The 100,833-nt window shown below is 70.8% G+C and carries 67 protein-coding genes (1 of these 67 running past the window's edge); 36 read left to right on the top strand and 31 right to left on the bottom strand.

The genetic code is table 11. The features are described 5' to 3' along the window. The 3 genes from IT355_02580 to IT355_02570 all read left to right on the top strand — a co-directional run. The coding region (locus IT355_02580; GenBank protein ID MCC7052125.1) for a DUF11 domain-containing protein at positions 1 to 7,509 on the top strand (7,509 nt) is incomplete at its 5' end. Continuing rightward, positions 7,506 to 8,693 carry an OmpA family protein gene (locus IT355_02575; GenBank protein ID MCC7052124.1) on the top strand — a complete coding sequence of 396 codons (1,188 nt, stop codon included), beginning with the start codon at positions 7,506 to 7,508 and terminating at the stop codon, positions 8,691 to 8,693. The genes IT355_02580 and IT355_02575, both read left to right, overlap by 4 nt. Positions 8,694 to 8,746: 53 nt before the next feature. Beyond that, positions 8,747 to 9,823 (top strand): hypothetical protein, encoded by a 1,077-nt coding sequence (locus IT355_02570; GenBank protein MCC7052123.1) that lies wholly within the window; start codon positions 8,747 to 8,749, stop codon positions 9,821 to 9,823. Here the strand turns inward: IT355_02570 and IT355_02565 are convergent. The 5 genes from IT355_02565 to IT355_02545 all read right to left on the bottom strand — a co-directional run bounded on the left by IT355_02565 (position 9,811) and on the right by IT355_02545 (position 17,965). Next, positions 9,811 to 10,893 carry a hypothetical protein gene (locus IT355_02565; protein MCC7052122.1) on the bottom strand — a complete coding sequence of 361 codons (1,083 nt, stop codon included), beginning with the start codon at positions 10,891 to 10,893 and terminating at the stop codon, positions 9,811 to 9,813. The two genes, IT355_02570 and IT355_02565, sit on opposite strands and share 13 nt — an antisense overlap. Before the next feature lie 15 nt (positions 10,894 to 10,908). Beyond that, positions 10,909 to 12,504 (bottom strand): GMC family oxidoreductase, encoded by a 1,596-nt coding sequence (locus IT355_02560; GenBank protein MCC7052121.1) that lies wholly within the window; start codon positions 12,502 to 12,504, stop codon positions 10,909 to 10,911. After that, positions 12,501 to 13,130: a gluconate 2-dehydrogenase subunit 3 family protein gene (locus IT355_02555; protein MCC7052120.1), complete on the bottom strand. Its 630-nt coding sequence runs from the start codon at positions 13,128 to 13,130 to the stop codon at positions 12,501 to 12,503. The genes IT355_02560 and IT355_02555 overlap by 4 nt, the downstream gene beginning before the upstream one ends. Positions 13,131 to 13,186: 56 nt before the next feature. Then, positions 13,187 to 16,630 (bottom strand): PD40 domain-containing protein, encoded by a 3,444-nt coding sequence (locus tag IT355_02550; protein ID MCC7052119.1) that lies wholly within the window; start codon positions 16,628 to 16,630, stop codon positions 13,187 to 13,189. Between the two features lie 69 nt (positions 16,631 to 16,699). After that, positions 16,700 to 17,965 carry an amidohydrolase family protein gene (locus IT355_02545; GenBank protein MCC7052118.1) on the bottom strand — a complete coding sequence of 422 codons (1,266 nt, stop codon included), beginning with the start codon at positions 17,963 to 17,965 and terminating at the stop codon, positions 16,700 to 16,702. 168 nt (positions 17,966 to 18,133) lie between these two features. Between IT355_02545 and IT355_02540 the strand changes: the two genes are divergently transcribed. Beyond that, positions 18,134 to 19,480, top strand: a complete 1,347-nt coding sequence (locus tag IT355_02540; protein MCC7052117.1) for a hypothetical protein — start codon at positions 18,134 to 18,136, stop codon at positions 19,478 to 19,480. A 516-nt stretch (positions 19,481 to 19,996) separates the two neighbouring features. Here IT355_02540 and IT355_02535 read toward each other — a convergent pair. The 3 genes from IT355_02535 to IT355_02525 all read right to left on the bottom strand — a co-directional run bounded on the left by IT355_02535 (position 19,997) and on the right by IT355_02525 (position 25,337). After that, the gene (locus IT355_02535; GenBank protein MCC7052116.1) at positions 19,997 to 21,448 is read right to left on the bottom strand and encodes an adenosylhomocysteinase; all 1,452 of its coding nucleotides are present in this window, start codon (positions 21,446 to 21,448) and stop codon (positions 19,997 to 19,999) included. 55 nt (positions 21,449 to 21,503) lie between these two features. Next, a complete protein-coding gene (locus IT355_02530; GenBank protein MCC7052115.1) occupies positions 21,504 to 22,439 on the bottom strand; it encodes a metalloregulator ArsR/SmtB family transcription factor in 936 nt (311 codons plus the stop codon). Positions 22,440 to 22,823: 384 nt separating this feature from the next. Then, positions 22,824 to 25,337, bottom strand: coding sequence for a carbohydrate binding family 9 domain-containing protein (locus IT355_02525; GenBank protein MCC7052114.1), 2,514 nt, complete (start codon positions 25,335 to 25,337; stop codon positions 22,824 to 22,826). Positions 25,338 to 25,480: 143 nt separating this feature from the next. Here IT355_02525 and IT355_02520 point away from each other — a divergent pair, with 143 nt between their 5' ends. Both IT355_02520 and IT355_02515 read left to right on the top strand, forming a co-directional pair. Further along, positions 25,481 to 26,269 (top strand): class I SAM-dependent methyltransferase, encoded by a 789-nt coding sequence (locus IT355_02520; GenBank protein MCC7052113.1) that lies wholly within the window; start codon positions 25,481 to 25,483, stop codon positions 26,267 to 26,269. Positions 26,270 to 26,367: 98 nt separating this feature from the next. Then, a complete protein-coding gene (locus tag IT355_02515) occupies positions 26,368 to 26,886 on the top strand; it encodes a hypothetical protein (GenBank protein ID MCC7052112.1) in 519 nt (172 codons plus the stop codon). Positions 26,887 to 26,908: 22 nt separating this feature from the next. Here IT355_02515 and IT355_02510 read toward each other — a convergent pair whose 3' ends face one another. Next, positions 26,909 to 29,221 carry a thioredoxin family protein gene (locus IT355_02510; GenBank protein ID MCC7052111.1) on the bottom strand — a complete coding sequence of 771 codons (2,313 nt, stop codon included), beginning with the start codon at positions 29,219 to 29,221 and terminating at the stop codon, positions 26,909 to 26,911. Positions 29,222 to 29,399: 178 nt separating this feature from the next. On the opposite strand from IT355_02510, the gene IT355_02505 reads away from it, so the two are divergent. The 3 genes from IT355_02505 (at position 29,400) to otsB (ending at position 33,658) form a co-directional block, all read left to right on the top strand. Then, positions 29,400 to 30,332, top strand: coding sequence for a hypothetical protein (locus IT355_02505; protein MCC7052110.1), 933 nt, complete (start codon positions 29,400 to 29,402; stop codon positions 30,330 to 30,332). A gap of 215 nt (positions 30,333 to 30,547) precedes the next feature. Continuing rightward, entirely contained in the window at positions 30,548 to 32,839 is a 2,292-nt protein-coding gene (locus IT355_02500) for a trehalose-6-phosphate synthase (protein MCC7052109.1), read from the top strand. Beyond that, positions 32,840 to 33,658, top strand: coding sequence for a trehalose-phosphatase (gene otsB, locus IT355_02495; GenBank protein ID MCC7052108.1), 819 nt, complete (start codon positions 32,840 to 32,842; stop codon positions 33,656 to 33,658). It begins immediately after the preceding gene. On the opposite strand, the gene IT355_02490 is transcribed toward otsB, so the two are convergent. Then, a complete protein-coding gene (locus IT355_02490; GenBank protein MCC7052107.1) occupies positions 33,589 to 34,743 on the bottom strand; it encodes a DUF2156 domain-containing protein in 1,155 nt (384 codons plus the stop codon). The two genes, otsB and IT355_02490, sit on opposite strands and share 70 nt — an antisense overlap. Before the next feature lie 103 nt (positions 34,744 to 34,846). On the opposite strand from IT355_02490, the gene IT355_02485 reads away from it, so the two are divergent. Continuing rightward, on the top strand, positions 34,847 to 35,671 hold the full coding sequence (locus IT355_02485) for an NAD-dependent epimerase/dehydratase family protein (protein MCC7052106.1): 825 nt from the start codon (positions 34,847 to 34,849) through the stop codon (positions 35,669 to 35,671). Between the two features lie 54 nt (positions 35,672 to 35,725). Here IT355_02485 and IT355_02480 read toward each other — a convergent pair whose 3' ends face one another. Continuing rightward, complete coding sequence (locus tag IT355_02480; GenBank protein ID MCC7052105.1) at positions 35,726 to 36,319, bottom strand: ferritin-like domain-containing protein; 594 nt, start codon at positions 36,317 to 36,319, stop codon at positions 35,726 to 35,728. Positions 36,320 to 36,621: 302 nt separating this feature from the next. Continuing rightward, entirely contained in the window at positions 36,622 to 37,173 is a 552-nt protein-coding gene (locus tag IT355_02475) for a pyridoxamine 5'-phosphate oxidase family protein (GenBank protein MCC7052104.1), read from the bottom strand. Between the two features lie 296 nt (positions 37,174 to 37,469). On the opposite strand from IT355_02475, the gene IT355_02470 reads away from it, so the two are divergent. From IT355_02470 to IT355_02450, 5 genes are all read left to right on the top strand, one after another. Beyond that, a complete protein-coding gene (locus tag IT355_02470; protein MCC7052103.1) occupies positions 37,470 to 37,967 on the top strand; it encodes a hypothetical protein in 498 nt (165 codons plus the stop codon). A gap of 48 nt (positions 37,968 to 38,015) precedes the next feature. Then, positions 38,016 to 40,613 (top strand): PAS domain-containing protein, encoded by a 2,598-nt coding sequence (locus IT355_02465; protein MCC7052102.1) that lies wholly within the window; start codon positions 38,016 to 38,018, stop codon positions 40,611 to 40,613. Continuing rightward, the gene (locus IT355_02460; GenBank protein ID MCC7052101.1) at positions 40,610 to 41,329 is read left to right on the top strand and encodes a response regulator; all 720 of its coding nucleotides are present in this window, start codon (positions 40,610 to 40,612) and stop codon (positions 41,327 to 41,329) included. Before IT355_02465 ends, IT355_02460 begins: the two co-directional genes overlap by 4 nt. A 206-nt stretch (positions 41,330 to 41,535) precedes the next feature. Continuing rightward, positions 41,536 to 41,754: a CsbD family protein gene (locus tag IT355_02455; GenBank protein MCC7052100.1), complete on the top strand. Its 219-nt coding sequence runs from the start codon at positions 41,536 to 41,538 to the stop codon at positions 41,752 to 41,754. A gap of 58 nt (positions 41,755 to 41,812) precedes the next feature. Next, positions 41,813 to 41,989, top strand: a complete 177-nt coding sequence (locus tag IT355_02450; protein ID MCC7052099.1) for a DUF1328 domain-containing protein — start codon at positions 41,813 to 41,815, stop codon at positions 41,987 to 41,989. Positions 41,990 to 42,135: 146 nt separating this feature from the next. Here the strand turns inward: IT355_02450 and IT355_02445 are convergent, their stop codons facing one another. The 7 genes from IT355_02445 to IT355_02415 form a co-directional block, all read right to left on the bottom strand. Next, positions 42,136 to 42,819 (bottom strand): DUF1990 family protein, encoded by a 684-nt coding sequence (locus IT355_02445; GenBank protein MCC7052098.1) that lies wholly within the window; start codon positions 42,817 to 42,819, stop codon positions 42,136 to 42,138. Further along, positions 42,812 to 43,579, bottom strand: a complete 768-nt coding sequence (locus IT355_02440; GenBank protein MCC7052097.1) for a hypothetical protein — start codon at positions 43,577 to 43,579, stop codon at positions 42,812 to 42,814. Before IT355_02440 ends, IT355_02445 begins: the two co-directional genes overlap by 8 nt. Before the next feature lie 385 nt (positions 43,580 to 43,964). Further along, a complete protein-coding gene (locus tag IT355_02435) occupies positions 43,965 to 44,174 on the bottom strand; it encodes a hypothetical protein (protein ID MCC7052096.1) in 210 nt (69 codons plus the stop codon). Positions 44,175 to 44,239: 65 nt separating this feature from the next. Next, positions 44,240 to 45,193 (bottom strand): homoserine kinase, encoded by a 954-nt coding sequence (thrB, locus tag IT355_02430; GenBank protein MCC7052095.1) that lies wholly within the window; start codon positions 45,191 to 45,193, stop codon positions 44,240 to 44,242. Next, positions 45,190 to 46,500: a threonine synthase gene (thrC, locus tag IT355_02425; GenBank protein MCC7052094.1), complete on the bottom strand. Its 1,311-nt coding sequence runs from the start codon at positions 46,498 to 46,500 to the stop codon at positions 45,190 to 45,192. Before thrC ends, thrB begins: the two co-directional genes overlap by 4 nt. Then, the gene (locus IT355_02420) at positions 46,497 to 49,028 is read right to left on the bottom strand and encodes an aspartate kinase (GenBank protein MCC7052093.1); all 2,532 of its coding nucleotides are present in this window, start codon (positions 49,026 to 49,028) and stop codon (positions 46,497 to 46,499) included. The genes thrC and IT355_02420 overlap by 4 nt, the downstream gene beginning before the upstream one ends. 86 nt (positions 49,029 to 49,114) lie before the next feature. After that, positions 49,115 to 50,548 (bottom strand): HD-GYP domain-containing protein, encoded by a 1,434-nt coding sequence (locus IT355_02415; GenBank protein MCC7052092.1) that lies wholly within the window; start codon positions 50,546 to 50,548, stop codon positions 49,115 to 49,117. 220 nt (positions 50,549 to 50,768) lie between these two features. On the opposite strand from IT355_02415, the gene IT355_02410 reads away from it, so the two are divergent. After that, complete coding sequence (locus IT355_02410) at positions 50,769 to 51,788, top strand: AAA family ATPase (GenBank protein ID MCC7052091.1); 1,020 nt, start codon at positions 50,769 to 50,771, stop codon at positions 51,786 to 51,788. 172 nt (positions 51,789 to 51,960) lie between these two features. On the opposite strand, the gene IT355_02405 is transcribed toward IT355_02410, so the two are convergent. From IT355_02405 to IT355_02395, 3 genes are all read right to left on the bottom strand, one after another. Beyond that, positions 51,961 to 55,044, bottom strand: a complete 3,084-nt coding sequence (locus IT355_02405; protein MCC7052090.1) for an efflux RND transporter permease subunit — start codon at positions 55,042 to 55,044, stop codon at positions 51,961 to 51,963. Continuing rightward, positions 55,041 to 56,129, bottom strand: coding sequence for an efflux RND transporter periplasmic adaptor subunit (locus IT355_02400; GenBank protein ID MCC7052089.1), 1,089 nt, complete (start codon positions 56,127 to 56,129; stop codon positions 55,041 to 55,043). Before IT355_02400 ends, IT355_02405 begins: the two co-directional genes overlap by 4 nt. Positions 56,130 to 56,202: 73 nt before the next feature. After that, the gene (locus IT355_02395; protein ID MCC7052088.1) at positions 56,203 to 57,567 is read right to left on the bottom strand and encodes a TolC family protein; all 1,365 of its coding nucleotides are present in this window, start codon (positions 57,565 to 57,567) and stop codon (positions 56,203 to 56,205) included. A gap of 153 nt (positions 57,568 to 57,720) precedes the next feature. On the opposite strand from IT355_02395, the gene IT355_02390 reads away from it, so the two are divergent. Then, positions 57,721 to 58,398, top strand: coding sequence for a TetR/AcrR family transcriptional regulator (locus IT355_02390; protein MCC7052087.1), 678 nt, complete (start codon positions 57,721 to 57,723; stop codon positions 58,396 to 58,398). Between the two features lie 39 nt (positions 58,399 to 58,437). Here IT355_02390 and IT355_02385 read toward each other — a convergent pair whose 3' ends face one another. After that, complete coding sequence (locus IT355_02385) at positions 58,438 to 60,705, bottom strand: response regulator (GenBank protein ID MCC7052086.1); 2,268 nt, start codon at positions 60,703 to 60,705, stop codon at positions 58,438 to 58,440. 352 nt (positions 60,706 to 61,057) lie between these two features. Here IT355_02385 and IT355_02380 point away from each other — a divergent pair, with 352 nt between their 5' ends. Further along, on the top strand, positions 61,058 to 61,867 hold the full coding sequence (locus tag IT355_02380; GenBank protein MCC7052085.1) for a hypothetical protein: 810 nt from the start codon (positions 61,058 to 61,060) through the stop codon (positions 61,865 to 61,867). Between the two features lie 58 nt (positions 61,868 to 61,925). Here the strand turns inward: IT355_02380 and IT355_02375 are convergent, their stop codons facing one another. Beyond that, positions 61,926 to 63,005 (bottom strand): patatin-like phospholipase family protein, encoded by a 1,080-nt coding sequence (locus IT355_02375; GenBank protein ID MCC7052084.1) that lies wholly within the window; start codon positions 63,003 to 63,005, stop codon positions 61,926 to 61,928. 255 nt (positions 63,006 to 63,260) lie between these two features. Between IT355_02375 and IT355_02370 the strand changes: the two genes are divergently transcribed. The 7 genes from IT355_02370 (at position 63,261) to IT355_02340 (ending at position 76,430) form a co-directional block, all read left to right on the top strand. Further along, positions 63,261 to 66,512, top strand: coding sequence for a hypothetical protein (locus IT355_02370; GenBank protein MCC7052083.1), 3,252 nt, complete (start codon positions 63,261 to 63,263; stop codon positions 66,510 to 66,512). Between the two features lie 84 nt (positions 66,513 to 66,596). Beyond that, positions 66,597 to 67,355: an enoyl-CoA hydratase/isomerase family protein gene (locus IT355_02365; protein MCC7052082.1), complete on the top strand. Its 759-nt coding sequence runs from the start codon at positions 66,597 to 66,599 to the stop codon at positions 67,353 to 67,355. A 130-nt stretch (positions 67,356 to 67,485) separates the two neighbouring features. After that, a complete protein-coding gene (locus tag IT355_02360; GenBank protein MCC7052081.1) occupies positions 67,486 to 68,253 on the top strand; it encodes an alpha/beta fold hydrolase in 768 nt (255 codons plus the stop codon). Beyond that, the gene (locus IT355_02355; protein ID MCC7052080.1) at positions 68,250 to 70,451 is read left to right on the top strand and encodes a hypothetical protein; all 2,202 of its coding nucleotides are present in this window, start codon (positions 68,250 to 68,252) and stop codon (positions 70,449 to 70,451) included. The genes IT355_02360 and IT355_02355 overlap by 4 nt, the downstream gene beginning before the upstream one ends. Before the next feature lie 322 nt (positions 70,452 to 70,773). Further along, a complete protein-coding gene (locus IT355_02350; GenBank protein MCC7052079.1) occupies positions 70,774 to 74,007 on the top strand; it encodes a glycosyl hydrolase in 3,234 nt (1,077 codons plus the stop codon). Positions 74,008 to 74,047: 40 nt separating this feature from the next. Beyond that, positions 74,048 to 74,641 carry a hypothetical protein gene (locus IT355_02345; GenBank protein ID MCC7052078.1) on the top strand — a complete coding sequence of 198 codons (594 nt, stop codon included), beginning with the start codon at positions 74,048 to 74,050 and terminating at the stop codon, positions 74,639 to 74,641. 115 nt (positions 74,642 to 74,756) lie between these two features. Then, on the top strand, positions 74,757 to 76,430 hold the full coding sequence (locus tag IT355_02340; protein ID MCC7052077.1) for a hypothetical protein: 1,674 nt from the start codon (positions 74,757 to 74,759) through the stop codon (positions 76,428 to 76,430). On the opposite strand, the gene IT355_02335 is transcribed toward IT355_02340, so the two are convergent. The 3 genes from IT355_02335 to IT355_02325 form a co-directional block, all read right to left on the bottom strand. Further along, complete coding sequence (locus tag IT355_02335) at positions 76,417 to 76,968, bottom strand: hypothetical protein (protein ID MCC7052076.1); 552 nt, start codon at positions 76,966 to 76,968, stop codon at positions 76,417 to 76,419. The two genes, IT355_02340 and IT355_02335, sit on opposite strands and share 14 nt — an antisense overlap. 69 nt (positions 76,969 to 77,037) lie before the next feature. Beyond that, complete coding sequence (locus IT355_02330) at positions 77,038 to 77,835, bottom strand: carbon-nitrogen hydrolase family protein (GenBank protein ID MCC7052075.1); 798 nt, start codon at positions 77,833 to 77,835, stop codon at positions 77,038 to 77,040. A 345-nt stretch (positions 77,836 to 78,180) separates the two neighbouring features. Continuing rightward, entirely contained in the window at positions 78,181 to 79,422 is a 1,242-nt protein-coding gene (locus tag IT355_02325; protein MCC7052074.1) for a serine hydrolase, read from the bottom strand. Between the two features lie 155 nt (positions 79,423 to 79,577). On the opposite strand from IT355_02325, the gene IT355_02320 reads away from it, so the two are divergent. Then, positions 79,578 to 80,132 carry a Uma2 family endonuclease gene (locus tag IT355_02320; protein ID MCC7052073.1) on the top strand — a complete coding sequence of 185 codons (555 nt, stop codon included), beginning with the start codon at positions 79,578 to 79,580 and terminating at the stop codon, positions 80,130 to 80,132. Positions 80,133 to 80,179: 47 nt separating this feature from the next. Beyond that, the gene (locus IT355_02315) at positions 80,180 to 81,526 is read left to right on the top strand and encodes a beta-lactamase family protein (protein ID MCC7052072.1); all 1,347 of its coding nucleotides are present in this window, start codon (positions 80,180 to 80,182) and stop codon (positions 81,524 to 81,526) included. Between the two features lie 148 nt (positions 81,527 to 81,674). On the opposite strand, the gene IT355_02310 is transcribed toward IT355_02315, so the two are convergent. Then, positions 81,675 to 82,709, bottom strand: coding sequence for a S8 family peptidase (locus IT355_02310; GenBank protein ID MCC7052071.1), 1,035 nt, complete (start codon positions 82,707 to 82,709; stop codon positions 81,675 to 81,677). Positions 82,710 to 83,547: 838 nt separating this feature from the next. On the opposite strand from IT355_02310, the gene IT355_02305 reads away from it, so the two are divergent. Then, a complete protein-coding gene (locus IT355_02305; GenBank protein ID MCC7052070.1) occupies positions 83,548 to 84,513 on the top strand; it encodes a hypothetical protein in 966 nt (321 codons plus the stop codon). 226 nt (positions 84,514 to 84,739) lie between these two features. Continuing rightward, positions 84,740 to 85,288: a Uma2 family endonuclease gene (locus IT355_02300; GenBank protein ID MCC7052069.1), complete on the top strand. Its 549-nt coding sequence runs from the start codon at positions 84,740 to 84,742 to the stop codon at positions 85,286 to 85,288. A 48-nt stretch (positions 85,289 to 85,336) separates the two neighbouring features. Here IT355_02300 and IT355_02295 read toward each other — a convergent pair whose 3' ends face one another. After that, positions 85,337 to 87,262 carry an oligopeptide transporter, OPT family gene (locus IT355_02295; protein MCC7052068.1) on the bottom strand — a complete coding sequence of 642 codons (1,926 nt, stop codon included), beginning with the start codon at positions 87,260 to 87,262 and terminating at the stop codon, positions 85,337 to 85,339. A 64-nt stretch (positions 87,263 to 87,326) separates the two neighbouring features. Beyond that, entirely contained in the window at positions 87,327 to 87,842 is a 516-nt protein-coding gene (locus IT355_02290; GenBank protein MCC7052067.1) for a hypothetical protein, read from the bottom strand. Between the two features lie 267 nt (positions 87,843 to 88,109). Between IT355_02290 and IT355_02285 the strand changes: the two genes are divergently transcribed. The 7 genes from IT355_02285 to IT355_02255 all read left to right on the top strand — a co-directional run bounded on the left by IT355_02285 (position 88,110) and on the right by IT355_02255 (position 100,656). Next, the gene (locus tag IT355_02285) at positions 88,110 to 92,672 is read left to right on the top strand and encodes a caspase family protein (GenBank protein ID MCC7052066.1); all 4,563 of its coding nucleotides are present in this window, start codon (positions 88,110 to 88,112) and stop codon (positions 92,670 to 92,672) included. A 125-nt stretch (positions 92,673 to 92,797) separates the two neighbouring features. Continuing rightward, positions 92,798 to 93,211, top strand: a complete 414-nt coding sequence (locus IT355_02280; GenBank protein MCC7052065.1) for a BlaI/MecI/CopY family transcriptional regulator — start codon at positions 92,798 to 92,800, stop codon at positions 93,209 to 93,211. Positions 93,212 to 93,217: 6 nt separating this feature from the next. Beyond that, positions 93,218 to 95,245, top strand: coding sequence for a HEAT repeat domain-containing protein (locus tag IT355_02275; GenBank protein ID MCC7052064.1), 2,028 nt, complete (start codon positions 93,218 to 93,220; stop codon positions 95,243 to 95,245). A 280-nt stretch (positions 95,246 to 95,525) separates the two neighbouring features. Next, complete coding sequence (locus tag IT355_02270) at positions 95,526 to 96,881, top strand: HEAT repeat domain-containing protein (GenBank protein MCC7052063.1); 1,356 nt, start codon at positions 95,526 to 95,528, stop codon at positions 96,879 to 96,881. 258 nt (positions 96,882 to 97,139) lie between these two features. Beyond that, on the top strand, positions 97,140 to 98,522 hold the full coding sequence (locus tag IT355_02265; GenBank protein ID MCC7052062.1) for an aminotransferase class V-fold PLP-dependent enzyme: 1,383 nt from the start codon (positions 97,140 to 97,142) through the stop codon (positions 98,520 to 98,522). Next, positions 98,519 to 99,994 (top strand): M20 family peptidase, encoded by a 1,476-nt coding sequence (locus tag IT355_02260; protein ID MCC7052061.1) that lies wholly within the window; start codon positions 98,519 to 98,521, stop codon positions 99,992 to 99,994. The genes IT355_02265 and IT355_02260 overlap by 4 nt, the downstream gene beginning before the upstream one ends. Then, complete coding sequence (locus IT355_02255; GenBank protein MCC7052060.1) at positions 99,991 to 100,656, top strand: hypothetical protein; 666 nt, start codon at positions 99,991 to 99,993, stop codon at positions 100,654 to 100,656. The genes IT355_02260 and IT355_02255 overlap by 4 nt, the downstream gene beginning before the upstream one ends. Before the next feature lie 18 nt (positions 100,657 to 100,674). Here the strand turns inward: IT355_02255 and IT355_02250 are convergent, their stop codons facing one another. Next, positions 100,675 to 100,833, bottom strand: the final stretch of a protein-coding gene (locus IT355_02250; GenBank protein ID MCC7052059.1) for an aminopeptidase P N-terminal domain-containing protein. It continues 1,350 nt past the right edge of the window; only the last 159 of its 1,509 coding nucleotides appear in the window; the start codon falls outside the window, past its right edge; it ends in the stop codon at positions 100,675 to 100,677.

The raw sequence follows: 100,833 nt of genomic DNA, 5'->3' as shown, positions 1-100,833 counted from the left end.
GCAGCGGACGTCGGCACGACCGTGAGCTTCCCGGCCAGCGTGAATGCCGGCCAGTCGGTGAGCGGCACGGTCACCTTCCGCAACAACGGCCCCTACACCGCCAACGGCGTGGGCTTCACGCTGACGATGAACCCGACGCTGGGTGGTGTGACGTTCGGCAACCTGCCGACGGGCGCCAGCGCCTCCTACAACGCCGGCACCGGCGCCGTGGTCTTCAGCGGCATGCCGACCACCCTGGCCGCGAACGCCATCGCCTCCGGTGACGGCAGCACCGGCATCACGGTGACGTACCTGCAGAACGCCGTCGCCAGCACCACCGTGACCGGCGTGATCAGCACCACCACCAACGAGGGGCTGAACACCTTCGCCAACAGTGCGGCGGCCACCATCACCGGTGTGCCGATCGCGGACGTGACGACGGAGCTGGCCTTCACCGCCAGTGCGGATGCCGGCACACCGGTCTCGGGCACGGTGGGCTTCCGGAACGCCGGTCCGTCCACGGCCACGGGGCTCACCTACGCGCTGACCATGTCGCCGGGCCTCGGCACGGTGACGTTCGGCAACATGCCCGGCGGCGCGACGGCCAGCTATTCGAACGCCACCGGTGTGGTCACCTTCACCGGCATGCCGTCCTCGCTGCTCTCCGGGCAGTACGCCTCGGGCAACGGGACGAGCTTCATCACGGCCGCGTACACGCAGCCGGGCACGGGCACGAGCACGATCAGCAGCGCCATCACCACCGCCACCAACCAGGGCGCCAACGCGCTCGGCGACACCGACACGCACACGCTCACCGGCCAGCTGGTGGCGGACGTGACGACGTCGATGGCCTTCCCGGCGTCCGCGAACGCGGGTGACCCGGTGAGCGGCACGGTGGTGTTCCGCAACAACGGCCCGTCCACGGCGTCGGCGACGACGTTCTCGCTCACGCTCACCTCGGGCCTCGGCACGGTCACCTTCGGCAACCTGCCGGCGGGGGCCAGCGCGACCTACAACAGCACGTCCGGTGGCGTCACCTTCACGGGGATGCCGACCTCGCTCGGCATGAACGTCATCGCCTCGGGCAATGGCACCACCGGCATCACGGTCGCGTACACGCAGCCCGGCACAGGCCTCAGCACGATCGCGAGCGCGATCGCGACCGGGACCAACCAGGGTGCCAACCTTGCGCCGGATGCCGCCTCGGCGGCGCCGGGTGGCGGGCTGGTGGCCGACGTGCGGGCGCAGGTGTCCTTCCCGGCCACGGTCAATGCGGCGCAGGCCGTGACCGGCACCGTGCGCTTCGGCAACGACGGGCCGTCGCCGGCATCGGGTGTGACGTACACGCTCACGATGACCACCGGGCTGACCGGCCTCTCGTTCGCGAACCTGCCCGCCGGTGCCACGGCCTCGTACGACGCCGGCAGCGGCGTGGTGACCTTCACCGGCATGCCGAGCGTGCTGGCCAGCGGTGCCGTGGCGTCGGGTGACGGCGTGACCGGCATCACCGTGAACTACACGCAGAACATCGTCGCCTCGAGCACGGTGACGGCGGGGATCGGCACCAGCACCAGCCAGGGCGCGAACGCGGCCCCGGACACCGGCACGGCCACGGTCACCGGTGCGCTCATCGCCGATGTGACGACCGCGCTCACCTTCCCCGGCTCGGTTCCGGTCGGGCAGGTGGTGAACGGTCGCGTGACCTTCAGCAACGCCGGCCCCTCGGTGGCCTCGGCGCTGACCTACGGCATGACGCTCGTCACGAACCTGACCGGTGTGAGCGTCGGCAACCTGCCGGGGGGCGCGTCGGCCAGCTACAACCCGACCACCGGCGCGGTGACCTTCACTGGCATGCCGGCGACGGCCGCACCGAACACGATCATCTCCGGCGACGGCACGACTGGCGTGACCGTCTCGTACACGCAGCCCAACCTGCTCACCACGAGCGTGAGCTCCGTCATCGGCACCGGCACCGACCAGGGCACCAACGCACTCCCGGACAACGCCACGCTGACCGTGAGCGGGTTGCAGCTCACCGACCTTGGCGTGACGAAGGTGGCCCGCTTCACCGATGCCGCACCGGGTGACACGCTCACCTGGCGCATCCGCGCCACGAACAACGGACCTGTCGCACTCGACGCCGGCTCGACGCTGACCGACGAGAACCTGGTGGGCATGACGCTGCTCCAGGTGCGATGCACGGCGACGGCGACGAACCGCTGCGCCACGGCCCCGACCCCGTCGGCCCTGCTGGCGACGACCACCATGCCGGCGCTGGCCGTGGGTGAATTCTACGAGATCGACGTGGACGGCGTGGTGACCGCGACCGATGGCGGCTCGGTGAGCAACGCAGCGCGTGTCGCGGTGCCGTCGGGCTTCCTCGACACCGACAACACCAATGACCGCGCTGCCGCGGCGGCGGTGCCGGTGTTCGATGCACCGGACCTGGCGCTGACCAAGACGGCCGACAGCCTGTTCGTGGCCGGTCGCACCGTGCAGTACACGCTGGACGTGCGCAACGTGGGCCGCGCCGCGACTGCGGGACCGATCACGGTCACCGATCCGCTCCCGGCCGGCGTGACCTTCATCAGCTCGACCACCGCCGACTGGACCTGTTCGGCGGCCGGCCAGCTCGTGAGCTGCACCACCGGCAACACCCTCGCCGTGAACGCGCAGACCAGCGTGTCGTTCGGGGTGAGCCTGGACCTGAGCACCGTCGGATCGCTCGTGAACACCGCGACCGTCGCGACGGCGCGTGACCGCGTGGTGCCGAACAACACGGCGTCGGTGACGCGCACGGTGCTCGGCCCGCCGGACCTGGCGGTGACCAAGACGGTGGACACCGACACGCTGCGCCTGAACGGCAGCGCGACCTGGACGGTGAACGTGGCCAACGTGGGTGGTGCTGCGACGACCGGCCCGATCACGGTCATCGACTCGCTGCCGGCCGGCCTCACGCCGGTGTCGGTGACGGGAACGACCTTCACCTGCACGACGGTGGGGACGGTCGTGACCTGCTCGCGCACCGCGGTCCTCGCCGCCGGTGCCACGGCGTCCCTGCAGATCGCCGCGACCCTCAGCCCCACGGCGCCGATCGCGCCGCTGCAGAACACCGCCCGCGCCAGCACGGCGGGCGACGTGAACCCGGCGAACGATGCCGGCAGCGTGACCGTGGCCGTGGGCGGCCAGTCGGTCGCATCGCTGCGGAAGGTGGCGGTGGGTGAGTTCGTGGTGGGTGAGGCCGGGCGGTTCCGGATGACGGTGCAGAACACCGGCACCCTCCCGCTGCTGGGCCCGATCGCCATCACCGACACGCTGCCGCGCGGCCTGCGCTACCGCGGAGTCGAGGGGGCGGGCTGGAACTGCTCGAACTCCGGCACCGTGACCCGATGCACCACGCCCGGCCCGGTGGCCGTGGGTGACAGCGCCGCGATGGTGCTGGTGACCGATGTCCTGCCGGAGGCGGTGCCCGAGGTGACCAACTGCGCGGTGGTGGATGCCACCGGCGGTGCGATCATCGGTGCGGCGGCGCGCTCCTGCGCCACGGTGCGTCCGCGCGGTGACTATCGCCTGGTGCTCGAGCTGACCACGCCGCGCTATGACCGCGACATGGGTGACGTGCCCGACTTCTACGTGACCGTGCGCAACATCGGCCGCAGCCCGCTGCCCGATGTGCGCCTGACCAACCTGCTGCCGGCCGGCTTCGTCTACGCGGCGGGCACCAGCCGTCGCAGCGGTGCGCCGGACCGTGACTTCGGCCCTGACGGCCAGCCGCGGAACACGGCGGTGCAGCCGCTGCCGGGTCGCAGCATCACCGCGATCGCCGACCCGGCGAACGCCGCCACGCCGAGCATCACCTGGCCGCTGGGTGACATGCTGCCGGGCGACGTGATCCGGATCGACTACCGCACCTTCATCCGCACGGGGGCCAGCTTCAACGCGGACAACGTCACGATCTCGTCGGCGGTGTCGGATGTGCTGAGCCTGTCGGTGGCCTCGAACGTGGCCAAGACGCCGATCCGCCTGCGCCGCGGGGTGTTCGACATGCGCGGCGTGATCGCGGGCAAGGTGTACGCGCAGTGTGATTGCGCCGGCGCACGCGGCCAGCAGCCCGGTGACGTGGGCATCCCCGGGGTGCGTGTGGTGATGGAGGATGGCACCGGTGCCATCACCGACGCCGAGGGCAAGTACAACTTCGTGAACGTGCGGGCAGGGTTGCACGTGGTGAAGGTCGATCGCTCGACGCTGCCGACCGGTGCATCGCCGGTGGCGCTGGTGACGCGCAACGCGGGTGACGGTGCCACGCGGTTCGTGGACCTGAAGGCCGGTGAACTGCACCGTGCCGACTTCGCGGCGGCGCTCGCCTCGCAGGAATCGATGGATGCGCTGCTGGCCCGTCGCCGGCAGGGTGAACCGACGGCGGCCGGCGACGGTGCGATGCTCTCGCGCCTGCTGAGCACCCCGATGGCACTCACGGCCACGGCGGGCATGCCGCCGCAGGGCCAGCGCCAGGCGCCGGTGCTCGGTGCCCAGGGTGGTGCGGCAGCAGCGGGAACGACGGCCGGCGCAGGTGCCGCGGTGATGGGTGACATGTACGTGCCGATCGCGATGCCCGACCTGTTGCACGATGGCAACTCCTCGCGGCCGGCCACGCCGCGCCGCGCGGCGGCGGCACTGGTGCGCCAGCCGGGAGTGGCGGAGCAGGGTGGCGTGTCGGTGCAGCTCCCGACGACGGTGATCCCGGCGGATGGGCGGCGCACGACCGCGGTGGTGGTGCGCGTGCAGGATGCCGCCGGCACCCCGGTCAAGGGCCGCACGGCGGTGACGCTCGAGACCAGCGCCGGCACGTGGGCGGTGCAGGACCTGGATGTGGTGCAGCCGGGCGTGCAGGTGGAGATCACCGACGGGGCGGGTGTCGTGCCGCTGGTGTCGCCGGCGCTGCCGGTGGTGGCGGAAGTGCGCGCCTCCACGGCACAGGGCAGCGGGGCGCAGTCGGTGAGCTTCGTGCCGCCGCTGCGACCGTTCATGGCGGCGGGCCTGCTGCAGGGTCGCATCGACGTGCGCTCGCTGAGCCGCGGTGGCCTGGTGCTGAGCGCCGAGGACGACGTGTTCGAGGATGCCCTGCGCGATGGCGCGATCACGCGCGACAGCGGCCAGTTCCGCGCCGGTGCGCGCGGGGCGGTGCTGCTGAAGGGTGCGGTGAAGGGGGCGGGCCTGCTGACGCTGGCCTTCGACACCGAGCGTGACCCGGCGAGGTCGCAGTTCCGCGACATCACGCCGGACAACGGCTTCCAGGTGTTCGGCGATGGCTCGCTGCGCGAGTTCGACGCGCAGTCGCAGCAGCGGCTCTACGCCCGCCTCGATCGCGGCGCCTCGAGCCTGATGTACGGTGACTTCGCGACCCCGCGGTCGGATGACCGGCGCATGCTGCTCTCGTACGACCGCAGCATGACCGGCCTGGCGTACCACGCGGAAGGTGTGCGCGGTGTGGTGAACAGCTTCGGGGCCCGCAACAGCATCCGCCAGGTGGTGGACGAGCTGCCCAGCCGCGGCCTGTCGGGACCGTACTACCTCTCGCGGACCACGGGTGTGGTGAACAGCGAGCGGATCGAGATCATCACCCGCGACCGCAACCAGCCGTCGGTGATCCTCGCCCGCAAGCCGATGACCCGCTTCGAGGAGTACTCGGTGGAGCCGGGCACGGGACGCGTGATCTTCCGCGCGCCGGTGCCGAGCATGGACGGCGCCCTGAACCCCGTCTCGATCCGCGTGAGCTATGAAGTGGACCAGGGCGGGTCGCAGTTCTACACGTACGGTGGTGATGCCACGCTGCGCCTGACGACGGGGCTCGAGGTCGGTGCCTTCGCGGTGCGCGACGAGAACCCGGTGGACCGCCAGACGATGCTCGGCATGAATGCCACCATGGCGCTGGGCAAGACGAGCACGATGACGGGTGAGGTCGGGCGCACCGAGTCGGTGGCGGGGGTGGATCCCGCCTACGCCTGGCGCGTCGAGATGCGGCACCGCTCGTCGCGGATGGAGGGCCGGATCTTCGCCCTCCGCACCGACACGGCGTTCGCCAACCGTTCCTCGACGATGTCGGGTGGCCGGACGGAGTTCGGCACGCGGTGGAGCGCGACGGTGAATGATCGCACCCGGGTGATGCTGGACGGGTTGATCACGGAGGACGAGCGCACGGGTGGTCGCCGCACCGGGGCATCGGTGGGCCTCGAGCGCCGCCTCAACAGCTCGCTGGTGGCGGAGGTCGGCTATCGCTGGGCGGATGCCAACGGGGCCGCGGTGACCCCGATCATCGGCCAGTTCGTGACGGGCCAGAATGCCGGCCTGGCCGGTGGCGGTCTCTCGGCCACCACGGCGGCACATTTCAATGCGGCCCGCGTGCGCCTCTCGGCGCGGATCCCGAACAGCGTGAAGGGGACGGTCTTCGGTGAGTACGAGCACGGCCTGGATGCCTCGAGTGCAACGCGCGGGGCGGTGGGTGGCGAGTACCTCCTGGCCAACCGCACGCGGATGTACGCGCAGCACGAGTGGACCAGCTCGCAGCAGGGCGCCTACGGGCTGGCGGAGGATCGTTCGCAGCAGAACACCGTCTTCGGCATCGACGCCGACTGGCTGCGCAACAGCCAGACCTTCAGTGAGTACCGTGCCCGCGACGCCTTCAACGGTCGTGATGCGGAGGCCTCGATCGGCTTGCGGAACCGCTGGATGGTGAAGCGCGGGGTGGCGCTGAGCAGCTCCTTCGAGCGGGTCACGCCGCTGGCCGGCAACACCACGGGGGCATACGCCGCAACCGGTGGGCTGGAGTGGACGGCCTCGGAACTCTGGAAGGGCACCGCCCGGATGGAGTACCGCAACAGCCCGACGGGGGACAACGTGTTCGGCACGCTCGGGTACGCACGCAAGATCTCGCGTGACTGGACGCTGCTGACCCGCACCGGCTGGGACGCTTTGCAGGGCAGCACGATGCGTGGCCGGTCGCAGCTGGGCATGGCGTGGCGCCAGACGGATCGCAACACGGTCAACGCCCTGTTCCGCTACGAGAACCGCCTCGACCAGAACACCACCGCGGGCAGCCCGGAGACACGCAACGTGGCCGACGTGCTGGCGGCGCTGGTGAACATCCAGCCCAACCCGTGGTGGACCATCTCGACCCGCTACGCGGCGAAGGTGGCGCGTGACCGGGTGGACGACGTGACGGTGCAGAACACCGCACACCTGATGATGGCGCGCAGCGTGCACGACCTGTCGCGCCGGGTGGACGTCGGGGTGATCGGCAGCGTGCTGGGCAACGGATCGTTCTCGGAGCGCCGCTACGGACTGGGCGGTGAGCTCGGCCTGGTGGTGATGCGCAACCTGCGCCTCGCCGGTGGCTACAACCTCTTCGGCTTCAGCGACCGGGACTTCCAGTCGCTGGGCTACACGCAGCGCGGACCGTACCTCGAGTTCGGCTTCAAGTTCGACGAAACCCTCTTCGGTTCGCCGCGCCGCGGGCAGGAGTCACGGAAGTGAGCACCACGATGAAGACCTTCTGCGCCGCAGTGGTGGCGCTTGGCTTGGCGGCACCGGTGGCCGCGCAGGTGCGGACGGTGCCGACGGTGCGCCAGCCGGTGCCGGCACCGGCGAGTCCCGCGGTCGCGCAGGCACGCCCGGACGGGCCGGGCAGGGCGGCGCCGGCGGGCTTCGCGGCACGCGGCGATCGCACCAGTGACGGTGTGATCGCGCGCGACCTGGCCTGGTTCGATTCGCTCGAGGCGGCGGCGCGTGGCCGTGCAGCCTCGCAGCGGAATGCGGCGATGCCGCAGGCGCGCCTGGCGGCCTATGTGGCCCTGGCGCGTGAGGCGTACCTGCGCAACGACGATGGCCGGCTCACTGCCGAGCTGCTGGCGCGGGCGGGTGTGCTGACCGGTGCGACGCCCGCCGTCCCGGAGCGCAATCGCGAGCTGTGGCTGGTGGCGTCGGATCCGCAGCGCGCCGGTGCGCGCGACACCGCAGTGATCGGCAGGGCGGTGGCGCTGGAGATGGCGCTGCTGCGCGCCGAACACCCGTTGCTGGGCGCCCCCGATTGCAGCGCGTGGCAGGCGACGGCGCAGCGCCTGGCGACCGAATTGCGAACGTTGGTGCCCGAGGCGCCGGCACCGATGCCGGTGCTGGCGGCAACGCCGGCGACACCGGCCCCCGCGGCCGTAATGCCGGCGGCCGCGCCGGTGCCTGAGGCGGCCGGTCCGTCGGTGAAAGTGGATGCACCGCGCGAGCTGCGCGGTGTGCCGAGCAGGGTGCACTTCGGGCTCGACCGCTCGGACCTGTCACCGGCATCGCGCCGTGCACTGGACGCGCTGGTCGATTCGCTGCGCGCCTTCCCGGAGGTGCGGATCGTGTTGTACGGCCACACCGACATGCGTGCCAGTGCCGCCTACAACGCCGCCCTCTCACGGCGGCGCGCGGTGTCGGTGCAGCAGTACCTGATCGCGCGTGGCGTCGCTGCCAGCCGCATGGAGTACGTGGCGAAGGGCAAGAGCCAGCTCGAGCAGGGAGGCACCGGGGTCACGGAGCATGCGCGCAACCGCCGCGTGGAGATGCAGTTCATCGCCCCGGATGGCACCGAGATCCCGTCGCTGCAGCAGCTCGACGACCTGCAGCTCGAGTCTCCGCGCAACGCGCGGCCGGCGCGCCGCGCACGACCCAGGTCGCGGTGACCTGACCGGCGACCGCGCCGGCAGAATTGCTTTCAGGACACGGTGGTGGCTGATTGGAGCCGGAGACGGAGCCACTCACCACCGTGCTGATGGATCTCGACGCCGCGCCCATCGACCGCCCCGCAGCCTACCTCGACGCCCAGCGGTCGCTGGCGCTGGTGGCGGCGCGCCTGACGGCGGCGGTGGCCACGGCCTGCCGGCGCGAATGGGCGATGCTGGACGCGGCTGGCGATCCGCCGGTGGGCGCGCCGGCGCCGGTGATCGATCCTGAGGCGCTGCTGCTCGCCTCCGCCTGGCTGGCCCCGCACGACCGCACCCTGGCCGCCACCACGCATGCGTGGGTGAGCCGCTGGTCGGACCTGCTCAGCGTGCAACGCACGCGCAACCTCGCCCGCGCCTTCCCGCCGTCGGTGGAGGCCGAGCTGCGCAACATCGCCGTCACGGCGTACGAGCGTGGCAAGGACTTCCGGTGGGCGCCGCTGGTGAAGGGCGCGCCCGCGGCGCCGGCCACGGACACGGCAGCCGACGACACGGACACGGCGGCAGCGGCGACCGGCGGTGTCCCGTGCGCCACGCGGTTGCCGGTGCACCACACGGCACTGCTCATGCTGCGGCTGCGGATGGCCTTCGGCGTCGGTGCACGCCCCGATGCGCTGGCCTACCTGCTGGCGCGCGACAGTGCGTGGTCGGCAATCGCCGACATCGCCCAGGCCACGGGCTACACCACGTCCGCCATCCGGCGCGCACTCGACCGCATGGCGGCGGCGCGTATCGTGTCGTCCGCCGACGATGGAGCGTGCCGCTACCGCTGCGACGTTCCAGCCTGGGCTGCGTTGTTCTCGCTGCACGAGCGGGTCGAGCCGTGGCCCTACCGCCTGCAGGGGTATGCCTTCGTGGCGCAGTGCGTGACGCTGGCCGACGGGTTGGCCCGGCGGAAGCTCACGGCGTACGCCATCACCGAGGCGGTGCGCGGGCTGGCGCGGTCAGTGCGCATCAGCGGCGATGGCGCCGTGCAGCGTGCGTGGGATGACGCCTTCCGCGAGGGGTCGGCATTGCCGGAGATGGAGCGCGCACTGTTGCACCTTGCCGCGGCGCTGCACTGGCCTGCACAGACGGATCAGGGCGCGTAACGCCGGGCGAATGCGGCGTCCCACACGGCCAGCGCGGGCCGTGGCGTGAGCGCCATGTCCACCAGCCCCAGGCGCGCGAACGGCAGCAGGCGCGGATCGTCCACCAGGTTGAACGCCGCGAGGTCGATGTCCGAGAACTGGAGCTGGAACAAGTAGCGCGGCGCGAGCCGGTCGGCCAGCTGCATCTGGCGGGCGAACCAGCGCGCCTGCTTCTCCGGCGAGGAGGTGATCGCACGCAGTGTCGCGGTCGCCGCCACGTTCGCCGAGGTCCAGCCACCCTCGGTGATGAGGCTCGGCAGGGTGCGGCCGGCCAGCGGGCGCGTGTACCAGTCGTCGGGCATCTCGGCGGGCTCCTGGAATCCGCCGAGGTAGGGATAGGACGAGAGCCCGATCATCTGCGTGAACGGGAAGTCACGGAAGTCCTGCTCCACGCCGATGAACGTGGTGCCACCCTGCAGCCGGCCCCAGGCCGTCTCGACCTGGATCGTGATGAACAGCGGCAGGGCGGGGGCGTCGGCGCGCACGGCGGCAGCGGTGGCGTTCGTCATCTGCACGAGGGCGCTGTACACCCGCGCGGGTGCGGCGAGGCGGATGAGGTTCGTCTCGGCCGCCAGCCCGAGTGCCACCGGCTTGATCTGCGCCACCAGCGTGCGCGCCCATTCGCGGTACAGTGCCTGCACCGCCGGCTCGGTGATGCTGCGACCCGCGGTCACCAGTGCGTCGGACTCGCTGGTCCGGTCCACGCCGTTGGTGGCATCGATGATGACCACCACGTCCATCCCGCGCGCGCGGAACTGTGCCACCTGCCACTCGAATTCGCGGCGCGCGATGTCGGCCAGTGGTTCGCCGGAGAGCATCGCTGCCCACGGCGGCTCGACGTGGATGATCGCGGCGTCGGCGCGTGCCGTCCACATGCTCAGGTTCGCCACCGCGCGCGCGATCACCGGCGCGGGCGGGAACGCGGAGAAGCCCATCCGGTAGCTGCGCGTGGCCGACGGGTCCGAAACCGGCGGCTCGACGGTGGTGCTGGTGCAGGCGAGCATCGCCAGGGCGAGCAGGATGTGGCGCATGGCGGAGGGCTGGGCTCAGGCCCGCGCAATGGCCGATGCCGTGCGCAGTCCGTTGGCGACGAACGTGAGCGTGCCGTTGCAACACGAGGCGCTCACCTGCGTCGGCGCGCCGGCCACCCAGAGGTTCTCGTGGTCGTGCGCGCGGCCCCACTTGTCCACCACGCTGGTGGCGGGATCATTGCCCATGCGGCACCCACCGGCGGGGTGCTCCTGCCCGAGGTCGTTGACGCTGTTCTCCATCTTGAGCACGGTGCCGTTGCCGGCCTTCGCCATGCGGCGGAACAGCGCGGCGACCTGTTCCTCCTGCCACGGACGGAGCGCGGCACTCTCCGGTGCATCGCGGAACGCGAGCGACGGCATCGGGTCGCCGAACCGGTTGGTGTGCGCACTGTCGAGGGTGATGCGGCTGTCGCGGTCGGGGAGCACGTCGTAGTACGCGCGCACGCGGGCGGTGGCTCCCTTCGCGCGCGCACGCCAGTCGTCCAGGAGGGCGTCGCCGAACTGCACCGCGCCCGCGTCGTTCCGCAGGCGCGGCTCGCGCCCCACGTCGGACTCCCAGAGGCGCAGGTCGTGCCGCAGGTATCGCCCCGACTTCGGCACCCGCATGAACTGCTTGGACACCAGCGAATGCTGCGCATTGATCCCCGGGAACAGCTCCAGCGGCAGCGTGACGTAGGCGTTCACGTTGCGATGGCCGGCGAGGTAGCGCCCCACCATGCCGCTGCGGTTCGCGAGTCCGTCGGGATGCGCGGCATCGCGCGAGAGCAGCAGCAGGTGCGGTGACCAGGTGAAGCCTGCGGCCAGCACCACCGTCGTCGCGGTGATCGACACTTTCTCGCCGCCGGCGTCGGTGCGGTTGCCGGTGGCCCGCACGATCGCCCCGGTCTTCGGGTCGGCCACCAGCCGCCGGATCAGCGTCTCGGTGAGCAGCGTGACCTTGTTCGCCGCGACGAGCGCGTCCCAGGTGAAGTCGGGCGAGTACTTCGCGCCGGATGGGCAGACGGGATAGCAGGTGTCACAGCGCTGGCATTGCGCACGCCCGTCACGCGGCACCGAGTTCTTCGCCGACGGCGTGCTCCACGCCGCGATACCCGCCGCCGTGGCCCAGCCCTGCAGTTGCTTCAGGTTGTGGTTCACCGGCAGCGGGGGCAGGGGATAGGGCTTGCCGCGCGGGTCGAGCGCAACCGGTCCCTGTTCACCGCTGACCCCCATCCGCTCCTCGGCCTCCTGGTAGAACGGGTCCAGCTCGTCGTAGGTGAACGGCCAGTCGTCACCCACGCCGTAGAGCGAGCGCAGCGTGAAGTCCTCGGGCGAATAGCGCGGTGCCACGCCGCCCCAGTGCATCGCCAGCCCGCCGACGGTCATGCTCGGCGAGAACCCCCAGGCGGTGCCGAAGGCGTTCTGGTCGTCGAGGTGATCCTGCTTCCACGGGCTCTCGCCGTACGCCATGAACCGTGCACGGGCACGGGCGCGCTCGGCGAACGGCGTCGTGGCGCGTCCCGCCTCCACGACGGTGATCCCCCGCGTGGTCGTCTCGGCGAGCCGCGCGGCCATCAGCGCCGCCGTGATGCCGCTGCCGATGATGAGGATGTCGGCGTCGATGGTCGTCATGCGCGGAGCCCGGTGAGCGGCAGCGGGCGCGCGTTCGCATCGCCGAGGACGCGGCAGGTGCCGGCCTGCACGCGGGCACCGAGCGCGAGATCCCGGGCGTCGGGGCTGGCCGCCCAGTGTGCGAGCAGCGCGGTCGCGACGTGCTGCGCGGCGAGCGGTGCCGGGAGCCGGTCGCCGCGCTCGCCGGCTATCGCGGCCTGCAGCAGCGCGAGGCGGGGCCCCGGCTCGAGGCGTGCGAAGGGACGTTGCAATGACTTGCGGGCGAGCAGGTCGAGGCCGGCGAGCTGTGCCCGCCAGGCCGGCGCGGGATCGGGCGGCAGGTACCGGATGTCGGCATAGCCGTAGCCGTGCATCTCCTCCGCCACCGGCTCGTACCCGTCCACCCACTCGATGAACGCCGACACCGCCGCCGTGCGCCCCTTCGTTCCCAGCTCGGCGGGGAGCACGATCTCGGCGACGGCATCCAGCAGTGGGCGGTCGAAGCCCGTGTCGCGGTCCGCTGTGCCGCTGGCGGGGGCGTTCGCAGGCAGGCGCGTCTGCAGTTCGCATCCTGCTGCCGCGCCGGCGGCGAGCACGCCGGCTGTCTTCAGGAAGGTGCGACGGGTGCGGTTCCGCTCGTCAGTCATGTGTGCCGCTCACGGTGCCAGGGACGGGAAGGGAACTTCGCGGAGCGACGCCGGCATCAGCGCACGCCGGCCTTCGTGACCGGGGCGCGCGGACGGTTCGGCACCTCCGGCCCGTCGCGGCGGGTGGGGTACACTTCGGCGAGCGTGTTCGCATCGTACAACCGGCCATTCTTCATCACGTAGCGCAGCGTGTTCGTGTTGCGCAGGTCGGTGAGCGGATCCTTCGCCAGCACCAGCAGGTCGGCCAGCTTGCCCACCTCGAGCGAGCCAACGTCGCCCTGCAGCCCGATGGCCTGCGCGCCCATGGCCGTCGCCACCCGCAGCGCCTCGTGCGGCGTCATGCCGCCCGTGGCCATTGCCCAGAGTTCCCAGTGATAGCCAAGGCCCTGCAGCTGGCCGTGGCTGCCGATGCCGAGCCGGCCGCCGGCGCGGAGGATGCCGGTGGCGTCGGCCGCGAGCTTCGGGAAGATGTACTCCTCGTCGCGGAACCAGCCGCCCATGGTGCCGCCGCCCGGCATGCTGGCCATGCGGCGGCGCGTCTTGGTGGCGAGCTCCTCGTACGCGGTGAAGGTCTGCAGCTTGGTGTCGGCGTACGGGTTCTCCTTGGTGTAGAACCAGTTCTCGCCCCACGGGCCGCCGTAGTTCACGAGCAGGGTGGGGGTGTAGGTGCGGTTGGACCAGGCCATGAACTGCCGCACGTCCTGCCCCAGTGGCGTGATGCCCATCGAGTGCTCCAGGCCGGGATAGCCGTCGAGGGTCTCGGTGAGGTTCAGCTTCACGTCCAGCGAGCCTTCGGTGGTGGGCATCAGCGACTGCTCGCGCGCCGCCTTGATGATCCACTGGCGCACCTGGCGCACCCCGGCGACGTACATCTTGATCGTCTTGGTGTCGTAGTAGCTGCTGTAGCGTCGCAGCATGTTGCGCGCATGTTCCTGGTCGCGGATCTGGTCCTGGTCGAAGATGCCGGGGCCGGTGGAGTAGATGCGCGGGCCGAGGATCTGTCCCGACTCCACCATGTCCTGATAGGTGAGCACGTCGGTGGTGGCGGTCTGGGGGTCGCGGGTGGTGGTGACCCCGTAGGCCAGGTTCGCGAGGTAGGCCCAGGGCTGCGCCTCGTGGATGGTGCCGCGTTCCGCGCGCAGGTGTGCATGCGTGTCCACGAAGCCCGGCATGATGGTCGCGCCGGCCATGTCCATCGACGTGGCGCCGGTGGGGATCGCCACCGATCCCGCCGCACCGACGGCGGCGATGCGGTTGTCCCGGATGACGATGTCGCCGCGCGCGATCACCTCGTCGCCCTGCATCGTGATCAGGCGCGCGTTGCGCAGCACGAGCGTGCCGCGCGGCAGGTCGCGCGGGGCCTGCAGCAGGATGCGGCGCTCGGCGGGCAGGTATGGCTTCGGACGGAGGCTGTCGGCGACCGTCGTGTCGCGGCGGGCACGCAGCAGCGCGTCCCGTGCGGCCGCGGAATCGAGCTCGTAGACCACGTGGGCGTTGCCGATCGACCAGTGCACGCGACGACCGTCGGCGGACCACGCCGGAAACTGCCCGCCGATGTCAGTGAGCTTGCGCACGGGCACGATGGCCGTGGCCGGGTCAGCGATGCTGACGTTCGCCTGCACGCCACGCGGCGGTACCACGACCGTGTAGAAGTCGCTGTTGATCTGCGCCAGCGCCACGTCGCCGGTGGGCGACATCAGCGTGAGCGTGGCTGGCGGACCGGGCGAGCCCGGCTCCTCCGTCACCCGCGGTGCCTCGAGTTCGGAGAGATCGTGGTCATCGCCGCCCTGGCCCGACGCCGGACCCGTCACGCGCAGGTGTCGCTGCTCGTCGCTGCCATCCCAGCGGATGGAGACCAGCCCGTTCTGCGTGGACGAGAGGTAGATGCGCGACGAGTCGCGGGTGACGAAGTGCGGCCGGCTGCGACCGGCGGCGCGCGCGATCACGGTGGCGGCACTGCCATCGGCGCCGGTGGGGACGGCCGGATACCAGGCCAGGTTCGTGGTGCCTGTCACGCCGGTCTGGTCGCGGCGTCCCTGCGCCCCGGTCTGCGTGACCACGATGCGGGTGCCGTTCGGTGCCCACGCCGGCTGGCGCAAGGTGCCGGTGCCGCGGCTGAGCGCGACCACGCCCGTTGCGCGTGCCGCCGTGATGCCGGCCTTGTACAACCGTCCCCCGTCGTTCGTCCAGGTCACCCACGCCAGCGACCGGCCGTCGGGAGACCACGCCGGATCCGCCTCGATCGCGGAGAGCGTCGAGACCCGGCGCGGGGTGCCGCCCGGCCATTCCATCACGTACAGCCGATCCATGCTGATGAGCGCGAGCATGCGGCCGTCGGGTGAGGGCACGGCATCGCGGATCTGTCGCACGGTGAACTGTGCGCTGTCGGAGATCGGGTAGCGGAACGCCAGCTCGGGACCGGCGTCCACCGTGGCCTGCACGCGGAACGGGATCTCGGTCTGCCCGCTTCCGTCCACCGGCACGCGCCAGATGCGGTTGCCGTAGCTCGCGACCAGTTCCCTCGAGTCGGGCGTGAAGCTCATGCCCGGCAGCGCATCCATCGGTGCACGCGACTCCATCTCGTCACGCTGCGTGGGCCACGCCAGCCACCGCTCGTCACCGGTGGCGAGGTCACGGATGCGCAGCCCCGTCTTCTCCTCGTGCCGCGAGCCGTAGACGAGCCAGCGTCCGTCGCCGCTGAGGGTGGGGCGCACCGCGGAGCCGTAGCGCGACGACATCGGCTCGCGTTCCCCGGTCTCGCGGTTGTAGGCCCACACCTGGTACTGCGGGAATTGCGCGTTGTAGTTCCACGCGCCGGTGCGCTGCGTGTACCAGATCGTGCGGCCATCGGCGCTGAAGGCCGCGCCGGCCTGCTGCACCGCCGTGCCGGGCACCGTCGGCACCGGGTCGGCGTAGAGTGCGACGCCGGCGCCGCCATCCACGTGGTATTGCCAGAGCTTCGGCAACCCGCCGCGGAAGCCGCCCTTGCTGGCCACGATGTACCGGCCGTCGGGCGAGAAGTCGGGGGAGAGGTACACCGACGCCTTACCGCGCGTGACCGCACTCACGGCCATCGTCGCCATGTCGAGCACGTGCACGTTGTCGGCGCCGTCGCGGTCCGAGATGAACACCACCCGCTTCCCGTCGGGGCTGAAGCGGGGCTGCGCGTCGTACGACAGGCCGCTGGTCAGCCGCGTGGCGTCGCCACCCGCGAACGGGATCGTGTAGAGGTCTCCGAGCATGTCGAAGACGATCGTCCGCCCGTCGGGACTGACGTCGAGCGACAGCCAGGTGCCCTCGCGGGTGTCGAGCGCGAACTGGCGCGTGGCGTCGAGCGGCAGTGGGCGCTCGGCAGGACGGCCGCCACGTGGCGGCGCCACTGGTTGGGCCGGAAGCCCCGTGACGAGCGCAACGGCGGCGGCGAGGGCGAACGCGTGGGAACGCAGCGACACGGGTGGCTCCGGTGCAGGGCTGGCCACGGCCCGGATGGGGCCGTGCATCCGCTCAGTCTGCCGCCGTGCGGGGAGCGTGGCAAGCGGCGCAGCCGTGGCCGCGTCGCCCCGCCCACGTCAGCGTCGCGTGACGCTCCCGCCGTCGTTGCGATAGACGATGCCGTTGCGCATCACGAACGTCACGCGCCGCGTGGCCCCGATGTCGGCGACCGGGTCACCATCGGTGGCGATGATGTCGGCGGCGTACCCCACGGCGATACGCCCGATCTCCCGCTCCAGGCGCAGCGACTCGGCGGCCCGGCTGGTGGCCGACACCAGCGCGTCCATGGCCGGCTGCCCTCCGCGCTGCACGCGGCACACCAGTTCCTCGGCATTGCGTCCGTGGGCACCGGCCACGGCGTCGGTGCCGAAGACGAGCCGCAGCGCCGGGAGGCGGCTGGCAGCACCGACACCCGCCTCGGCGAGCGGGATGGCCTGCTCCATCGAGGCGAAGCCGGTGGCGTTGTAGTTGCCGATGCCCTCGAAGCGCGGCTTGTTGTCGAGGTAGTTGCGGAAGACCAGGCCGCACTGCGGATCGAAGAAGGTGCCGTGCTGCACCAGGGTGGCGCGTGTCGAGTCGTCGGTGAAGACGCCATGCTCCACCTGCGTGCAGCCGTTGCGGGCGGCGCGGCGCACCGCCTTGGCGGAATGGGCATGCACCACCGAGCGCAGCCCCTGCGCCGTCGATTCGCCGCAGGCGGCCGCGAGCTGTTCGTCGCTCATGGTGGCGGCGCCGCCATCCCGGATGGATTTCGAGGCGAAGATCTTGATGACGTCGGCGCCGGCCGCCTTGAACCGGCGCACGGCGGCGCGCAGCGAGTCCGGCGTGCCGCCGCCGGTGCGTTCACTCATCGAGCCGAGGCTCGTGAGCACCCGCGGTCCCGGGATGCTGCCGCGGGCGATCGCGTCACGGAGCGCGGCGTTGTCGGCCTCGCCGATGCTCTGCACGGTGGTGAACCCCGCGCGCAGCGTGGCCCAGGCGTTGCCGGCCTGCTGCAGCGCCTGCATGCCCGGGGAATCGCCGTCGTCGTCGGTGTGCAGGCGGTTCGCGGCATTGATGTACCAGCCCAGGTGCACGTGGGTGTCGATCAGGCCGGGCAGGACGGTGCGCTGGCGCAGGTCGATCCCATTGGCTGGGAGCGGACCGCGGGCCGGGTTGATGGCGGCGATGCGACCATCCCGCACGATAATGTCCACGGTATTCAGGACCTGGCCGGTGCCATCGATCACGCGGCCGGCGCGCAGCACCACCGGTGCCGCCGCCGTCTGCGCCGGCAGCGGCGTGAGCGCCAGCAGCGGGAGCAGGAGCGCGCAGGTTGCATGGCGACGGGTGGATGAGAGCATGCGACGGGCCCCGGGTTTGTGTGCTGGCGATGCGTCGCTGCAATGTGCACGGCGGAGCATGTGTGCACCACGCGGCATGCGCGATGGATTCAGCCCGGCTATCTTCTGCGCCGAGACTCAGACCGGGCGCGCTGCTGCCGTCCGGCCCCTTTCCCCGATGGAGATTCCGTGCTGCGTTCGTTCCGTACCCTGTCACACGCCCGCTGGTCGCCTGGCCGCCTGTTGCTCGTCACCGGTGCCACCACCCTGTTGTTCGCCGGCTGCGGTGGGACGGAGGGTCAGGGCGCTCCTGCCGCTGACGCGACCGGCAAGCCTGCGGCGGTGGCGGCGCCGGCGGCGACGCCGACGCGGGTCCCGCGGCCGGACTCGGTGCGGGCGCTCTACGTGAACGCCTGGGCGGCGGGTTCCCGCACGCGGATGGCGGAGCTGATCCGGATTGCCGACGCCACCGAGATCAACACCTTCATCGTGGACATCAAGGAGTCGGACACGTTCCTGACGTACGACTCGACGAAGATCGCGCTGGCGCGCGAGATCGGTGCTGACCAGCGCCCCGCCACCAAGTGGCTCAAGGCGCTGGTGGACACGCTCAATGCCCACCGCATCTACAGCGTGGCGCGGATCGTGGTGTTCAAGGACCGCATGCTGGCCGAGAAGAAGCCCGAGATGGCGATCCGGCACGTGAACGGCGGGCTCTGGCGCGACCGCAAGGGCGGGGCCTGGGTGAACCCGTACGACCGGCGGGTGTGGGACTACAACATCGCGATCGCGAAGGAGTCGCTCGACATGGGCTTCTCCGAGCTGCAGTGGGACTACGTGCGCTTTCCCGACGTGACGTCCACGATGCGCACGACCATGACGTACCCCGGCGCGAACGGCAAGACGCGCCCGGACAACATCCGGGACTTCATCCTGTACTCGAAGCAGGCGCTGGCGTCGTACGGCGTGCCGGTGACGGCCGACGTGTTCGGGCTCGTGACGCACGCCGAGGGGGACGTCGAGATCGGGCAGAACTGGGAGTCGGTGATCGCGGCGGCCGATGCCGTGCTGCCGATGGTCTATCCGTCGCACTATTCCACCGGCCACTACGGCTTCGTGAAGCCGGGTGCGGTGCCGTACCAGCTCGTCCGCGTGTCGCTGACGGACGCCGTGCAGCGCACGGCCTTCCTGCGCGACTCGGCGAAGGTCGCCGTGGGCGAGATCCGGCCCTGGCTGGAGGCGATGAGCATCCGCGGCAACACGTACGGCGCGGCGGCGGTGCGCGCGCAGATCCAGGGCACCTACGATGCGGGACTCAAGAGCTGGGCGCTGTGGAACCCGGGGTCGAAGTTCGAGGAGTTCGAGGGGGCGTTCCGTCCCGCGGCGGGGGGCCTCTCGCCGGTGGAGCGCAGTGGGTGGAAGGCGCCCACGTGGACGCCGCCGCCGGGGCTCCTGAGCAAGGTGATCCAGCAGCGCGTCGCGCGCCTGACCCCGCCCGCCGCGCCGGCCGCCGCGCCGGTCAAGCCGGGGCTCTGATCCCCGCCTGGCAGGATGCTCGACGACGAACAGCAGCGCGCAGCACTGCCAGACAGCGGAACAGCGGAACGAAGAACAGCAAAACGCAAAACAGCGGAACGCGAAGGCGCAAAGGTGTACGACGCCGCGCACGAAGCCTGTCCAGGCCGGCCGCTTCCACGCGTGCGATAGGTATCATACGTGAGAGGAACTGCGTTGGCTGTTGCAGTTCCTGCAAGAGTGCGATGCCCGAGCCGCACCGACGACGGAGTCGCACGAGGCCGTTTTGCGTACTTTGCGTCTTGGCGTCTTGGCGTCTTGGCGTCTTTGCGTCTTTGCGTCTTTGCGTCTTTGCGTTCAGCCGTTCAGCCGTTCAGCCGTTCAGCCGTTCAGCCGTTCAGCCGTTCAGCCGTTCAGCCGTTCAGCCGTTCTGCCGTTCTGCCGTTCTGCCGTTCTGCAGTGAAGCGCGTCTCCGAATGACAACGGGCCGGCCCCTCGAGAGGGACCGGCCCGTGTGCCGTGCCACCGCCGGGAGGACTAGTAGCGGTAGTGATCCGGCTTGAACGGTCCGGCGTTGGTGACGCCGAGGTACGAGGCCTGTTCCGGGGTCAGCTGCGTGAGCTTCACGCCGAGCTTCGGCAGGTGCAGGCGGGCCACCTTCTCGTCGAGGTGCTTCGGCAGCGTGAACACCTTGTTCGGGTACTTCGAGGCGTTCGTGTGGAGGTCGATCTGGGCCAGCACCTGGTTGGTGAAGCTGGCGGACATCACGAACGACGGGTGGCCGGTGGCGCAGCCGAGGTTCATCAGGCGGCCTTCGGCGAGGATCAGGATCGAGCGGCCGTTCGGCAGCACGAACTCGTCGTACTGCGGCTTGATGTTGATGCGACGCATGCCCTCGACCTTCTTCAGGCCGGCCATGTCGATCTCGTTGTCGAAGTGGCCGATGTTGGCGATGATCGCCTTGTCCTTCATGCGGCCCATGTGCTCGACGGTGATCACGTTCTTGTTGCCGGTCGCCGAGATGAAGATGTCGGCGTTCTCGACCACGTCCTCGAGCGTCGTGACCTGGTAGCCTTCCAGCGCCGCCTGCAGCGCGCAGATCGGGTCGATCTCGGTGACCACGACGCGGGCGCCCTGGCCCTTCAGCGCCTGCGCGCAGCCCTTGCCCACGTCGCCGTAGCCCATGACGACGGCGATCTTGCCGGCGAGCATGACGTCGGTGGCGCGGTTCAGGCCGTCGATGATCGAGTGACGGCAGCCGTAGAGGTTGTCGAACTTCGACTTCGTCACGGCGTCGTTCACGTTGATGGCCGGGAAGGCGAGCGTGCCGGCCTTCTCCATCTCGTACAGGCGGTGCACACCCGTCGTCGTCTCCTCGGAGACGCCGCGGATCGCGGCCAGCACCTTCGTCCAGCGGCCCGGGTTCTTCTGCTGCTCGGCGCGCAGCAGGTCCAGGATCACGCCCCACTCTTCCGGCTCGTTGTCGGCATCGAAGCCCGGCACGGCGCCCGCCTTCTCGTACTCGGCACCACGGTGCACCAGCAGCGTGGCGTCGCCGCCGTCATCCAGCAGCAGGTTCGGGCCACCGCCGTCGGGCCACATCAGCGCCTGCTCCGTGCACCACCAGTATTCCTCGAGCGACTCACCCTTCCACGCGTACACCGGCACGCCCTTCGGCTCGGCGACGGTGCCCGTCGGGCCCACGGCCACGGCCGCCGCGGCATGGTCCTGGGTCGAGAAGATGTTGCACGACACCCAGCGCACGTCGGCGCCGAGTTCCACCAGCGTCTCGATCAGCACGGCCGTCTGCACGGTCATGTGCAGGGAGCCCATGATGCGCGCGCCCTTGAGCGGGAACTTGCCGCGGTATTCCTCGCGCAGGGCCATCAGGCCCGGCATCTCCACCTCGGCGAGGCGGAGTTCCTTGCGGCCCCACTCGGCCAGCGACAGGTCGCGGACCGCGTACGGCGGGCGCGCCATCGACATCATGCTCTCGAGCTCGGTCTGTACTGCAGTCGCCATCGGGAATTTCCTCGGAATGAAATCAGGATGCTACCATCGTGAACAGCGCCGGCCCCACGGCCGCCGGATCCGCCGGCAGCGCCACGTGACGGGCGGTGTGAAACCCCGCCTTCGTGAGCCATTCGCGCAGCGAACGCTCGTCGAAGCCCAGCCAGACATGGCCCATCTGCGTGCGGTACTCCTCACGCTCGTGGGCCGCCATGTCCGCGATCACCAGCCGACCACCTGCGCGGAGCACCCGCCGCGCCTCCTGCAGCACCCGGGACGGTTCCGCCACGTGGTGCAACACCAACATCAGGACTGCGACGTCCAGCGATGCGTCACCGAGCGGCAGCGCCTCGAGGCTGCCGGCGGCGACGGTCACGTTCGGCAACCCGGCCAGCCGGGCCCGTGCGGCGTCCAGCATCGCCGGTGACCCGTCCACGGCATGGACATGCCCGACGTGTGGGGCGAGGGACCGGGTCAGCGAGCCGGTCCCGCAGCCCAGGTCGCCCACCACCATGGTCGGCTCGAGCAGCGCCAGGGCTGCGCCGAGGTCGGCCCGCGCCCCGAAGAGGGCGGTGACCCGGGCGTCCCACTCCGCCGCAGCGGACGCGATGAAGGCCTCGCTCCGCGAGCGCCGAGCCGCCACCACCGTCTCCACCCGGGCCGCGTCCTGCCGGGCCCCGGGCGTCTCCTGCACCGGCTCCCGGACCAGCACCCAGAGCGCCCGTGCCTCGTGATCGAGGGCGGGCGACAGCCGGTACCACCGCGTGGCCCCGTCCGCCCGCGACTCCACCCAGGCCTCATCCGACAGGATGCGCAGGTGCCGGCTGACGGTGCTCTGGGGGAGCTGGAGCGCCGTGCACAGCTCCCCGACCGTCAGTTCGTGGGCCTCCAACGCCAGCAGCAGCCGACACCGGGTGGCGTCGGCTAGCTCGGTCAGGCGACCATGGATGGAGAGTTTCGGGGCAGTCATATCCGGTTATCCGGATACATAGATAGCCGCTTCGCGCGCCTTCGTCAAGTTCGTGCATAGCGACCTTTGAACTTCGAACTGCGAACTGCTTTGACGCAAAGGCGCAAAGGGCGGAAAGTCCGCAAAGGGGTCGGTGCGCGCGGCCAGCGTCGCGCGCACGAGTAGCGAAGTGGATCAGGGGAACGGCGGTGGCCGTGGAGGTCCGGTGGGCGGATTCGACGCCCGTCGCGTCGAGTCACGTCGCCGTTGCTGCTGCAGTTCCCCCAAAACAGCGCGCTTCCACTGCGCACCGACGCTGGCGTTCGCGACCGAACTCTTTGCGTCCTTCGCGCCCTTTGCGCCCTTGCGTCAAAGCCGTTCAAGACGTCGCGTGCGACACAGAACTCAGAGGTTGAACCAGTACGACGCTTTGATCAGCAGCGTGTTGTCCGGATGCGACCGGAACAGGTCGCGGTAGTCACGCGCCACGCGGAACTCGCCGTTCGTGTCGTCGCTGGTGCGCCCCTGCTGCCAGACGAAGAACAGCGTGGAGCCTGGGCGGTACTCCCAGCGCAGCACGGCATTCGAGTTGAACTGGCGGAAGTTGAAGCCCTCCGGCGCGGCGCCGTCGCCATAGGCACCGTAGCGAGCCGCGTACTCCTTCGCGCGTGGTGCGATCAGCTCGCGCCAGTCACTGAAGGCCCCGCTGGTGATGAACGGCTGCGCATACACCTGCAGCGACAGCGTCGGGGTGGCGGTCCAGTTGGCGCGCGCCGTGATGCCGATGGTGCGCTGCGCGAGGCGTGCGAAGGTGAAGTGGGTGGTGTCGCTTCGGAACGCGCCGTAGTTGCCGATCCACTGCTGGTCGTCGGTGCGCCGCTCCACGCTCGCGCCCAGCGACATGGAATAGCGGCTGGCCAGGCGCAGCTCGCCGCTCACCGACAGGTTGTTCGACGCCGACTTGCCATCGTCACCGCGCGAGCCGACCCAGGAGAGGCCCGGCGTGAACAGCCGGCGCGGGTCACCGCCGATGGAGGCGACCACCATCCGCTCCGCCGACTGGCGCAACGCCGGTCCGCCCCGGGCGCAGGCCACGCAGCGCGTGCCGCCGATGTCGTAGGTGGTGAGCATCAGGTGCGTCGTCCAGAAATTGCGCAGCTCACCGGTCACCGAGGTCGTCACGCTGGCACCGCTCTGGGTGCCCCCGGTGGTCCAGTGCGTCTCGTTCGAGAGGGTGCCCGAGAGGCGGCGGAAGTAGGTCGTGGGGCGGAGCTGCTGGAGCGTGACCTGGTTCCGCAGGCTCATGTCGTTCACCAGTATGACGAAGCCGATGTCGTTGGCCTCCATCCCGGCGCTCGCGTAGCGCCAGTTGCTCGACCAGCGCAGCATGCCGGCCAGTTTCTGCACCTGTGCCGAGAACACCCCGCCGGTCATGGCGGTGCGGGTGGAGTCGTAGGTGCGCTCGTGGTCGGGGCGCTGCCAGAAGTGCACGCTGCTGCGCTGCGTGAGCGCGATCGCCTCCGGGCTGCCATGCACCCCGACGCTGCCGGTGTACCCGGACAGCTCGTACCGGTCGGCGCCGAAGCGATGGAACCCCTGCAGCAGGAAGACGCTGGCGTCGCTGCGCAGCAGGGGGCGGGTGACGGAGTCGAGCGCCCGGCGGGTGTCGGTGACCATCACCCCCAGCTGCGACCGGCCGCCGCGCATCTCCTGCACGACGCGGGCGGCGAAGTAGTTCGCCTGTGGCTCGATGGTGGTGCCGCTGGCGCCGACCTCGCGCCGCGTGATGGCTTCCGAGATGCCGATCGACACTCCCCGCCCCACGCGGCCGGTCACCTTGGCGGCGCCGAGGATGGTGGTGAAGGCCGGGTCGGCAGTGGAGGCCCGCAACTGCGGTGAGCGCCCGATCCGCCGCGTGTAGAACAGTCCCTCGCACGGCCCGTTGCAGCGGAACAGCGCATTGCCCTCGAGGAAGAAGGGGCGCCGCTCGTCGAACCGCACCTCGAAGGCGCTCAGGTTGAGCAGCGCGGGGTCGGCCTCCACCTGCCCGAAGTCGGGGTTCATCGTCGCGCTGGCGGTGAGCGCCGAGCCGAGGCCGACCTTCAGGTCCGCACCGGCGGTGATGCGCTGCGGGTGGTTCCAACCGGTGCCCGATCGCTCGGTGACGTTCTTCGTCACCGTGTACGGCAGCAGCTCCACGCGGTGACCGCCACCGATGCCGGCGAAGCCCGAGAGTTCCCCGAGCTGCGACACCAGCGTGGCCCGCGAGCCACGATAGACCGGCCACGAGTCACGCTGGTTCAGGCGCGCGATGTCACGCCAGATCCCGAACCCGAAGGTGTGCGTGCCGGCGCTGTTGAAGCGGAGCTGGCTGAACGGCACCCGGAACTCCGCCGTCCAGCCGAGGGAGTCGATCACCGCCTTCACGTCCCAGATGCCATCCCACGACATGTCCTCGACCACGTCGGAGTGCATTGCGGCGTCGCGCTGCACGCCGGCCGGGTTCACCATCAGCTCCACGCCGGTCCGCCGGTCGTGGTAGCTGTCGATCAGGATCTTGATCTGGTCGGAGTTGGTGCGCACGTCCCGCCGTGAGAGCAGGCTCACGATCGAGTCGGGATGCGGGTCGTACGCGCGCACGAAGACGTAGATGTTCTTCTCGTCGTAGATCACGCGCGTGGTGGTGCGGAAGGCCGTCGGGGCGTCCTCGGCGGGGGCGAACTGGCGGAAGCCATCGATCAACGGGGCATCGCGCCAGGCCGCATCGTCGTCACGGCCGTCGAGGACGGGGGCCCGATCGACCCGGATCGCCTGCGCGGACGCTGGAGCCGGGCGCGGATCGCCGGCCTGCGCGGTGGTGACGGGCACCCACACGCACGCCACGAGCAGTGCGAGGAGGAAACGGCAACGAAGGAACACGGCGGGGACGGGCGCGGAGGGAAGGGCACGAGCACGATTCACCGACTACGCGCCGGACGGTGGAGGCGTTGCGCACGTCACCGGGTGACGCCCCCGCCCGGTCGGCAGTGGCGCCGGGTGCCGTGACGCGGCTGATTTGCGGGATGAGCGACGCCCCCGCCACCCCCGCCCGGCAACGGCGCGTTCCGCCGATCCTGATCGTGCTGGTGTGCCAGGGCATCGGCATGGTGCTCTCGACCGCCACCTTCACCGCGGTTGGTCCCGTGTCGCCGCGGGTTGCGACGATCCTGCCAGGCATCGTCGCCGGTGTCTACGCCGCGCTGGTCGGACGAGTGGCGGGGCTGGACCCGTGGTGGATGGTGATCCAGCTCCTGTTCGCGCCGGCGGTGCTGCTGGCGAGCGCGGTCCGGGTGCCGGCCTGGGTCTGGCTGGCGGCGTTCCTGCTGATGGCGGCGGTGTACTGGTCCACCTTCCGCACGCAGGTCCCGTTGTACCTCTCGAGCAGCCGGGTGCGCGCGGCACTCGTGCCACTGCTGCCGACGGGCACCTTCACGTTCATGGATGTGGGCTCCGGCGTGGGCGGCGTGCTGCTGGACCTCGGCGCCGCGCGCCCAGACGGGCAGTACCACGGCATCGAGTCGGCGCCCGTACCGTGGCTGGTGAGCTGGCTGCGCATCGCCGCCGGCCGGCATCGCAACTGTCACGCGCACTGGGGCAGTTTCTGGGACTGCGACCTGTCGCGCTACGACGTCGTGTTCGCCTACCTGTCGCCGGTGCCGATGGCCGCACTCTGGGCCAAGGTGGAGGCGGAGATGCGGCCGGGGAGCACGTTCATCTCCAACACCTTCGCCGTCGACGCGCGGCCGGCCGACCGCACGGTGCAGGTGGACGACCTGCACCGTTCCACCTTGCACGTCTGGACGAAGCGCTGACCTCCGGACGGCAGCTGCATGGCTTGACGGATGGGTGACTCCGCGGCTTGTCTTGTGGCCGTGTTCGCCGCTGCCCCCCACCTGCCTGGAGCTGCCCCATGACGATCGAGCCCGCGACCGCCGCCCCGCTCGCGCTGCTGTACCCCGAGCTGGGGGCCGAGATGACCCTCACGCGCAGCATGCTCGCCCTGGTGCCGTGGGAACGCGCCGACTGGAAGCCGCACCCGAAGTCGATGACGCTGGGCTCCCTCGCATCGCACGTGGCGCAGCTCCCGGACTTCCTCACCGCCATGGCCGCCACTGACGTGGTGCAGTTCGATCCCGCGGACTTCGCCCCGCCGCCGATCGCGAACACGCTCGAACTGCTGGCCGTCTTCGATGCCGCGCTGGCGAAACTGCATACGGCGCTGGCGGGGATGGACTGGGCGCGGCTCGATGGGTCGTGGAAGATGATGATGGGGGAGTACACGATCCTCGACAACCGGCGCGCCTACCTGCTCCGTCACATGGGCATCAACCACATCGTGCACCATCGGGCGCAGCTTGGCGTGTACCTGCGCCTGCTGGATGTCGCGATCCCGGGGTCGTACGGCCCGTCGGCCGACACGACGATGTGAGCACCGCGCTGCGCCGGCGTGGTCAGCGCGGGCGTGCAGCGAATGCGGCGCCGGGGGCGGCCTTCCGCACCGCCGTCACGACCATGCCCGGGCTCAGCACCGCCGGCAGGAGCGTCGCGGCGCCGCCACCGGCGGGATAGAGCACGTAGAGCGGCACGCCGCTGCGGCCGAAGCCGGCCAGCACCTCGGTGATCGCGGAGTCGCGCGACGTCCAGTCGGCGCGCAGCAGCGCGACGTTGGCGTCGCGGAAGGCACGCTCTACGGCGTCGGTGCGCAGTGCCACGCGTTCGTTCACCTGGCACGACAGGCACCACGCCGCCGTGAAGTCGATGAACACGGGCCGGCCCTCGGCGCGCAGCGCGGCCACGCGCTCCGCCGACCACGGCTCCCACCCAGCCACCGGTGTGCTGCCGGCGGCCACCGCCGGCCGCGTCATCCGCGTGCCACCGATCGCGGTGAGTGCAATCGCCGCCAGCATCACGGCGGCCGCCACCATCCTGACGGGCGCCCGGTCGGCGCGCACACCGCGCGCCCACAGCCATGCGCCGAGCGCCAGCACGATCATGGCCAGCAGCACGAGCGCGAGCGCGTCGATGCCAGCCTGCTGCCCGAACACCCAGAGCAGCCACACCGCCGTGGCGTAGAGCGGGAATGCGAAGAGCTGCTTGAGCGTCTCGAGCCACGGGCCGGGGCGGGGCAGGAACCGCAGCAGCGACGGGACCGAGGCAAGCACCACGAACGGCAGCGCGAGACCGAGGCCGAGTGCCGTGAAGACGAGGAGCCCGAGCAGCGCCGGCTGCACGAGCGCGTAGCCAAGTGCCGCGCCCATGAACGGCGCGGTGCACGGGGCGGCCACGAGCACGGCGAGGCCGCCGGTGAGCAGCGAGTCCGCGTAGCTGCGGCCTGCGCCCATGCCGCCAAGGCGGGTGAGCGACAGCCCGATCTCGAAGACACCGCTGAGGTTGAGCGCGAGTGCGAACATCAGGAGCGCCAGCAACCCGACCACTGGTGGACTCTGGAGCTGGAAGCCCCACCCCAGTTGTTCCCCGCCGGCTCGCAGTGCCATCAGGAGGCCGGCCAGGATCCAGAACGACAGCAGCACGCCCGCCCCGAACACCAATCCGTGCCGGCGCGCGCGGGACACCTGCGCCGTGCCGCCGTGCTCCAGCAGCGCCAGCACCTTCACCGTGAGCACCGGGAAGACACAGGGCATGAGGTTCAACAGCAGGCCCCCGATGAACGCGAACAGGATGGCTGCCGCCAGCGACATGTCGGCGCCCGGGGCCGCGTCGGTCGCGCCACCCTCCGCCGTGCCGGTGGCGACGGCAATCGCACCGGGAGCACCGAGCCCTCCGACGTCGCGGCCCGCGGCGTCGAGCAGCGCGGCGGCGCGCGCGCGGCGCTGCGCGGACGGATCCTGCACTGCGGTGCGGAAGGCCCACGACGTCGGCGTGCGCGCGTCACGATCTGCGGTCACCACGCCATGCAGCGCCGCCACGGCGCCCGTGGCACCGGCGGCACGCGTGAGGGCGATCACGAGTGTGTCACCGGCGCGCGCCACGCGTTCAGGCGCCGGGTGCTCCACCACGCCTGCCGAATCGACGAACAGGAATGGCGCCGACAGAGCTGCCGCCGCGGCGCTGTCGGGAATGAACATCACGGTGTAGCCGGTCGCCGTGCGCCAGGCGCTGGACTGCCAGCGCTCGCTGGTGCGCGGCACCTGCGCGCGGGTGGCGGCGATGGCTGCCGTGTGCGGCGTGCTCGCTGTGGACGCGGCGGAGCTGGTGGCAACGGCGAGCGCCAGCGGACCCGACGCCGGCAGGCAGACCTCGGCACAGGCCAGCCAGCGTGCGGTGCCGGCGAGCTGCAGCGTGGTGCCGGGCGCCACCGCGTCGGACACCTGCAGCTCGCTGAGCACGAGCACTTCCCGCTCGTAGCCGTAGCTCATGAGCGGTGGCTGCGGTGCCAGGCGCGGAGTGGGGAACTGCAGCGGTCCCGCCGTCACCCCCGGCGGCAGCGTCCACTGCACCGTCAGCGGCAGGCCCGCGTCGCCGGGGTTGATCCAGTAAGTGTGCCACCCCGGGTCGAGCGTGAGGCGTACCGCGACGGTCAGGCGCTGCCCCGGGACCACCGTGGCCGACTCGGCCACCAGCACGACATCGCTGTGGGGGCTTGGATCGCGGACTGCTGTGCCCTGCGCTCCTGTGCGGCCGGCGGCGACAGCCAGCGCGCTGCCCGCGAACGCGGCGGCACGCAGGGTCCGTCGCAGCGAGCCGTCGCCACGTCGCGCCGTGCAATGGCGGGTGGGGCGGTCAGGAAGCGTGACGACAGGCATGCGGGACTGGTGATGGTGGCCGGGGCGAGGCACGCCCCGCACTGAACCATAACGCCTCGGTCCAATCCGGCCGGCTTCGGGGCACGTGACTGAGAACGATGCCGGCGGACTGAGCGTATCTCATGGATACACCGGCGTCCCTCCCTGAGCGCCCGGTGTGCCACGTCGAAACGCGCCCATGACCCCTGCCTGGCTGTTCCCGGTCGTTACCACAGTCGCTGCCCTCACCGGCGGCCTGCACCCGGCAGGCGCGACGCGCTGGGGCGAGGCGGGGCACCGGATCACGGCGCAGGCGGCCATTGGCGCCGTACCAGCTGACATGCCCGCCTTCTTCCGCGCCGCGGGGCCGCAGCTCACGTACCTGAACCCCGAACCGGATCGCTGGCGCAACCGGGTGGAGGCAGCCCGCGATGGTGCGCTCGAGGGGGCGACGGCACCGGACCACTTCATCGACCTGGAGATGATCCCGGCGCGTTCGCGGACCGGTGCCCTGCTGGCGAAGGACCGGTTCGCGTACGCCGACAGCCTGCGCGCGCACGGCGTGAATCCCGCGACGGTGGGGGTGCTGCCGTTCGCGATCGTGGAACTGACCCAGCGCCTGCGGCTCGGATTCCGTGCCTGGCGCGTGGCGCCGAATGCGCAGGTCCGCGAGTGGATCGAGGCGCGCATCCTGAACGACGCCGGCATCCTGGGGCATTACGTCGCCGACGGCTCGAATCCGGCCCACACGACCATCCACTACAACGGGTGGGTGGGTGACAACCCGGGCGGCTTCGCCACCGACACGCGCTTCCACGGCCGCTTCGAGTCGGCGTACGTGCAGGCGCGCATCCGACTCGACGACGTGCGACCGCTCGTGGACGTCGAGCCGAAGGTGTACGGCAACCTGCGCCAGGGTGTGGTGGACTACCTGCTCACCACCAACGCCAACGTCATTCGGCTCTACCAGCTCGACCGGGACCACCCGTTCAACGCCGAGACGACCGCGATGGAGAATCACGAATTCACGCGGACGCGACTGGCCGCCGGCGCACAGATGCTGCGTGACCTCTGGTGGACCGCGTGGGTGACGAGCGGGCAGGACGGCATCGACACGCGCCCCGATCGCTGAGCGCTCGCCGTACGCAGGAGCGCATTCCGCCGACCCCGGCCTGCGTTGCGGGTCCGATGACGAGGTCCCGGGGCCACCGGCATTGGCTGCTGGGCAGGATGTCTCTCGCGGCCTGACCGACCGGCTGATCAACGCTGCGTTCGGGGCCGCTGCTCCGGTTCATCACGTGATCCGTGCGCGTTGCTTGCGTGTTCACCGCAAGTGGAGAGCGCCGCATGGCCACGGCAATACCGATCCGGCACCCGTCACGAGGCTCCTGGCGCGAAACGTTGCGCCTGCTGCTGCCGCTGCTGGCGGCGATCGCCCTCGTGGTGGTCGCGGTCGGCGTGGTCACGACGCGCACCGCGCGGGCCTGGTTCGAGTCGGAGCTGCAGTCACGCGCCGAGCTCGCCTCGGGGAGCGTGCGCATCCCGGTGCTCACCGCCTACGCCGCCGGCGACCAGCGCCGGTTGCGCATGCTGCTGCAGGACATCGTGCGCAACGATGCCGTGGTGGCGGCAGCGCTCTGCCGCACCGACGCCACCATCGTGGTGAAGACGGCGCTGTTCCCGGCCGAGCCGGCGTGGTGTGATCGTGCCACGCTGCAGGTGACGCGCTGGCGCGGCGACGAGGGCGGCACGCAGGGGGGCGTGGTGACCAGCGGTGGCCCCGCACGCCGCACGCACGTGAGTGTCACGACCTTCACGGCCGACCTCACGCCGCCGGTGCGGCTGGTGCTGCTGCAGGACTTCACGCCGGCGCTCCAGCGCGAGGCGCTGGTGCAGCGCTGGGCCACGCTGGTGTTCGGGATGCTGGCGATCGCGTCGTCGCTGCTCACGCTGCTCTCCTCGCGCCTCACGCGCGGTGGCCTCATGCGCCGGCTCACGCACGCGCTCGGCGGGGCGGGCACGCCGTGGAAGCACGGCGAGTCGCCGTTGCTCGACGATGTCCGTGCGCTGGCCCAGCGCACCACGGCCGCGGCGGTGGAGGAGGATCGCGACGGGCGCTGGAACCGCACGCGCCTCCGCGTGGTGCTCAACGAGCACGTGCGCGAGGACAGCCTCGTGATCGTGGCCAACCGCGAGCCGTACATCCACGACAGTGTGCCGGGCGGCGACGTGATCGTCCGGCACCCCGCCAGCGGGCTGGTGACGGCGCTGGAGCCAGTGATGCGCGCCTGCTCCGGCGTCTGGATCGCGCACGGCAGCGGCACGGCGGACCGGCAGTCGTCGGATGCCAACGGCCGGCTGATGGTGCCGCCGGGCGAGGAGAGCTACCGGCTGCGTCGCGTCTGGATGACGGAGGAAGAGGAGCGCGGCTACTACTACGGCTTCGCCAACGAAGGGCTCTGGCCCGTGTGCCACCAGACGCACGCGCGCCCGATCTTCCGCAAGCGCGACTGGGAGCACTACAACACGATCAACGCGCGGTTCGCCGACACCGTGGTGCAGGAGGTGGCGGAGGACGATCCCATCGTGCTGGTGCAGGACTACCACTTCGCGCTGGCGCCGCGGATGATCCGCGAGCGGCTGCCGCGCGCGACGATCATCACCTTCTGGCACATCCCGTGGCCGAACCCGGAGCGGTTCAGCATCTGTCCCTGGCGCGAGGAACTGATCGACGGGCTGCTGGGATCGAGCATCGTCGGCTTCCACACGCCGGCGCACTGCAACCAGTTCCTGGAGACGGTGGACACGGCACTCGAGGCCCGCATCGACCGGGCCGACAACGCCGTGATCCGGCAGGGTGCGACGACCCTGGTGCGCCCCTATCCGATCTCGGTGGAGTGGCCGCTGCGCTGGACCGAGCAGGTGCCGCCGGCTGCCGTCTCGCGGCGCGAGGTGCTCTCGGAACTCGGCCTGCCGGATGACACCGTGCTCGCCGTCGGCGTGGACCGGCTGGACTACACCAAGGGGATCGAGGAACGGATCGAGGCGGTGGAGCGGCTGCTGGAGCGGCGGCCGTCACTGCTCGGGCGGTTCGTCTTCGTGCAGCTCGCCGCACCGAGCCGGACCGAGATTCCGCAGTATCAGCAGCTGCGCGAGGCGGTGGAGGCCGGCGTGGAACGGATCAACCGCCGCTTCGGCAGCACCGGCTACCTGCCGGTGATCCTGCTGCGCGCGCACCACGAGCCGGAGCGCGTCTTCCGATTCTACCGCGCTGCCGATATGTGTTACGTGAGCAGCCTGCACGACGGGATGAACCTGGTGAGCAAGGAGTTCGTGGCGGCGCGGGACGACGAGCAGGGGGTGCTGATCCTGAGCAAGTTCGCCGGTGCGGCGCACGAGCTGCCCGATGCACTCATCGTCAACCCCTACGACCTGGAGGAGGCGAGCGCGGCGATGGAACGGGCGGCGTGCATGCCGAAGGCGGAGCAGGCGGAGCGGATGCGGGCGATGCGGGCGGTGGTGGCGGAGCACAACGTGTACCGGTGGGCGGGCCGCATGCTGCTGGATGCCGCGCAGTTGCGCATGCGGGCGCGTCGCACCTTCACCCTGGCGGAGTTTTCGATGCACGTGGGGCGCTGAGTGTCACGCAATGTCCTGGCCGGCCGCAACGTCGAGCTGCTGCGCGAGTGCTGTGGGGCCGGATCGCTGCTCGCCTTCGACTTCGACGGCACGCTCGCGCCGCTGGGCCCGGATGCCCACGGGACGCGGATGCGCACCGAGACGGCGGAACTGCTGCGCGCCCTGGCGCACGCGGCGCCGGTGGCCGTGATCACGGGCCGTTCCGTGGCCGACGCCACCGGCAGGCTGGAGGGGATCCCGATGCTGGCCGTGATCGGCAACCACGGTGCGGAACCCTCACGCTTCGCCGCGCGGGCGGCGCGTGAGGTGGCGGGCTGGCTGCCGCTGCTGGAGGCCGCGCTGGCCACCTGTCCGGGGGCGGTGATCGAGAACAAGGGGCAGTCGGTGTCGGTGCACTACTGGCACGCCGAGTCGCCCCCAGCCGTGCTGCAGGCCGTCGAGGCGGTGGTGCCGGCGCTGCCGCACCGCGTGACGGTCGTGCACGGCACCTGCCTCGTGAACCTGGTGCCGCGCGGCGCCCCGGACAAAGGCGATGCGCTGGCCCGGTTGATCACGGCCAACGGCTTGCCGGGCGCCGTGTTCGCGGGCGACGAGCTGACCGACGAGCCGGCCTTCCGCTGTGCGCAGTCGTCTCCGGCCGGCATGGGCGTGCGGGTGGGACGCCTGAAGTCGTCCGCCGCCGCCTTCCATGTGGATACGCAACTGGACGTGGACGCGCTGCTCACCGAGATGCTGGTGGGGTGCAGCCGTCAGGCGCGATCGCGCAATGCCGGACTCGCGGCGGCCACGTCCGCCAGCGGCAGCCTCGCCGCCGACTGAGTGCGGCCCGGCGCGCGCAGCCGCCGGAACTCCCGCCCGGCGGATCGCAGCAGCCCGCCGCCGATCGCGCGGAGCGGCGATTGCACCGTGAACGCCGCGGCGATGGCGTAGAGTGTGCGCAGCGACACCCGTGGCTCGGCGCTGATGGCGTAGATGGGCTCCCACGCATGCGGCCGGAACTTGGACTTGAATCGCTCCAGCCCCGCAAAGTTGTAGAAGCGCCGTCCATGCACGCGCACCAGCGACAGCAGCGTGGCCAGCCAGGCCGGATTCTGCGCCGCGGTGTCCGCGCGCCCATCACGCAGCGGGACGAGGCCCATGGTGACGTAGCGTGCGCCGTCGGCGGCGACGGCGCGCATCATGGCATCGAGCAGCACCTCGATCGTCCCGTTGGGTGCCCCTGACGCGCGCACGAACTGCTCCACCAGCCACCCTGCCCGCGCCGGCACCGGCGAGGCGTTGATGAAGCCCACGACCTGCGTGCCGCGCTCGGCAACGAAGATCCGCCGGCCCGTGAGGTCATGCAGCGTGTGTGGCTCCACCAGGAAGTGTAGCGTGGGCAAGCCGCGCGTCCCGAGCCATTCACGCAGGCAGGCGTGCAGGCGCGCATCGGCGGAGGCACGCGCGGGAGACCACTCGTGCACCACGACACCCTTGTTGCGGGCGCGGTTGAGCTGTCGCCGCACCGGGGCGGGGAGCGCCGGCGGCAACGGCCAGCGCGCGGGATCCCACACCGGCTGCGCGCCGAGCACGATGGTGGCGTGGTCCGCGCGGTGATGCAGCGCGTGGAACAGCCGACCCATGGCGCCGAAGTAGCAGGTGCGGCAGCCGATGGAGCGCACCCAGGCCTGCCACTCGGCCAGCACGGCGTCGAGCCGCTCGCCAGCGCAGATGGGGGCACCGGCCACGACGCACACCCCGTGCGTGCGGACGTAGCCGATCACGGCGTCGCCCGCTGCGGCGAACCAGTGGCACATCCCGTCGTTCACCACCTGGTATGCCATCGAGTTCCACCCGAAGCGCAGCGCCAGCGCGCGGGCGCGCGGCACGTCCCGGTCGGGTGACGGCGACGATGGGTGAGGCATCACAGGCGTGGGAGGATGGGAAGCCGGTGCGGGTGCGTGGGGTGACGCCTCAAGATATCCACCTGCCGCCGGCCGCCGGCGCGGCACCGCCCTATCTTCCGGCATGCAACGGCAACGGATCGTGGTGCTTGGTGCGGGATACGTGGGGCGCGCCGTCGCAGCGTCGGCGGCGCAGGCGGGGCACGAGGTCTGGGCCGTCCGGCGCGCGGCGGTGACGGAGGCTGGGGGAGGGGTGCAGTGGTGCCGTGGTGACGTCACGACAGGCCACATCGAGGGATTGCCGGCCGCGCTCGATGTGGTGGTGCTCACGATCGCCCCCGGCGCCAGCGGGAACTACGACACGGTATACCCTCCCGCCGCAGCGGCAGCGCTGGTTCTCGCGCGCGCGACCGGTGCGGCACGAGTGGTCTACACGTCGAGCACGGGCGTGTATGGTGGCCGCGACGGTGTGTGGGTGGCGGAAGCCAGCCCGCGGCGTGGCGCCGGCGCCGGCAACGATGCGTTGCGGCGTGCGGAGGATGTGCTGCTGGAATCCGGCTTCCCGATGCATGTGCTGCGCGTGGCGGGGATCTATGGACCAGGCCGTGATCCGCGCAGCCGGTTCCGGGATGCGCAGGCGCTTGCCCAACGCGGTGAGTACTGGGTGAATCTCGCCCACCGGGATGACATCGTGGCGGCGGTGCGTCACGTGTCCGGTGGTGCGGCAGCACAGCGCATCCTGAACGTGAGCGACGGCACGCCCGCGCAGGCGGCCGAGATCTGCCGCTGGCTGGCCCGCGCTGACGGGCTGGATGGCGCGGCACTGCACTTCACGAACGATGCCACACCGGCGCGGAACGACCAGCGGGTGTCGAACGCCGCGCTGGTGAGCACCGGGTGGCGCGCGTCGTACCCGTCGTTCCGCGAGGGCTTTTCGACCGGCTGCTGATGCTGCGCCGCGGCGTGTCCCGCCGGACCATCGGCGGGACACGACCTCACCGTTTCAGCGCTTCGACTTCGTCGCGCCCTTCTTCGCGGCTGGACGCGACGGCGCCCTGGCCGCGACGGTCTCCTCCTCGTCCTCCCCGGCGTCCGCGTCCTCCTCCATGCCGGGTGCGGCGGAATTCACGTCGTCCTCGGCGATGCTGCTGAGCAGCGCATCGGCCGCCTTCTCCTCCTCGAGCGTCTGTTCGAGCAGCTCGGCGATCTCGGTGTGGCCCATCACGTTCGCGAAGGCGATGGTGCTGCCGTAGGCCGCCATCTCGTAGTGCTCCACGCGCTGCGCTGCGGCGATGATGCCGGCATCCTTCACCAGCTCGTCACCCTCCTCCACCAGCATTTCCGTGCCCTCGACGAGCAGCCCTTCCATGCCCTTGCACTTCTTGCCGCGCGCGGTGGCGCCGAGCATCTCGAAGACCTGCTCGAGCCGGGCGACATGGCCCTGCGTCTGCTCGAGGTGGTCCTCGAACGCCTTCCGCAGGCTGGGAGTCGTGGCGCCCTTCGCCATCTTCGGGAGCGCCTTCACCAGCTGCGTCTCCGCGCTGTAGAGATCCTGCAGTTCGTTGATCATCAGGTCGTGCATGGTCGCCAGTGCCATCGTCGACTACCTCCGTGGTGCACCCTGCGGGGTGCGTGTGACGCGGCGAGCTGACAGGAGGTGTCAGCCCGCGACCGCAGGCGGATGGACGGCCGCCGTGCGGGTCGAGCACCGAGGCCACGAACGACGAAGGCGCGAGCGAATGCCCGGCATGCGGGCCTCACTCGCGCCTTCGCCTGATGAGTCGGCAACTCATCCGGCAAGGAGGGAACCGGCCGGAGCCGGGTTCCATGTCACCTCACGTTCGTGCCGGAGCGTGGTGCAAGCGATGTGCCAGCCACGCCGCTGCGTTCACGACCTTATCAGGATGCGTGCTGCTTCACGGATGGCGTGGTACCGTCGAGGTCGAGGCCCACGCGATCGCCGGCGTCGGGCCGCTTGCCCGTGGCGAGGGCCGTGACGAACTGCAGCCAGCGCAGCGGGGCTGCCGGCGAGTCCCAGTAGTCGGCACGCTGTGCGTGCACGCGGACCAGCGCGATCTCCGGATCCTCGGGACCGGCCGGGAACCACACCTTCATTCCCGGATTCCAGAACTCGCGGATCCTGTCACGATCCTGCGTCACTTCCGCGTGACCGCGCACGACCACGTAGCGCTGGGCGTGCGTGTCGGCGAAGGTCGCGAGCACATCGGCGCGTGCCTGCAGTTGCCGCACGAGGGAGGAGGACTGCGCGGTGGCGAACCAGAGGTCGCCGTCGAACTCGGCCTCCTGGGCGTACATCGGTCGGCTGTGCAGCGTGCCGTCGGCGTCGTGCGTGGTGAGCATGGCCACGCGGATGTCCTTCACCAGGTCACGGAGCTTGGCGGCGGCGTCCTCGTCGCTGAGTGTGTCGTGTGACGTTGCAGTTTGTGACATGTCAGGTTCCCTCGATCGACATTGGGGCAGCAGGGAAGTGCTGCCGGAGTGCGGGTGGGGCGGAGCGCCACCGGTGCACGATCCGCGCCGAAGCAGCGGCGTGCGCTTGCGTAGGGATTTTCCCGGGACTTATTTGGTGCAGCGCGGGCAGAGTCCTTCTGTGCCGCACCAACTTGGCGGACGAGACATCGGGCTCGTCAGTTGAAGGCGCGAACCAGTCCCCACGGGACTCGTTCGCGCTTTTCGTTTCTCTGATGCCAGGCGCCGACCGACGCGGTTGGCGACCAGGAGGTCCGATGGCGATATCGAGGGTGAGCGGGCAGTTCGCGGATGAACTCGCGGAGCTGCACGACGGCAGCATCAGCCTGTTCGTGACACTGCCGGTGTTCCGGCAGTTGCTGCAGTCCACGCAGGGAGCGGCGGTGCTGGCGGAGTGCGAGGCGGTGCTGGGTGAACACCTGGCGCACCTGGACGGCATCGTCGGCACCGTGCTCACGGATACCAACCGGCGCGATGGCGACCTCACGGGGTCTTTGTTCCGGTCCCTCACGCGCGTGCGCCGGCTGCCGGCATCGCCGGTGCGCGACGAGGAGATCATCGGCGTGGTGCAGCAGGCGCAGCTCTTCCTGATGGGCTCCTGCAGCTTTGCGCTGCGCATCGCGCGGCAATCCGGATTGGACCGGTGCGTGTACATCCTCGAGCGGTCGCTGCTCCGATTGCGGTCGCTGGCGGTGCGGGACGCGCTGCCGTTCGCGACGACATCATCTCGCGAGCTCTCGGGCGCCGTCGCGTAGGAGCAGTGCCGCGCCGCCGCTCGTCATGAGGTCACCCACGGAGCGCCGTTGTCCATCGCCTCGGTCCTGCAGCAGTTCCGCCTCGCCATGTCGGAGCGCCCGCGCCTCATCGCGTGGTCGCGGGCCGCGGTGTCGGCGCATGCCTCGCGACTGGTGGCGCAGCTCCTCCTGGCCTTTGGCGTGCTGGCTCTCGTGGGGTGGGCGGCTGACCTGTGGTGGCTGGTGCAGCCGTTCCGCAGTCTCCCCCCGCTCAGGCTCGGCTCCGCCATCGGCCTGACGACGCTCGGCGTCGGCATCCTCACCGTCTCCGCCGCACGCCTGCGATTCGTCTCGCAGGTGTCGGCGTGGAGCACGATCGTGCTCGGCTCACTGCCGCTGCAGCACGCCACAGGGTTCGACGGGTTGTGGAACGTCCTCGCGCGGGTGACGCCGCCATCGGGTGTGGTCTGGCACGGCACCGTGCCGGGCCAGGTCGCGCTCTCGAGCGGCGCCTTCCTCGTGCTCGGCGGCATCGGGCTGCTCTCGATCCTCTCGCGGCAGCGCGGGCTCTGGCCGTCGATCGTGCTGGCCGGCGCCGGCGGCACCGTGATGCTGCTGGCCACGACGGTGATCGCGGGCCAGCTGCTCGGGTTCCTGGAAGGGGTGAAGTACGGGCCGCTGCTCGGCTCGTCGCTGCAGTCCACGGTCTGCGCGATCGTGTTCGCGACACACTTCAACGCGATGGCGTGGAGCAAGAAGACCGGTTTCGCGCCGCCGCCGGCCTGGCTGCCGCTGTCGGTGGGGGCGGGGTCGCTGGTGACGGTGCTGTTCGTCTGGCGCGCGCTGCTGCACAGCGAGGGGCTGCAGCTGCAGGAGCGGAGCCGCGTGGCGGCGAAGGCCAACCGGGTGGCGATCGGCCGCGAGCTGCGCGTCACGCAGCGCACGTTGCAGCGCATGGCGCGGTACAGCAGCAGCCCGGACACGATGTGGTTGGCATTCGTGACGCAGATGGTGCAGGATGTCTCCGGGCTCCAGTCCGTGCTCTGGCTCGACAGCACCGGTGCGCGCCGCGGCATGGACCGCGTCACGCCCGCGGCGCGCGGCGACAGCGTCACCCGCGCGCTGGCCACGCACGCCGCCGCCATCCGGCAGCTGGGCGGTGTCACGCGCTTCATCCCGTTCGCGGCGGACTCCAGCCAGGCGCTGATGGTGGTGCCGCGCTGCCAGGCCGGCACCTGCACCGACCTGTTCGTGGGCCTGATCGACGCGCGGCGCCTGCTCGGGGCCATCGCGAGCGACACGCTGCAGGGATTCGAGGTCGCGATCGGCACGCGTCATCGATGGCTCAGTGCCTCGTCGCCGCTGCCGGCGGGGGGGGCTCGCGCGATCATGGAGGAGCCGATCATCCGCGGCGGCCCGGACTGGCGGATCGGCGTCTGGCCGTCGCTGAGCACGGCACTGGTCACGCCCTCCACGCTCAGCGACGTGCTCCTCCTGCTCGGCATCGCCGTGTCGGTGCTGCTGGCCCTGGCGCTGCGGCTGGCGCAGAACGTGTCGTACTCGGCGCGCCTGGACGAGCGGGCCACGCTCGACCGGGCGCTGCAGTCCACCACCGACGGGCTCTGGGAGTGGGACCTGCACACCGGCATCGTCACCCGCTCGGAGCAGCTCTGGCGCCGGCTGGGGTACGCGTCCGGCAACGGGCACTCACACATGCAGGACTGGCTCCTGCTGGTGCATCCGCAGGACCGCGCGCGGGTGGAGGACCGCCTGCGCGACCACGTCGCGGGCCGCTCCGATGCCTTCGACGCGGAGTACCGCGTGCGGAGTGCGTCGGGTCGCTGGCATGACTTCATCGATCGCGGGCGGGTGGTGCTGCGCACCCCGGAGGGCCTGGCGATGCGCCTGCTGGGGATGTTCGCCGACATCACGGATCGCCGGCACGCCGAGGAGGCGCTGCGGCAGGCCGAGACGATGAGCACGATGGGGAGGCTCGCGGCGCGGATCGCGCACGAGATCAACAATCCGCTCGCGGGCATCCAGAGTGCCTTCCTGCTCATCAAGGACGCCATCCCGCCGACCCACCCCCACATCAAGTACGTTGGGGCGATCGAGCGTGAGGTGCAGCGCATCAGCCAGGTCACGCGGCAGCTCTACGAGACCTACAGGCCCGAGACGGAATCGAGCTCGCACGCCCCGGTGCAGACCGTGGTGGGTGACGCCGTCGCGTTCCTGGAGCAGGTCAATCGCAACACCGGGGTGAGCGTGGATGTCGAGCTGGGCGGTGTGGCGGCGGTCGTGCGGCTCCCGAACTCCATCCTGAGGCAGTGTGTGTACAACCTCGTGCAGAACGCCATCGAAGCCTCGCCGCCCGGTGCCCGGGTGATGGTGCGGGGCTCGATCGAGGGCGACGAGTTCGTGCTCCGCGTGTCGGATCGGGGGCCGGGCGTGCCCCCGGAGCTTCGCGAGAGCATCTTTGAGCCCTTCATCTCGACCAAGCTGTCGCAGCTCTCGACCGGCGGCATGGGCCTCGGGCTGGCGCTGGTGCGCCGCGCCCTCGATGCGGCGGGTGGCAGCATCGAGCTCACGGATGCCGCGGGTGGCGGTGCCGAGTTCATCGCACGAATTCCCCTGGCTGGGAGCACGGTTCCCGGAGTGACGGCATGACGCGCGGGCGAATCCTGATCGCGGACGACGAAGACACGTTCCTCCAGTCGACGGCAGACCTGCTGCGGCGCGAGGGCTACGAGGTGCAGACGGCCGCCGACGGCCCGCGGGCACTGGAGCTGGTGGTGGATGAGCAGTTCGACCTGCTCATCACCGACCTGGAGATGCCGGGCAACAACGACCTCGCGCTGGTGCGGCGGGTGGCACAGGTACGGGGCGGGCTGCCCGTCATCATCCTCACCGGCTTCCCCAGCGTGCGTTCGGCGGTGGCGTGCATCGAGCTGCCGGTGGCCGCGTACCTCACCAAGCCGGTGCAGTTCTCCGAGCTCGAGGTGCGCGTGAACGCGGCGGTGGCCCGATTCCGCTCGTTCCGCGCCATGCAGGATGCGGAACTGCGCCTGAACGACATGCGGCTGCGCTACGACCAGCTCGCGACGCAGCGGGGCCCCGGGGCGCCGACGGCGGACACCTTCCTCTCGCTGGCGCTGCGCAACGTGATGGGGTCGCTGACCGACCTCGAGCAGCTTGGCCGCGCGCTGGCCGGTGCGCCGGTGGAGTCGCATGCCTGCCAGATCATGAACTGCGCGCGCGGCTCACAGCTCACGGCGGCGATACAGCACACGGTGGAGGTGCTGGAGGAGACGAAGCACGCATTCAAGTCGAAGCAGCTGGCGGACCTCCGCCAGCGACTGGAGCTGCTGCTGCAGTACAACTGATCCCTGGTCGCGGCCGGTGCCGCGACCAGGGGACAAGCACGGAACTTGCGAAGTCTCCGTGGTGTATGTGACATCGACTCCACCGGCAGCACAGGTGGAGTTTCCTTGGCGGACGGGGGGATCGACCTCGTCAGTCGAAGGCGTGGACCATGGCGCTCTCATGCGCCGTGCCACGCCTTTTTTGTTTTCCTGACACAGGAGATGCCATGAACTGGGATACCATCGAAGGCAGCTGGAAGACCGCGAAGGGCAAGGTGCGCGAGCAGTGGGGCAAGCTCACCGACGACGATCTCGACGTCGTCGCCGGAAAGCGCGACCAGCTCATCGGGAAGATCCAGGAACGTTACGGCAAGACGCGCGACGCGGCCGAGAAGGAAGTGGCCGAGTACGAGTCACGCCACGACACCCACGATTCCACCCGCTGACTCCCTGCGGGTGCGGAGTGCGCCCGCCTGAGTGACCGATTTCACGCCAGAGACTCACATGTTGCGCTGGGCATTCGCTTTCCTCGTGCTGGCACTCGTCGCCGGCCTGTTCGGCTTCGGCGGTCTGGCCGCGGCATCTGCCGGCATCGCCAAGACGCTGTTCATGGTGTTCGTCGTCTTCGCCGTCATCGCCCTGATCATCGGGCTCGTCTCGGGCAAGAAGGTCATGCCATAGCGGCATGTGACGCGTGACCGGTGCGCACGCGGAGCGCACGCCGACGCTGGCGTGCGGACGTCGGGTCTCCCGATGTCATCCGCGTGCGTGCCACACGGTGGCACAGGCGGGTAACGGATCCCGACGCTGGCGTCCGGCCCCCGGAGTCATCCGGCGGGCGTCCCGCCTGTGCCTGCCGGCGCGGTTGCCGACAGATGCTGCGCCACCAGCAGTTGCATGTTGCGCAGCGATTCCTCCGCGAACCGCCGCTGCAGGCGCCGGCCCACGAGCCGGAAGCCGAGCCGGTGCACGAGGTTCGCGATGTGCCCGGTCTGCGAGAAGGAGTGGATGCGGAACACGACCGCACCGCTGTCGATGACCTTCACGATCTCGAAGGTGATTTCACCGCGCTCCAGATGACCGGCCAGGGTCTGGTAGCTGTAGCCCCACACGTGTTCACTGCCATGCTGCCCTGCGCGCGTCATGTCGATCACGCGGCTCACCCGCACCGGCAGCTCGAAAGTCATCCAGAGATAGCGCGCGGTCAGCAGCATCGCGCGGTTGTCGAGCGGTGCGGCCGGGTCGAAGCTGCCGCGGATGAGTCGTCGCGGCGGGAACGCGTACTGCTCGAGGATGTGGCACGCCACCGCGAACGAGCCGTCGGCCCCGGGAGGGCCTGGCGCCTCCGCAGGCAGCGCGGCTTCCCGCGCATCCAGGTGCCAGCCCTGCGCCGTGACATAGCTCTCGCGCCTGGCGAGGTCCACCGTGGGCTCCATCAGCGCGATCTCGGCCAGGCGCGCGGCCAGCCGGGGATCGAGCGCCGGCGCCGCCGGTATCGCCTGCTCAGGCATCGACGGCCGGCGGCGCTGCGGGTGTCGCGAGTTCCTCGGTCGTGATGCGGACCTCCGGAGTGCCCGACACGCCGGCCAGCGTGGCCAGCCGCTGCAGGAACGTCACCCAGACCTCCGTCTGCACCTGCCGGCCGATCCCCAGCGTGGAGTACGCGGCATCCACCACGCCGTCGCGCGCGCGGGCCCATGACTCGATCACGGCGTGCAGCGCAGGTGCACCGGGCGTCTCGGCCTCCGCCTCCGCGTCGCGCGCGCTGAAGGTGATGTGGCCGGCTTCGGGGTGGCCGTCCAGCGTGACCAGCGTGAAGTGCTCCTCGCTCACCTCGGCCACGCGCACACGGCCGTTCCACGGCCCGAGCATGGTGATGTCGTACTCGTCGCCGGCGCGCAGCCGGTCGTCATCGCCACGCGTCTTCTCGAAGTCCGCGAAGCCCGACGGCGCGAGTTCCGCCAGGTGGCCGTGCATGAGTCGGCAGATCGACGCCACGGTGTGGCCCGTGCCCACGAGCCGCACTTCGTATCGCCGGTGCACCAGCGCCCCGCTGCCGCTGCCGGCATCCTGTGCATCGCCGTCGCGCGCTGCCGCCACCGGTGCCACGGCGTGCGCAGCCTCCGTCAGGGCGCGCGCGGTCCGGCGCTCCCGTCGCGGCGCGACACGGCGCCGCATCGCGATCGCCGTCACGGCGAGCGCTGCCACGGCGCCGAGCAGCACGAGCACCGGCACCACCGAATCTTCGCGCGCCTGCCGTCCGTAGTGCATGATGACGCTCTCCGCTGGATCCATCCGTGCATGCCTGCCAGTGTCGCTCGCTTCTGTGTCACTGCCTGCATGCAACGCCCGGGCCGTCGCCGACGATGGCGGCGCGCCCCTGTCCTCCGCGCGTGACTGCGCATCCTCCCCGACGACTGGAGTGAACCGATGAGCAAACTGCTGCGTGGCGTCGCGGCCGGCTACGGGGCGAAGAAGCTCGGTGGCGGCTGCTTCAGCACCGTCCTGATATTCCTCTTCCTGTGGTGGCTGCTGGGCAGCTTCGACATCTTCCGCTGATCGCACCGAACGGCAATGCCGCTCGGAGTGCCCTGAAACACGCGACGGCCGCGTCCCCGTCGGGACGCGGCCGTCGCGGTATCCGCCACCGGCGGTGTCAGAGCGTCTGCACGGGCTCGGCCTGCGTGGTGCGCAGGAAGCGACGCACGAGCCAGAACACCGCGATCACGGGCACCGCCACCAGCAGCAGCTTGAGGAAGAGTGCCGTGGCCAGTCCGAGCAGGATGAGCATCAGCACCGGGATGCCGAGCAGGCTGCCGGCGAGGATGGGGCGAAGCGCGAAGAGCCGGAGCAGGGCAGCGATCATGGCAGCACCGATGGTGAGGGTTGATGGAGCCTACGGGGACGGCCGTGCCTGGGTTTCGATGCCGTTCAGGCCGGTGTTCGCTCCAGCCCCCGCACGACCCCCTCGGTCACGAACGTCTCCGCCTCCAGCCCGCTGGCGGCGAAGGCACCCGCCATCGCACCGGCCACCGCCGGGGCGTGCACCCGGTGGCTCACCGCCAGCAGGGCGGACCCGCTGCCGCTGAGGGTGGCGCCGAACGCACCGGCGGCCCGCGCCGCGGCAACCACGTCGTCGTAGCCCGGCACCAGCTCGCGGCGGTATGGCACGTGGAGCACGTCGTCCAGCGCCCGCGCCAGCAGGTCGGCATCGGCATTGGCCAGGCCATGCACCAGCGCCGCGCTCCGCTGCACCGCCATCACCGCGTCACCGAATGGCACGGTCTTCGGCAGCACCGCACGCGCCGCCGCCGTGGTCACTTCCAGTGGCGGCACGGCGAAGATGAAGGCCAGCGTGGGATGCACACGCAGGGTCGAGAACGCATAGGTGCAGGGGGCGGTGGCGGTGGCGTCGTTGCGTGCGACACCGAGCATCGCACCGCCGAACGAGGCCGGTGCGGCGTTGTCGGGATGCCCCTCGATCTGTGACACCAGCAGGGCGACGCCGTCACGCCCGAGCCCGAGCCCGAGCGCGATGTCGGCGAGCGCCGCGCCGGCCACCAGCGCGGCCGCCGACGAGCCGAGCCCACGCGCCACCGGGATCGTCGAGGTGACGTCGAACGCCAGCCCGGACGGCACCTCCTGGCCCTTCCGGGCACAGGCAGCCGCGAACCCCTCGTAGACGAGATCGTCCTTCGCGTTGAGGCGCAGGCCAGCCAGCGTGCCGGCCCGCGACATGCGCACGCCCACCACCCCGTCACCGACCTTCACCGACGCCGTCAGCCAGCGGTCCACCGCCATGCCGACGCAGTCGAAGCCGCTGCCGAGGTTGGAGGTGCTGGCAGGCACGCTGACCGTGGCGCGCATGGTGATGTTGCCGCTCACGGCGCCTCCGCCGCGGGGGCGCGCAGCACGCGCGCGAGGGCCTCGATGCTGGCATCGATCTCGATGCTGCGGTTGGCGAACGGCGGCGGCGGTTCCATCTCGCGGTGGTATGACAGCATGACCTCGGGATCCTTGAGCATGTGCCCGGTCAGCAGCGCCACGACGCGCTGCCCGGCCCGGATGGTTCCATCACGCACGAGTGCACGCACACCGGCCACGCTGGCGGCGCTGGCCGGCTCGCAACCCACGCCGCTGGCGTCGATCACCGCCTTCGCCTCCAGCAGCTCGTCGTCCCGCACCGAGAGCACTACGCCGTCGGTCTCGCGGATCGCCCGCACGGCGCGATCGTAGCTGGCGGGATCACCGATGCGGATGGCGGTGGCGATCGTCTCGGCACGCACCGTGTGCCGGGTGGCGAAGCCGTCGCGGAAGCTGGCGGCGAACGGCGCGCTGCCGGCCGCCTGCACGCAGGCCAGGCGCGGCGCGCGATCGATGAGGCCCAGCCGCAGCGCCTCGCGCAGGGCGGCCCCGAACGCCGCGGTGTTGCCGAGGTTCCCCGCCGGCAGCACCAGCCAGTCGGGTGACACCCAGCGCAGCTGCTGCAGCAGGTCGAAGATGATCGTCTTCTGGCCCTCGAGCCGCCACGGATTGATCGAGTTCGCGAGGTAGACGCCGAGCTGCTCGGAGGCCTCGCGCGCCAGCCGGAGGCAGTCGTCGAAGTCGCCTCGCACCAGCAGCGTCTGCGCGCCGTAGGCGATGGTCTGCGAGAGCTTGCCGAGGGCCACCTTGCCGGCCGGCACCAGCACCAGCGCGCGCAATCCCGCCAGCGCCGCGTACGAGGCGAGCGCCGACGACGTGTTCCCCGTGCTGGCGCAGGCGACCGCCGTGGCGCCGATCCGTTTCGCCTGCGTGATCGCCACCGTCATGCCGCGATCCTTGAACGAGCCGGTGGGGTTGTGTCCCTCGTGCTTGAGCAGCAGTTCCTCCACCCCCGCCCACTGCGCCACGCGTGCCCGCGCCAGCAGCGGCGTGTTGCCCTCGGCCTGCGTCACGATGTCGGCATCCCGGACGCCGGGCATCACCAGCTCGCGGAAGCGCCACACGCCGCTGTCCGCCGGACCGGCTCCGCGAGGTCCGCGCGCCGGCAGCAGGCGCACGTCGAAGAACTCGCGCAGCGCGGTGGTGCAGGTGGGGGGCTGCGGATGCTCCAGGTGCAGCAGCCCGCCGCACTGGCCGCAGTCCACCCGCGGATCCAGTGCACTCGCGCGGGCCCCGCAGGCGTCGCAGACCTGCACGCTGGCGCTCATCGCTGCTCGGCCAGCGTGAGCACGTCGGTGAACACGCCGGCGGCGGTGACACCCGCGCCCGCGCCCGGCCCCGTGATGACGAGCGGGTTGGTGCGGTACCGCGTGGTGGTGAACGAGAAGAGGTTGTCGGTGCCGCCGAGCGCACCGAGCGGGCTGCTGGCATCCACCGCCACCACGCCCACCCGCACCTCCTTGCTGGTGACGATGATGCGGTAGCGCAGCACCTCGCCGCGCACCTGCGCGTCGCGCACCCGCGTGGCCCATGCCGCATCGAGTTCGGGCGCGCGGGCCAGGAACTCCGCCAGCGGCAGCTTGCGCATCGGCACCGGCACCAGCGACTCGACCTTGATCTGGGCCAGCTCCCCGCCGTAGCCGAGCAGCCGGCCCAGGATCAGCGCCTTCCGTGCCACGTCCATGCCCGACAGGTCGTCACGCGGGTCGGGCTCGGTGTAGCCCTTCGCCATCGCCGACTGCAGCGCCACCGAGAACCTCGTGCCCCGCGACATCTCGCTGAACAGGAAGCCGAGCGTGCCGGAGGGACACCCCTCGATCTGCAGGATGCGGTCCCCCGAGGCGGCGAGCTTGCTGATCGTGTCGATCACCGGCAGTCCGGCGCCGACGGTGGCCTCGTGCAGCATCCTGCGGCCGCGGGCGGCCGCCAGGCGGGCGAGGCCCTTGCCGTTGCGGCCGGAGGTCACCAGCGGACGCTTGTTGGCGAGCACGAGGTCCATGCCGGCGCCGATCGCCGTCTCGAGCGTGGCGCTCGTCTCCGAGGCCGTGACATCCACCAGGATCGGGCGTTCGAGCGCGTGGGTCGCGATGGCGCGCAGCGCGGCCTCGTCGGTGGAGCGCACGCCATCCGCCTGCACCGCCAGCGGCTTGCCGGCGGCCTTCGCCTCGGCGAGCTGCGTGAGCTTGCGCGGCGTGAGGCCGCGCGGGTCGAACACGTAGCCGCTGCGGTCGATCACCGCCACCACCCGCACCGGCGCCGTGAGACGGCCTCCCTCCGGGGTGCGGCGCTTCGCGAGCTGCAGTGCGAGCTCGCGGCCGATGAGGCCGAAGCCAAGCACGATCACGTCGGCGTGGAGCCGCGCGCCGGCATCGCCGCCGCCGATCTTGTCGAGGCGGAAGGCGGCGTGCACCGCACGCTGCGCGACGGCGGCCGCCCTGTCGTCGATCACGACCGACACGTTCATCTCGTTGGCGCCCTGCGCGATCGCCACCACGTTCACGCGGCTTTGCGCCAGCGCGTCGAAGAGCCGGGCCGACACACCCGGCGTGCCGGCCATGCCCAGCCCGACGATCGCGAGCGTCGCCACCTTGCGGCGCACGTCGATCGACTCGATGTCGCGACGCGCGAGCTCCGCCGCGAAGACCTCCGACCAGGCGCGGGTGACGGCGTTCGCCACGCTGCCGGGCACCGCGATGCAGAGGCTGTGTTCCGACGATGCCATCGAGATCAGCGAGACCGAGATGTCGAGCTGCTCGAGCGCACCGAGGGCGCGGGCCGCGACACCGGGAAGGCCGGCCATGCCGTTGCCGACGATCGTCACCAGCGCCTGGTCGGTGATCACCGCCAGCGCCTTCACCGGCAGTGCCGGCTTGCCGCGCTGCGTCTTCCCGACGGTGGCGTACGACGAGATCTCGGTGCCCGGCGCGGTCGGGTCGGCCAGTGGCCGCAGGTAGAGCCGGGTGGTGGCCGGGAGCCCGATCAGTGCGCGCGGATGCAGGATCTTGGCCCCGTGGTACGCCAGCTCGGCCGCCTCGCGCACGTGCAGCGACGGGATCAGTCGCGCATCCGGCACGATCCGCGGATCGGCGGTGAGCAGGCCGGGCACGTCCTTCCAGAGCATCACGGTGGGCGCGTGCAGCACGCGCGCCAGCAGTGTCGCGGTCACATCGGTGCCGCCGCGGCCGAGCGTCACCACGCCACCGCGGCGCCCGCGCCCGATGAAGCCGGGCACCACCGGGATCGCGCCACGCGCGAGCACCGGGAGCACGAGCTTCGCCGCCGCCGCCTTCGTCTTCGGGACGTCGGGGGAGGCGTTGCCGGCCACGCCATCGGTGTGCACCAGCTTCGCCGCATCGATCGCGACGGCGGTGCGCCCGCGCTCGCGCAGCTCGGCCGTCATGAGCGCCGTCGCCAGCACCTCGCCGCGCGACATGACGAAGTCCAGGTCCGGCGGCGTGAGCGCACCGCGCCGGCGCGCGGTGCAGGTGGCCACGAGGCCGTCGAAGACCGCCGTGATCGCCGCATCGAGCGTCGCGCGTGCAGCGCGGTCCGGGATGATGCCCTTCGCCACCGCGCGATGCCGCGCGGCGAGGCTGGCCAGCGTGCGCCGCGCGGAGGTCGGCGCGGCGGTGGCGGCAGCGGCCAGCGCGTCGGTCACACCGCGCATGGCGGAGACCACCACGACGGGACTGGCACCGCCGTGCAGCACGACGATCGTCGCGGCGTGGCGGAAGGCGGACAGATCGGCCAGTGCGGCACCGCCGAACTTGTGGATCGTGATCGGGGACTGCGTCATGAGCGAATCAGGTCGAAGACAGGGCAGGGCAGCAGGCAAGATGCCCTGTCCGGGGCCCAGCGTCGACCCGTCCCGTCACCGCACGGTCACATCCCCGACGGCGACGCCGGCTGGAGAGGGATTTCGCCTGACGCATCCTCGAGGGCATCGAGCACCTGCGGATCGAGCTTCGTGCCACGGTCGCGGGCCAGCAGCGCCAGTGCGGCGGGGATCGGCATGCCGGCGCGATAGGGCCGGTCGGCGGTGAGCGCCTCGAAGATGTCGGCCACCACCAGGATCCGCGCCTGGAGGTCCAGCCCCTCCGCCGGCACGCCCCACGGGTAGCCGCTGCCGTCGAGCTTTTCGTGATGAAGTGAGGCGATCTTCGCGAACCCCGAGAAGACGCGCACGCGGCGCAGGATCTCCCACGTGTGGATGGGGTGCGCCTGCACCAGCTCGCGCTCGGTGGCGTCCAGCGGTCCGTCCTTGTCGAGGATCGTGTTGGAGACCCCGAGCTTGCCCACGTCGTGCAGCAGGCCGGCGCGGGAGAGGCGCACGAGCTCCGTCTCGCTCCGGAAGAAGCGGGTCCCGATCGCCCGGGCCCAGCGCGCGACATTGGTGCTGTGCCGGTACGTGAATGGCGACTTGGCGTCCACGATGTCGGCGAAGGACTGCGCGACGAGGTCCAGGCCGCGGTCGTTCACCATCCGCTGCGGGTCGGAGGGCTCCATCGCCGTGACCTCGAGCTCTGGTGCCGTGTCGCGCAGCCAGGTCCACCAGGCGGTGTCGCCGCGCCAGCCGAGCACGAGGTCGGCGAGCTGGGGATCGAACCAGCTCTTCCGGCGGTCGCGCACCATGCGCATGGCGGCATCCACACCTTGTGCGCCGACGAAGATGTCGATCGTCTGGGCGAGATTGGCGATGCGCGAAAGCAGCGGGATCGCGCGCTCGCGCAGCCCCTCGGGATGGCCGTGCCCGTTCCAGTGCTCGTCGAGTGACCGGATGGCCCGGCAGGTGGCCTCGGGGAATCCCATCTGGCGCGCGATCGCGGCGCCGCGCTCGCAGCGGATGGCGATGAGTTCCCGCGTGACGCCGCCCCCGCGCGCGATCCCCATGAAGTGCGCGATGCGGCTGCGCAGGCCGCGCCCGCCACCGGCGTTGCGGAACGTCTCGACGGCCAGGCGAAGCGGATGGTTGGCGTCCACGATCTTCATCCGCGGCTTGACCGCGTGGTCGTCGCTGCCGAAGAGCGCCGTGATGCGCGCCGCGTTGCTGGAGCAGCCGGCGTCCTTGAGCAGCATGGCGTAGTACAGCGCCGTCCGGTCCGCGGTCGGCAGCCCGATGTCGTCGGCGACACGCATCGCGATCATGCAGCTGCGCAGGGTGTGGCCGGCGGGCGCGCCCTCGGTGAGGTCCAGCGCATGCGACAGCGCCGCCAGCAGCTCCGCGATCGGGATGGCCGAGTCGGGCGCCTGCGTGATCGCGGGCACCGACAGCGGCGTCGCCGGGCGGGCAGGGAGGACGAGTGGTCTGGCGGGCATCTGGGGCAGGGCGGTCCGGCGTGTGGTGCGGCGTGGTGCGACGCGACACGCGCCGCGCCCCGGCGAGGCGCGTCTACCCCGCCGTACCGCCCGAGGACGATCGAGCCCCGAGATTCCGCACACCGCGCCGGCCGTGCATTCTTCCCCCGGACGCGCCCTCGCCCTGGCGCCAGTCCCGTCGGCGGCCCCGCCGGTGCCGCCCGCCCCTCGCCCCGCCCTGATGTCACATGCCCTGATGGTCGGCCGGTTCCTGCCGGTGCACCGCGGCCACCTGGCGCTGTTCGAGGCCGCGCGCGCGCGCTGCGAACGCACCACGATCGTGCTCGAACGCCGCTGGGACGACCCGATCCCGTGGGATGTGCGCTGGCGCTGGCTGGTGGAGAGCTGCCCCTGGGCGCGCGTGGTGGTGCCGGAATCGGCGCTCCCGCCGCGGCCGGGCGAGGACCGGGGCAACACGGCGGAGTGGATCGCGGCGCTCGACATCCTCGCCCCCGAGGTCACGCACGTCTTCGCCGGCGACCCGGATCACCACGGCATCGCCGCCGGCCTCGGTGCCGAGTTCGTGCATGTGGACCGTCGCCGGCACGAGGTGCACGGAGCGGACATCCGGCAGGACCCCTGGCGGCACTGGGACCTGCTGGCGCCGGCCGCCCGCCCCTGGTTCGTGCGGACGGTCGCGCTGGTGGGCGGCGAATCGGTGGGCAAGTCCACGCTCTCGGAGCAGATCGCGCACGTCTACGACACGGCCTGGGTGGACGAGTACGGGCGCACCTTCACGACCGGTGTGCCGCACCACCAGTGGACCGAACTGGACGCGATCCTCGTCACCGACGGCCAGCAGGTGCTGATCCGCGACGCGCAGCGCCGCGCCCGCGGGCTCTGCGTGAGCGACACGGAGGCGATCGTCACCGCCATCTGGACCGAGTGGCTGCGGCAGCCGGTGCCAGCCCACGTCTGGGAAGTGGCCGCACGCCAGCCGATCGACCTGTACCTCCTCTGCGACCCCGACATCGCCTGGGTGGCCGACGGCGTGCGCGTGATGTCGAGCGACCGTGACTGGTTCCACGATCGCCTGATGTTCCACCTCGAGCGGCTCGGCAAGCCGTGGGTGCGCGTGGGCGGCGCCGGGCCGGCACGGCTCACCGCCGCCACCGATGCCATCACCGCCGCCTGCACGCAGTGGTGGCACGACCTGCGCCAGTACCGCCGGGAGAAGCCGGGCAGCGGGGTGGGGCTCTAGTGGCGTGTGATCGACGTTCCGGACGCACTCGCCGGTCGGGGCATCCCGGCTGACGGCGTTGAAGATCCCCGCAATACCGCTGGTATTGCTGCGGTGTTCGCCTGGCCAACCAGGCGCCCCGGCCGGCGGTGTGCTATCCGGACTTCGATTACAGGCCACCAGGTCGCGCACCTCACGGCAGGGCCATGGCCAGCGCCTGCGCCGCGTCCGCGTCGTCGGCTGCGTCCACCGCCGGCGGCAGGAGCTTGTACAGCACCGGCGTGACGAGCCGCGACAGCAGCAGTGAGGAGACCAGCCCGCCGATGATCACGATCGCGAGCGGACTGTAGAGACTCGACCCCTGCAGCGCGAGCGGCAGCAGGCCGCCGATGGCGGTGGCGGTGGTCAGGACGATCGGCAGGAACCGCACCCGGCCGGCCTCCTCGATCGCATGGTCGATGCCGGCGCCTGCGGCACGCAGCTGGTTGGTGTAGTCCACCAGCAGCAGCGAGTTCTTGATCTCGATGCCGATCAGCGCCACGAAGCCGATCATCGCGGTGAAGCTCAGCGTGTAGCCGCTCAGGAACAGGCCGACCATGCCGCCGATCACGCCAAGCGGGATCACCGACGCCACGATCAGCATGCTCTTGAAGGTCTTGAACTCCAGGATCAGCACGACGAGGATACCGAAGGTCGCCAGCAGGATCGCGCCGCCGAAGCCGCCGAAGCTCTGCTCCCGGCTCTCGATCTCTCCCGCCGCACGCCATCGGTAGCCGGCGGGCAGCTCCCACGAGGCCAGCGAGTCCATCGCGATGCGGGTGAGGCGGTCGGTGTTGAACCCGGTGCGGACCTCCGCCGTGACGGCGACGCTCCGCTGTGTGTCGTAGTGATCGATGCGGGGCAGGGCGCTCTCGAGCGAGAGCGTCGCGACCTGGGCGAGCGGCACGTGGGCCCCGGTCTGGGCCGGCACGTAGAGCTGTCGCAGCGCGCCGGGCGTGGCGCGGCCGCTGCGCGCCAGCCGGGCGGTCACGTCGTATGCCTCCCCATCGGTGTCCTGGATCCGCCCCGCCGGCAGGCCGGCCAGCCCCAGTCGCACCACCCGGTCGACGTCCACCACCTGCACGCCCAGCAGGCCGGCGCGGGCGCGGTCCGCGGTCAGGCGGATGTTGGAGCGGCGCGTGCCGAGCGGGTTGTCGATGTCCCGTGTGCCCGGAATCGCCGCCAGCAGCCGCTCGAACCGTCCCGCCAGCATGCGCAGGGTGTCCAGGTCCGGCCCGAGGAACCGGATGGCGATCGGCGCCTCCAGCGGCGGGCCGTTCTCGTACTCCAGCACGGCGATGCGCCCGTCGGGGTACCCGTCGAAGATCGTGCGCAGTGAGTCGAGCATCCGCGGTGTCGCCCGCGGATCGAAGGCCGTGACGCGGGCCACCACTTCCGCGAAGTTCGCGCGGTTGTTCACCGGCATGACGTTGTAGTACACGTAGGGATTCCCGTGCCCGACGTTGGTCAGCACATGCGCCACCTCGGGGCGCGCGCGCAGCGTACGCTCGACGAAGCGTGCCGCGCTGTCGGTGTGCGCGATGCTGGCATCGTCCGGCATCTGCACCGTGACACGGAACTGCGGGATGCCCGCCTTCGGAAAGAGCGAGAAGCCGATCAGGGGGATCAGGGCCAGCGAGCCGGCGAAGAGCGCCAGCGCGACGCCGAGCGTCGCCACGGGGCGCGCCAGTGCGCGGTGCAGCAACGGCGTGTAGGTGGCATCGATCGTGTGCTCCAGCCATCGCAGCACCCGGTTGCCATGGACATCGGTGGCGCGGGGCATCACGACGCTGGCCAGGAACGGGATGACGACGAGCGACACCACCAGCGACGCCAGGATGGTGGAGATCACCGCCGCCGGCAACGACCGGATGTAGTCACCGGGGCCACCCGGGAGCAGCATCAGTGGCACGAACGCGAAGATCAGCGTGCCGGTGGCCCCCAGGATCGCCGGGGTGATCTGCCGCGTGGCGGCGATCGCCGCCTGCTGCCGCGGCATGCCACGGCGCAGGAAGCGCGAGATGTTCTCCACCACCACGATCGAGTCGTCCACCAGCAGGCCGAGCGCGATCACGAACCCGACGATCGTGAGCTGGTTGAGCGTGAAGCCGGAATGCTGCAGCAGCACCGTGCCGACGGCCAGCGACAGCGGGATCGAGACCATCACGACACCCGCCGCCCGCAGCCCGAGCGGGAGCAGCGTGAGCAGGACCAGCGCGATGGCGATGCCGAAGTCCTCGACCAGGCGCCCCAGCCGGCTCTTCACGTTCTCGCTCTGGTCGAACGCCTGCTGCAGGGACATGCCGGCCGGCAGCGCCTGCCGGAACTCGTCCGCGACGGCCGCCACCGCGGGCGCGACGTCGGTGATGTTGGCACCGGCACGCATGCTCACCGCGAGGAAGACCGCACGCTCGCCATCGTGCCGCGTGATGTGCGTGGCGTCGGCGTAGCCCCACTGCACGGCGGCCACGTCACGCAGGCGCACCACCTGGCTGGCCGTCCCACCGACCACGGTGTTCCGCACCTGGTCCAGCGACGTGAAGGAGCCGCTGGTCTTCACCACGAACTGCTTGCGCCCGACATCCACCGAGCCGCCGGGCACGTTCGCGCTTTCGCTGCCCAGCGCGCCGAGGACGGCGTGCAGCGGCAGGTGCAGGGCGCCGAGGCGTCCGAGGTCGAGGGAGACCTGCACCTCGCGCACCGGCGCGCCCACGCGCTCCACCGCCCGCACCCCGGGGACCGAGGCGAACAGGTCCTTCAGGGCGCGGCTCCGCGCGTCGAGCGTGGCGTATGGTGCCGTCGCGGACGTCAGCGCGTACTGCAGGATGTTCACCGTGCCGGTGCTGTTCTCCAGCACGTCCAGCAACGCCAGCTCCGGCGGCAGGGTGGGGCGAAGCTGGTTCACCTCGCGGATCACGTCGTCCTTCTTCTCACGCACGACGGTGCCGGTGTTGAACTCGATGAAGATCACGCCGATGCCGTCGGCAATCGTGGTGCGGATCTTCTTGATGTCCGACAGCTCCTTGAGCCGCTTCTCGATCGGGTTCACCACCAGCTGCTCGACGTCGCCCGGCGCCGCGCCGGGATTCACGGCGACGATGGTGAAGCCGGGAAACTCGATCAGCGGGTCCTCCGCACGCGGGATGGTCAGCAGCGCCTGCACGCCGGCGGCCAGCAGCGCGAACAGCAGCACCAGCGTGAGCTGGGCGTTGCGGACGAAGTAGTCGATGAGCTTCACGGCTGGCCCGTCACCGCCGGAGCCGCCACGATGCGGACCTTCGTCCCGTCCACCAGCCGCGAGACGCCGGCGGTGACGATCGTCTCGGTGCCGGCCAGGCCGGCGGTCACCGGCACCAGCGCCGTCTCCAGCGCCTCCGCCACGTCGGCAAGGTGCACGGGCTGTCGGCGCACGGAGCGACGGTCGGCGCTGAGCACGAACACCGCCGCCGAATCGGCGTCGGCATCGATCAGTGCATCGAGCGGCACCAACACCCGCGCCGCGCCCGTGGACGACGGCTGGCGGGACGGCAGGAGCTGCACACGCGCTACCATGCCGGTGGGGAGGGCCTGTGCGGCGCTGCCGAGTGTGACCTCCACGAGGTAGTCACCCGTACCCGGGGTGGCGGCGGCGGCACGCTGCGTCACGCGACCCGGAAAGTGCGCCCCCGGCATCGCATCGAAGGTGATGTCCGCCACGTCGCCGTCCCGCACCCGCACCGCGTCGCGATCGGGCAGCCCGATCCGCACGACCATCCCGCGCCCGTTCCGCCGCACGGACAGCACGCTCCGCCCCGGCTCCACCACCTGCCCGGGCTCGGCCATCCGCCCAAGCACGATGCCGTCGCCGGGCGCACGGATCACGGCATAGTCAGCGTTGAACTGCGCCACCCGTTGCGTGTTGGAGGCCACCTCGAGCGCGGTGCGCGCATCCTGGAGCTGCTCGAGCGTCGCCACGCTGTCCGCATACAGCCGCGTCACACGCGCGAGGTCACGCTCGGCCTTGTTCCGCCCCTCGGCGGCGCTGGCGACCTGCGCGGCGATCTCGGTGGGGCGCAGCTCCGCCAGCACCTGACCGGCGCGCACCGCGTCGCCCGGATCGACCGCAATGCGAGCGATCACGCCGCCGATCTTGAAGGCGAGCGCCACCTCCTCCTTGCCGGCCAGCGTCCCGCTCACGGTGAGCCGCTGACCGGCCGCACCACCGCCCTGCCCGAGCGTCGTCACGCGCACCGGCACGCCCGCGTCCGTCGGTGTCACCGCCGCCTTCGGCGCATCGTCGCGCCCGCAGCCGGCGAGCAGCAGCAGGACCACGGCGGCCGGCATGCCGGCGGACCTCGTCGCCGTCGGGACTCGGCGCCGCGCGCGCGCCGGGATGGAATGGGATCGTGTCATGGCGTCAGCGGATCGGCGTGAGGGCGGCGGCGCGTTCGAATTCCACCACGCGCTGGTGGAAGTCGTACGTGGTGAGGAGCTGGTTGACCTGCGCGCCGGTGAGCGCGGTGCGGGCGTCGAGCAGCTCGAGTTGCGAGGCGAGTCCCTCGCCGAAGCGGCGCTGCACGAGCTCGAAGGTGCGGGTGGCGGCCGCGAGTCGATCGGCGGCGGTGCCGATCGCGGTGCGTGCCAGCACGGCGGCGTCGTGCGCCACCGTCACCTGCAGCGTGATGCTGCGCGCGGCATCGTCGCGCTGTGCAGCCAACTGGGCGCGGCCGAGCGACGCCTGCTCCATGCGTGCGCGGTCCTGCCCGCCATTGAAGAGGTTCCAGCTCAGCACCAGGCTCGCGACCGCGAAGTCGGTGTTCCGGCCCACGCGGATGGCATTGCCCTGGAAGCCGTAGTCCACGGCCAGGTTCACGCTCGGCAGGAAGGCCGCCTGTGCGATCCGTCGCTGCCCCTGCACGGCGTCACTGCTGCGATCGAGCTGGGTGAGCTCCTCGCGGGCATCGAGGGCACGCGCGCGTGCCGCAGGCAGGTCCATGGCGCGCGTGAAGCGGGCCTCGAAGTCGAGCAGCGTGTCGGCGAACAGGGGCAGGTCGGCGTCGATGGGCCGGCCGGCGAGGTAGTTGAGCTGCTGTCGCGCCGCCGATGCGAGCTGGCGCGCCGCGTCGCGCTGCTGCACCACGGCCGCCTGCTCGGCGCGCGCCCGGAGCACGTTGTCCGGGGTGACCTTGCCGGCCGAGAGCAGCCGTTCACTCACGCGCAGCGCCTCGTCGAGCAGCGGCACGGTGGCCGCGTACAGTTCCGCCGCGCGGCTGGCACGGGCGTACTGCAGGTAGCCAAGCTGGATGTCCGCCGCCAGTTGGCGCCGCTGCGCGTCGCGGCCCGCGATGCTCGCGTCGCGCTGGGCCCGCGCGATGCGGACGCCCTCGAGCACACGCGGCTCGAACAGCGGCTGCGCCACGCGCACCGTCGCCTCCTGCCGTTGCGGGAGGGTGAGGGTGATGTTCGTCGGGAAGGCACTCTGGCCGAGGAGCTGGTTCAGTGCGGCGTAGGCCGGGTTGATCAGCGCGCCGAGGTTCGGCGTGGCGCCGAAGAGCGTGGAGGCGCGCGCATTGGCGGTCACCGATGGCAGGAACCGGCCGCGCGCCTCGCCCAGCGCGGCGGCGTCGTGATCGACCGCGAGCGCGGCGGCCCGCAGGCGCGGGTTGGCGGCGAGTGCCTCCTGCACGAGGGCATCGAGCGGGGTGGGGCCCGCGGCGCGCTGCGCGGGCAGGGCACTGGCGGCGAGGGTGGCGAGGAGCGCGAGGGAGCCGGCTGGTCGCATGGCTGGTCGGAGGCGGGGGAAAAACGAGCAGACGCTCTAGTTCCGTCCTGCCAAACTAGAAGCGCTGCTCTACTTGTCAATACCGAGCGAATCTTCCATTTTCCGGGTGCGGTCCGGCGCGGCCGGGCGCCGGTCTCGGACAGGGAGGCGGTCATGACGGAAGTCATTGCGAAGGAAGCACTTAAGACGGCCGAGTCACGGCCGGTGCGGCTCCCAGTGCAGAAGCGGGGGCAGCAGCGCGTGGAGGCCATCCTCGACGCGGCAGAGCTCGTGCTGAGCGAGATCGGGGTGGACGCCGCCACGACGAACGCCATCGCCGACCGGGCCGGCGCGAGCGTGGGGTCGCTGTATCACTTCTTTCCGAACAAGTCCGCGATCCTGGCGGGGCTGGCCGATCGGTACTCGGCCACGGCCACGGCGATCCTGCGCCGCGAGCGCCGCATCGAGGATCCGTCGCTGCCGCTGGACGTGCTGTTCACCCAGATGATCGATGCCTTCACCGCGATGGGATGCGAACATCCCGGCTACATGGCGTTCTGCCGTGCGACGGACGCCGTCGGCGGGGGAAAGAGCCAGGCGTCGCTGCAGGCCGACCGGCACAAGCAGGAACTCGTGCAGGAGCTGATCATGCATCGGTGTCCGGGGATGCCCGCAGACGAGGCGGCGGTGCATGCGGCGCTGAGCGTGGTGACGATGCATGCCGCGCTGGACCACATGCTGGCCGTGGAGGAGCCGTTACGCAGCGGGCTGCGGTCGGCCCTGGTGGCGCTGATGGTGCGGTACTTCACGCCGATCGAGTCTCGCTACACGCGAGCGCCACGCGCCGGATGAACGGCTGATGCCCGGCTGAGCGCGCCGGTTCGCCCACTCTCAGGCCGGCCGAGCGGTCTCCAGCTCCCGCGACTTCATCACGTTGTTGAGTGCGGCGATCAGGGTGGCGGCCGTGAAGGGCTTCGCAACGCAGATGGTCGCGCTGCTGGCCAGCTCCGCCTGGAGTGCGTCGTCGTCGGCGTAGCCACTGATGAACAGCACGCCGATGCCCGGCTGCGCGGCGCGCACCAGCGCGGCGAGTTCGGAGCCCGACATGCCCGGCATCATCACGTCCGACACCAGCACGTCGAACTCGCCGGCCTCCGAGCGGAGCTGGTGCATGGCGGACGGGCCATCGGCGGCCGACACGACCTCGTAGCCGGCATTGAGCAGCATGCGCTCCGTGCTGCGGCGCACCGCCGCGTTGTCCTCGGCCAGCAGGATCCGCCCGCGGCCCTGCAGGAACCCGGTCACCACCGGACTGGTCACCGGCGTGATCACCTCGCCGCTGCGCAGCGGGAGCGCGATGGTCACCGTGGTGCCCGCGCCCATCGTGCTGTCGATGGCGATGCCGCCGGACGCCTGCTCCATGATCCCGTAGGCGATGGCGAGCCCCAGCCCGGTGCCGCCGCGGCGTTCCTTGGTGGTGAAGAACGGATCGAAAACCCGCTCGCGCACCTCGGGTGGCATGCCGGTGCCGTTGTCGCGCACGAGCAGGTGCGCGGTGGCCTCGGTGCGGGCCGCACCGGTGCCGGTGACGGCCCGGGTGGCGAGGGTGATCACGCCACCGTCGCACGTCGCGTCACGCGCGTTGACCACCAGGTTGACGATGACCTGCTCGAGCTGCCCCTGGTCCACGAGCACCGTGAGCACCCGGTCGGCGAGCTGCAGCTCGAGCTGACGGTTCTCGCCGATCATGCGGACCAGCATGCGCTCGATGCCGCGCACCACGGAGTTGAGGTCCAGCAGGCGCGGCTCGACGACCTGCTTGCGGCTGAAGACGAGGATCTGGCGGGTCAGGTCGGCCGCCCGGGATGCGGCCGAGAGCACCTCGCGCAGGTCCTCGCGCGCCGGCGCGTCCGGCGGCAGGCCGATGGTGGCCAGCTCCGTGTGGCCGATGATGGAGTGCAGGTAGTTGTTGAAGTCGTGCGCAATGCCGCCGGCGAACGAGCCGATGGCGTCCATCTTCTGGGCGTGCAGGAGCTGGTCCTGGCTGGACTTGAGCTCGGCGTTGCGCTGCACGATGGTGTCTGCCATGCGGTTGAAGGCGCGCGCGAGGTCACCCACCTCGTCGTCGGAGTCGACGGTGGAGCGGCGCATCATGTCGCCGGCGGCAATGGCCTGCGTGTCGCTGGTGAGGGACTCGATCGGTGCCGCCACGCTGAGCGTGGAGCGGTAGCCGACGGCGAGCAGCACGATGGTCAGCGCGGCGCCGAGGGCGAGGTCACGCAGGAACTCGTTGCGGGCGATGTCGAGGGTGTGGCGGAGGGGGATGCCGAGGTACAGGACCCACGGCACACGCTCGATGCGCCGCGTGCCGACCAGGCGCACCGTGCCGTCGGCGGAGCGCAGGCCGGAGCCGACGCGCTCGCGGATGCGGAAGTCGGTGGCGACCCCGGTGTCACCCTGGAACGAGCGCCCGATCCAGTGGTCGGGATCCAGTGTGCGGTAGATGATCGTGCCGCTCGAGTCCATGATCGTCAGCACGGATCCTTCGGGCAGGCGTCGCGCGCGGCGCACCGGTTCCAGCGAATCCACCAGCACCGACGCGCCAACGAATCCCACCACCTCCCGGCGCTCCGCATCGAACACCGGCATGGCAAAGGGCAGCATGAGCGGCTGGCCGGGCTGCAGGCGTGCGCGCTGGAGGATGCCCACCGAGAAGGACCGTGACTCCATGATGCGCGCATAGAGCGGCTGGCGGAGCAGTTCGCGGCCGTCGCGGCCGATGGCGAGGGGCTGCGCGGTCCCGATGACGCGACCGTCCCGCGCCACGACGACGAGGTGGAGGTAGGGCACCGGGGCGGAGGCGCGGATCCGCTGGAGGATCGAGTCGGCGCGGGCCGGCGGTGTCGCGAGGTCGATCAGCTCGCTGACGCTCACGAGCAGGGCCTGCGTCTCGGCGATGGTCTCGTCGAAGGCCCGGCTGCTCGAGACGGCCGTGGCCAGCGCATTCGCCTTGACCAGCGCCTCCTGGGCGCGGCGGAGCTGGGCGGCCCGGACGAACGCGAGACCCGTGAGGACGCAGGCCACGATGAGCGCGGGCAGCAGCAATCGGCGGCGCAGCCGTCGGCGTCGCGTGGGAGTGGACCCGGGGCGCGTGGTCACGGTGCGAACCTATGGGTGTCCGCATCGTGCGGCAAACGGCCGCGCGATGATTGAAAAACGCACATCTCATTGCGTGATCGACTGACTCCCTGTCGCTCGCCGACTGTCCTCCCGTTCGGACAGTCGGCAAGCCGGGGACTGGCGCACCGCTGCCAGCCGGTGGTGTGCAACACGCTGCCTGGCAATGAGTTACGTCACCGTCTGCGTCAGCCGGCGCCCCCCGCGCCAGTGCGGCACCGGCGATGCACTGCACGGTGGGTGACGCCGCACCACTGAGCGCGTGCGTCGCGCCGATGGCCCTGACGCAGGGCCGTCACGCCGCTTCCCTTCGCGTCGTCGTGAGGACCTGATCATGCTGAGCCTTCGTTCGAAGCTGGCCGCCACCATGGGTGGCGCACTGTTGCTCGCCGCCACGGCCACCCCCGCCTTCGCCGCGAACGGCCGGCCGCTGTTCGTGTGGAGTGGCACCGTGGATCGCGAGGCGATCATCGTCATGCGCGGCGCGAGTGTCGAGACCCGCGGCGACGGCTACGACGGCTACGCCGATGCGCGATTCCGCGTGCTCGAGGCGCTGCCGCGCATGGTGGGCAATGTGTCGGTGCAGCGGGAGGACGGTCGTGGCGGCGTGGACGTGATCGAGCAGCCCTCCGCCTTCAACGGCTACACGGCGCGGGTGCGCGTGCGTGACCGGGCCTCGGGCGCGGATCGCTACCGCCTGATCGTGACCTGGGAGCCGGTGCGCGGGTTCGGTGGCCGCGATGACCGCGACGGCTACGATGGTCGTCGCGATGACCGCCGTGACGACCGGTACGACGGTCGCCGTGATGACCGCCGTGACGACCGTGACCGCCGGGGCGGGGCGTTCGGCTCTGGCGTGCTGCGCTGGAGCGGTGCGGTGGATGACGTGGCCGAGATCCGCATCAGTGGCCGCGATGTCTCCTTCGTGACCCGCAGCGGCCGCCCGCTCTACAACGTCCGCTACTCGGTGTCGGGTGCCGGCCTGCCCGCGGCGCCGCTGCCGCTGGACCTGCGCCGCTTCGCCGGCCGCGGGAACGTGACCATCACCGAGTACCCGCGCGCCTGGAACAACTGGACGGCCGTCATCCGCATCGATGACTCGCGCGGCGGCGCCGACGGCTACGAGTTCGACCTGCGCTGGTAGCCGGCGACCGGACTCCGTGGCGCAGGGCACATGAACACATCGACGGGTGGCGCGGCGTTCAGCCCCACCCGTCGATGCGTTCGGCAATCCTGCCGCCGGCGAGCAGGTCACCCAGTTCGTCGCCGAGCGCCGTGCTGGCGGAGCGCACCTGCTCCCACGCGTGGATCCGTCCGGCTTCCGTCATCCGCTGGAAGTCGCGGCGGTCGGGGATGCGCCGGCCCGGGAGCGTCGCCACGAACGCCGCACTTGGCGCCAGGATCAGCGTGCGCCGGAAGTTCGCCGCCGCCGCGTGACGCCAGGGCAGCGACTTGTCGAACCAGCCGGGCACCACGTGCGGATAGAAGTGCGGATAGAGCACCAGGCCGGTGCCCGGTGCGAACGCGAGGTCGAGGTGGTAGTCGGTGACGCCACCGTCCCAGTGCAGGCCGCCGGGCGCGCTCGCGATCCGCACGCCGTCGATCACCATCGGGATCGAGCCCGACGCCTGCAGTGCGAGCGGCAGGTTCGCCCGGGTGAGCGGCACGTGCGTCGTCGGCAGGTCGTGCAGGGCGATGAGCGGCGATCCGTCGCCGGGGGTGCTGAAGATCACGCGACGGAACTGCAGGGCCAGCGTGCGACGGCTCACGGCGTTCAGCGCCGCCGCGAGCGAGAGCGCCGTGCCGAGCGCGGTCCGCGAGGTGGTGTTCGCCAGGCCGCGGCCCTGCGACGTGATCACGTGCAGCCGGGCCCACGGATGGGTGAGGATCTCGTCCACGCCGGTGTCGCCGAGCAGCGTGCGGAGCACGGCCAGCAGCACGCGCGTGACCTCGGCGGTGCCGGGCTTCGCGGTGTACTGCTGGTGATGGATGTAGGCGTGCTGGGCGCGTTCCAGCGCTGCCAGCGGCTCACGCTGCGCCAGGCAGGCCATGCGCCAGCTGCCGATCGACGACCCGATCAGGTGCATCGGTCGCTCCCGTGTCCCGGTGAGGAAGCGGCCGAAGAGGAAGCGGTCCAGCCCCGCGATGGCCAGCCACTTCGGGCCGCCGGAAGCCGCGGGGATGATGTCCACGTCAGCCGCGCGCAGTCCGCGCTCCCGGATCAGCTGCAGCGCGTCGGGGCCGGCGCGTAGGGTCAGGGCGTGCATGCGCTCAACATACATCGGCTTCGATGGCGCTCGTGGAGACGTCGACCGTGTCCGCGTCTTCTGCGTGAACCTCGTCAGCGACGATTCCAGCCACACTGGACCCAGCGTCGCGGAACGGCCTTTCCGTGCTTCCGCGCCTTCCGCGTGGACACTGTTGTCGATGCCATCGCCGACAGGGCCGCTCCCACTGGCGTGCCAGAGGTCCGGACGCGAGCGTAGGAGACCCGCACCGACTGCGCGGGGACCAGAACTCCCACCCGGAGCCCACCCATGTCCACTCCCCGACTTCAGCCGTCGCCACGCTGGCGCGCGGCCACCGGTCTGGCCCTGCTGCTCGGCGCGGCCGCGGCACCAGCGAGCGCCCAACGGAAACCCGCGACGCCCGCGATGCCCGCCGGCGTCGATTCCACGGCGCTGCAGAACCTCGCCTGGCGCCACGTGGGGCCGGAAGGCAACCGCGTGACCTCGGTGGCCGGCGTGGCCGGCGACCGCACGACGTACTACGCGGGCGCCGCCTCCGGTGGCCTCTGGAAGACAGCTGACGGCGGCGTGACGTGGAAGCCGGTGTTCGACGACCAGCCGGTGTCGTCCGTCGGGGCGCTGGCGGTGGCTCCATCGGACCCGAACGTCGTCTGGGCCGGCACCGGCGAGCCGTTCATCCGCTCGAACATCTCGGTGGGGTGGGGCGTGTTCCGCTCCACCGATGCCGGCAAGTCGTGGACGAAGATGGGGCTCGAGAACACCGGGCGCATCTCGCGCATCGTGGTGCACCCGACCAACCCGGACATCGTCTACGTCGCGTCGCTGGGCCACGCCTACGGTCCGCAGCCGGACCGCGGCATCCATCGCACGATGGACGGCGGCCGCAGCTGGGAGAAGGTCCTGTTCGTGAACGACAGCACGGGTGCGTCGGAACTCGTGATGGACCCGAACAATCCGCGCATCCTCTTCGCAGGCATGTGGCAGCTCCAGATCCAGACCTGGGGCCGGCAGTCGGGCGGCGCCGGCAGCGGCATCTGGACCTCGCGCGACGGCGGCACCACCTGGAAGCGCCTCACCGGCCATGGGCTCCCCGAGACGCAGGTGGGCAAGATCGGCCTCGCGATGTCGAAGGCGAACTCCGGACGCATCTACGCGCTGATCGAGGCGGGTGACGGGGTGCCCGCCACCAACATCCGCGAGACCACGCGCGGTCGGCTCTGGCGCTCCGACGATGGGGGCACGAACTGGCAGGTGGTGAGCTACGACCAGCAGGTGGCCGGCCGCACGCACTACTACAACCGCATGGCGGCGATGCCGGACAACCCGGACGAGGCCTACTTCCTCACCGCCAGCTGGGCGCAGACGCTCGACGGCGGGAAGACGATCATCGACCCGCCCGTGCGCAGCACGCCAGGCGGCGACCACCACGACATCTGGATCGATCCCACCAACGCGGCGCGCATGATCGTGAGCCACGACGGCGGCATCTCGATCACCGAGAACCGCGGCCTCACCTGGCGGCGCATCCAGCTGCCGATCGCGCAGGTGTACCACGTGGCCACCGACAACCGCGTGCCGTACAACCTCTACGGCAACCGGCAGGACGGCCCCTCCACGATGGGCCCGTCGAACAACAAGCTTGGCGAGTTCGGCATCCCGCGCGGCGCCTGGACGTCGGTGGGTGGCGGCGAGTCGGGGTGGGCACAACCGGACCGCGTGGACACGAACCTGGTCTGGTCGAGCGCCTCCGGCTACGGCTCGGTGGGTGGCATCGTGACGCGATACGACGTGCGCACGAAGCTCTCCACGCAGGTGGAGGTCTGGCCGCAGGGGGCCATCGGGCATGCCGCCGACGAGGTGAAGTACCGCTTCGTCTGGACATTCCCGGTGACGCTCTCGCCGCACGATGCGAAGAAGGTGTACGTGGGGTCGCAGCACGTGCACGCGACGACCAACGGCGGCCGCACCTGGAGCGTGATCTCCCCCGACCTCTCGCGCAACGACCGCTCGCGCATGATCCGCTCTGGCGGCCTCACCCCCGACAACATCGGCGTGGAGTACTCGGGGGTGGTCTTCGCGATCGCCGAGTCGCCGCGCCAGGCCGGCGTGATCTGGGCCGGCACCAACGACGGCAAGCTGCACCTCACGCGGGACGGTGGCACGACCTGGACCGATCTCTCCGCCGCGCTCCCCGGCCTGCCGTACTGGGGCACGATCTCGAACATCGAGCCGAGCCGGTACGACGATGCCACGGCATACCTGTCGGTGGATGCGCACCAGGCGAACTCCCGCGACCCGTTCATCTACCGGACCACCGATTTCGGCCGCACCTGGCAGCTGGTCGTCAACGGCATCCCGAAGTCGCCAGTGTCGTACGTGCACGTCGTGCGCGAGGATCCGGTGCGGCGCGGGCTGCTGTATGCCGGCACCGAGAACGGCGTGTACGTCTCGTTCAACGACGGTGAGCGCTGGCAGCCGCTGCAGGGCAACCTCCCGCACGCACCGGTCTACTGGATCACCGTGCAGGAGCAGTTCAGCGACCTGGTGATCGCCACCTACGGCCGCGGCTTCTGGATCCTCGACGACATCTCGCCCCTGCGCGCGATCCCGGCCGACATCGCGTCGAAGCCGCTGCACCTCTACGCCCCGCGCCCGGCGTATCGCTTCCGCACCGCCGAGGCGCCGTTCGCCGACTACGACGATCCCGTCAACGGCACCAACCCGCCGTATGGCGCCTCGCTGCATTTCTGGCTCCAGGCAGACGCGAAGGACAGCGTCACGCTCACCATGGCCAACGCCGCCGGCACCGTGGTGCGCACGCAGCGTGTGAAGGGCAAGGCGGGCATGAACCGCGTCTGGTGGAACCTGGCCACCGACGCGACGAAGGAGCCGCTCCTGCGCGCGGCGAACCCATATTCCCCCGAGGTGCGCTATCCGGCGGAAGGGAAGGCGTCGCCGGGGCTGGGCCGCATCGACGCCCTCGTCACGCCGGGCACGTACACCGTGACTGTCGCAGCGGCAGGGCAGCGGCAGTCGCAGCCGCTCGAGGTGCGTCGCGACCCGTCCTCGGGCGCCGCCGATGCGGAGATCGTCGCCCAGGCCGCGATGGCGGGTGAACTGGCGGCGGACCTGAACGCCGTGGTGGAGATGGTCAACGCGCTCGAGGTGGCGCGGGCACAGCTTGCCACGGTGAAGGCCACGCTCGGAGGGGACTCCACGCTCACCGACCTGCGCCAGCAGGCCGACTCGATGGAGAAGCGGCTGCTGGCCGTGGAGGAGCAGCTCCTGCAGGTGCGCACGACAGGGCGCGGGCAGGACCTGATCCGGTATCCCTTCAAGCTCGGCGAGCAGCTCGTCTACCTCAGCCAGAGCATCGCGACGTCGGACTACGCGCCCACCGAGGCGCACCGGCAGGTGCAGTCGGTGCTGCGTGCGCAGTTGCAGAAGGTGCGGGCACAGTACGAGACGGTGATGGGCACCGACCTCACGGCGTTCCGGCAGCTCCTGCGGAACCGTGCGCCGGCCGCCGTCATCTTCTGACCTGGTGCCGGCGGTGCAGCGAGGGGCGTCAGTGGCCGCGACCGGCCACTGGCGTGCCCTCGCGCCGGGCGTGATCCTTCGGGCATGACCGAACACATCCAGCTCGAGCGCAGCGGCATGGTGCTGACCATCCGCATGGCGCGCCCGGAGAAGAAGAACGCGCTCACGGTGGACATGTACCGCGCCATGACCGCGGCGCTGCACGATGCCGCGACGTCGGACGAGACGCGGGTGGTGGTGATCACCGGGACCGGTGATGCCTTCACCAGCGGCAACGACCTGCGCGACTTCGCGACCGCGCCGCCGATGGATGCCGACAGCCCGGTGCTGCAGTTCCTCGCCGCGATCTCCACCTTCGCCAAGCCGGTCGTCGCGGCCGTGAATGGAGTGGCGGTCGGCATCGGCACCACGATGCTGCTGCACTGTGACCTGATCGTTGCCGACCCGGCCGCGCGCTTCGCGTTGCCGTTCATCAACCTGGGACTGGTGCCAGAGGCGGCATCGAGCCTGATCCTGCCGCGGATGCTCGGACACCCGCGCGCCGCCGAGCTGCTGCTCCTGGGTGAGGCGTTCGACGCCGAGACCGCAGCGCGCTACGGCATCGTCAACACGGTCTGTGAGCCCGGTGAGGCCGAGTGGCACGCGATGGGATGGGCCGAGGCGCTGGCGGCGAAGGCACCGGCAGCGCTGCGCCTCTCGAAGGCGCTGCTGAAGCGCGAGGACGGGGTGATCGCCGATCGCATCGCCGTCGAGGCCCGCGATTTCGCCGCCCAGTTGCGCGGCCCGGAGTTCCGCGAGGCGGTGTCGGCATTCATGGAGAAGCGTCCGCCGCGGTTCGGCTGAGCGCCCACGTCCGCTGCCGCATGTGCGGACCGCGGGGTTGCCTGGTCACACGAACACCGGACACGCCGCACGCTGCCACGCAGCGGGCGCGGCTGCATTGCCCGCCCGACGCGGATAGCTTCACGATCCCATGCCCCAGACCGTCGCACTGTCTCCCCCGCACGTCACCCCGGTGACGGTGATTGCCGTGCATGGCAACGGGGGCGGTGCATTCCGGTTCTCGCTGGTGGCCGAGCGCGTGCCGCAGGACATCCGTTTCGTGGCCCCGGACCTGCCGGGGTTCGGCTCGGCCGGCCGCACGCAGCCGCTGCCCTCCATGCGCGCGTATGCGGAATGGCTGGCCGACATCGTGGAGGCCACACCCACGCCGCGGGTGCTGCTCGGCCATGGCGTCGGCGGGGCCATCGTGCTCGAGTTCCTGCAGCGCCACCGGCACCTCGTACATGCGGTGATCCTGCATTCGCCCGTCGGTGCACAGCTCGACACGCGGTTCCTGCCGACGCTGCTCCGTGCCCGCGCCATGCGCTGGCTGGCGCAGCAGGCGCTCGCGTCACCCACATTGCGCCCCATCTGGCGCCGGCGCTTCTTCCGCGCCGCGGTGCCCGATCGCGTGGTGACGGCGTTCTTCGAGAACTACGGGCGTTGTGCCGCATTCAGCCGGATGTTCGACCTCATCACGCCGCGCTGGTTCGACTCGCTGGCACCGGTCACGATCCCCGCGGCCGTGCTCTGGGGCGGCAGCGAGCGGGTGGTGGCGCCGTCGCTGGCAGAGGCGTACGCGACCGTGCTGCCGGACGCGCAGGTCGTCGTCGAGCCGGCGTGGGATCACTTCCCGATGCTCGATGCGCCCGTGTCGTACGCGGGACGCATCACGTCGCTGGCGCACGAGCTGGTGTGAGCGACCACTACGTCGCCGTCGGCGGCAACGACCCGCGCGCGCGGGACGCCGCCCCCAAGGCCGCGATGCTCCACCGTGCGGCCGTCGCCGGCCTGAAGGTGCCCGAGGGCATCATCGTCCCGGACGACCAGGTCCACGACTGGATCGCCGCCCGCTGTCCGCTGCCCCCCGAGCTGGCCGAGGCGACGCTGATCGTGCGGTCGGCGTTCAGCACGGAGGATGCCCCGCAGGCCAGCGGGGCCGGCGCCTACGTGAGCGTGATGCGCGTGTTCGGCGTGGACCGTGCGGCGCTCGCCGCTGCGGCCCGGCGCGTCCACGACTCGGGTGAGGGGCGCGCCCCGCGCCGCGACCTGCTGGTGATGCGCCTCGTGGATGCGCGCCATGCCGGCGTGGCGTTCACCGAGCGCGAACACGAGGACGACCTCGTGAACATGGTGGACGGCACGGCCGAGGACCTCCTCACCGGCAAGGTCGGGGGCAAGACGCTGGACGTGCCGCGCGTGCGTCGTGGTGAACCCGCCGACGTGCTGCTGCCGTCGTGGGCGCAGCGGCTGCAGCGCGTGCTGCAGCTCATCCGCGACCTGGCGCGGGTCAACCGCTGGGGCACCGGCGACTGGGACGTGGAGTGGGCCGACGACGGCCGTACCTGCTGGGTGGTGCAGCTCCGGCCCGTGACCCGCGCCACCGTGCGCAACGAGTGGTTCACCCTCGCCAACCACCGCGAGATCCTGCCGCCGCTCCCCAGCCGCTTCATGGCGACGCTGATCGCGAGCTGCGCCGGCGGGTTGTTCGCGTGGTACCGCCGCGTGGACGCCGCGCTGCCGGCCACGCGGCCGTTCATCGAGGTGTTCGAGGGGCGGCCGGTGATCAACCTGTCACTGCTCACCGACATGCTGCGCACCTGGGGGCTGCCGACGCGGATGGTCACCGATGCCATCGGCGGCCGCGACGTGCGCCCGGTGGGCGTGCGCCTCAGCCGCGTGATGACGGCCTGGCTGCCACTGCTGCGGATCGTGTGGGCGCAGTTCACGGCGGTCAGCAGCACGCGCCGCGCGCGGCTCACCATCCTCTCGCGCGACCTGCTGCAGTCGGAGGGGCAGGTGGCCCCGCTGGTGCAGGCGGCGCAGCGCCGCTACGTGCTGCTGGTCCAGTCCATGTTCAGCCTCACGGCGGCGATGGCCACGCCGCTGGCGCTGCTGCGGCGCACGGGCACGCTCGCCGCGCACCTCTCCCGCCAGCGCACGCCCGGCAGCGACGTGGTGGAGGCGCTGCGCCGCGACGTGGTGCCTGCCGTGCGCGACCATCCCGATGACATCGCCCGGATCGCCGTCGGTGAGCCGCCGGCGAGCCAGGGGGGCGCGTTCGAGTGGAAGCAGTGGCTGGAGCGGTACGGCCATCGCGGCCCGTACGAGAGCGACCTGGCGCAGGCGCGCTGGCGTGAGCAGCCGGCGGCGGTGCTGGCACTCCTGCGGCACGAGCTGGCCTATCCAATCGCGCCGCGCACGCTGCCGCCTCGCACGATCCTGGAGTGGCTCACGCTCCCGCTGTTCTGGCTGGCGCGGCGCCCGCTGAACGCGCGTGAAGGGCTGCGTGACGATGCGATGGTGGCGTTCGCGATGATCCGCGAGCTGCTGCACGACGCCGCCGAGCGTGCGGTGCAGCGTGGCGCGCTGCGCCGGCACGACGACATCTGGCTCCTCTCGGTGGACGAGGCGTCGGCGCTGGATCACGGCGCGAGCTATGACGCGGCGTTCTTCGCCGCGCGCGAGGCGCAGCGGCAGGAGCAGGCGGTGGTGACCATCCCGCAGGTGTTCCGGCGCTACGACCGCCTGCGCCGCGACCCCCGCCGCGCCGTCACCCCCGGGCGTGGCGAGTGGCAGGGCATCGGCCTCGCGCCGGGGCGGGTGAGCGGCCGGGCGTGGTGTGCCGAGGGGCCGACGTCGTCACCGCCGGCCGGATGGGCCGCCGGTGAGACGATCCTGGTGGCGCCCGCGGTGGACGCCGCCTGGGCGCTGCTCTTCCGCCGCGTCACCGGCGTGGTGGTGGAGACCGGCGGCGAGCTGTCGCACGCGTCGATCATCCTCCGCGAGCTGGGGGTGCCGTCGGTGACGAACGTGCACGGGATCCTGGGGCAGGTGCGCACGGGTGACCTGCTGACGATCGACACGGCGCGGGGCCAGGTGGCGCGGGCGGTGTGAGCGGCGCTGGAATGGCACCAAGGGGACGGGGATCTTGACATCGGATTCGTGCACCCTCGGCGCTGGAATGGCACCAAGCGGACGGGGATCTTGACATCGGATTCGTGCACCCTCGGCGCTGGAATGGCACCAAGGGGACGGGGATCTTGACATCGGATTCGTGCACCCTCGGCGCCGGAATGGCACCAAGGGGACGGGGATCTTGACATCCAATCCGTGCACCTTGCGCGCCGCTGAGGCAGGTTCAACGTTGCGTTGATCTCCGGCGTTGCCGTCGGATAGCCCGCGTCCCCACCCACGGTCGCCTTCCACCGAGCCCGACATGTTCTCGCCGCGCCCGCTGTTCCTGCTCGCGCTCCCGCTCGCTGCCGCGCTGTCGGCGGTGCTGCCGGGGCACCTCCCCCGCGATGCCGCGCCGGCCGCGACGGCCGCTGCCCTGCCGGACAGCGCACTCCTCGCGGGGTACCGCTGGCGCAACATCGGCCCCGACCGTGGCGGCCGATCGATCGCGTCGAGTGGCGTGCGCGGGCGGCCGAACGAGGCCTACTTCGGCGCCACCGGCGGCGGGCTGTGGAAGACCACCGACGGCGGCGAGACCTGGGCACCGATCACCGACGGCCAGGTCCGCAGCGCCTCGGTCGGCGCGGTGGCGGTGAGCGAGACGAATCCCGACCTCGTGTTCATCGGGATGGGTGAGACCGCCATCCGCGGCAACATCATGCCCGGCGATGGCGTCTACCGCAGCCAGGACGCCGGCAAGACCTGGAAGCATGTCGGGTTCTCCGAGTCACACGGCATCTCGAAGATCCGCATCCACCCGACCAACCCCGCCATCGTTTTCGTCGCGAGCTTCGGCAAGTACAGCGTGCCGAGTCCCGAGCGTGGCGTCTTCAAGAGCACCGATGGTGGCACCACCTGGAAGAAGGTGCTGTTCCGCGATGAGAAGACCGGTGCCATCGACATCGCCTTCGACCGCGCGAATCCGAACGTCATGTACGCCGCGCTGTGGGAGGCGTACCGGAAGGAATACCAGATGTCGAGCGGCGGGCCGGGCAGCGGGCTGTTCAAGAGCACCGACGGCGGCGAGACCTGGACCGAGATCACGCGCAATCCCGGCCTGCCGCCCGGCCTCATCGGCCGCATCGGCGTGGCGACCACCGCGGCGAACTCCAACCGGGTGTACGCGCTGGTGGAGAACGACAGCGGCGGCCTGTTCAAGAGCGACGATGCCGGCGCGACCTGGACGCCGATGAACTACAGCCGCAGCATCCGGCAGCGCGCGTTCTACTACACGCACCTCTTCGCCGACCAGAAGAACGCCGACGTGGTGTACGCGCAGAACACGTCGATCTTCCGCTCCACCGATGCCGGCAAGACGCTCACGGCGATCGACGGCGGGTCACATGGCGACTGGCACGACCTGTGGGTCGATCCCGATGACCCGGCGCACCTCGTGGCCGCGAACGACGGCGGCGGCACGGTGACGCGCAACACCGGCGGCAAGTGGACCGACCAGGACTTCCCGACCGAGCAGTGGTACCACGTCATCACGACCACCCACATCCCGTTCCACGTCTGCGGGTCGCAGCAGGACAACTCCACGCTCTGCACGCCCTACAACTGGAACCTCGGCGCGTTCACCGCGCAGCAGGCGGCGCGTGCGGCCGGGACGGACACAGGTGCGATGCGCCGGTTGGACTCCGACCTCACCGCCGGCGGCATGGCGGTGTCGTACATGGCCGGTGGTGGTGAGCCGGGCTACATCGCCCCCGATCCGCGCAACCCCGACCTGTTCTACTCCGGCACCAACAACGGCGCCTACCTCGACAAGTTCGACCGGCGCACCGGGCAGGCGCGCGAAGTGAACCCGTACCCGTGGTTCTACTCCGGCGAGCCGTCGAAGGAGATCCGCGAGCGCTGGCAGTGGACGTACCCGATCATCTTCTCACCGATCGACAAGCGCTCGCTCTACGTGTCGTCGCAGCGCCTGTGGCGCACGATGGACGGCGGCAAGACGTGGGCCGCCCTCAGCGGCGACCTCACGCGGCACGACCCGATCACGCAGGAGAAGTCGGGCGGCCCGATCACGGGTGACATGAACGGCCCCGAGGTCTACGGCACAATCTTCTCCGTGGCGCCGGGCAAGAAGGACATCAATGTCATCTGGACCGGCAGTGACGACGGCCTCGTGCACGTGACGCAGAACGGCGGCCGCACCTGGACCAACATCACGCCGAAGGACATGCCCGACTTCGGGCGCGTGAGCCAGATCGACGCCAGCAACTTCGCGCCGGGCACGGCCTACATGTCGGTGCGCAAGCCGCTGCTGAACGACTTCTCGCCGTACATCTGGAAGACCACCGATTACGGCCGCACCTGGACGAAGATCGTGACCGGGATCCGCGCCGACGCCTACGTGCATGCCGTGCGCGAGGATCCCACGCGCAAGGGGTTGCTCTACGCCGGCACGCAGCATGGCGTGTACATCTCGTATGACGACGGCGCGAACTGGACGTCGCTGATGCTCAACATGCCGGACGTGCCGGTGTCGGACGTGATCGTCGAGGCGAACGAGCTGGTCATCTCGTCACACGGGCGTGGCTTCTGGGTGCTGGACAACATCACGCCGCTGCGCCAGGCGACGCCGCAGGTGCTGGCGTCCGAAGTGCACGTCTTCACGCCGCCACCGGGCTACCGGTCGGGTGCGGGGCTCACGATCAGCTACTTCCTGAAGTCTGGCACCAAGAACGCCACCCTCGAGATCCTCGACTCGACGGGCGCCGTGTTGCGCACGATGCAGGCCGACACCAGCAGCGGCACCGGGCCGCGCCCGCGCGGTCGCCGTCGCGGTGGCGACGCCTCGATCCCGGCGCGCGCAGGGCTGAATCGATTCGAGTGGGACCTGCGCACGCAAGGCATCGTGTCGTTCCCCGGCATGATCCTGTGGGGCGCCGGCACGGCCGGACCAGCGGTGCCGCCGGGACGTTACACCGCACGCCTGACGGCCGACAACCGCGTTGCCACCGCACCGCTGGTGGTGAAGCGGAACCCGTGGATCACCGACGTGACCGACGCCGACCTCGCGGCGCAGTACCAGTTCGGCCGCCGCGTGCGTGACAAGGCCACCGAGGCCAATCGGGCCGTGATCGCAGTGCGCAACATGAAGGCGCAGCTCGCGGACCGGCAGAAGAAGGCAGCCGACGATGCCGCGCTGAAGGCGGCCGGTGCGACGCTGGTGACGAATGCGAGCGTGGTCGAGGACAGTGTGTACCAGGTGCGCAACCAGAGCGGCCAGGACCCGCTGAACTTCCCGATCCGCGTGAACAACCGCCTCGCGACGCTGCTCTCGATGGCCGAGCGTGGCGATGGTCGGCCGACGACCAACATGCCCGAGATCTTCGGCATCCTGACGACGCAGCTCGGTCGCTACACCACGCGCCTGAACCAGATCTGGGCGACGGACCTTGCGGCGGTGAACAGGGAGCTGACGCGCCTGCGACTGGCCCCGATCGATCCGGAGTGTGCGAAGGCCGAGGGGTGCACGGCCACGCCATGACACCTGGTGTCATGATGCCGGGTGCGGCGGGGCGGCGGGCGTGAGCGGGGCCCCGCTGTGGGAGTCCGACGACGAGCGCGCGTGGCGACGCGCGCTCGAGTCGTATCCGCAGGTCATTGCGGCCCAGGGCGTGCCGAAGCTCCCGGCACTGGACACGTGGTACCGTGAGGAGCTTCCGCTGGTCTTCACGGACCGGCGGCTCCCGTTCGTGACGCTCGCGGAGCTGGTGCAGGTGACGGAGTGGAAGATGTATCGCGGCGTCTGGCGGGCGCCGAACCTGGTGCGGGTGAAGGCGAACGATCCCGACCTGGTCGTGGAGACGATGGTCCGCGCAATGAGCCACTGCCCGCAGCCGACGAAGCCGGTGGGGGAGATCGCGAAACTGGATGGCGTCGGCCCGGCGACGGCATCGGCGGTGCTGGCGGCCCTGATGCCGCACGTCTATCCGTTCTTCGACGAGCTGGTGGCGGCGCAGGTGCCGGAGCTGGGCGTCGTGAAGTGGACGCTCGGCTACTACGCGCAGTACGCCGAGCAGCTGCGGACGCGTGCGACGGCGCTGGGCGATGGATGGACGGCGGCGATGGTCGAGCGGGCGCTGTGGGCGGTGGTCGGAGGCAAGACCGGCACCCGGTGAGTCAGGCACGCGGGTGGTCGACGCAGAATGACGCTGCGACCCCGGGCCGCTATCTTCGCGACGTGGGCTGGTCCGACGACTTCAGGTCGCGCCTCGACGCGCGGGAGACACCGCAGTGAACGCACGATCGCAGCCCATGGGCGCCGGCCCGATGCTGAATGCATACCCCGACAGCATCGGTGGACGGCTCGGCGACATCGTGACGTTCCTGCGCCGTCCGGAGCTGGCGGGAACGTTCGAGTCGTTCTACATCCTGCCCAGCTTGTACCATACCGATCTCGATCGCGGCTTCTCGGTCATCGACTACGGGCTCAATCGCGACCTCGCGACGTCGGAAGACCTGGCGGCCCTGCAGGCGCTCGGCATCGACCTGAAGCTCGACTTCATCCTGAACCACGCGTCGGTGCTGTCGCCGCAGTTTCAGGACCTGCTTCAGCATGGTGAGAACTCACGCTATCGCGATTTCTTCATCGACTGGAACCGCTTCTGGGCCGGCCACGGCACTGTCACGGACCAGGGTTACATCCAGCCCGATGCGGCGCTGATCGCGGACATGTTCTTCCGGAAGCCCGGGCTACCGATCCTGCCGGTGCGCTTTCCCGACGGTCGCGACGTGCCGTACTGGAACACCTTCTACCAGGAGGTGCAGTACCGCGTGCCGGACCGGCAGGAGTTCATGTCGGTGCTGGGCCTGCAGTACTCCGAGGCGGGACGCCTGGAGTCCTTGGTGCGCTCCGAGCTGGCGGCAGGGAAGAAGCCGGCGACCATGGATCTCGCGGACTTCACGACGCGTCGCGACGTGGTCGTGAACCTGCTCGAGTCGCGCCGTGTGTACCTCGGCCAGATGGACCTCGACATCCGCTCGCCGCTGGTGTGGGAGTTCTACGACGACGTGCTGCGGCAGCTGGCGGCGTACGGCGCGAGCATCGTGCGGCTGGATGCCTTCGCGTATGCGCCGAAGGCGGTGGGGAAGCGCAACTTCTTCAACGACCCCGAGACGTGGGAGTGCCTGGCCCGTGTGGCGGGGCTGGCGGAGAAGTACGGCTTGCAGCTGCTGCCTGAGATCCACACCAGCTACGGCGACCGCACGCACGAGCAGATCGCCGAGCGTGGGTTCCTGACGTACGACTTCTTCCTGCCCGGCCTGCTGATCGACGCGTTCGAGCGGCAGACGAACGAGGCCATCCTGCGCTGGATCGCGGACATCCAGGCGAAGGGGCTGCGCACGGTGAACATGCTCGGCTGTCACGACGGCATCCCGCTGCTGGACCTGCGCGGATTGCTGACGGATGCACAGATCGAGTCGCTGATCGCGGTGGTGGTGGGCCGCGGCGGGTACGTGAAGGACCTGCACGGGCAGAAGAACACCTACTACCAGGTGAACGCGACGTACTTCAGCGCGTTGGGTGGTGACGAGGAGCGGCTGCTGCTGGCACGGGCGATCCAGCTGTTCATGCCGGGAAAGCCGCAGGTGTGGTACCTGGACCTGTTCGCGGGGGAGAACGATCACGCGGCGGTGGAGCGCGCCGGGGCAGGTGGGCACAAGGAGATCAACCGGACGAACCTGTCGCATGCGGACATCGACGCTGGGTTGTCGCGTGCTGTCGTGCAGCAGCAGCTGGAGTTGCTGCGGTTCCGGGCGTCGTGTCCAGCATTCGGGTGGGATGCGACGCTGGAGGTGCTGCCATCAGCGTCGCACGAGCTGAAGCTGCGGTGGAGCAACGGGGGCGCGGTGGCGACGCTGGCGGCGGACCTGGCGGCGGGGACGTTCGTGATCAGCGAGGGCTGACCGCCGCCGTTGCCACGGCGTCACGGGTTGCACGCACGTCGGCGAGGAACCGCTCGACCTCGTCGGGAGTGCGCAGGATGACGACATTCGTGCCGGCGCCGCGCGCCGCTTCCAGACGCGCCAGCAGGGCCGGGAGCTTCTTGCGGCGATAGGTCGCAATCCACCACAGGAACGCCGCGTCGAATCGCTCGGGACAGTCGGGCGCCATGTCCGGGCGTGAGCGGCCGGCGTAGCGCACCGTGCGTGTGAGCACGCGCCAGAGGCATCGCCACGGCGCGAGGTCGAGGAGGAGCACGGTGTCGCACGCGGCGAGGCGCTGGTCGATGGTGCCGCCGAAGTTGCCGTCCATGATCCACGTCGGTGCACTGCAGAGCCGCTCCACGATCGGTTCCCACTCGTCCTTCGGCGTGCTGACCCACCCCGCACGCCAGTACAGCGCGTCCAGGTGCACGACCGGGAGGCCGGTGATGTCGCCGAGCTGCCGGGCGAGGGTGGTCTTGCCGGCGCCGCCGGGGCCGACGAGGAGGACGCGATGCATGGGTCGGGCTCCCGGGTCGGCGGAGGTGATCGTGCAGGGCCGCGCACACACGCGCCATCGCCGCGCAGACTACATCGGTGACGTTCGGCAGCGCGACGCCAGCAACCCCGTGGCCAGGCTCAGGTCGATGTCCGCAATCAGGAGCCCGGCCTGCCCATACGGCTGCCATGCGTGCAACGTCCCATCCGGCCGCGCGATCGCCGACGTCGTCGGCGACCCTTCGCTGGCACAGTTCACCGACGCGAACCAGATCGTGTTCTCGGCTGCGCGACAGCGCACGGCGGACTCGTGGAACGAGTTGGCCGGGTCGCCGAAGGTCGTGGGGCGATACGAGCCCGGCTCCGCGACCGCCGCGTGCGGGTGGAAGACCACCTGCGCCCCGCGCCGCGCCGCCCAGCGCACGGTCTCCGGGTAGCGCCAGCCCTCGTGGCAGATGACGATGCCGAAGGTCAGCGGACCGGCGGTGAAGACGTGGCGTTCGCCGCCGTAGGCCGGGTACTGCCACTCCTCGCCCGGGTCGAGCTGTCCCTTGTCCTGCCAGCCGAGCAGCGAGCCGTCCGGGCCGAAGACGGCGGCGCTGATCTGGAGGCCGGCCGGCGTGATGCGCTCGGTGCCGAGGATGACGGTGACGTTGGCATCGCGGGCGGCAGTGCCGACTGCGGCCCAGGCGGTGTCGAGGAAGGCCTGGTCGGGGGCGGGGAGGGAGCCGTCAGGCCAGCGGTAGCCGGGGATGAAGCACTCGGGGAAACAGAGCACCAGGGCGCCCGCGCGTCCGGCCCCGGCGATGGACGCGACGGCAGCGGTGATGGCAGCATCGCGGGAGGCGGGGATGGCGAGGTTGGCGAGGGCGATCGTTGCGGTGGGCATGCGTGTGCGCCGGGGCTGTGTGGTGAACGGGCTCAACGCCGTCGTGCACGAGTCTAGTGGCGTGTAATCGAAGTTCCGGACGCAGTCGCCGGTCGGGGCATCCCGGTTGGCGGCGTTGAACATCCTCGCAATACCGCTGGTATTGCTGCGGTGTTCGCCTGGCCAACCAGGCGCCCCATCCGGCTGTGTGCTATCCGAACTTCGATTGCACGCCACTAGTTCGCGGAGCCTCTGACGTCTTCGCCGGCGTCGCGGTCCCTGACGTGCACTGCGGCAGCGCGTACGATCGCGAGCACGGCTGAGCCGACCCGCGTGTCACACTCTCGCCCTTTCCGGGATGTGATGTCAGCGCCCCGGGCGCAGCGCGGCCGTGATGGCGCCGAAGCAGGCATCGGGATCGATCACCTCGCCCCCCGACGGCTTCACCTGGGCGCTCCACTGCGCGATCACCACCCGGTCCCGCGGATTGACATACAGGTACTGGCCGAAGATGCCCTGCGCGCTGAAGGCCCCCTCGTGCACGCTTCCCGCCGGCGCCGCCACGGGCCACCACATGTAGCCGTACGGCTGGGTCCGGCCGTTCGGCAGCGACTTCGGTGACCCCGCCTCGGCAAACCATCCCGCCGGTACGATGCGACGACCACCGATCACCCCATCGTCCAGCACGAACTGGCCGAACCGCGCGTAGTCGCGCAGCGTGGCCGTGAGTCCGCTGCCCGCGATCTCGTGGCCATCCGGCGAATCCAGCCACCAGGTCGCCTCACTCTCCATGCCGAGTGGCTTCCAGAGCTTCTCACCGAGGTAGTCGGCGAGCGGCACACCCACGGCGCCACGCACGATCTCGCCCGCCACCAGTGTCTCGCCCGTGCTGTAGTTCCAGACCGTGCCGGGAGTCGCGGCGCGCGGCAGGGACCCCATCAGGGCGAGGGCGTCACCGGGCCGCTGCGCCACCTGCGCCTCGAGCAGGTGGCGCCGGTCGGAGCTGGAGTCGGTGTACGTCTCGTTCCAGCGCACACCCGACGCCATCATCAGCACCTGTCGCACGCTGACACCGGCGTACGCGCTGCCGGCCAGGCTCGGCACGTAGCGTGTCACCGAGTCGTCGAGGCTCGCGATCCGGCCCTCGGCCAGCGCGATCCCGATCAGCGTCGAGGTGACCGACTTCGCAATGGACATCGACATCCAGTGAGTGCGCGGGGTGTTGCCGAATGCGTACCGCTCCAGCACCACGCGCCCGTCCTTCAGCACCAGCAGCCCGCTGACTCGGTTGACGCGGACGTACTCGTCCAGCGAGACCACCTGGCTGCCGGCGCTGCACAGGACCGGTGCGGTGAGGGGCGTGCCGGCGGGGAGCGGCGTGGCGGTGGGCGACCGGGCGACGACGCGACTGGGGAAGAGGCGGTCGATGTTGCGGAAGGTCGTGACAGCGAGCTCGGCCGACAGCGTGCCATCGTACATCTGCCGCACGGTGCCGATGGGTTCGGCGGCGTGGGGGTTGGTCCAGGTGGCAGGCGCGCGGTGCGGTGCACAGGCGGCGAGCGTGGAGAGCGCGACGAGCGCGACGAGCGCGCGGGCGTTCAGGGCCATCGGGCGGTCCGGGGTGGCACGGGAGGCGTGAACCGGTCGGGTGGGTCGGCGATCCGAACCTACCACGCGGCGCGGCTGTTCGGGCATCGTCGTGGAAGGGTGCTGCGCGCGAATCTGGTGACGCTCCGCGGGCGGCGCGATGATATCGTGGCGCCATGGCCGTCGCACCGGACCCACCAGCGCGCATGACGGCGGAACAGCTCTTCCGCTACGACCTGCCAGGCAAGCGCACCGAGCTCCTGCGAGGGCATCTGGTGGTGCGGAATCCCGCCGGATTCTGGCATGGGGTCGTCGCGCTCAGGCTCGCCACCGCCCTCCAGCTGTGGCTCCGCGAGAATCCGCTCGGTGTGGTTTCCGGCAATGACCCGGGGTTCGTCCTGAAGCGCGGCCCGGACACCGTGCGTGCACCCGACGTCGCCTTCGTGCGTGCCGATCGCGTACCCGAGGCGCCGGACCGCGGCTTCGCCGAACTCGCCCCGGATCTCGCGATCGAGGTCCGCTCCCGAGGCGATCGCACCCGGGCACTGGATGCGAAGGTGCGGCAGTGGCTGGCGGCCGGGACACGCCTGGTCTGGGTGATCGAGCCGGTGCAGAAGCGGGCACGGGTGTTCCGTCTGGATGGGAGCGTCGCGACGCTGGGGCACCACGACGTGCTCGACGGGGAAGACGTCCTCCCCGGGTTCCGCCTGGCGCTGCGGGAGGTGACCTGATCGCACGCAACTTGCTGCAGCGCGTAAGTGGGGGCATCGTGACTGTCATGACACATTCCTACCGTCCATCGCACCGCATGCGCCTGCGCGGCGCGCTCGCAGCCCTGCTGGTGCTGGCGAGTTCGCCGCTCGCCGGCCAGCGCGCGCCGATCGCCGGCATCGCCGGTTCGACGGCCGCCATCGCGGGCTCACGGGTCGCGCTTGGCCGCAAGCGCACCGACGTCTCCGCCGCACGACTCGCGCGCCTCGACACCCTGCTCGATGCCGCCGTGAGTGACGGCAGCGTCACCGGTGCCGTCGGCCTGGTGCTCCGCGATGGCAAGGTGATCTACGAACGCGCGGTCGGCTGGTCTGACAGGGCGGGCGACCGGCGCATGAATACCGATGCCATCTTCCGCATCGCGTCCCAGACGAAGGCGCTCACCAGCGTGTCGATCCTGTCGTTGGTGGAGCAGGGCCGGCTCACCCTCGATGACCCGGTGAGCCGCTTCATCCCGAGCTTCGCGAACACCTCCGTGCTCACCGCAGGTTTCCCGCAGAAGGTGCCGGCTCGCCGAGCCATCACCATTCGCGACCTGCTCACGCACACCGCCGGCATCTCGTATGGCACCGACCGGCAGGTAGCCGAGGAGTACCGCGCGAAGCAGCTCGGTCCGGCGGCGGGGTGGGGGTGGTACACGGCGGACAAGGACGAGCCGGTCTGCACCACCATGGAGACGCTTGGCACGCTGCCCTTCGTGCAGCAGCCGGGCGCCGCGTGGGTGTACGGCTACAACACCGACATCCTCGGCTGCGTGGTGGAGAGGGTGTCCGGCGTGTCGCTGGACGAGTTCATCCGCACGCGCATCACCGCGCCGCTGCGCATGGCCGACACGCACTTCTTCCTTCCGGAGGGGCAGCGCGACCGCATCGCCACGGTGTACATGAGCGACTCGACGCGCCGCAGCGTGCGGGCCCCTGACGGCGCGCGTGGGCAGGGACACTACGTGGAGGGGCCGCGGCGGAGCTTCAGCGGTGGCGCTGGGCTGCTCTCCACCGCTGGCGACTATGCGCGCTTCCTGCAGATGCTGCTCAACGGCGGCATCCTGGATGGTGCGCGCATCCTCGCACCGCGCACGGTGGAGCTGATGACCACCAACCAGGTCGGCACACTTTACTCCACCGACGGTCGCGGCTTCGGGCTTGGCTTCTCCACGGTGGACCGGCTTGGCGCGGATGGCTTCAAGTCGGTGGGGAGCTTCGGGTGGGGCGGGGCCTACGGGTCGTCGTACACCGTGGACCCGGAGCAGCGGCTGGTGATCGTGTTCATGATCCAGCAGATGCCGAACTCCAGCGACCTGCCGTCACGGTTCACGAACCTGGTCTACCAGGCGCTGGTGCCTCGGGGGCGCTGACACAGGGGGCAACCCCGGCGCATCGGCGAGCTCGGACGCGCATCGGCGTCCAGATCCGTCCGCGGACCGGCGCGCCTCGTGCAACCGCGGCAAGAGCGGGCCTGTCGTCTGTTCCTCGCGCGGGCACGTCCGTGTCGCTATGTGCCGCTCACGGCTTGTCCACCGCACCAGGCTTTCCATCGTCCATCCCATCGGTGCAGGCAAGGAGCGCCGCCGGGGCTGATCCTCCTTCAACCTTCTGCGGGACTGCGATGCGCAGGATGGTCGCCACGACATCTCGCGCACTCATCGCGGGATACCGTTCCAGCAGCCGTGCGGCAATGCCCGAGACGATGGGTGCGGCGTAGGATGTGCCGCCGACCTTGCCAATGGGTCCACCGGGAAACGTGGTGAGGATCAAGTCGCCCGGTGCGAACACGTCCACGCATTTTCCGAAGTTCGAGTCGAACCGGCGCAGGTCCTTGCTGGTCGTGGCGCCCACTGTCAGGATCTCGGGTATGCCGGCCGGCAGCGTGAAGCACGCGTCCTCGTTGTCGTTCCCCGCTGCCGCCACGATCACTGCGTCGTCCAGGTTCTGGAACACCCGCCGAAAGAGCGGCTCCGCGTCAGGCACGCGCTTCACGCCGACACTGAAGTTGAGCACGGCTCGTCGTGGCTTCGCGGCGGCGATCGCACGGCCTACCTGCTCGACGGCGTTCGCAATGCCGTCCAGATTGCCCTTCCCGTTGCAGTCCAGCACGCGAACCGAGATGAGATTCGCACTCTTCGCGACCCCCGACTGAGCGCCGGCAAGCACGCCCGCCACGGCGGTGCCATGACTCTGGCAGGCCTTGCCCTGGGTTGCCTGGAGACGGGCCCAGACACTCGCGTCGGTTCCGCCGTTACCGAGTATCCCAGCCCGGCCCTCGAACTCGGAGTGGGTGAGGTCAATCGCACCGTCGAGGACGTAGACGTCGACACCCTTGCCCGTGGTTTCGAAGAGATACTTGTTGTTGAGGGGCATCACGCGCTGGTCCAGGCGGTCGAGGTGCCATGGCGGTCCGATCTGCTCGCCAAGTGCGACGACCGTGGCATTCGGGATGACAGCGGTGACGTCCGGGTCACGTCTCAGCCGATCGCGGACTTCCGGCGAGAGGACGGCGTGAAAGCCGTTGATGACATCCGGATACACGTCGATCGGCACGACCGCGCTGGCGCCCGTCCGGGCGAGAAGCGTGCGGGCACGAGCGAATGAAAGCGCGCGGGCCCGTGCCAGGCGACTGGCAGCGGATGGCGCCGCGACGGGTGCGGCCGCCGTCGGAGGGGACGCCGGGCGGCGTTCAGCATCGTCACCCGCGCGCGGAGGTCCGGGATTGCGGCGCGGAAGCCTGAGTCCAAACCCTCTGCGTTCGACACGCCGAGCGGAGGCCTCCTCGTTGTCGCCACCCGCCTTTGGGGGGCCCCCGAACAAGACGATGAAAGTCTCCGCGCTGTCGGATGCAGGCATGCGGCTCGGCTGGGCAGGTGCGCGGGACGTGATCCCCGAAACCGTGAGCCGGATGTCCCCCGACTGCCGCACGAGCGTCGAGCGATCTCGCCCGGAGAATCCCGGCCATTGAGACATCAGTCCCACTACAGCAAGCAGCGCGCAACTCTGTTTCCGGACGCGGAGCATCGTGTGTGTTCGTTGTCGTACCGTATGCCGCCGTCGGGTGGCAAAGTGCCATTAAGGGCTTTCCGATGCACACGATGCTTTCGGATGTGTGGATGCACAAGGTGCCAGCGCATCGACGGGCTCGACCGTGATTCCGCAGTTGCGGATTGTCGAAGTCCGGGGCAAGATGCCGACCGAACGGATTGGCAAGAACGAGCGGGGTCACCCGCGCAACGGCAAGGGTCCTGTCATGCAGATCTCGGAAGTGCGTCGTGTCGTCAGTGTCCTGGCAGTGTCGATTACGGGTCTGGTCGCGGCGGCGAGTGAGGGTGCGGCGCAGCAGCAATCGCAGGTCGTCGAAGGACCTGCAACGGCACTTCCGGATGACATGGTACAGCAGGTGTTCGGGCTTCTCGATGCATCCAAGCCGAGTGTGTCGGACCTGCACGCCGTCGTCACCAGCCTCACGTCCGGCAAGGTCCCCGACGGCGGATACGCCCTCGTGCACCTGGTGCGCTGGCGGGACCGGCAGGTCGCGCGGCAGCGCTGGCTCGTGTATCGGAGGACGAACGAGGACGGCAGCGGCTGGTCCGTGTCCGATGCCACCGGGTCACGGCTGTTCGGCACCCGCCAGTTCACGCTGATCACCCTGCATGAGGGAGCTCCGCAGGGCGTGCAGTACACGGTCGATGTGCTCCGGAAGGAGGCGGACCAGGTTGGCTCACTGCGCGCACTGTTCCAGATCGCGGCATCCGTCATCGCGCTTGCGGGCAACGAGTGGAAGTTCGCCGTGACGCCGATCGCGGTGCAGAGTGTTCCGTCGGACATCGTGACGCACCTGACGATTCCGTCCAAGCCCGGCGCGACTGACGGCGATGCGAGCGAAGTGTCCAAGCAGACCTTCGACAACGAGGGACTGTCGCACTGGAACGTGAGCGTCGGCATTCCCACGGCTCGGGTGAACCAGCTCGAGTACAACGCGGCCGACGGCACGGTCCGGACGAAGCAGGTCGACAAGCAGGGATTGGTCGGCATGCTCAACCTCTCCTTCGTGCCGATGGACACGAAGAACATGCGTCGTCAGCTGATCCCGTCGCTCGTCCTGGGTGCCGGGATCTCGTCGCGGCCACTCGACCGCCTCGTCGTGGGTCTCGCCAGCGGTGTCTCGCTGGCCCAGGTGTTCGCCGGCGTCCAGTTCACGCGGACGCAGGTGCCGGACTCGCTTCGGTTGGGCAACGCCGCGACGCCGGCACAGTTGGCGGAGAACTTGCGCGCGAAGTACGAGCCGGCGTTCACGTTCGGCCTGGTCTTCCCGACGCGGCAGATCCTCGAGCGACTCACGGCGAAGAAGTAGCGGCTGACGGGAACACGTCCGGCAACGGCCGAACTCCAGCGACCTGCCGTCACGGTTCACGAACCTGGTCTATCAGGCGCTGGTGCCTCGGGGGCGCTGATCCCGCGCGCGGTGTCGGCGCGGCCGCGGAATGCACGAATACGGTGACGCATGACGAGTCTTCCGCATGTAGCATGGAGGCGTGGCTGCAAGCCACGTCGCCCACCCCTGCATGCACGGAGGCCACATGACAGAGCCCGTCCACATGACCGCGGAACGCCTTGCCCGATACGACGCCCGGGGGCGCCGGACGGAGCTCGTGCGCGGACGACTCGTCTTCCGCGAACCGGCCGCACTCTGGCACGGTGTGATCGTGGCGCGACTGTCGTTCGAGCTCCAGTCCTACCTCCGCGCGAATCCCATCGGCACCGTGGCCGCCGGTGATCCGGGCTTCGTGCTGGCGCGTGCACCGGACACGGTGCGGGCGCCTGATGTGGCGTTCATCGCTGCGCATCGCATGCCGCCGCCCGGCAACCCGGGCTTCGACGAACTCGCGCCCGACCTCGCGATCGAGGTGCGCTCGCCGGGTGACAGGATCGGCACGCTGCGCACGAAGGTGCGCCAATGGCTGCGTGCTGGCACCCGGCTGGTGTGGGTGATCGATCCCGGACGGGCGCTGGCGCACGCGTATCGCGCAGACGGCTCAGAGCAGGTGTTCGCTGCCACCGAAGCGCTGGAGGGCGAGGACGTGCTCCCCGGCTTCAGCCTGCCCCTCCACCACCTGCTCGCGCGCTGACCCGCGTCGCACGACGCGCCAGCATGTCGTCGGCGCGCGTCGGGTGGCTCAGTTCACCGCTGCCCGGCGCGTCTGGCGGTACACCCACCACACCAGCCCGATGAACGCCGCCAGGCCGCCCCAGAGCGCCACCGGCTCGAACCCTTCGCCCACCACCGCCAGCGGCGAGTCCGATCCCGTCGCCGCCACGATGCCGGCGAAGGCCACACCGAACAGGCTCTCACCCACGATCAGCCCCGTCGCGGCCAGCACACCGAACCGCCGCGCCGTCTCGGGATCACGCTGCGTGTCGGCCCACTTGTCGTAGTACGTCCCGATCACCGACCCCACCACGATCAGCGCCGTCAGCGACATCGGCAGGTACACACCCATGCCCACGCCCAGCGGCGGGAGCCGGAGCTTGCGGGCGCGGCCAAGCATTTCGTCCACGAGCACGATCACGACGCCGATCGCGGCACCAAGTCCGAGCAGCGGCCAGTCGAGGTCACCGCCCAGCACGCCCTTGGCCAGCGCAGAGATCAGCAGTGCCTGCGGTGCCGCCAGCGCCTGCGGGCGTGCGCCTTCCGCACCGGCGAACCCGAAGGCGTTGTTCAGCAGGTCGAGCACGCCGGGAATCGCGAGGCTGCCGAACAGCACGCCGATCACCAGCGCAATCTGCTGCCGCCACGGCGTGGCGCCCACGAGCTGGCCGGTCTTCAGGTCCTGCAGGTTGTCGTTGGAGATCGTCGCGATGCCGAAGACGATCGCGGTGGCGAACAGAGCATACGCCACCATCGCCTCGGTGGTGGACGGCACCGTGCTGCGACCCAGGAAAGCGACCATCATCAGCGACACGCCCACCACCGCCAGGATGCCGACGCCGGAGATGGGACTGTTCGACGCACCGATCAGGCCGGCCATGTAGCCGCACACCGACGCGATCACGATGCCGGCCACCATGATGTACACCACCGTGATCGCGATCAGCACCGTGGCGTGTGACGCGAGCGGGCCATCGGCGATGAACTGCCAGAGCAGGAACGCGATCGGGATCATCGTCAGCACGATCACCGTCGCAACCTGCTTGATCGGCAGGTCACGCTCGGCCAGCGGCAGTTCCGCACCGCTGCCGCGCGCGGCGGATGCGGCCAGCGCGCCGCGGATGCCCGCGATGATCGGCCCGATGATCTTGAGCAGGGTCCAGATGGCCGCGACGCCGATGGTGCCGGCGCCGATGAAGCGCGCCTTGGCGCGGAACACCCCGCCCGCGATCGCGGCGGCATCCGCGCCGGCGGCGCCCTGGCTGAACCACGGCACCAGCCCGGCCCAGGAGATGACGAGTCCCGTGAGCATCGCCATGCCGACCGACAGCCCCACCAGGTGCCCCACGCCGATCAGCGCGAAGCTGAGCGAGGTCGCCGCGCCTGTGGCGCCGGTCCCGACGCGGACGTACTTGCTCACCTCGCCCACCATCAACTTCATCGCGATCAGGAGCGAGACGGCCACCGAGGCCAGCGACGAGGTGATGATCGTGCGCAGCCCCTTCTGGTTCTCTTCGGCGCCGCCGGCATCCGACGAGCCCACCCGCAGCACCTCGGCCGCCGCCATCCCCTCGGGGTACGGCAGGTCGGACCCCGTGACGAGCGCGCGCCGGAGCGGCACCGAGAACATCACGCCGAGGATGCCGCCGGTGGCGCAGACGGCGGCCGTGGTCACGAACGGAAACCCCTGCCAGTAGCCGAGGATCACGAGGCCCGGGAGCACGAAGATGATCGCCGAGAGCGTGCCCGCGGCGGAGGCGATCGTCTGCACGATGTTGTTCTCGAGGATCGTGCCGCCGGGCAGGAGCCGCAGGACGGCCATCGAGATCACCGCCGCCGGGATCGACGTGGCGAAGGTGAGGCCGACCTTCAGCCCCAGGTAGACGTTCGCGGCGGTGACCAGCAGCGTGATGATGCCGCCGAGGATGACCGATCGCAGGGTGAGTTCGCGCATGGCGCGAAATCAAGCGACCTGCGCAGGATTCTTGTATCCGCCGGCGGGGCGGCGCCCCGCCGCGTCAGCGCGCCTTCCGGATCTCGCGAATCAGGCCGCGCCGGGCGTCACGCACCGCCAGGCCATACGTCGGCTTGTACCCCGGGTCTGAGGTGCCACGCCAGGCGGCGAGGAAGACCGCGGGCCGGCCGGCGGCGGCGTGGTCGAGCCGTGCGATGGCCTCATGCACCACCTCCGCCACGTCGGTGCCATCCTCGTCCATCTCGGCCTCCAGGTCGGCCAGGCTGATCTCCGCCTCGGCGCCCTCGTCTCCCGCGTCCGCGAGCGCCTCCATGATCGCCTCCTGGATCTCCGCCACATCGCCCACGTCGCCGGGATTGTGGTCCTCGAAGACGTCGTCCAGCTCGTCCTCCAGGTCGCGCTCGAGTCGCGCATCGCTGAATGCATCCAGGTCGGTGCGTGTGATCGCACGCGCGTGCACGCCACCCTCGACCGGCATGGTGGCGGGCGCCTGCAGTGTGAACCCGACCCCGGCGACCATCGCTCCAACCACCCACGACGAGAACAAGCGGCGAGCCATGCGACACTCCCGGAAGTACGGTGATCGCGCCGCGCCGCGCCTGGCGCAGCGATGCCGGTGCAGCCCGCGGCGGAATCGGAAGTCTCGCAAAGGACGCGCGTATCCGCCAGCCGGCGGCGCCGCGAGGGGAAGCCAACTCCCGCGCGCCTGCCTTCCGCTTGTCGTGGCCGCGAGCAATGTTGAGTCGCTCGCCAAGGCATGGCCACCAACAGCTCCTCGCACCACCCGATGCCGACTGCGTCACCCTTCGCGCATTCGCTTGCGGTCGTGATCGGAATCGACCACTACCGTAACGGCATCCCGGCGCTGCGGACGGCTGTGAACGACGCCCGCCGGCTGGGCGAGGTGCTCGCCAGCGAGCACGGCTACGACATCGTCTCCCTGCTCGACGAGGAGGCAACGCAGGCGCGGATCACCGCCGTGCTCACGCAGGAGCTGCCCGCCCGCCTCGGCCCTGACGACCGGGTGCTGTTCTATTTCGCGGGACACGGCGTGGCACGCGACGGAGACGAGGGCCCGAACGGCTACCTGCTCCCCATCGATGCATCGCGCGCGGACGACGCCACCTTCCTGGACATGCCGCTGGTGCACGACGCGCTGCTGGCGCTGCCGTGCCGACACATGCTCGTGATCCTCGACTCCTGCTTCTCCGGCGCCTTTCGCTGGTCGGGGGTGCGCGACGTGGACGAAGAGCCCGGCGTGGTGCACCAGGAGAAGTACGAACGGTACGTGCGCGACCCCGCGTGGCAGGTGATCACCTCGGCGTCGCAGGACCAGAAGGCGCTCGACCAGCTCTCGTCCGGCGCCCTCGGCAGCCGTCCGGGTGATGGTGCACACTCACCGTTTGCACTGGCCCTGTTCGATGCGCTGCACGGTGCCGGTGACCTGGTGCCGCGCGGCACCGGGGACGGCCTCGTCACGGCCACCGAGTTGTACCTCTATGTCGGCGAGGCGCTGCAGTCGGCGGCGATCGCGGCGGGGCGCGAACAGACACCGCGCCTGTGGCCGCTGCGCAAGCATGATCGCGGCGAGTTCGTGTTCTTCGTGCCGGGACGCGACCTGGCACTGCCGCCGGCGCCACCACTCACCTTCGAGAGCAACCCCTGGCGCGGGCTCGGGTCGTACGAGTCCGCCGATGCGCCGCTGTTCTTCGGCCGCGGGGCGGAGATCGCGTCGCTCACTGAGCGAATCGCCGCGCAGTCGCTGACGGTGGTGCTCGGCGCGTCGGGCAGTGGCAAGTCGTCGCTGGTGAAGGCAGGCGTGGTGCCGGCGCTGGCGGCGGCGGGATGGCAGGTGGCGCCGATCGTGCGCCCGGGCACGGCGCCGCTCACGGCCCTCGCGACCGCGCTCGCGCCGCCGGGCCGGTCGGTGCAGGGGGCGACAGCCGAGACGATCACTGCCCTGGTCGCGGCACGCTTCAAGGCGCAGCCGGCGTCGCGCCTCTTGCTGGTGATCGACCAGTTCGAGGAATTGATCACCCTCGCGCGACGGGCTGGCGAACGCGAACGGATCATCGCCCTGCTCGCGCGCCTCATCGCGGCGCATCCCGGTCAGCTGCGCGTGGTGATCACGCTGCGCACCGACTTCGAGCCGAACTTCGATCGCGCCGGCCTCGGTGAGCACTGGCAGCAGGGACGCTACGTCGTGCCGCTCATGTCGCGCAGCAGCCTGCGCGACGTGATCGAGAAGCCGGCCGAGGCGCGCGTGCTGTACTTCGACCCGTCGAGCCTCGTGGAGACGCTGCTGGACGAGGTGGTCGCGACGCCGGGCCCGCTGCCGCTGCTTTCGTTCGCGCTCAGTGAGATGTACATCCGCTACGTGCAGCGCAAGAGCAGCGACCGCGCCATCACGCGCGCGGATTTCGACGCGGTGGGCGGTGTGGTTGGCGCGCTGCGATCACGCGCCGAGGCCGAGCACGATTCGCTGGACGAGACGGCGCGAGGCACGCTGCGTCGCGTGCTGCTGCGACTGGTCACCGCGGAGGGAACGGGCATCGCGCGTCGGCGGGCCAGCGACGCCGAGCTGGCCTTCGCCGATACCGCCGAGCAGCAGCGGGCGAGCGCCATCGTGCAGCGCCTGGTCGAGGCGCGCCTGCTGGTGCAGGGCCGCGAGCCCGATGGCGAACGCTTCGTCGAGCCGGCGCATGACGCGCTGGTGCGCGGCTGGGGGCGGCTGGCCGAGTGGGTGCGGCGGGAGAACGACGCGATCTTTCCGCTGTCGCAGCAGCAGCGGCTGAGTCGCGCCGCGCAGGACTGGCAGCGTGCCGAGGGGGCAGGCAAGCGTGGACTGCTGTGGAGCGACGCGTCGCGGAGTGCGCAGCTGGCGCCGCTGGTGCGTCGTCGTGCGCCGTGGCTGAACGTCACCGAGCTGGCCTTCGCGCAACGCAGCGTGCGCGGCCGGCGCGTTGCACTGGCCGGAGCGGCGGCCGCAGTGCTTGCGATCGTGGTGGCCGGAGTCGTCGCGGTCATCGGCGGACGGCGGGCCAGTGCGCGCGCCGAGCAGGTGCGCATCGCGTCGATCGTGCGCTCGGCGACGGCGCTGGTCAACGAGGATCCGCTGGTGGCGACGCAGCTGCTTGGCAGCATCGACAGCAGCATGGTGCGCAGTGCCGACGATGCCACGCGGCTGGCGATACTGGGCGCAGCGCTGGAGCTGCGTCGTGTGCCGCGTGTCGTGGCGACGTTCGAGAACGAGGCTGGGATCGCCGATGCGGTGGTGAGTGCGGATGGGCAGTCCCTCGCCACCGCGGCCAAGGATGGCGTGGTGCGGGTGTGGCCGCTGAGCGGTGGCGGCGCGCCGCTCTCACTGCCGCGGGCGGCGGACACGGTGCAGGTGCTGCAGTTCAGCCCCGATGCGCGGCAGGTCGCGGTGGGTGAGGCGAATGGTCGCGTGACGGTCTGGCCCCTGCAGCCGCGCGGCGCACCGGTGGCGCTGATTGGTGGCACGCGGGGGGTACAGCGACTGGAGTTCAGCGCCGACGGACGACGACTGCTGGTGACATACGACAGCACGAACGCGCGGGTGTTCGCCGTGGACGGGAGCGTGCCACCGAGCGTGATCGGCACGGCGTCCGAGGTCGTGGACCTGGCGCGATGGGTGGATGGCGACCGCCAGGTCGTGGTGATCAACGGCGACCGGGCGGTGGAGTGGTGGCCGTCCAGCGGCGGTGCCGCGCCGGCTCGCACGGTGCGTGTGGCGGGGGACGCGATCGTCGCGCTGGATGTCAGCCGCACTGGCGGCACGGTGGCGCTGGGCACGGCCAGGGGAAGGATGCAGGTCCACGATGCCGTGCGCGGCCGGCTGCTTCGCACGTTCACGCCGCACGGCGATGCGGTCTTCTCGCTCTCGCTGAGCAGCGACGGCACGCAGCTCGCCTCGGCATCGGCGGACGAGGAGGTGCGCATCATGGACGTGGCCAGCGGCGAGACGCAGTCGCGGTTGCGCGGCACCAGCGACCCTGTGCAGTCAGCGGCGTTCGCGCGGGACGGCCAGCGCCTGATCCTCACCAGCGGCACCACCTTCCAGGCGCGTGTCTGGAGCGGGCGGGAGGGCGATGCGCTGGTGCCGCTGGCGGGACACACCAATGCGTTGGTCTCGGAGCTGTTCATGCCGCGCAGTGACCGCGTACTGACGGCGTCGGAGGATGGCAGCGTGCGCCTGTGGGAGCTGCCGGTGCCACGACTGTACGTCGCGGCATCGGCCGTGGGTGACACCCTGGATGACGTCGGCGCCGCGGGATTCTCGCGGGATGGCCGGCAGCTCGCGCTCGGCACGCGGCGCGGCGAGATCTCGGTGGTGCGGCTGGACGACACGGCACGCGTGCGACGCGTCGTGGACAGTGCCAACGCCGACCTGTGCGCGCTGGCGTTTGCGCCCGGCGACACAGAGATCGACGCGCTGCGCTGCGATGCCGAGCCCGTGACGTCGCGGCTGGCTGGCGGGACGCGGCGCACGAGTCGCGCGGCGGCGGCGCGGCGTGTGGTGGCCGCCGACTTCGCGCCCCGTGCGCGGCGCGGGCTGTGGTTGCGTGACTCCGCGGAGGTCCACGTGTGGGACGCCACGTCACCGGCGCGTGCGCGCGTGGTGCGGCAGGCCAGTGATCGCGAGCGGCGCTGCGCCGCGCTCTCGGACGACGGTGAACGGGTTGCCGTCTGCGCCGTTGGCGGGGGCATCGAGCTCGCCTCGTTCGTGACCGGCGGGGCACCGGTGCGAATCGCCAGCCGCGGCACGCCCACCGCGCTGGCGTTCAATCGCGCCGGCACGATGCTCGCCATCGGGCACTTGGACGGCAGTGCGCGCCTCGTGTCGCTCACGAAGGCCGACACCGGTCGGGTGCTGCTCGGCCAGCGCGAACCGATCACGCGCCTCGAGTACTCGGCCGACGATGCGCGCCTGCTCACGGTGTCGGAAGACGGCTCGGTGATGGCGTGGGATGCGGCGTCGGCAACGTCGCTGGTGCGGCTGCGCCCGCGTGGCATCGAGGTACGGAGCGCGCATTTCACTGCCGATGGCCGCCGCATCGTGACCCTTGGATTCAATCAGGGCGAGGCGCGGTTGTGGAACGCCGATGGCAGCGGCGGGTCGGTGGCGCTCCCGGGGGACGGCACGCTGGTGACGCAGGCGCTGCCGAGCCCGGACGGGCGGTGGGTGCTGACCACGACCGCCGGCCAGACGGCGGAGCTGTACCCGACCGACCCGGAGGTGGCGCTCGGGCCGCTGCGCCGGTCTCCGGTGTGCCTGTCCGCGTCCGACCGGGTGCGGTACCTGACCGAACGCCCGCGGGTGGCGGAACGCCGGGCGGGGGAGTGCCGCTCCTCCCGGCGGCCGTAGGGGCCGGCCTCGCTCGAGATCTGGCTCCCGCGAATGCCCCGCGCCGAAACCTCTTGACTTCTGTGGCGTAATGCTGAAGAATCAGCACAGTTGAAAAATCAGCAGACCCGTTCCGAGGACCGCCCATGACGCCGAAGCCCGCCCCGAAGAAGCAGCCCAGCCCCACCGAGGACCTCACGCGGCGGGAACGGCAGGTCATGGACATCCTCCACCGCCGCGGCGAGTCCACGGTGGCCGAGATCATGGCCGACCTCCCCGACCCGCCGACCTACTCGGCCGTCCGCTCCATTCTCCGCATCCTGGGCGAGAAGGCGCTGATCGAGTTCCGCGAGGACGGGCCGCGGTACGTGTACTTCCCGGCCGCCCCCACCGAGCAGGCGCAGGCCGAGATGCTCGATCACGTGGTGCGGACCTACTTCGCCGGCTCCACCGAGCAGGCCGTCGCTGCGCTGCTGCGGATGTCGGACACCTCCGTGTCCGAGCGCGAGATCGATGCTCTCCGCGCGAAGATCGCCGGCGCGCGCAAGAGCGGGAGGTAATCGGACATGCGTATCGAATCATTCGTCGCGCTGACGCCGGCACTCCTGATGATCGGCAAGGCCACCGCGGTGCTGCTGGTCGGCTTCGCGCTCACCACCCTCATGGCGCGCACCTCGGCCACGGCCCGGCACCTGGTGTGGCTGGCGTCGTTGCTGGCGCTGCTCGCGATTCCGGTGCTGGCGGCGTTCAGCCCGGTGCGGCTGGCGGTGCTGCCGTCGGCGTGGGGCACGCCTGCGGTCGCGGCAGCTCCGGCAGCACACACGGGTGAACCGCTGGCCACCTCGCGCGCGGACGCGGTGGTTGATGACGCGCTGGTGAGGGCGCCGGTGCCGCCCCGCACGATGAACGCGCCGATTGGCACGACCTCGCCATGGCCGGCGCCGTCGCTGGTGCAGGTGCTGCTGCTGGCGTGGGCTGGCGTCGCCGTCGCACTGCTGGCGTGGCTGCTCCACGGGCAGTGGTCGGTGCGGCGCATCCTGTCGCACGCGACGGATGTCGGGGACGAGGCGTGGCAGGGCAGTGCCATGGAGATCGCTGACCGCCTCGGCCTCGAGAGGCTGCCGCGCCTGGTGCGCGCCGACGTCACCATGCCGTTCGCGTGCGGACTGCGCACACCGGTGATCGTGTTGCCGCGCGAGAGTGCGGACTGGACACCGGATCGTCGCACCGCCGTGCTGCTGCACGAGCTGGCACATGTGCGCCGGCATGACATCGTCGCGCACACGCTGGGCCGCGTGGTGAGCGCGCTCTACTGGTTCCACCCGCTGGCCTGGACGGCGGCGCGCCGGTTGCGGGCCGAGAGTGAGCGTGCCTGCGATGACCTCGCCCTGGCCTGCGGCACGCGGGCGAGCGACTACGCCGAGCACCTGCTCGAGATCGTGACATCGGTGCGGAACCATGGCACGCCGAACGTGGCGATGGCGATGGCGACGCGTTCGGAGTTCGAGGGACGCATGCTGGCGATCCTCGACCCGACGCTGTCGCGCACGGCGCCCACACGCGTGCAGGCCAGCACGCTGGCAGGAGGGGTGATGCTGTTCGCGATCATCACCGGGGCAATGGTGCCGAGGGTGCAGGTTCCGGCGCCTGGCGGACGCACGTTCACGGCGCTCACGCCGGCGCTGGCGGACTCCGTGCGTGACCGGCTGGTGGATTCGCTGCGGCGCTCGGCTGACACGGCGCAGGTCGCGGGATTCAGGGCACCGGGTGCACTGTCACCGCATTCCGCGGCGGGAATCGGTGCACTGTCACCGGATTCGGGCGAGGATGGGGACGCGGAGGCGCCAGCGAGGGGCGCGGTGCCTGCGGACAGCTCCGGGCGGGCGGCGTCGCTGGCTCGGGTGCTCCGCACGGACACGGCGCCGTCGCTGCGGCGGATCGCGGCGTGGGGGCTGCACGAGTTCGACGGGGACGACCGGGCCATCGACGCGCTGGTGTTCGCCGTGCGGTCAGACGCGAGTGCGCGGGTCCGCGAGATGGCGGCGTGGTCGCTGGCGTACGCCGGCGATCGCGACCGGGTGGCGCCGGCGCTGGCCGCAGTGCTGCGAACGGATCGCGACCGATCGGTGCGCGAGACGGCGGCGTGGGCGCTGAGCGAGGGCGCCGATGGCGACTCGCAGGGCACCGTGGAAGCGCTCGCGATGGCGGCGGGCGACGCCGATGCCATCGTCCGCGAGACGGCGCTGTGGGGCCTGGGCAACGCGAGTCCCCGACGTGCGCCGGCCGCGGTGAAGGACGCACTCACCGATCGTGATCCCGCGGTGCGCGCCACGGCGGCGTGGGCACTCCACCAGATCGAGGACGGTGCGGCCGCCGGCGCGCTGGAGTCGGCGCTGGTCCGGGAGACCGACCGTGACGTGAAGGTCGCCATGGTGCGCGCGTTGAGCGTGATGGGTGACCCGGCGGTGCCCGCGCTGCAGCGCATCATCGACGGCGGGGACGCGGAGCTCCGTGCCATCGCCATCCGTTCGCTGGCCGGCCGCGGTGCCGATCCCTGGCCGCAGCCGCGTCCCCGGCCGCGCCCGTATCCGTAGTAACGCAATGCCGCGCGCCTGCCCGGGCTGCAGACGGCAATGCCCGGATTATCTGCAATACCAGTAACACCCGCATCACCCGCACGACCCGCACGACCCGCACGACCCGCACCACCCGCACCACCAGCACGACCGGCACCACCAGCACCACCAGCACCACCAGCACCACCAGCACCACTCGCACGAGGACTCCGGCGCGTACCCGCGCCGTTTTCCGGCCCTCGTGTGCTGAAAAATCAACACAATCCGTCGTCCCTTCCCCGTACCGGAGAACCGTGCCATGCGCCTCTCATCCCTCCTGATCGCCGCGGCGTTCAGCTCCTGCTCCACCGACGTCGCGGTGGAGGACGCCTTCGCGGCACCCGGCGTGGCCGCGTCGCCCACCGACCTGCGCGCCCTGTTGGATGCGGCGCACGGTGCGTCGCCCATCGTCTGCTCGCTGGCCGCGGATGGCGTCGAGCGTCGCGGCTGGTACGGCGGCAGCGTGCGCGCGCCACACTCCACGCTGCCGCACATCCGCGTGGAAGCCGAGCGCAGCGCCGCGTTGCCGGCGGCCGACGTGCAGTTGCTGCTCGAGAACGTGACCAGCAGCGATGCCTGCGTCCGCGAACTCTCGGTGCGCGTGCTGGGCAGTGCCGGCGGCGAGGCGGGAGCGCGCGGGCTCATGGCACATCTCGCCAGCGCGGACAGTGCGGTGCGTGCGGCGGCGGCGAATGGGCTGGGCTTGATCGAGCCGAAGGACATGGCCACGACGGTGCTGGTGAAGGCACTACGCGACGCCGCCGCAACGGTGCGGGCGAACGCCGCCTGGGCGCTGGGACGCATCCAGGATGGGACGTCGCTGCGCGGGCTGCTCGGGGCGGTGGCCGATGCCGATTCCACGGTGCGTGAAAGTGTCATCGGCGCCGTCGGCCAGCTGGACTCGGCCAGCGCCGTGCCGGCACTGCTGCGCGTGCTCCGTGACGATCGCACGGCGTCGGTTCGCCGCGCGGCCGCGTGGGCGCTGGGCAACCTCGAGGCCGAGTCGGCAGTGCGCGACCTGGCCGACGTGCTGGGACGAGACGGCGACGCGAGCGTGCGCGAGATGTGCGCCTGGGCACTCGGCAACATCGAGCATGATGGCGCGTCGCGCGAACTGCAGCAGGCGGTGCAGCGCGATGCCTCGCCGCGGGTGCGGGAGACCGCCGCCTGGGCGCTCGGCAACATCGAGGATGGCTCGGCAGCCGTGGTGCTGGGTGAGGCTGCCGCTCGTGATGCCGACCGCCGAGTGCGCGCCACCGCAGCGTGGGCCATCGGCAACAGCGAGGTGCGGAGGGCGCCGGAAGGCCTGATCACGGCGCTGGCGGATTCCGACGACGACGTGCGCACCAAGGCGGCGTGGGCACTGTCCGAGGTGTCTGACGCCGCCGCGCTGCCGGCACTGCGCGCCGCGTTCAAGCGGGAGACGGACCCCGAGGTGCGGAAGGCGGTGCTGCGCGCGCTGCTGAAGAGTGGCGAGCGGTCGGAAGGGGCGCTGACGGCGTTGCTCGAGTCCAGCGACCCGGAAGTGCGTGAGGCGGCGGTGCGTGGGCTGGCAGGGCGGGGGCGCGTCGATCCCTGGCCGTGGCCCGAGCCGCGTCCGCGGCCGTTCCCGTGAGCTGACTCTGTCCCCTTTCGCGGGCCCCGACTCAGAGTCGTTTCACGGAGGGTCCTGACTCTGAGTCGTTTCACGGGGCGCAACCCTGGTTTACCCGGCGCGGATTGCTGCCGTGTCATCGATCCAGCGCCACCCCGCCTGTCGTCCCGCTCGCCATCCGCGATATTCCCGCAGGGTCGCCCGCACGCGCGACCGCTGACCCCTGCCGGGAGCCGCCCCATCACGAACCTCGAACTCTCCGCGCACGAAATGCGCGCGATGGCCGACTCGGTCGTCGCGCGGTGCGTGCAGCACCTCGAATCGCTGCCGCAGCAGCCGCTCTACGGTGTGCACGACGCTGAGGCGCTCTGCCGCAGCATGCGCGAGCCGGCGCCCGCCGAGGGCACGCCGCTCGACGAGCTCATGGAGGCATTGTTCACCACCTACATCCCGCAGTCGTTCACCACGCCGTCGGCGGGCTACCTCGCGTACATCCCCGGGGGTGGCCTGTTTCCGGCGGCGCTGGCCGACTTCATCGCCGACACCACCAATCGCTACACCGGGATCTGGCAGGCCGCTCCAGCGCTGGTGCAGCTCGAGGCCAACGCGCTGGAGTGGTTGCGCGAGTGGATGGCCTTTCCGGCCGGCGCCAGCGGCGTGTTCACGACCGGCGGATCGATGGCCACATTCAACGCCGTGCTCTGCGCCCGCGAGCAGTACCTCGGCGCCGAGCTTCGGCCCGGTGTGCTGTACGCCTCGGACCAGGTGCATCACTGCGTGAACAAGTCGGCCAAGCTGGCCGGCATCATGCCGGACAGAGTGCGCTCGGTGCCCACCGACGCGCACTTCCGCCTGTCGATCGACGCGCTGCGCGACCGGATCGCCGCGGATCGCCGCCTCGGCCTGCAGCCGTTCATGGTGGTGTCGAATGCCGGCACCACCAACACCGGCGCCGTCGATCCGCTGGATGACATCGCGGATCTCTGCGCGGCGGAAGGGCTGTGGCACCACGTGGACGGCGCCTATGGCGCGTTCTTCCAGCTCTGTGACGAGACGCGCCAGGTGCTGCAGGGCATCGAGCGCGCCGACTCGCTCACGCTCGACCCGCACAAGGGGATGTTCATGCCGTACGGCACGGGCGCGCTGCTGGTGCGTGACGGGCGCCGCCTGCGCGCCGCGCACGCGGCCACGGCCGGCTACCTGCCCGAGATGCCCGATGCGGGCGAGTTCTACGATCCGAGCCAGCACGGCCCCGACCTGTCCCGCGGGTTTCCCGGGCTCCGCATGTGGCTGGTGATGAAGCTCCACGGCGCCGATGCGTTCCGCGCCGCCATCGCCGAGAAGCGCGCGCTGGCCGTCGATGCCGCGTCGCGGGTGGCCGCGCTGCCGCACGTGGTGCTGGATGCGCCGCCCGAGCTGTCGCTCTTCCCGTTCCACCTGACCTGGCCCGGCGCCACGCTGGCGCAGGAGAACGCCGCCACGAAGGCGGCCATGGACGAGACCTCGCGCCGCGGCCGCGTGATGCTGAGCGGCGCCCAGGTGGGCGACCGCTACCTTGGGCGGGTGTGTGTGCTGAGCTTCCGCACGCATGCCGGCCAGATCGACGCGCTGGTCGAGGACCTGTCGGCATCCATCAACGACATCGTCGGGAGACTGTCATGAAGCGCGTGTTGCTGGCGGTGCTGGGCGTGATCGTGGCGCTGTTCGGCGTGATGGCGACGCGGGCGGCGATGGTGCCGGCGCCGGCCGCGCCGGCACTCGCCGGCGAGGTGGTGACGATCGACGAGGCCGTGGCTGCGGCGCGGTTGTCGGGCGCAGTGAAGTTCGCCACGGTCTCCATGACATCGGGTGGCCCGATCGACACGGCGGCCTTCCTCGCCTTCCACGACTTCCTCGCGACGTCGTTCCCGCGGGTACACGCCAGTCTCGCGCTGGAGAAAGTGGCCGGCCTCAGCCTGCTCTACACCTGGCCAGGCACCGACCCCACGCTCGCGCCGGTGGTGCTGATGGGGCACATGGATGTGGTCCCGGTGCCGGAGGCGAACCTGAAGGAATGGACGCACGGCCCGTTCAGCGGGGACGTGGCGGACGGCTACGTGTGGGGCCGCGGCACGATGGACGACAAGGTGACCGTGCTGGCGGTGCTCGAGGCGGTGGAGCACATGCTCGGCGCCGGTGTGAAGCCTGCGCGCACGGTGTACCTCACCTTCGGTCACGACGAGGAGGTTGGCGGGCGCTTCGGTGCACGGGCCATCGTCGATTCGCTGGTGCGGCGGGGCGTGAAGCCGGCGATGGTGATCGACGAGGGGGGCGTGCTGACCGACGGCGGGTTGCCTGGCTTCGACGGCACGGCCGCGGTGATCGGCATTGCCGAGAAGGGGTACATGTCGCTGCGCATCAGCGCGAAGGCGGAGGGTGGGCACTCGTCCATGCCGACGGCGCGCACGGCGGTCGGCGCACTCAGTCGCGCGATCGCCGCGCTCGAGGCGAACCAGTTCCCGAGTTCCCTCGACGGGCCGACGCGCGGCATGCTCGAGGCCATGACGCCGTACGTGCCGTTCTCGCGCAAGTTGGTGCTGGCCAATCTCTGGCTGACCGCGCCGCTGGTGAGTGGCGCGCTCGCCAGTGCGCCGACATCGGCCGCGATGCTCCACACCACGACGTCGCCCACGATGCTGATCGCCGGCGTGAAGGACAACGTGCTGCCGCCCGAGGCGACAGCGATCGTGAACTTCCGCATCAAGCCGGGCGAGACGCAGGAGACGGTGATCGCGCGCGTGAAGCAGGTCATCGCGGACAGCATGGTCACCGTCGTTCCGACCGACAGCGCGCGCACCGATCCGTCGCCGGTGTCAGACGTCAACTCGCCCGCCTTCCGACTGATCGCGAGCACCGTGCGCGGCATGGTCCCAGGCAAGTCGGTGGCGGTGCTGCCGTACCTCGTCACCGGCGGCACCGATGCGAAGTACTGGGGTGACCACTCGCAGAACGTCTACCGGTTCCTCGCCGTGCCGCTGGCACAGGGTGACATCGCCCGGGTGCACGGAGTGAACGAGCGGATGTCGGTGAAGGGCTACGCGACCGCGGTCACCTTCTTCGCCCAGCTGCTGTCGCACCTCGACCAGTTGAAGTGAAGCCGACCGAGACACTCGCCCGCGCCGCCGCGCCAGACGGGTCGCAGCTCACGCTGCACCGGCACGACGGCGCCTACTTCATCCGGGTGGATGGCGTGGAGTTGATGTCCACGCGGCGGGTGCACTCCGAGCAGGAACTGGCGGTGCTGGCCTGCACGCCCGTGCGCGACCAGACGCAGGTCTCGGTGCTGGTCGGCGGCCTGGGCTTCGGCTGCACCCTGCGGGCTGCGCTGGCCGTGCTGCCGTCGCACGCGCGTGTCACGGTGGCCGAGCTGGTACCGGCCGTCATCGCGTGGAACCGGAACCCCGAGTGGCCGCTGGCGGCCGATTCCCTGGCCGACCCGCGGGTGACGGTGGTGCCGCAGGACGTGGCGCAGGTGTTGCGGGACCACCCGCAGGGCTTCGACGCCATCATGCTGGACGTGGACAATGGCGCCGAGTCGTTCACCACCGGCGGCAACGCGGCGCTCTACCGCGATGCCGGCATCCGGGCCACGCTCGGCGCACTCAAGCCCGGTGGCGTGGTCGCCTGGTGGTCGGTGGACACCGAGCCGTCGTTCGCGAGGGCACTCGAGCGCGCCGGCCTGCAGGTGTCGGTGCACCGGGTGCGCTCGCACGCCACCAGCGGTGGGCGCAACGCGATCATCGTCGCCACGCGCTGACGCCCGCGCGCCGACGGGTCAGGGCACGGGGCGCGGGCGGTTGCGCATCAGCGCCTCGATCTCCGCGATCTCGCGCGGCGCGTTCGAGATCCGCTCGGTGCCGGTGGGCGTCACGATGTAGTCGTCCTCGATCCGCACGCCGGTGTTCTGGAAGCGGAGCACCGCCGGCTTGACCTT

This window comes from Gemmatimonadaceae bacterium (genome assembly GCA_020851035.1).
Lineage (GTDB): Bacteria > Gemmatimonadota > Gemmatimonadetes > Gemmatimonadales > Gemmatimonadaceae > JACMLX01.
The sequence above is the reverse complement of the archived record's forward strand: the minus strand, read 5'-3'. Positions and strand labels throughout refer to the sequence as shown.

Coding starts and splice junctions, on each gene's coding strand:
- IT355_02565 (MCC7052122.1), bottom strand. CDS start 10,893: ATGCGCCACATCCTGCTCGCCCTGGCGATGCTCGCCTGCACCAGCACC.
- IT355_02560 (MCC7052121.1), bottom strand. CDS start 12,504: ATGACGACCATCGACGCCGACATCCTCATCATCGGCAGCGGCATCACG.
- IT355_02555 (MCC7052120.1), bottom strand. CDS start 13,130: ATGACTGACGAGCGGAACCGCACCCGTCGCACCTTCCTGAAGACAGCC.
- IT355_02550 (MCC7052119.1), bottom strand. CDS start 16,630: ATGCACGGCCCCATCCGGGCCGTGGCCAGCCCTGCACCGGAGCCACCC.
- IT355_02545 (MCC7052118.1), bottom strand. CDS start 17,965: ATGCTCTCATCCACCCGTCGCCATGCAACCTGCGCGCTCCTGCTCCCG.
- IT355_02535 (MCC7052116.1), bottom strand. CDS start 21,448: ATGATGTCGATGGCGCGCCCGCCGTACGCGGTCCGCGACCTGTCGCTG.
- IT355_02530 (MCC7052115.1), bottom strand. CDS start 22,439: ATGACTGCCCCGAAACTCTCCATCCATGGTCGCCTGACCGAGCTAGCC.
- IT355_02520 (MCC7052113.1), top strand. CDS start 25,481: ATGAGCGACGCCCCCGCCACCCCCGCCCGGCAACGGCGCGTTCCGCCG.
- IT355_02515 (MCC7052112.1), top strand. CDS start 26,368: ATGACGATCGAGCCCGCGACCGCCGCCCCGCTCGCGCTGCTGTACCCC.
- IT355_02510 (MCC7052111.1), bottom strand. CDS start 29,221: ATGCCTGTCGTCACGCTTCCTGACCGCCCCACCCGCCATTGCACGGCG.
- IT355_02505 (MCC7052110.1), top strand. CDS start 29,400: ATGACCCCTGCCTGGCTGTTCCCGGTCGTTACCACAGTCGCTGCCCTC.
- IT355_02500 (MCC7052109.1), top strand. CDS start 30,548: ATGGCCACGGCAATACCGATCCGGCACCCGTCACGAGGCTCCTGGCGC.
- IT355_02490 (MCC7052107.1), bottom strand. CDS start 34,743: ATGCCTCACCCATCGTCGCCGTCACCCGACCGGGACGTGCCGCGCGCC.
- IT355_02485 (MCC7052106.1), top strand. CDS start 34,847: ATGCAACGGCAACGGATCGTGGTGCTTGGTGCGGGATACGTGGGGCGC.
- IT355_02480 (MCC7052105.1), bottom strand. CDS start 36,319: ATGGCACTGGCGACCATGCACGACCTGATGATCAACGAACTGCAGGAT.
- IT355_02475 (MCC7052104.1), bottom strand. CDS start 37,173: ATGTCACAAACTGCAACGTCACACGACACACTCAGCGACGAGGACGCC.
- IT355_02470 (MCC7052103.1), top strand. CDS start 37,470: ATGGCGATATCGAGGGTGAGCGGGCAGTTCGCGGATGAACTCGCGGAG.
- IT355_02460 (MCC7052101.1), top strand. CDS start 40,610: ATGACGCGCGGGCGAATCCTGATCGCGGACGACGAAGACACGTTCCTC.
- IT355_02455 (MCC7052100.1), top strand. CDS start 41,536: ATGAACTGGGATACCATCGAAGGCAGCTGGAAGACCGCGAAGGGCAAG.
- IT355_02450 (MCC7052099.1), top strand. CDS start 41,813: ATGTTGCGCTGGGCATTCGCTTTCCTCGTGCTGGCACTCGTCGCCGGC.
- IT355_02445 (MCC7052098.1), bottom strand. CDS start 42,819: ATGCCTGAGCAGGCGATACCGGCGGCGCCGGCGCTCGATCCCCGGCTG.
- IT355_02440 (MCC7052097.1), bottom strand. CDS start 43,579: ATGCACTACGGACGGCAGGCGCGCGAAGATTCGGTGGTGCCGGTGCTC.
- IT355_02435 (MCC7052096.1), bottom strand. CDS start 44,174: ATGATCGCTGCCCTGCTCCGGCTCTTCGCGCTTCGCCCCATCCTCGCC.
- thrC (MCC7052094.1), bottom strand. CDS start 46,500: ATGAGCGCCAGCGTGCAGGTCTGCGACGCCTGCGGGGCCCGCGCGAGT.
- IT355_02420 (MCC7052093.1), bottom strand. CDS start 49,028: ATGACGCAGTCCCCGATCACGATCCACAAGTTCGGCGGTGCCGCACTG.
- IT355_02415 (MCC7052092.1), bottom strand. CDS start 50,548: ATGCCCGCCAGACCACTCGTCCTCCCTGCCCGCCCGGCGACGCCGCTG.
- IT355_02410 (MCC7052091.1), top strand. CDS start 50,769: ATGTCACATGCCCTGATGGTCGGCCGGTTCCTGCCGGTGCACCGCGGC.
- IT355_02400 (MCC7052089.1), bottom strand. CDS start 56,129: ATGCCGGCCGCCGTGGTCCTGCTGCTGCTCGCCGGCTGCGGGCGCGAC.
- IT355_02395 (MCC7052088.1), bottom strand. CDS start 57,567: ATGCGACCAGCCGGCTCCCTCGCGCTCCTCGCCACCCTCGCCGCCAGT.
- IT355_02390 (MCC7052087.1), top strand. CDS start 57,721: ATGACGGAAGTCATTGCGAAGGAAGCACTTAAGACGGCCGAGTCACGG.
- IT355_02380 (MCC7052085.1), top strand. CDS start 61,058: ATGCTGAGCCTTCGTTCGAAGCTGGCCGCCACCATGGGTGGCGCACTG.
- IT355_02375 (MCC7052084.1), bottom strand. CDS start 63,005: ATGTATGTTGAGCGCATGCACGCCCTGACCCTACGCGCCGGCCCCGAC.
- IT355_02370 (MCC7052083.1), top strand. CDS start 63,261: ATGTCCACTCCCCGACTTCAGCCGTCGCCACGCTGGCGCGCGGCCACC.
- IT355_02365 (MCC7052082.1), top strand. CDS start 66,597: ATGACCGAACACATCCAGCTCGAGCGCAGCGGCATGGTGCTGACCATC.
- IT355_02360 (MCC7052081.1), top strand. CDS start 67,486: ATGCCCCAGACCGTCGCACTGTCTCCCCCGCACGTCACCCCGGTGACG.
- IT355_02350 (MCC7052079.1), top strand. CDS start 70,774: ATGTTCTCGCCGCGCCCGCTGTTCCTGCTCGCGCTCCCGCTCGCTGCC.
- IT355_02335 (MCC7052076.1), bottom strand. CDS start 76,968: ATGCATCGCGTCCTCCTCGTCGGCCCCGGCGGCGCCGGCAAGACCACC.
- IT355_02330 (MCC7052075.1), bottom strand. CDS start 77,835: ATGCCCACCGCAACGATCGCCCTCGCCAACCTCGCCATCCCCGCCTCC.
- IT355_02325 (MCC7052074.1), bottom strand. CDS start 79,422: ATGGCCCTGAACGCCCGCGCGCTCGTCGCGCTCGTCGCGCTCTCCACG.
- IT355_02320 (MCC7052073.1), top strand. CDS start 79,578: ATGGCCGTCGCACCGGACCCACCAGCGCGCATGACGGCGGAACAGCTC.
- IT355_02315 (MCC7052072.1), top strand. CDS start 80,180: ATGACACATTCCTACCGTCCATCGCACCGCATGCGCCTGCGCGGCGCG.
- IT355_02305 (MCC7052070.1), top strand. CDS start 83,548: ATGGTACAGCAGGTGTTCGGGCTTCTCGATGCATCCAAGCCGAGTGTG.
- IT355_02300 (MCC7052069.1), top strand. CDS start 84,740: ATGACAGAGCCCGTCCACATGACCGCGGAACGCCTTGCCCGATACGAC.
- IT355_02295 (MCC7052068.1), bottom strand. CDS start 87,262: ATGCGCGAACTCACCCTGCGATCGGTCATCCTCGGCGGCATCATCACG.
- IT355_02290 (MCC7052067.1), bottom strand. CDS start 87,842: ATGGCTCGCCGCTTGTTCTCGTCGTGGGTGGTTGGAGCGATGGTCGCC.
- IT355_02280 (MCC7052065.1), top strand. CDS start 92,798: ATGACGCCGAAGCCCGCCCCGAAGAAGCAGCCCAGCCCCACCGAGGAC.
- IT355_02275 (MCC7052064.1), top strand. CDS start 93,218: ATGCGTATCGAATCATTCGTCGCGCTGACGCCGGCACTCCTGATGATC.
- IT355_02270 (MCC7052063.1), top strand. CDS start 95,526: ATGCGCCTCTCATCCCTCCTGATCGCCGCGGCGTTCAGCTCCTGCTCC.
- IT355_02265 (MCC7052062.1), top strand. CDS start 97,140: ATGGCCGACTCGGTCGTCGCGCGGTGCGTGCAGCACCTCGAATCGCTG.
- IT355_02260 (MCC7052061.1), top strand. CDS start 98,519: ATGAAGCGCGTGTTGCTGGCGGTGCTGGGCGTGATCGTGGCGCTGTTC.